This window comes from Nocardia sp. NPDC056100, from assembly GCF_042266325.1.
GTDB lineage: Bacteria > Actinomycetota > Actinomycetes > Mycobacteriales > Mycobacteriaceae > Nocardia.
In genome coordinates this window covers 1238447-1351213 of sequence record NZ_JBHJVY010000002.1, presented here as the reverse complement: position 1 = coordinate 1351213, position 112767 = coordinate 1238447, and the positions used below count along the sequence as shown (strand labels likewise).

Below are 112767 nucleotides of genomic sequence, written 5' to 3'. Positions count from 1 at the left end.
TCGGAACCGCGATCGCGGCCGGGCCCGCGCGCAGCCAGCAGCCCCCGTCGGGCACCTATCGGATCGACCTCCACGCGCACTTCCTGCCACCGGACTACCGGGCCGCCCTGATCGAACACGGCCATTTCACGATCGGCGGCTACCCGACTCCGAACTGGTCACCGGAGGAGGCCATCGGGTTCATGGACTACTACGGAATCCAAGCCCAAGCACTGTCGGTCTCGGATCCCGGGGTGTCCTTCCTCGGCGGCCAGGAGGCGATCGACATGGCCCGCTACTGCAACACCTACGCCGCGGACCTGTTTCGCACCCACCCCACTCGCTTCGGCGCCTTCGCGGTGCTGCCGATGCCGGACCTGGCCGCCTCCATCGCCGAAATCGCCTTCGCCCTGGACACTTTGCGCCTCGATGGGGTGGTGCTGCTGTCGGCCTACAACGGCGTCTACCTCGGCGACCCACGATTCGAACCACTCATGGCCGAACTGAATCGCCGGCGCGCGTTCGTGTTCATCCACCCCGCGGCCATCGCGCCCGACGCCAAACCCGAACTGCCCCTTCCGGATTTCCTGGAAGAGTTCACCTTCGACACCACCCGGGCCGCGACCCTGATGATGTTCACCGGCGTCACCCAGCGCTACCCCGACATTCGATTCCAGCTCGCCCACGCCGGCGGCACCCTGCCGTTCGTATCGCACCGGATCGGGGTGGCCTCGCAGACCGTGCTGGGGGAGTTGTGGCCCGACACCCTGCCCCGGCCCTCGGTCCTGGACACCGCCACCCAGATCTCCCGCTTCTACTACGACACCGCCCTCAGCGGCGCCCCCGCGGCCATGGCCAGCGTCCTCGCCGTCACCAGCCGCGATCACATCGTGTTCGGATCGGACTGGCCCTTCAGCGCCGCCACCCTGCCCCAGAGCGGAAGCCACGACCCCGCACCGGGACTCAGCGACATCTTCGACGCCGATCAACGCATGGAAGTCGAACACCACAACCCCCTGCGCCAACTCCCGCGACTGGCCGAAGCCGTCGCGACATAGCCGCTTTGACCGGTGCGGTGCGATGGAACATCAACCGCACCCACCGATGAACACTCCTGCCAGAAGCACGGAAGTCATTACCACCCAACGCATCCGGAAGCACTCCCCATTTTCAAGACCGAACGACGAATCGACACGGTAGTCCACCCGCCCGTCTCCCACCACCGCTCAGCTGCGATGTCAGTCTGGACCGCAGGACACCTTGGATTTGCCAGAGCCGATGCCAACGGGCGAGTCCTGTTGGTGCTCAGTACATCCGCGATGCCGGTTGCGGGTCGGCTCACTGGCTGTCGTTCTCGTCGTCGGGCAGAGCTCCCGCATCGGCGACCTCTGCGGTCCACCAGTCAGGTTTGTCGGCGGTCTCCCAGCGCACGTGGAACTTTCGTCGATGCGCGAGCTCGACCCGCCGCTGCAATTCGGCCTGCGCCGCCTCGACGGGGCGGTGAGCGGGATGTCGCTCAGATGTCCGTCCACGATGCTGGTGGGGTCGCGGAGGTAGATGGCGTGCCGCCAGCCTTCGGGAGTTCGGTAGAGCACGAAGGAGGTTGGCGTGCCCCAACGTGATCGACCCGATGATCGGTCATCGGCCATGATCGTGACCTTACCTCGGGGGCAGAGGACCATCCTGTAGCGAGAAACGACAACGCGATGATTCGGAGGGTCGAGTTCATGGCATCGTGGACGGCGGTGAGTGACCCGCCGATGCGAACGGCAACGTCGTCATTCGGTGGCCGGCCAAGGCGGTGAGCGCATCGAGCCGCTCCACCTGAGCGAGGGGAACGAAGGCGACGGCGTAGTCGTCACCTTCGGTATCGAACGAGACCAGCGCGACTCCCAGCGGAGCGCTGCGCGTGCCGACGCGGTCGAGCAACGCCTCGGCGATATCACCGGAATCGGAGCCCGCGGTCGAGACGAGAAACTCGGGGAACCAGTCCCACGAGAGTGACTCAGGATGGGATGGCAAGCGCTGCAACAACTCCCGCATCTGGTCTGCCCGCTGTCGCCAGTCGCATTGCGCGAGCACTCCGAGTCCGCCGAAATACGGCTCGCCCAAGATGTCGAGCAGTCCCCGCCAGAGACCGAGGGTGTGGCTTTCCTGCGGATCGGTCAACCTGTAGCGCACCGCGGCGACCAGCCATGGGTAATCACAGAGCAGGAGTTCGGCGACGGACAACAACACCCGCACCTCGTCGGCGATCGGGCTGGACGCACACGCTCGCAGCTGGCCGAGGGGTACGGGCATATCGGTGTACGCGTCGACCCACCCCTCGGCTTGTACGGTGCCGGGTGAGGTGACCTCGAGTACCGACCGCAGCACATCACCGGCGGTACGCGCGATATCACGGCAGGCCACGAAACCTGTTCCCCGGATTCGGTACCACCACAGCTTGTCGGAATCCGGTCCGGCCCAACCGGTATCACGCAGGCGCTGTTGGCTCTCTGTACTGACGTCGTCGGTCAGGCAGAGGCTGAGACCGTTTTCGGCCTTGGTGATACCGAGAGAACGCAGACCCGTTTCGAGGTTCACCACCGTGTGCGGCGGGCTCCGTGTCAACACTCCCGCGAGGTTCACCGCGAAACTGTCCCATTCCTGACTGCTCATCAGCATCCCGTCACTGGCCAACTCGGTTGTCAGCCAACATGATCGCATCCGCTATGGCAGGCAAGAACACGTCCAGGAAGCGCCGAACACCGTCGAACCGACACTTCACGCCGCGCAGCACGGAACGGCAACACGGGCACGACAAGGGTGCGGAACGTCCAGTGAGTCAGGCCGTGCGGACCCAGTTGAGGATCGTGCGGGTTTCGTTCAACCGCCAGCCGTTCGGCGTGCGCACCACACCGGCCACCAATCGCAGCCCGCTTATCTGGTGGGGTGGTTGGCCGTCGCGATAGAAGTAGACCTGTGAGTTCGCCGCGGCGGATGCCTGGTCACCGTCGATGTCGACCTGCAGGTCGGTGGTGATGTGCTGGGTGTGTTCCCCGGGGACCACCGACTGCCGGATGTAGCCGACGACCTGGTCGATGCCTGTGAGCTGCCCCGCGCGCGGTGAGGTGACGGTGATGTCGGGCGCGAACACCGTGTCCGCGCCTTCCCAGTGATGCTCATCGAGCAAACGCCCGAAACGGCTGAACAGGTCGGAGATTTCGAGTCGGTCGGCGATCAAGGTTTCCATGGTCATGCCTACGACCGTAGGAATCTGGACCACGTGGCGGTATCGGGCCAATGTCCTGAACGCTATCGGACGAATGACCGAGGTATTCCGGGGAACCAGAGCCTCGACACCGGCTCTGTGGGGCCGGTCGACATGGCTTCGGCCTCGCGTGCAGGGTTATTGGTTTCCCGTGACTTGCCCTGCGCGGCACAATGATCGGCGTGCTCACCGATGACCGCCATCTCCTGAAATCCGCGAAGCGGCTGGCGCGCGCGGGACGCATCGACGAGCTGCGCGCGGGCGCGGATACCGGGGACATACACGCGGCCAAGCAGTTGGCGATCTGGTTGTCCCGCGCTGATCGCCTCGACGAGTTGCGGGGTCGGATGGCCGCCGGCGACCAGTTCGCGCGTCGGGCGTACTCGGATTGGCTGGTTCGGCATCGCCGTATATCCGAGGGCATCGAGGTGCTGCGGCCCTCGGCGGAGTCGGGGGTTCCGGGCGCGCGGCCACGCCTGGCCCGGCTGCTGGCCGGGCTGGGACACCACCGGCAGGCGATGGACGTGCTGGCGCAGTCCCCGCCGCACTGGCGCGAAAGATGGCGGGTGCGCGGCTGGTTGGATTCCCGCGGGCTGATCGACAGGGGCAGCGATCGCGCTGGTGTGCGCCGCGAATACATCGACGCGCTTCGCGCCGAGCTGGCCGCCGGGGACACCGACGCGCGAGCGCAACTGTGCTGGATCGTGCTGCTGTGGTGGCAGTCGTTCGAGCCCCGGCTCGAGGACGCGGCCGCCCTGCTCCCGGAGATCGGGCCGAACGACTGGCTGCACGAAAGCCTGGTGTACGAGTCACAGGGATGGTGGCGCAACGAGTTTCGGGCGGCCGCGATCGACGTTCTCGCTCCCGCCGAGATGGCGTCATACCATCGCACCCGGGCGGCGCTGCTGATGATGAGCGACCAGCGCAATGCGGCGCTCACCCTGCTACGGACGCTGTCCGCGGCCGGTGACCGGGACGCGCAGCGCGACCTGACCACCATCCTGGACGCCGAGCAACCCCGATGGCAGATCCGGGTCAGCGAGCACCCGAATCAGATCTACCTGTACGGGATCACATTCGGCCCGGACAGTTCGACGCTCGCCGCCTGGGGCGTCGGCGCATCGGGATCGGCGCGGGCGGTCGTGTGGGAGGTTGCCTCGGGCGCGCAACGCCACGTGCAGGACCTGTCCATATCAGGGCTGCGGGGGCTGACCTTCCGGCACGACGGGACGCTCGGCGAACTGCCCGGTCGGCGTGCCCGGCACCCGGTAACCGCACCGAACGGCACTATCCGGGCAGTCTGGGTGGGCGGGCGGCTTCAGCTGCACTCGACCGTCACCGACTCGGTGATCCACGAGATCCCCGTGCCCGCGGGGGTGACAATGGCGTTGAGCCCCGACGGCACCGTGCTCGCCACCTCGTCCGGCGCCACCGGTGTCCACCTCTGGAACACCGCCACCGGCACACGCACTCGCACGATCACCACCCCGGCACAAGCGATGGCGTTCAGCCCGGACGGCAGTCTGCTCGCCACCGCCGACTTTCCCGATGGCGCCCTGCGGTTCTGGAGCCTCACCCGCTGAGCACGCGAGCGAAATCACCAAAGCTGCACGGGCCGAACGACTCTCGACCTCCGGCACCGTGCGCTCATGTCGACTCGACAGTGGTGTGCGCGGGTTGGCATCAGATCAGGCACACTGGTGGCGTGAGAGCCGATGTCGCCGCGTTCGTTACCACCGGCCCTCTACCGAATTGGGATGCCGACGAAGCGCAGATCGCGCACCGCCAAGCCCAACTCGAAGCGATCACCGGTCCGGTATCCGATGCCGAGGCCGCCGCCTTGGCCCAATGCTTCGGACCGGACGACTGTTACGGCCTCGCGTGGACCCTGCTGCACCTCATCGAGACCGGTCCCCACCCTGTCATCGCTGCCAAGCCGGCACTCGGCGCCAACCCCTGGCACCACACACTGTGGATGCGAGCGGTCAACGGCGGCCTGATCGCAGGGACCGACGGTCGAGACTTCCGGTGACGGGACGCGCGGTCGAGCCATCAGTGCTTCCAGGGCCACTCGACGACGAGCTAGGTCGATGAGGTCTCGACAACACGCGCAGGAGTTGCGGGGCGCGGACGTCAAAGGTTAACCGGTAGAACATATTTCGGCTACCGGCATGGCGCGCTGTGCCGGTTCGTCGCGGGTGTCATTCTTCGTGCTCGGTCAGTGCGTCCGTGGTCAGGGTCAGGTGCCGGGTGAGGATGGCGACGGCGGTGTCGGCGTCGCGGGCCAGGGCAGCCTCCTCCAATCGTCGATGCTCGTCGCTGCCGTCGCGCTCGGGGTTGCGGTGTGCGGACAGGCGCCGGGCCAATTCGCTTGCGTCCCATAGGCGGTCGAAGGTTTCCAGCAATACCGGGTTGGCGCAGCCCTGCACGAGGGTGCGGTGGAAAGTCCGGTGGGCCTCGGCCCATTCCTCGGTGTAGTACTGCCCGTCCGGCGGCGAGAACGCCGGTGTGCGGGCCAGGCGGTGGTGAGCGGCTCGTACCGCGCTTTCCCAATCGAGGTCACCGCGTTCGATCGACATGCGAAGCAGGACCGGTTCGATGGTCCGGCGGGCCTCGCCGATCTGTTGCCAGCGATGCGCGGACACCGCGGGTACGGCGAAGCCGCGATTGGTCAGCCGTTCGGCCAGGCCCTCGCCGACCAAGCGCACCAGCGCCTCGCGCACCACGGCCAGGCTCACCCCGTACTGCCCGGCCAGGTCCTGCGGTTTGAGGGCGTCGCCGGGGGCGTACCGGCCGCGCATGATCGCGGTCCGCAGCTGGGTGTGGACCTGCTCGGAAAGCATCTGCTTCGCCGGCGGGGGAGGGGTGGGCATGGTCCGAGTCATCATCCGATTATAGACGATTCGACAAATAATCGATTATTTCTGTTATCGTCGATCATGCACGTTCGGAACGACTCGAAAGGCGCGACACGATGAGCGCAAACAATCCCTTCTCCCGCCTGCCCGAAGCGGCCGCGTTCACCCTCACCAGCAGCACGGTGCGTGACGGTGATCCCTGGCCGCCGGCGCAGTGGTCCGCGGGTGCCCCCGGCGGCAAAGACGTTTCCCCGCAATTGAGTTGGAGCGGCGCCCCGGCGGGGACCAAGAGCTATGCCGTGACCGTGTACGACCCCGATGCCCCCACCGGCTCGGGATTCTGGCACTGGGCGGTGGCCAACATCCCCGCGGCGACGACGACCCTGCCCGAAGGCGCCGGAGACGATGAGGGCGGCGCCTTGCCCGACGGGGCGCTCCAATTGCCGAACGACGCGCGCCTTGCTCGATACATCGGTGCCGCCCCGCCCGCAGGCCATGGTGAACACCGCTATTTCGTCACCGTGCACGCCCTGGATGTCGCGGACATAGGGGTCGCCCCGGACTCCACGCCGGCACTGCTGGGGTTCATGATCGCCGGCCATATCCTGGGTCGTGCCACCCTCGTCACCACCGCGCAGGCGCAGCAATGACCATGCGCGACAACGATATCGACCGCATGGCCGATCGAACCGTGCTGATCACCGGTGCGACCGACGGACTCGGGCGCGAGCTCGCGGTGCGGCTCGGCGCCGCGGGCGCCCGGCTGATCCTGCACGGGCGCGACCCCGGCCGCGCCGCGGCGGTCGCCGCCGAGGTGACCGCCGCGCGCGGACACGCTCCGCTGGTGCTGCTGGCCGACCTGTCGCGATTGGCCGAGGTGGACCGGTTGGCCCGGGAGGTCATCGCCCGCACGACGCGCCTGGATGTGCTGGTGAACAATGCCGGCACCGGCGGCCGGTCGGACGGCGCCCGCGAACTCGGCGCCGACGGCACCGAATTACTCTGGGCGGTCAACCATTTGGCCCCCTACCGGCTGACCCGGCGACTACTTCCGCTCCTGCGGGCATCGGCTCCGGCGCGCGTGGTGAACGTGGCCTCGGCCGGGCAGCACGAGATCGACCTCGACGATCCGACCCCCGAGCACAACTACGACGCGTACACCGCGTACTGCCGAGCCAAGCTGGCGATGATCATGGCGACCGTCGAATACGCCGACGAACTCCATGGCACCGGGATCACCGTGAACGCCCTGCACCCGGCCACTCTCATGGCCACGACCATGGTGCGGAATTCGGGCATCACACCGCTCAGCACCATTGCAGAAGGGGCCGATGCGACCCTGCGGCTGATCTGCGATCCCGCCCTGTCGGAGACGACGGGCCGGTATTTCAACGGTGCGCGTCCCGGCCGGGCGCATCCGCAGGCCGACGATCCGGCGGCGCGTCGTCGTCTGCTCGAAATCAGTGACGCCGCAATCATTTCGGCGGTCGGACGGTAGCCGGTCTGTCGCATCCGCCCGCTCGCGTGCTCCTGGTCAGCGGGTGGCGTCGGGAACCCACATGTAGCCACTGACTCCGGTATTGACGCAGATGACCGGTTTGCCGGTGTTCACATCCCACGTCTTATGCATCAATTCGCTGTGGGGGCACCAGGTGTGCGCGATCGGTGTCGCATTCGCCGATGCGGGCCCGGCCAACCCGATGCACGCCGCCGCGATGATTCCGCCGATCACCGCGGTGCTCTGCAAGACCTTCATTGTGTTCTCCCCTCGTTGTGTGACAACAACGTTGCCGTGGGGGCGTTAACGAAACCTTGCGGTTGGCTTGGCGCACATCGCGTTTCCGATCGGCTCGTCGGTGGACCGGCGAGCCGATCGACGTCTCCTGGAGTGTCGGGCCGTGCTCGGCCGCGGATTCGGCGTCACCAGGTCGTGCCGCCGGGCTCGCGGATCGTGTGATTGATTCGGTTGAAGAAATTGGTGATCGCGATGTTCAGGATGATCGAGAAGATCTGCTTGTCGTCGAAGTGAGCGGCGGCGGCCTGCCAAATATCGTCGGTCACCCCCGGCGATCCGTCCTGAATCCGAGTGGCGGCCTCGGTCAGCGCGAGCGCTGCCCGCTCGGCATCGCTGAACAACGGGGTCTCACGCCAGGCAACCACGGTGTGTAGCCGCTCCTGGGTCTCGCCCAGCCGCGTCGCGGACTGCACGCCGCTGAAAACGCATGGGCTGCAACCGTTTATCTGACTGGCCCGCAAATGCACCAGTTCGAGCACGAGCGGGTCGACACCTCCGGCGTGGATCGCCTTCTGCAGATGCTCGATCCCGGTGATCAGGTCGAGGCTCGCCACGCTCTTCATTCGTGCTTGCACGGCGTGGACCGTCGCCGCGCCGCCGTCTTTATATGTATGACTCATGCATATAAACTAAGGTCATGTCTCGGGTCTCGTCAACGCCTCCTGCCGGAACAGTGGTGTCGTGGGCGAATGCACCACCTGACCGGACGATCGATCGGAAGCGCGAAATACCCACTGCGACAGTCGGTATCGCTGTTCCGTGCATGCTCGCGCGCGGCGGAGATCAGCGCGCGGCGTGTACTTCGTCGTAACCGAGGCGGGCGTGATGCACCTGGTCCATGTGGTTCTCGGCCCAGCTCTTGATCGCCTGCATCACCGGGAGCAGTGAATAGCCCAGTTCGGTCAGTTCGTAGTCCACTCGGGCCGGGACCGAACCGGTAACCGTGCGCGCGACCAGGCCGTCGCGTTCGAGGTTGCGCAGAGTCTGGGTGAGCATCTTCTGGCTGACGCTGGCCAGGCGGCGCTGCAGATCACTATGGCGTTGCGGGCCGTTCGCCAGGGCATTGATCGCGAGGCTGACCCATTTGTCGGCGATTCGGTCCAGCAGGTGCCGCGCGGGGCATTCGGCGAGGTAGGCGTCGTACCCCGCGCTGGCTTCGATGCGGCGCTGAGCGGCTGTGCGGGTGGGCAAGTGGGCTCCTTCACGTACCGTAGGCACCTACGAGTACCTACTTCCTGATCAAGGCCAACTCGACTTTATTGATCGATATGCCCACCACAGACACCATGCGCGCGGTGATAGCCCGCGGCTACGGCGGCCCCGAGGTACTCGAACTGGTCCGGGTTCCCATCCCGGTCCCCGGCCCGGGACAGCTCCTGATCCGAGTCCACGCCACCACCGTCAATCCCGTCGACCTCGTCACTCGCTCCGGCGCACTGGCCGATGCCGGACTGATGACCCCGCGTGCGAGCACCGGCATCGGCTGGGATGTCGCGGGAGTGGTCGAAGCGGTGAATCCCGGCTCGATCGACGGCGCGCTCCCATTTGCCTTGGGGCAGAACGTCATCGGCCTACGCGATCTACTCGACCGCGCACTGGGCACCTACGCCGAGTACGTCGTCCTGGATGCCTGCGCCGTGGCCCTCAACCCGGGCCTGGACCCCATCGCCGCCGCCACCCTCCCGCTCAACGGCCTCACCGCCCTGCAATCGCTCGACCTGCTCGCTCTCGCCCCCGGCGACACTCTGCTGATCACCGGCGCCGCCGGCGCGGTCGGAGGATTCGCCGTCGAATTGGCCACCCGCCGCGGCCTGCGAGTCGCCGCTCAAGCAAGCGCCGCGGACGAGGCATTCCTACGCGCGGCGGGAGCCGAATGGATCGTCCCGCGGGACACACCCGATCTGGCAGCGGCACTCCGCACGCTGATCCCGGGCGGTGCGCACGGTGCACTCGATACCGCGGGCCTGGGCATGCAAGCGGTCGCGGCCGTGCGCACCAGAGGCGCATACGTCACCGTAACCGGCGGACCAGCACCAATCCCACTACGCGGCATACGAATCCACCAACAATGGATCAGCGCCGACGGCCCCGCCCTGGCCGGCCTCGCCACCGCCGGCCTCACCCCGAGAATCACTGCCACACTTCCCCTGGACAGGGCCGCCGAAGCCCACCGCCGAGTCGAGCACGGTGGGCTGCGCGGCCGCCTGGTCCTCATCCCGTGAGCTGCAACTGATCTGGACGGGCGGGGTAGCGGCATGGGGGAATGCTCGGGACAATCAGCCGACCTACGAGGTGACCGCGCCGGGCGAGCTCTCCGGCGCGTGGGTCCAGCATTCATGAGCGCTGGAAGGATGGGTTCGGGTCAGGGGCTGACGAGTCGTTCGTATCGCGGGCGCAGGCGATAGGTGCGCCTCTTTTTGGATGGGTCGTCGATTTCGATGAAATCGTCGGTTATCCAACCGCGAATCAGGGTGTTTGCCGTGCGCGGGCTGATGCCGAGATGGGTAGCGATGTCCGATCCGGTGACTACCGCGCTGTCTCGAAAGAGTTCGAGGGTTCGTCGCTGGCGAGGGTCGAGCTGTCGCAGGGTGGCGGCGTCGTCCGCGTGCCTGTTGCCGGGTGTGTGGGCGACCTCGGTGGCTCGCGAGCGCACCGAGGCGAGGGCTTGGGCCATGCTGTCGCAGAAGAAGTTCAGGAATCCGGTGAGGTCGGCTTCGGCACGACCCAGGTAGTAGTTGTGCGATGGGCCGACGGTCAGTGCGGTGTAGTAGTCGTTGAGGTTGCGAGCGTAGTGCTCGTCGAGGCAGTAGATGCCCTTCAATCCGTAGCCGGCGCGGTGCAGGACGAGTGTGGTGAGAAGGCGGGCAGTGCGACCGTTTCCGTCGTAGTACGGGTGGATTGTCGCGAATTGGTAGTGGGTGAGCGCGGCGATCAGCGGAGCGGGCAGGTCACGCTTGGTCATCCGGGTGTTGATCCAGTCGAACAGCGATGCCATCAGTGCGGGCACATCGGATGCCTTGGGTGGCGTATAGACCACGCGACCGGTCGCGGTTTCGCGAATCACGTTGTCACCGGACCGATATGGCGTTGGTGTCCCTTGTCCGGACATGACGAACCCGTGTACGCGATCGAGCTCGAGTCCGCTGATCGAGCCGCCCTCGACGGCCAGGGTTTCGATATGCGCGAGCGCGCGGTAGTAGTTGCGGACCTCGGCCTCATCGCGCTCTCGGCCCGGAAATTGGGCTCCGGCAATAGCTTCTGCGACCTGCGCCTGTGTCAGCCGGTTCCCCTCTATCTGGGTGGAGTAATGGGTAGCCGCTAGTCTCGCGGTCTCACGTAGCCCTGCCAGTACGTCGACATTGATCGGCAGCTCGATAATCACCTGGCGGTCGGCTTCGATGGCCATAAGCGACGTCGCAGTCGCGGGACTGATCGTGAAGTTCGGCTGAAACATCAGACCATGTTTACCGATGAACAACGTACATTGCGTCTTTAAGCTGCGTTTATCTGTGCGATCTCGGAACGGGGATGTGCTCCGTGCGAGCATCGCCTCGGCCAGCCTGCGACTGTCTCCGCGCGAATCCACGAGCCTCGATCTCGCTCAGTTGTCGAATACGACACTGAAGTAGACGGCACGCGGTGCAATCGCGAAAGCCTCTACGTCAGAAGGTGTTTGGCAATCTCGTGAGTGATGAGTCCTACGGTTGCGATCCGAACACCTGCACCGCATCGGCACTTTCGCACGAGCACAGGTGAATTGGCAGGTTCGGCGAGAATGTGATTGCCGGGCCGAACATGTCCGAGGGATACAAGCGGTCGATCATGATGTGGTTCACCCGGATACGCGCCGCCGCGAACGTCCGAGCCGAAACCACACTCGGGTATCGATCGGGTGATCGTGGCGTTCGGTCTCGGACGAGCTGGTTCGGCCGAGTGCACCAACGACGCTTGCCGCAGTTGTGATAAGTGCACTGACCAGCGCATTCGTCTCTGTTGATGCGGTCACATCCGCTCGCTTATGCGGGCGGGCACCGATTAGCTTCTGCGCGGGGATCGCTGAAAAGCGGCCCGCATGTGTCAATCGGAGCGCTCGTGAGGGCCGCTCCGCTGTCGAGAGGACCTGAACGCAATGGAGATTTCCGGCTCCGCCGCCATCGTCACCGGAGGTGCTTCCGGCCTCGGTGCGGCCACCGCCAAGCGCCTCGCCGACGCCGGCGCCACTGTGTTCGGCCTGGACCTGGCCCAGTCGATCGAGCGCGCGGGCGACAGCGTCCCGGCCGGTGTCACCCTGATCCCGACCGACGTCACCAGCGGTGACGAGGTGGCCGCCGCGGTCGCCAAGGTCGTGGAATCCGGTGTGCCACTGCGCATCGTCGTCAACTGCGCCGGTGTCGGCTGGGCGGGACGCATCGTCTCCAAACACGGTCCGCACGATTTGGAGCTGTTTCGCACGGTCATCACGGTGAACCTGCTCGGCACCTTCAACGTCATGCGCCTGGCCGCGGACGCCATCTCCAAGACTGAGCCGGTCGACGACTACGGCTCGCGCGGGGTCATCATCAACACCGCCTCGGTCGCGGCGTTCGAAGGCCAGATCGGGCAGATCGCCTACTCCGCCTCCAAAGGCGGCGTCGCGGCCATGACCATCCCGGCCGCACGTGACCTGGCGCAGTTCGGCATTCGCGTCAACACCATCGCCCCCGGCACCGTCGACACCCCGATGCTCGCGGGCATGAACCCGGAATACCGCGCGGCCCTGGCAGCCGGAATCCCCTTCCCGTCCCGCCTGGGCCGCCCCGACGAGTACGCCCAACTCGTGCAATACATCACCGAACACGACTACCTCAACGGCGAAACCATCCGCATGGACGGCGCATTGCGAATGGCTCCGCGCTGACATCGTCGTGTAACGGTTGACTGGTGCGCGGATCATCATGGCCCCATACGGATCCTGTCCAGACCACCATCATCGAATACGACACCGCCATAAGCAGTTTCCGTAGGTCTGGACATCGATACGGCCGGTGGAAGGGTAGGGGACCATGGCACGTACCGAGTACTACAACGACCCAGCGGCTCCCGAACCCAACAGCCTCGTCGTGGCGGCCTCGGCTGTGGTCGCAGACGACACCGGCCGCATCCTGCTCCAGCGACGCACGGACAGCGGCTTGTGGGCGTTGCCCGGTGGCGGAATGGAGATGACAGACAGCCTTCCCGGTTGCGCGGTGCGTGAGGTCAAAGAGGAAACCGGCCTGGACATCGAAATCACCGGCCTCGTGGGCACTTACACCGATCCCCGCCACATCATCGCCTATACCGACGGTGAGGTCCGACGACAATTCAACGTATGCTTCCTCGCACGCGTCGTCGGCGGAGATCTCGTCATCTCCGAGGAGTCCGCCGAAGTACGGTTCGTAGCCCCCGCCGAACTCGACCGGCTCGACATGCACCGCACCCAGCGACTGCGGTTGACCCACTACCTCGAGGGACGGTCTACGCCCTATCTCGGCTGAATGCTCGGCGCAGCCGTAGCGATGCCCATCACCCTGCAGAGCGCAAACAACATCCGGCCCGTCTGTCGGCCCTCGATCCTTTCACCTCCATCGTCGATGCCAAGCTCGACGCCGAACTCAATCAGCCGAACTCAATGAGCAGACGGGTCACCGGATCACTGCCCAGGCCGCCTATCAACGGCTCCTCACCGAGCACACGACAACGGCATTTCCTACGGCATGGTCCACAACTACGCCAGCAACCGCCGGTTCATCTCAAGCCGGGCAACGCATTCGGGAACAGGAGTCCTCGACATGACCACCAATCTGCGGATCCGGTTCACCGTCGACGACGAAGTGCTCTCACGCCTGCACGCCGACGCCTTCGGCAGCAACTACACCCTGAGTCCTTGGCGAGAACGACTCGAACGGCACAGCAGGTCCTGGATCGGAGCATTCATCGACGAACGTTTGATCGGCTTCGTTCACGCGATTTGGGACGGCGGAAGACACGCGTTCCTGCTCGACACCATGGTTGCCCCTGGCCTGCACCGTCACGGCATCGGCACCCAGCTGGTCTCCGCTCTCGTCGATGATCTCCGCGGTCTCGGCATCGAATGGCTCCACGTCGACTACGAACCACATCTCAACGACTTCTATCGAAAAGCCTGCGGATTCAACGCCACCGACGCCGGGCTACTCCGACTGAACTGAGCGGCAGCCGACACCGACCGCGAAAACACACTTGGGCGTCGACGGATCGAATAGGGGCCGTCGTCCTCGGTCGTCTTCATTGAGAACGGTGAGTGGAAGCGATAGCGCGCGGTGGGCGGCGGAGATGGCCGATGCCGATGCGGTGGATCGGTTCGTGCTCGATCCGCGGTTCCGGCTGTGGCTGGCGGTGCGTCCCAGCGTTCGCTCCGGGCGACCGCCGTCACCGCGCACCCTGGACGAATACACCCAGCGCGTGCCTCTGTAATATTCAGACGGATACTCGCTAAACGGATCGCGCCTCGATCGCCTTTCTGATCAGCGCCCGCGCTGGTTCGCCCACCACCGCCATAGTTACCAGCGCCTGGAAAGCCTGTTCGTATAAAACGAGTTCACGAGGCTGCGTAATGGTCAATTCTGCGGTAATCGTTTCCACATGAGCCACCCGCCGGTCGAACATGACAAAATTTGTCGTCGGCACCTCATATGTTGCCGATATCGGAATAATTCCAACAACAACGTTGGGTAGTGTCATTGCGTTAAGAATGCGGTCCAATTGGCCGAGCATGACGTCATCGGAACCCACCGTAGTGTAAAGGACCTGCTCTGCAAGAATAAAATGGAACTTGTGATATCCACGGTAAAGCACTTGCTGACGCTGGAGTCGCGCCGCAATACCATCTTCCAAAGGCTCATCATGACCATAAAACTGAGATACCTTCGCAAGAACCGCTTTGATGTAGTCGTGCGTCTGCAATAGACCGGGAACCACAACAGGCTCAAACGATCGCGTGAGCCTCGTGTCAACTTCAGTACTATGTAGTTGCTGTTGACGCCGCTTGATACCGGCTATGCGCTTCCACTCGATATACGAAGCCTCTACATTACGAAGCGTTGCAATAAGGTCCGGAACATCCTTTACGGCCTTGCAGTGTAGGCACCAGGCCCGTATATCGGCGTCGCTCGGGGCTTGCTTCCCGTATTCGATTTTCGAGACCTTGGTGTGGTGCCAGCCTGCCAGCCTGGACAGCTGGGTACCAGAGAGGCCCGCATCCTTACGGATGTCGCGCAACCGCGCTCCCAGGGCCTCCCTGGCCTCGTGTACGTTACCGCTCACTCTGCGGAACTATATTCGCTCCTGACATAGTCATCGTGCGGGAGGGCAAGCTTCCACACTCTGTCCCGAACCGCGATGCAGTGACCTACGAGCACAGGGTCATCTGATACCGCGACGCCAGATGCATCCCCATCGGCGCGGAAGATGACAAACGCTACGAGATTCTCATCGAACAGCCAATAGTCATCGTGAGCCAACTCAGATGGATCTATCAGCGGGCGAGGGAGCCAGCGGACATCTTCGCCTGCGGAGATATTCAACGGGGCGACCGTGATTCCAAATCGGGTGTATTCAACCGGCGGAACCGAGACCATCCGAACTCGCTGTACGATCTTTCCTTGGCCGGTCTGCTCTTTGATCAGATCGTCCCACTCGCGACACCACTCGTAGTCATCCGACTCACCGGCCCTGAATTTCCTCAGCGGCTCAGCCTCATCGGAGACGTTGTAGGTGTCTTGCGCCTCGAAGTGGAACGCCCTTCTCCAGTCGGATCGGAACAGTCCAAGGAAGTCGTCACCTTGCAAGTGCCGCATGTGGTTTGGCAACCTTCCCGACGGGCACGATGACAGCGGCCTCGTGATCCGGAATGTCCATCGTAGCGAGAGCATCGGGTTCAGTTAGAGGGGCACCGCGGAGCAAGAACGTACCGTGCCCCGAGTCGGAAACCGGTACCCCAAGGCAGGTTTCGTACTCGAGATGCCCAAGGAGGCGATGGGGGATTTCGACAACTGCGTCGTCGTCCGTGCGCCACCCCTGGACTACGTACTCTCCGGTGTCGGACATGTAGAGCGAGGGGCATGTGCCGTTCTGGCTGTCGTTGCCGAGAAATCGTAAGTGCATTAGAGCCGTCCTGGTGTTGTGCGGCGTTGTGCTTTGCGCTTCTAATCGTTGCGCTTCGGCAGCACACAGGTCAACAGATCAGAGGTCTTCGAGCACAACCGAGCACAACTGTGGCGAACGGTGGATGAGCCTCCCTAACGTCGTGATCACGCGTCGGGGCCGGTGAAGTCGACCCGGCCCCGACTGCCACCCAGCAGCGAAAGGGGCGGACATGAGCCAAGGTGAACGAGCCGTGATCTACATCAATCTGGGAGTGTTGACCACCAAAGCCGACCGGGACTGGGCGGAGTACCACTCTCGGCAACGAGCGCATGATCTCGGGTTGCGGGTCGCAGACGTGGTTGTCCTAGGTAACTCGGATGGCGCTCACATGCGAACCCTTTACAAGTCCGTCCGGAAGTTGGACGCGGGATACGTGATCACGCCGAATCTTGAACACCTGGGCGGGGATTCGGCGGATGTCACCGCGTTCGCCGAGCTTCAGACCGTGGTACCGGCAGAGCGGTACCGGTGGCGTTTGCGGTTGTCGGAGAAGGAACTTCAAGACGCGCTGGATTCGCGTCGCCCCCAGTCTCGGCAGCGTCAGCCTCAATGAGACCACCGAACGATGCTCGGGAGGAAACGGAGGTGCCGTAGGGAGGCAACAGTATTCAGGACTGAGCACTCGAAGACCCCCGGATGTTCAAGGTCGTTCTTATAGGTGCAATCGCAACCACCTAACCGGCCAGAACTTGCCCGGGGGTCTGCTATCCCGGCATTGACCCAGAGAGCGAAACCATGTACGGAATCGGATACCTGAGCAAAGCCCTGGTCGGTGACCAGCGCTCCGAGATCGAGCACCAGATTTGGGACACTGCAACACGATTCGGTATAGAGCTAACAATGATCGTCTACGCCGAAGCGCCATCGATCGGCAAGGTCGAACGTCTGGAAACCCTTGTGCGGACCGATGACCCTTCGTTCGTGCTTGTACCCAACCTGGAGCACCTGGGCGGCATCGATCCTACCGAGATCGATGGCGGCCCAGATGTCTACCTGCTTGCCGAACAACGCTTGTACACGATCTACCTCGAAGACCAGGAACAGCCCGAGGGGACTCCGCGGATCATCTACGGCTGGACCGGACCTGGTGAACGGTGATGTGGTTGAAACGCTGAGAATTGAACTAACCCCGACAGTCTTTGTGCTGCCGCGGGTTTCGTCGCTTCAGGGAGTCGGGAAGGCTGTCCGAAAAGGGACGGCCCTACGCGCCTTGCGCTATAAGACCTCGGCGACAGCTTGTATTACGGCGGGGCGCTCTGTGCACCTGTGGGAGTGCTGGGTCGGCGCCATCCCCAGCCCGAGTACCTGAACCGGGACGGCCCCCATGCACGATGTGCCACGGCGGCCACCGTGCATCATTTATGAGATGGCAAGTGGTAGAGGTTGATCGACGCGTTGCAGGCGGGCCGATCCACTCATCATGACTAAGCAATGCCTCCCCGGTTCGCGCATGTGCTGTGAGACGGTGCCGCTGGAGTTCATGCCCTGAGGGTCGGCACCGCCCCGACCCTCAGTCCGGTGAATTTCGCGGCGTATCGGTGAGATTCATAGGTGTCGGCTCGGACTCTCCTCACAGACTGGCGTGATCTGTGCACTCCTGGGCAGCGCTGTCATGGGTGCGTGGGTTACCCCGACGTGCACCACGATCGACTGCAGTTCTCGTTCTGCGGCGCTGGCGATGGGCCGGAGTTGGTCAAGGATTTATCGAGTGCCAAAGCACGTCAATTCCGTGCTTCGGGGATGCTGCGCGAGCTGCACCTCATGAGTTGATTCGCTTGGTGCGCACCATCGTTGGACTCGGCAGGTCCGGCGACGCGCTGCGTTCAGGAAGGTAGCGGGACCCGACTCCGCACAGCACGCCCAGGACCGCGAACGTGACCGCGGCCGCGAGGAACAGCGCGCAGGCGTGAGCGGTGAAACTCGTCCCGGTGGCGGGTCCGGCGAGGGCGGCGAACAGCGCGACGCCGAGCGCGCCGCCGGTCTGCCTGCTGGTGTTGCTCGCCCCCGACGCGGCGCCGGGGGAGTCGGGCACCGCGTGCAGTGCGGCCGCGACGATCGCCGGTGTCAGGATCGCGAGCCCCGCACCCCAGACCGCCAACGAACACAGCAGCAGGACAGAGCCGCCGCCGGTGATCATGACGGCGATACCGGCGAACCCCACCGCGGACACCATGAGCCCGAGCGCACTGCCGCGCCACACCCCGATCCGCGCGATGAGCCTGCCCGCCGCTGCGCCCAGCAGCGGCAGCGGCAGCATCGCGGGCAACGTGGCGAAGCCCGCCGCCACGGGACTGAGCCCGCGCACATTCTGGAAAAGCTGTGTGAGCAGGAACAATCCGCCTAGTACGCACAGATTCATCACCCCGGACACCGCGCAGGCTGCCGCCAGCGCACGCCGGGCGCCGTGCGGGATGCGCAGCAGCGGATACCGGGCTCGCCGTTCCACGACGACGAACCAACAGGCGACTCCCGCCGCGATCGTGCCCAGCGATACCGCCAACCACGGCAACCGCGGGGCTTCGATGATCGCGCTCACCAGGCACGCGAGCCCGGTCACCAGCAGCGCCGCCCCACCCCAATCGACGGTGTTCGATCCAGGCGTCGTGGCGCGGGAACGGGCGAGCCCGAGCACAGGTATCAGCGCGAGAACGACCACGGGCACGCTGAGCCAGAACACCGCGCGCCACCCCGCGGCCTGGACCAGCAGCCCGCCGATCACCGGACCGGCGGGCAGGGCCGCACCGCCGGTCGCCGCCCACACACCCACCAGCCGATTTCTCGCGTTCTCGTCCCGGGCGTTGGCCACCAGCAGTGCGAGCGTGCCCGGCAGCATCAGCGCGGCGCCGGTGCCCTGCATCGCCCGCGCGGCGATCAGCACACCGATGGTCGGAGCCAGCGCGCATAGCACCGACGCGACACCGAAACCGGCCAGCCCGAGCAGCGCCACGCGGCGGTGACCGAGCCGGTCGCCGATCGCGCCCGAGCCCAGCAGCAACGCCGCCAACGGCACCGCGTAGGCATCGACCGTCCACGCCAGTCCGGAACCGTCCGCGTGCAGATCCGACCCGATCTGCGGGAGCGCGATATTGACCACCGTCACGTCCAACAGCACCAGGAAGTAGCCGCCGCACAACGCGAGAGTCAACGGCCATCGCACACGCTCAGCAGTCATGACCGCAGTGTGCGTCGCCAATACTTCACCGTGGGTCGAAGTATTTCGCGCCTAGCATCGGGGCATGTCCTCTATGCCGCACGACCCGCAGGGCGAGCCGGACATCGCCCGCCTGGCGTCCGCGTTCGCCGATCCGCGCCGCGCGCGCGTGCTCATCGCCCTGGCCGACGGCCGCGCGCTCCCGGCCGGGCGGCTCGCCGAGGAGGCCGGGGTGGCCGCCTCCACCATCAGCAACCATCTGTCCCTGCTGCTCGAGCACAAGCTCGTCACTGCCGATCAGCAAGGCCGCCACCGCTACTACCGGCTCGCCAGCGGCGAGGTCGAGGGCGTGCTGGAAGCGCTCGCGGCCCTCGCACCGCGCACCCCGATCACCTCACTGCGCGAACACACACGTGCCGCGGCCTTGCGCACCGCCCGCACCTGCTACCACCACCTGGCCGGACGTGCGGGCGTCGATCTGTTCGGTCAGCTCCTCGGGGCCGGATGGGTTACCGGAGGTGACGGCCTGCATCATCCCGCCAGCAGTAGTGATCGGCTCTCCGCACCCGGAAGAGGGACCGACTACCTGCTCACCTCCGCCGGCGCTGCCGCGCTGGCGGACTGGGGGATCGCGCCGCATCTGCTGTGCACCACCGCGCCGCTGCGCTACTGCGTCGACTGGACCGAACAGGCACACCACCTGTCCGGCCCGCTCGGCAGCGCGATCACCACCCGACTGTTCGCTCTCGACTGGATCGTTCGCGGCACCACCCCGCGCAGTATCCGCATCACCCCGCGCGGACGAGACGGGCTGAGCGCGTTGACCACACGCCCCGACACCGCACCCGCGACTCCGTAGAGTCGGGATGTGGACAAGGCGCCGCTGTATCGCAAGGACAACACGACCGCGCGGGGCTCACGTCCGCGCGGCGGTGAGTACCGGCATCGGCGCAACACCGCGCCGAGCGTGAAATCCGATGTGACACACCAGGGTATGGGGCGATCGACGCAACGCGGGCGAGATTACACACCGCTGTTCCGATTCCTGCTCTCGCGGGTCGGGTCGAACTGGGAGTCGACCGTGGCCGAGGCGCGATCCCGGCTCGATCACAGTGAGCCGATCTTCTGGCTTGTCGCGGTACGGGACTTCGATCGCCGAGACTACGTGCGGATCGGTGAGGCGAGCTATTACAGCGGGCTGTATGTCGACTCGGGCGGGATACTTCGCGTGGTGAATCCCGAGATCGACCACACGAGTCTGGAGCCCGCGTGCGCGTGCTGCACCCACACCTTCAACGGTGTTCGATTCACCAAGCCCGCACCGGGCTAGTCGCATCGCGTGGTGGCTAAGGTGCCGAAATACGCTTCATACCAACAATATTCGAAGGACGCACTCCCCGCCCCGACGATCTTCTCGACCGAACGCATGTCCACTGCGGGCAGATCACCCGAATCGGACTCGCTTGTCATGTCCTTCACCAGCTCAGTATCTCCGCGTGGGCCCTGACAAACGGGCAGAGGCGTCAAAAATGTTCGGCGACCGTCCCGTTCCGATGCGGGGTGTCGATCGATCGAATCGATTCCCGCGGTGCGGGATCCGCTCCGAACTCGTCTCCGGGCCGAAGAACTCTCCGCTACAACGATTCTCGCCAGGAACCTGGCCACGTCAGCGGCCCACCTATCAGGACGCCGATCCCGCACTGATCGCTGCGACCCTGCGCTGGTCGCAGGGGCGTCGGCCGTGAAACAAATACTGAGGCAACGATTCTGGGTGAGCGGCCCGCCGGTACGCCGCCGCGCGAGGGGATCACCGAGGACAATCACCGATTAGAGTTGGCGGTGACCTTCCACGTGACCCGCCGACTGGGCGTACCGGTGCGCGCCGAATTCAGCTGCCCGGATTCGCGCACCATCGTGATGCACATCGTGGCGGGCGAAGGAACGGGCAGCGTCGTCGAAACCCATGCCACCCCAATGGGTCCCGGCCCGGACGGCCAAGCCCGCACCGCAGTGGTGGAGACGACCATCGCGACCTCGGATCGTCCGGGATTCGGTTCGCACACCACGCGCTGTCGCTGCTGCGTCCGGCGATGAACCACGCCGCGAATCGATTGTGGCGCGATGATCTCGCCTACGCCGAGCGGCGCTACCGGCTGCGCACACAGCACCGGTAGAGCGGCGGCGGTCCCCTCGGGCGATGGTCCTGCCCGCGGGCTTCGGGCGGATCTCGTCCTATCGGCACCCGGACCCCTCGCGCATCGTTCGGTATGTCCACTCCGTGGGACGGACCGGACCCGCCTTTCGCTATCCCATTGGTTTTCGCTATATTCGCCTCCGCAGCTGGTTCGCCGGAGGTGGAGTCGAGGAGCCCCTGACCCCAACCCGAAGGCGTCGAAGTCCGACGGTGCGTTCGCGCGCCGGTGGGCGAGAGGGAACCCGGTGAGAATCCGGGACTGTCCCGCAGCGGTGAGTGGGAACGACAGCCGTCATTCGCACTGGGCGCCGGAAGTATGCCTGGGAAGCGACGGTCAGTAGGACCAGCCCCGGGCCTCGAGCGCCGGGGCCGACCCCATCGGGGTCGATGCCCACGAGTCCGAAGACCTGCCCGCTGTGCCGGATACGCCGTATCCGGCGGTCGTCGCCTCGTGGATTGGGCGTTGCGCCGAGTGGACCCGGGCACGGGAACGATGCTGCTGTGGGCTCGCTGGGTGTGCGCTCGTTATGGGTGGCGGTCACTGGCTGCTGAACCATGGAGTTCATTCGATGTCGAACCCTGAAAACACCTTCACCGCAACAGTGCTGGGGCTACCGCGTATCGGTCCGAACCGGGAGCTCAAGAAGGCGATCGAAGCGTACTGGGCCGGGCGCAGCGACGCCGCCGCCCTGCACGAGGTCGCCCGGAACCTGCGCACCACCGCGCTCACCGCCGCCCGTGATGCCGGGCTGGATTCGGTTCCGGTCGGCACGTTCTCGTACTACGACCAGGTCCTCGATACCGCGGTCCTGCTGGGCGCACTGCCCGAGCGGGTATCGGGTATCGCCGATGAACTGGACCGTTATTTCGCCGCCGCGCGCGGCAATGCCGAGGTCGCGCCGCTGGAAATGACCAAGTGGTTCGACACCAACTACCACTACCTGGTGCCGGAGTTGTCGGCGGCGACGCAGTTCTCGCTGCATCCAGACAAGCCGCTCGCGGAGCTGAAAGAGGCGCTGGCGCTCGGTATTCCGGCACGGCCGGTGGTGGTCGGGCCGATCACCTTCCTCAAGCTCGCCAAATCGGTCGACGGCAGCGATCTGCTCGACCTGCTGCCGAGCCTGCTGCCGCTGTACGAGCGACTGCTCGCGCTGCTGGCCGAGGCGGGGGCGAGCTGGGTGCAGATCGATGAGCCGAGTCTGGTCACCGACCTGTCCGCAGCCGAGCTGGCCGCGGTGCGCGACACCTATCAGCAACTGTCGCAGGCGAGTTCGCGGCCCTCGATCCTGGTGGCCACCTACTTCGGGCGAGTGGGGGAGGCGCTGCCCGCGCTCGCCGAGACCGGCATCGAGGGCATCGCGCTCGATCTGGTCGCCAGTGGTGACGCGGATGTGGCTGCGGCGCAGTCGATCACGAACAAGCTGATCGTGGCGGGCGTGGTCGACGGCCACAACATCTGGCGGGTGGATCCCGATCATGCGCTGCCGCGCCTGACCGGTCTGCGCGAAGCCGGTGTGAGCGTTGCCGTGTCGAGCTCCTGCTCGCTGCTGCACGTGCCGTACAGCCTCGCACCCGAGACCGATCTCGATGAGCGGCTGCGCAGCTGGCTGGCGTTCGGCGAAGAGAAGATCGCCGAAATCCGGGTGCTGGCAACCGCTCTCACCGACAGTGAGACCGCGGTCGCCGAGGCGCTCGCGGTCGCGCGCACCGCCGTGGCGGACCGCAAGGCCGATCCGCGCTTGCGGGTTGAATCGGTGCGCGAACGCCTGGCCGGTCTGGACGCGGACGCGATCAGCCGCACCCCGGCCGACGAACGCCGCACGGTGCAGCAGGAGCGGCTGAACCTGCCGCTGCTGCCGACCACCACCATCGGCTCCTACCCGCAGACCAGTCGCATCCGCATCGCCCGCGCCGAGCTGCGCAAGGGCGAGATCGACGCCGCCGAATACGACGCTCGCATGCGCGCCGAGATCGCCGAAGTCATTGCGCTGCAAGAGGAAATCGGACTCGACGTGCTGGTGCACGGTGAGCCCGAGCGCAACGACATGGTGCAGTACTTCGCCGAACAGCTCGACGGGTTCGCCGCCACGATCAACGGCTGGGTGCAGTCCTACGGCACCCGCTGCGTGCGCCCGCCGATCGTGTACGGCGATGTGGTGCGCCCGGAGGTGATGACCGTGCAGTGGATCACCTACGCGCAGTCGCTGACCAGCAAGCCGGTCAAGGGCATGCTGACGGGTCCGGTCACCATCCTGGCCTGGTCGTTCATTCGCGATGATCAGCCGCTGGCCGATACCGCCCGCCAGATCGCGCTCGCGATCCGTGACGAGACCGTCGATCTGGAGAGCGCCGGCATCGGCATCATCCAGGTCGACGAGCCCGCCCTGCGCGAGCTGCTCCCGCTGCGCAAAGCCGATCAGGCCGCGTATCTGGAGTGGGCGGTCGACGCGTTCCGCCTCTCGACCGCCGGCGTCGCGGACACCACCCAAATCCACACGCACCTGTGCTATTCGGAGTTCGGTGAGGTCATCGGCGCCATCGCGGGCCTGGACGCCGACGTCACCTCCATCGAGGCCGCCCGCTCGCATATGGAGGTCCTGGATGACCTCAACGCGGCCGGATTCGATCTCGGTGTGGGACCGGGTGTCTACGACATCCACTCCCCGCGCGTGCCCGGCACCGAGGAAATCGAGAAGTCGCTCGCCCTGGCTCTCAAAGCCGTTCCCGCCGAACGACTCTGGGTCAACCCGGACTGCGGTCTCAAAACCCGCCGCACCGATGAGGTGACCGCCTCGCTGCGCAACCTGGTCGCGGCGGCCAAGGCGCTGCGCTGATCGCGGCGTCGCACTGACACGGCCGGGGTGTTCCACCGCGCGGAACACCCCGGCCGATGGCCACAACCGTTCGGCTGGGGCCGATTTCGCGATACGCGTCGGTGAGCTAGGTGAGGTACACCGCCACACCGATGCACGCGGCACAGGCCAGCGTCAGCACTTGCAGTATGCGGTCACCCAGCACGATCTCTTCGGGTTCACCGGCGCCCGCCCCATCGATGTCGACCGCGTAGCGCAGGATGGCGATCGTGAAGGGAACCATCGAGATGGCGAACCAGGGGTTGTCCTTGTGATCGGCCTCGAATGCCCACAGCCCGTAGAAGATCACGACCGCCGTGCCCGACAGGGTCCAGACGAACCGTAGGTAGGTGGGCGTGTAGTACTGCAGCGACTTGCGAATCTTGGCGCCGGTGTCCAGGGCGATCTTCATCTCGGCGTAGCGCTTACCCGCGGCCATGAACAGCGAGCCGAACGCCGCGATCAGTAGGAACCATTGCGACAGCGCGATATTGGCCGCCGCGCCACCGGCGATCGCGCGCAGCAGGAAGCCCGACGAGACAATGCAGATGTCGAGCACCGCCTGATGCTTGAGCGCGAAGCAGTATGCGAGCTGGATGCCGACGTAGATCGCCATCACCACCGCCAGCTGCGCCGATGCCGCGAACGAGAGCAGGATCGAGCTGGTGAGCAGCACCACCGACAGCGCGTAGGCCAGATTCACCGGAACTACACCGGCCGCGATCGGCCGGTAGCGTTTGGTCGGATGCGCCCGGTCGGCCTCGACGTCGAGAGAGTCGTTGACCAGGTAGATGCCCGCGGCCGCCAGACAGAACACCACGAACGCGATACCGATGTGCAGATCGCGCGTGAGATCGGAGATGGCAAAGGTGTCGGTACCCGGAATCGTCCCCGCGGCCAGCGGTGCCGCCAAGACCAGGACATTCTTGACCCACTGACGTGGCCGCACCGCCTTGATCAGGCCACCGGCCAACGTCTTGGGTGGTCCGGCGAGGACGGCCTCGTCGAGTTCGATGGTCGTCGGTTCTTCGCTCATAACAACGTGACTGCTTCCCATGGAGGCGGACGAATCCCTTTGAGTAACTGGCACGGTGCATCGACGCCCTCGTTTGTGACCCCCGCGACACCGCCCCCGACATACTCCCAAACACCGCCCCTCGTGTCTCGGTCAAGCATCTCGCCGGAATTCCTCGCAGAGCGGTAAACCGCTGCAGCTTCCCGAGATTCAGGGTCCGGTGGGGTTGCCGAGCAGGGTCAGCACGACCAGTGGGATCGGCCTGTCGACTTTGGACTGGAAGTCCGCCAGCAGCGGGTTTTCAGCCAGCGCCCAGGCTGCGAACTCGTCGTATTCCGCACCTTCGAGCACCGTGCCGCGCGCCCGGTAGGTCTTGTCTCCGAGCTCGATTATGTCCTCGAATTAGGACAGTCACCGTCTTAGCTCGACGAGGAATTCACGCGGCGTATTCACAGGTGATCATCGGCGAGTGTGAAGGGGTCCTCGCCGGATTTGTAGAGGCACCATTCCTGCCAGAGGTTGTCCGGGTCGATGTCGCGATATCCCCGGGACTTGTTCACCTCGTGCTGGATTGACAGGGGCAACATCATGACCGGTGCGTTGTCGCGCGCGTCGAGGAGTTCGGCCTCGGTCAAATCCGTGACCTTGCGCTCTTCGAGGCTGATCAGCATGACAAGGAGCGTGGGAATGAAGGCGGGGACCACAGGATCATCGTCGCGAGTCTCCTGCCCCGATTCGGTGGGCTGATGGGTGTTCATCGCATATCCATTCTTTATGACGGCTGAGACAGCACTCGAAGCGCCGGCGGCCTGTCGGATGAGTGCCGGAAGGGCGGCGCTATCGGTCGAAGGTGACCGGAATGTCCATGCGCCACAAGGCTACTGTGCTGTCGCTGTACACCCAGGTCTTAGCGGTCAATTCTGCCGGAGAACCGACCCCGGATCGGCGCAGTGCCGCGGCCAGCCTTCGCGCGATGCTCTCGCATATCTCGGGCACCTTCGACAGCGGTATCTCCCACCAGTTGTCGTCTTCCCACCCGTCATCACTGAGCGCCCAGCCCTCGCTCGCCAGTTCGCTCGGATCATTCTCGGCGAACATCGAGGGCTCCATGCCGACCGCCAAGCGATTGATACCGATCTGATTCAGCTGCACCCCAACGGTTTCCGATGCGCGGATGTCCAGAATCGCGTCGGCGCCAATACCTTCGCGCAGCATGACGGCAAGATCCTCGGCGAACCGGTCCCACCGGCTCATGACCGCACGCCTGCCCACCGCATTGCGATCGGCAAGCCGCCGGACGGTTCGCGAAAACGTCCCCGGCTGCACGATCTGACACCATCGGTCGATCGCTTCGCTTCGCCGAGCAGCGAACTCCGCCTTGCGGATCACGACAAAGTCGTAGTCGTCGGAGAACGTGGGCAAAGAGACCAACGCGAACCCGAGCTCGCGCAGACTCTCCCCAGTGTATTCGAGGAACACCTCCAGTTGATCACCGGCATCCCAATCCCCGTACGCGGCAAGGAAATTGGGATGCCAGTCCCAGCGCGTACCCGCGGGATAGGACTCGAGCGACTCCAATGCGTCCCGCACGGACACGATGTCCCACTTGACGTCGAAGTTCGCCGACAACCGGTGGTCACCCAATGCCCGGGTCAGCTCACGCCGAGGATCGTCGGACGTCGAACGCACCCTGTCCGCGACCTCGGGAACATCCGAGGCCAGCAACGCCGCCAACGTGAGCATGTCCTCCCGCATGGATTCGATCGCCCCAACGTCGTTGTACTGCTGGTAGGCCGAAATCCAATTCTGCCCGTCCACGCCACCCCCTTCACCAAAAGCCTGCTGCCAGAACAATAGATACTCGAACCGGCCGACAGTCGTTGGTCGGATCTCGTTGATTCCGCGACAGATCCGAGGTGTGCTGTCGTCAGTTCTCCTGTTGTTGATCCGTCGTTGCTGTTCGGGTGCGTTCGGCTTGTGTGGCAATCAGTTTCGCGACCCCGGCCGGATCCAGGTCAGTAGTGTCGATGACGTGCGCTTCCTGGCTCTGCCAGGATCGAGCTGTCTCGTAGGTGTCGAGATGCTTCAGACGCCACTGGCGTGCGCCGGTTTCGGCGATGTCTCGCTCGATGCGGCGGGTGAGTTCGCTGCGGTCGGCGTGGAGGGCGATATGCAACACCGGTATGTCCGCGGCTTCGAACCCGCTGCGGATCTCGCGCCAGTATTGCTGAACGAGCACGGTCTGAGGGATAACGAGCAGGCCGCCGACATAGTCGAGGACTTGCGTCGCGGTAGCCACGACCAGCCCTCGCCAGGGGCGCCAGTCCTGAAAGTCGCGGACAGTTTCGGAGGTGAGGACGTGGCGAAGCATGACTCCGACTTCCTCGGTGTCGAAGATACGTGACCCAGGAATAAGCGCGGTCAATTCTGTTGCCGTGGTGGCCTTTCCGGCGCCGAAGGTTCCGTTCAGCCAGATGATCATGGCTGGAGGATATCGGGTGCGGAGAGCCGGCCTGGTCTGTGCTTCGAGGCGAGCCTGAAGCATTGCCTCAGATCACCGAAAGGCATGACTCATCCAACACACTCCTCTACCGCATGGCGCGCGGTTCACAGCGGTCACGACGCACTTCGATCGACGGCTCAAGCGTCAACGGAACGGGCTAACGCTTGAGTGGATCAACTCCGAGTTCGGATGAGGAACGGTGTATTGCCCTGCGACTATCGCGCTTCGGGGATGGGACCAGATACCGAGGCTCTCACACAAAACCAGCCCGTCTTCGCGATCGGACTTGAGCGCGAAACAGAGCTGCCTGTCGCGCGCTCGCGGACCCGCACCCGAAAACCTGGACATCTCCTCGGTCTGTGCCGCGTCCGCGGCATCGACGGTCAGGGGCGTGTAGGAGGCGTGCAGTTTCATTGCGGCTACGCCACCGAAGGTGATCTCGATACAGTCGGGTGTGTCGAACCCGGTGCTTCGCAGCACCAGCCGCGAATGACCTGGCCCGAGACGAAGAACCACGAACTTTCGGTCGAACCGTGCGGGAAGGTCCGAAGGCGGTGAAACATGTTGCGGCATAGACGAGCTCAATTTTCTCTGTGCTCTCGGTGATGATTTCGTAGCGGTCGAGGGTCAGAGGTATTCGTTGGGCCAGCATCCCGGCGGACGACTGCCTGATCCCGACCCACCGGCCAAGAACGCTCGACTAACGCACACCTACGCCGATACGTTCCAGACGTTGCCGATCGCTCGGAACAGCCACCCTCGAATACAGGCCACGAACCCCCGGAGGGCGCGGTCCACGGCGTTCGCGAGTGAACAACATGTCCATCGTCGGCCGACCCATCACCTCGGTGATCAGTTGATCTGTCCGATAGATCATTCGACGAGTCCACGCCACGCTCATCACGACAAAGGCGCACCCCGACAATGCCAGGACCGCCGCAGCCCCCATCACCGCCGGTGAGCCGATCACAGCGAGAAAAACCGTCAGCGAAATAGTCACCCCGACAACGAAACCGATGAGTCGAAATACCCGATTAAACCCGGTGTTCCTGTTGCCCGCCGCCGCGGCGGCATCGCCCGCTGCCGCGACCACATACGCGAGCGCGCCCTCCTGCTCGAAGGCTGACAAACCATCGAACGCGTCCCCGACCACCAGCACGATGCGCCGCTTGCTCCGACGCAACCGCAATCCGTTCACACACCACGGCGGCACACCGCCCGACTCGACGTCGGGAGCTCGCACACCGAGCCGCGCCGCGAGTTCCTCGCTGCGACGACCAATCTCATCCACATTCACCTGCACATGATCGGCCATACGAACGCGGATCGCATACCAGCGTCAAGGACCAGCCTGTTGCACCAACCGGCCGCATACCGCGCGGACCGAACGGCCGGCCCGGCACCCCGAAAGATCAGCGGGCTGAACACAGTCCGGTCGTCGGCAGTGCACGATGATCGCCTGAGCCCGCACCGATTTCCGGATGTCACTTCGCGTCCGCGTTGCCTGCTACCGAGTTGCGGACGAAACCTTAGCAACCATTGGCATGCATGGCTTTTCGTATTGCCTGACACAGCGGATAGTCCACTGCACCGGGTGGCAGGAGCTGGTCTGCTGCCTCGAGGACCTCGCGGCACAGGAAATCCACCGTTTCCGTTGGCAGGGTGTAATCGTCCTGTTCAGTGACTTGCCCTGCCCGCCAGAACAGGTAGATCGCGGCGCTATCGCTGGCGTCCAGCTCGAAATAACACAGGCCTCGAACCATCTCCATCCGATACATAGCGTCCAGATGATCGATCAGATCCATGCGCCAGGCGCGTCCATATAGTCCGACAACGACGTCCCACGGATCCAGACGGGGGTGCACCCCTGGGTGAGCTTCGAGCTGGGTGGACAACTCGGCTACTTTGGCCGAAACCTCCGACTCCGCCGGGTCGTTCAATCGGGCGAGGTCGCAGATGGCAGGCCAGTTCAAATCCAACCTCACCATTTCCTGCGCCAGCCGGGGCCATTCGTCGCCGATCACGTGGCCATCGTCATCCAGCCTGGACAGGGCGTGAATGATTTGAGCGTTACCGACAGCCGACACGTGGCGAGGATAGCGACCTCGTTCGATTGGTGCGTTGCGGCCCAACACCGGCTTGGTCGGATTGTGGCCCGGTTCGAGGTGGCCGCAAAGCATGCCGTTGGGCTGGAGACGTCCGCTCGTGCCGAGTTGAGGACATGACCCATCTATCGACTGTTGGGCGACCCGGTAGATCAGCTGTTCGTGTGCGTTCGCGGGACCTTCGCGATTCGCCGATGTCAGATGGTGGGGACTGCCTGAGGTTTCGAGGTGATTGTGGACAATGCAAGTCTGGCATGTGAGAGGTGTTGACCAACCGCCTGCTATACGGATTACGGTGAAGAGACAGAACCGCCCGGACTGCGCTACAACGGACCCTCCCTTCGCGCTCGACCACGCTGGGCAACACGAGATTGCGAAGGCTGGCCATGTCCTCCACCCAGATATTGAACTCTGCCGAATCAGCCGGCCAGATAGCCGTTATCGTGGTGGCTTTTGTCGGAGTTCTGCTCGCCGCCCGAAGGGTGATGGTTGCCGTCCGTGCCCGGTTGAGCGCGGACTACCACCACGAGCGAACCACTGAGCAGCAAGCCGAACACGAGCGGTACGCACGCACGTGGGGCGATAGCCAGCGCTAGCCGTCCAGGACATCAGCTGATCCGAACGCACTATCCAGAAGCTATTCACGATCGCTGACCGCCACACTCTCATGCCGCAGGCCGTTCTGACCGAACCGGTCAGCGAGGGGCGGTGAAAGATCAACTGGCCGAGGCGATCTGGAGCTGTCCGAACGTGCTGAACTGCGGATGAGCGTGCAGGAAACTGGATCTACGGCGCGGCCCTCGGTTCAGAGGAGAGACTCCAGCACGACTTCGCAGAAAGCGCGATCGACCACACCCGGTGGTATGAGTCGGTCGGCCTCAGCTACCAAGGCAATCGCTCGTTCGGTGATGCCGAGGCCGGAGTAACCCGCCAGCTCGTGAATCGCCATCCCTTCGAAGAGAAGCTCCCTGGTACGGGCGGGTGCGGTGTCTCGACGAAGGTCCATCCACACAAGGTCCATTCGATCTGCCACCTCGAATTCGCTGTCCAGAACACCGAGCGTGTACGAGCGCGCGATGATCCCGCAGGCGGTGCTCCAGAAATCCAGGTGTGGGAACTCGCCGATATCCCGCGCGGTCTGTTCGGCCAGACACCGCACGGCCTCTGCGAGGATGGGGTACTCAACCGTACTCATGGCGGCCATTTCGACCGCAGCGGGCCAGTCTCCCCCGAGTGCGACGACAGGTTTGGCGATATCGATCCATTCCGCGAGATCGGGACAGTGCTCCAACGGCGAAGTCGCCAGGGCATGAACAACCTGCGCCAATCCGATCCTGCTCACACCAGACCCCAACGGTCGCTCTCCGTCGCCGTTGAGACCAGCCGCGCCATGCCACTAGATTCAGCACACATCCGCAATGTCCGTCCCTTGGAAGTTCCTCATGCCTCGCCGCTCACCGGGTGAGATCAGATCACGGCTATCGCGACGTATCGCGCACGCCCATCGTCCAGTTGAACACCGGCGGCCTCCTGTCATCAGGCGTCTGTCGTCCGCTGCGAATCGCCAGATCGCCGATTTCGAACGCTCCAATGGCTTGCGCCCGGGGTCAGTCGCCCACGCCTTCCGGCGATGGGCCGACACGGGCCGGCGCCCACGTCGAGACCTGGCACCCGACTACAGACATGACGAGACGGACCTACGCAGTGGCGATTACCACGTCAGGACACTTTTAGAGCGTGTCCTCGATATCCTGCGGCCTCGAGCCCAGCGAGAACTGCGGAGAGAACTCGGGCCACTCGATGAGCGCGTCCTCGCCCGGACTGTTGACGACCCGTTCGCCCCGCACGACCTCCCATGGTGGAAACGGCGGATCGCGATCTGACACTCGAAGGCTCCGATCAGCGGCAGGCGGGAACGAAGATCTGTCCGCCGAGTGCTCGGTTGTCCCCCTGACCGGCGATTCGGCGCGAACGCACTCACATGCCACATACCGCGCCGATTGAACCGGCCAGAGCAGTGTGATGGAAGATCCAGCGGCTCAGCCGATCTGAGTGAATGACTGCCTTGGCGGTGCCCCGGGGCAGGGGACGCCATGGATGGGAACAGTGGCGACCAGCATCGTCTTGCTGGACGGTTGGTGGTTGAGGCCGAATTCGTTCTGGATCGCGGTAAGCGGTAGCGGACGTTGGGGTTCAACGGTTCCGGAGTCAGCTGGGCCTGAGGTAATCGAGCTGCCGACTTGGTTGCGGGTGTGATGTCGGCCGGCGGTGTCGACCCGACAAAGGCTTGGCCGCTCTACCGTGGGCGGCAAAGATTTTGGGGCAGTGCCGGTTTCGCAGCCAGAAGGGATCGCCGTACGCATCGGCCCGCCGCGGGCATCGACTTCGGCCTCGATATGTCCTTCCCGGCTGACTGGGGAGCGCGCACTGCATGCCGCCGAGGAGATCATCCGAGCCGGGTGCGGACCGCGCCGCTCGCGCAGGCGATAACCGCGAGGCCACCGGCGAGAGTGAGCCAGCCGATATGCTCGCCGAGCAGCAACGCCGCCCAGCAGATGCTCATGACCGGCTGCACGAGCTGCACCTGACTGACCCGGGCCATGGGGCCGATCGCCAGACCGCGGTACCAGGCGAAGAACCCGAGAAACATACTCACCACCGAGAGGTACGCGAAGCAGGCCCATTCGACTGCCGTTCCCGACGGCGCCCGATCGACGACGGCGGAACCGGCGAGCGCGAGCATCAGCGGTGAGGACAGCACCAGCGCCCACGACACGGTCTGCCAGGAGCCGATTTCGCGGGCGAGCAGACCGCCTTCCGCGTACCCCACCGCGGCCGCGAGTACCGCGCCGAACAGCAGCAGGTCGGCCCAGTGCACCCTGCCGAAACCGCCGCTCTGCACAAGGGCGAAGACGACGGCGGCGAGCGCGCCCGTGAGGGAAAACAACCAGAACGAGCGCGCCGGTCGTTCGCCGGTGCGCAGGACGGCCACCACGGCGGTCGCCGCGGGCAGCAGGGCGACCACGACCGCGCCGTGACTGGCGGGGGTCGTCGTCAGCGCATACGACGTGAGAACCGGAAAACCGAAGACCACACCAGCCGCGACCACCAGAATCCGCACCCACTGCGTGCCCGACGGTAGCGCCTGACGAGTAGCCGCCAGCGCGACACCCGCCAGCAGCGCGGCCACCACGGCCCGCCCCGACCCGATGAACAGTGGTGAAAGCCCGCCCACGGCAACACGAGTGAACGGCACCGTGAACGAGAAGGCCACGACACCCACGAATCCCCAACCCAGACCGGCCGATGCGGACGGTAGCGGAGCGGACGTTTCTACAGTAGCGCTACTCTTGACTGACATGTTCAACGATAGCAGTAGTCGAATTGTCGATGACCTCCGCGCGTGGATCGCCGCTGCCGCTCCCAGCGCGCAGCTTCCGTCCACGCGCCGGTTGGTGACCGAGTACGCCGCCAGCCCGGTCACCGTGCAGAAGGCCCTGCGCGCCCTCGTGGCTGAGGGTCTCATCGAAAGCCGACCGGGCGTCGGCAGTTTCGTCCGCGCACCGCGCGCCGTGCGTCCGCAGGACTACGGATGGCAGACTGCGGCCCTGGGCACCCCGCGCCACGTGCTGCCCAGTGTCAGCGGGGCCATGCGCATCGCGCCACCGGACGCGCAGGCGCTGCACTCCGGCTATCCCGAGGCGGATCTGTTGCCCGAGCGGTTGATTCGCGCAGCGCTGATCCGTGCGGCGCGCGGATCGACAGCCACCTCACGCCCGCCTTCGGCGGGCATCGACGATCTTCGAAACTGGTTCGCGACAGAGCTGGCTGCCCAGACGCCCGCCGGTCTCACCGCCCCGACCGCGAACGACGTGGTGATCGTCCCCGGCAGCCAAAGCGGGCTGACATCGGTCTTTCGCGCGCTCATGGCCCCGGGTCGGCCGTTGCTGATCGAATCCCCGACGTACTGGGGTGCGATCCTCGCCGCACACCAATCCGGCGTCCGACTCGTTCCGGTGTCGAGCGATGCCGAAGGACCCGATCCGGAAGGACTGGACCGCTCTTTCCGTGAGACCGGTGCCCGTGCCTTCTACGCACAGCCGAACTATGCGAATCCGACTGGCGTGCAATGGTCTCCCGAGCGTGCCGCTGCCGTCGTCGATGTCGTCCGAGCACACGGCGCGTTCCTGGTCGAGGATGACTGGGCACACGATTTCGGCATCGACACGGATCCGCGCCCGGTCGCGGCCCAGGACTCGGAGGGCCATGTCGTCTACATCCGCTCGTTGACCAAGAGCATGTCCCCGGCCATTCGCATCGGCGCCGTCATCGCCCGCGGCCCGGCGCGCGAGCGTTTCCTCGCCGACCGGTCCGCCGAATCCCTCTATGTGAGCGGGCTTCTCCAGCACGCCGCCCTCGAGGTCCTCACCGACCCCGGCTGGAAAACGCACCTGCGCCGACTCCGCGGCCAACTCCGTGACCGTCGTGACCTGCTGGTCGCCAGCCTGCGCGAGCATGCTCCGCACCTGGGCGTCGCCCACGTCCCCGCAGGTGGACTCCATCTGTGGGCGCAACTGCCCGACAACACCGACACCGACAGGCTCGTCCGCGACTGCGAGGCCCGCGGCGTCTATGTTGCCTCCGGCCACGAATGGTTTCCCACGGAACCCTCGGGCCCCCACCTACGCCTGAATTTCACCGGCCCCAACTCCCACGGATTCCCTTCCGCCGCACGAACCATCGCCACAGCCCTGACCCTGCAGCTCTGAACCTCCCAGTCGGCCATCCCGGACCATGCGTCAAAAGCCTTGCAGGCTGGATGATCTCATGATTGCCTCGAAGGGCGTTCCCGCGCGGTCCGGGTGTTCGAGAGTGTCGAGAGGAGCCTCCCGTGGCGATTCACAGCGATGTGCATTCGGAGGCCGGGTATCGGTCGGCGCTGTGGTCCGTGCGGCTGATCTTCCTGCTCTCCGGTCTGCTTTTCGCCACCTGGGCCGCGCGGATTCCGACGGTCAAGGAAAGCGTCGGGCTCGATGACGCGGGGCTCGCCGTGGTTTTCGCCGGACTGAATATCGGAGCGATTGTTGGGCTGCAACTGGGAAAATTTGTCGCACTGCGGTTCGGGAGCAGGTCCACGCTTCGGGTTGCGGTGCCGGTGTTCGCGGTGTGCCTGCCCGGCTTGCTGCTGGTGCCCGATCGGATCGGATTGACTTTTGCCGCTGTCGTTTTCGCGATGGCGAACAGTGTTGTCGATGTCGCGATGAATGCGCACGGCGTGGTCGTCGAAAAAGTGACCGGGCGTTCGCTGCTCTCCGGCATCCACGCCTACTTCAGCATGGGCCTGATCGGCGGTTCGCTCGCCGGCGCGGTGGCTGAGCGGCTGGGTGTGTCGCTGGTGGTGCATTTCTGGGTGGTCGCATTGCTCGCGATCGCCACGGCCGTGGTGCGCTCGGGCCGCTTGTTGCCGTCGGCCGCCGATAGCATCGCCGGGGCGAATGCCGAGCACGGCAGTGGCCGCCGGTGGCCCGCCCGGTTGATCGTCCTGGGGCTGCTGGCGTTCGCTGTCGCGCTGGTCGAGGGGGCTGCGAACGACTGGTCGGCGGTCTATCTGCGGGACGAAATCCATACCAGCGGCACCGCTGCCGCCGTCGGGTTCGCGATCTTCGCCGCGGGCATGACGCTGGGCAGACTGGCTGGGGATCGGCTCGTGACCCGATTCGGGCGGGTGCGTCCATTCCTGGCCGGTACGCTCACCGCGGGCGTCGGTTTCGGGGCGGCGTTGCTCGTCGGCGGCACGGTTCCCGCGCTCATCGGATTGGCCCTGCTGGGATTCGGCATCTCCTACACCCTGCCATTGACCTTCGCCGCCAGTGGGGAAGTTCCTGGGATTCCGGTCGCTCGGGCCATCGCCAATGTCTCGATTCTCGGATACTGCGGCTTCTTCACCGGGCCGGTGTTGATCGGATTCCTGGCCCACCGCTGGGGACTGAGCGCCGGTCTCGCGGTTTCGGTCGCCGTAGTGATGCTCGCCGCGCTCGGCGCCCGCGCGCTCGGCCCCGCCACCGGGCTCCGCGTGAGCTCGAAATCCCTGCGCGCCGCGAATCCAGGAACTTCCCCGCGTCGCGGCGACCTCTGACGGGTTGGATCTCGAGTTGTCGGTCAGGCGTTGCGCCGAGTCGAAACCGGTTGCGGCACAATGCAGGATCGCGAGCGCCAACTCGGGCGGCGAGGGAAGGGGGCCGGTGCGAGGGCGACGGTCCGGGTATCGGTGGTGGGGCGATCGGTGTTTTCGGATGGGGTGGTCACGGTAACTCCTCGTGGAATGGGTCAGCTGTGGGCGGGACGGGTGGTGAGGACCGCGACCGAGGCCAGGGCGCTCAATGCGGCACCGAACCACAGGACCGCGGTCGAGGTGACGGCGTCGGCCACGACGCCGCCGAACAGTGCGCCGAGGGCGATGGCGAGGTTGAACACCGCCGTGTTCAAGGCGGTGGCGGCCTCGGCGGTGTGCGGGGCGGCGCGCAGAATCCAGGTCTGAACGCCGACCGGAATGCCCCCGAAGGACAGGCCCCAGACGATCATCAGAATGACGCCGGTGACGGGGCTGCCGCCGATGAGGGCGACCAGGATCAGCACCGAGGCGAGGGCGACGCTGATGGTGATGATGGTGGCGCGGACATCGTGGCCGGTGGCCACGCCGGTGGTGAAGTTGCCGATGATGCCCGCGATGCCGAAGGCCAGCAGCACCGGACCAAGCAGCGACTTGTCGATTCCCATGTGCGACTCGACAATCGGGCCCGCGAAGGTGAATGCCGCGAAGTGGCCGCTCACCAGCAGGAAGGTGACGAGAACACCGGTGCGCACAATGGGGTTGCGGAACTGATCGGTGAGGGTGCGCAGGTGCACGGGGGTGTCGGCGGGCAGGGCGGGCAGCAGCCACAGCAGTCCAACGACCACCACCAGCCCGAGACCGCCCAGCAGTCCGAATGCGATACGCCAGTCGGTGAGTCCGCCGATCAAGGTGCCGGCGGGAATACCGAGGACATTGGCCGCGGTGGCGCCGCCGAAGCCAATCGCGGTGGCCTTGGGGACGAACTTGTCGGGCACCATTCGTACGGCGATACCGGCCGCGAGCGACCAGAATCCGCCGATGGCGATGCCGATCAGCAGGCGGGACACGAGCAGCAGCGCGAAGTTCGGCGCGAGGGCCGACAGCAGGTTGGCACCGACCATGAGGGTGATGAGACCGAGCAGGACATGGCGTCGATCGAGGCGGCCGATCGCGACCGGAAGGATCGGCGCGGTGGCGGAGGCGACCAGGCCGGGCACCGTAATCATCAGTCCCGCAGTGCCTTCGGAGATATTCAGGGCGCTGCTGACGGAGGTGAGCAGTCCGACGGGGAGCTGTTCGGAGGTGACGACGGAGAAGGTGCCGACGGCTACCGCGGCCACACCGAGCCAGCGCTTGACCGATACCTGTTCTTCGGTGTCGAGGGGATCTGCCGTTGTGATGCTGGTCATGGTCCCAATCCTTAAGGTATATATCTACGTTGAGTATCTCAATGTTGAGATTATTTCTATGCGGGGTCACCCTGACGGGGGATGGATCTCGGGGATCGCTCGTAGCTCAGGCGATCTCGCCGTCGACGCGGAAGACCTGTCCGAAGATGCTCCGCGGCGGCATCGCTGACCAGCCAGGAAACAACCTCGGCGACTTCTTCCGGTCGACCGAGGCGGCCGCGCGCACATCGAAGTCGCAGATGGCCTCGAGGGGTGGGTGCCGACGAGGCACCATGTCGCGATCGGTCGACAACCCACCCACTCGGTGCGGTCAGATGGCAGCTCGGCCGAGTTGTAGGGCCTGCGCGATGGCTACGGTTCGGCGGGTCTGGAATTCGATGGCGGCCAGCTCCACCTCACCCGGCGAGACGTCGCCATTGTTCGAAATGTGGCTGGTGCCGTAGGGATTGCCCATTCGGAACTGGATCGGATCGGCGTAGCCGGGCGGCACGATGATCGCCCCCCAGTGGTAGAAGGTGTTGTTCAAGGCCAGAATGGTGGACTCTTGGCCGCCGTGCGTGGTCGCGGTGGCGGTGAACGACGAGGCGACCTTGTCGACGAGTTTGCCCTGCGCCCATAACGGACCCGTGGTGTCGATGAACTGCTTGAGCTGGGCGGCGGGCAGACCGAATCGGGTCGGTGCGCCGAGCAGGATCACATCGGCCCATTCCAGATCGGCCGGGGCCGCCTCGACGATGTGCTGGGTCGCGGCGGCATGCGCGGACCAGCCCGCATTGGATGCGATCGCCTGTGCGGGAGCGAGTTCGGCCACCTTGCGCAGGCGCACTTGGGCACCGGTCTTCTCGGCGGCGGTGGCGGCGGCCTTGGCCAGTTCGAAGACCGTGCCGGTCGCCGAGTAGTACACGACGGCGACATTGATCGGAGATTCAGACATTGGGTTTCCGTTGGTCGGATCGAGGGAGGAAGTGCGGAAGTGGCCGCAGGGGCCTGTTCGCCAGCTTCTGGTCAATCGTCGAGTGCCTGGTAGATCGTGGTCCAGAAATCGTGGATGAGCCACGCCGGATCCGGTGTGGACAGCCCGACCGGAGTGAACAGGATTCCGGTGAGTCGATTGCTCGGATCGGCGTAGGCCGTGGTACCGGTGCCGCCGTCCCAGCCGAACTGCCCGAGGGACGCGTAATCGCCGCGGTAGGTGCGCACCGCCATCCCGAATCCCCAGCCGCCTTGCTGCCCCTGGCCGAATGACAGATGAACATTGTTCTTGGCCAGTGCATTTCGGTCGGCCTGTTGTTCGGGGGTGAGGCGATTGGTGGTCATCAACTCGACGGCGGGCCGGGACAGGATCCGTTCGGAGCCGTGCATGCCGTGGTTCAGGAGCATCCGGAAGTAGGCGTGGTAGTCGTCGACGGTCGAGACCAGTCCACCGCCACCGTGCTGGAATACCGGAGGGCTGCTGTATCTCCCGCCTTCCGCCTCGTCCCACACGATGAACTCGCCGGTTTGCGGGTCGGGTGTGTAGTTGGGGCCCAGCCGATGCATCTTGTCCGCGGGAACGTGGAAACCGGTGTCCTTCATGCCTAGCGGGTCGAAGATGCGTTCGCGCAGAAACGTTTCGAAGGTCTGACCGGACACTCGGGCGACGAGTACACCGAGCACATCGTGGCTGAGTTCGTACTGCCACCGCTCCCCGGGCTGGTATGACAGTGGCAGCTCCCCAAGCCGGCGCATCCACTTGTCGGGTTCTGGTGCGGGGCCCACGTCCGGGTTGTAGTTGGCCCGATCCAAGACCTCCGTCATGATCGGTGAGCCCATCAGCGTGAGGTCGACGCCGAGTCCGAAGGTGGAGCTCAGCAGATCCCGGACGGTGATCGGACGCCGCGCGGGCACAGTGTCGTCCAAAGGTCCGTCGGCCCGTCGCAGCACCTGGCGATCGGACAGCTCCGGCAGCCACGGATCCACCGGATCATCCAGGTGGAACCGGCATTCGTCGAGCAGAACCATGGCGGCGGCCACCGTGACCGGCTTGGACACCGAAGCCATGCGGAAGATGGCGTCCCGGCCTATCGGCGTACCACCCTCGGCGCGCATGGTTCCCAAAGCTTCGACGTGGGGTTCTTCGCCTCGGCTGACCAGGGCGACGAGCCCGGGGATCTTGCCGGATTCGATGTGCCGGGTCAGCACATCGCGTACTCGGCGAAGCCCGGTTTCCGAGAAGCCGCTCGTGTTGTATTCCATCGGAATCTCCTTTCGCGACACCGAATCTAGGACCGATCCGAACACCTTCGGAGGGGCACGGCGCGCCGCACGAGCGGTCTCACACGCCACACCGTCCAAATGGAAGTAGCCGTCGATCGATATGCTCCGCCGGTGATCGAAGGCACGATTCCCGCGCGCACCGCCGGACTGATCTGGACCACGGCCTTGCGGGTCGGCGTCGCACCCGCTCAGCTCGTGGGTGTCTCTGGCCTGGATCCCGCCGACCTCGACAGCGACCTCACCCGCGTGCCGACCGAATCGGCGTGGCGGATGTGGGAATTGATATACAACCTCGCGGGGCCGGGCTCGGGACTGTGCGCGACGGCCACTGCGGACCGGGGCGGACTCAGTGCGTGGGATTATCTGTTTTCCAGCGGTCCGACTCTCGCCGAGAGCCTCCGCACAGCTATGGAACTTCGTGGAATCGTGACGGATCCGGCGGTCGGCTGGGAGGTGGTCGAGGACGGTGGTCTGCTCATCATTCGCGATTCGGTTGGGATCGAGCCGGATATGGTGCTGGCACCCATCGAGGAATTCGTGCTCTCCCTCATGCTGCGCCGGGTCCGCGAAGCCACCCGGCAACAGTTGGTGCCGGTGCGGGTCGCCTTTACCCACCGGTCCTCCCGGCGCCATAGTTATCTGGTAGATGAATTCGGCACCAGCAGACTGGACTTCGCCGCACCTCGCGCCGAGATCACCTTCCTCGACGTCGGCGCGCTCCCCACCGGAGCCGACCCGCACATCGGGCGAATCATGCGGCAGTACGTCGAATTGACGCTCGCCTCCTCACGTTCAGCCCCCGACTGGCATGAGCAGCTCCGCCACGCCATCGCCGCAGCCCTGCGCCGCGGAGACCTCGACCTCGACGGCGTGGCCCGCCGCCTGGCCATCAGTCCCCGCACCCTGCAGCGCCGACTGCACGAGATGAACACCACGTGGCGCAAGGAGGTCGAGACCGTCCGATATGAACAGGCCCTGAACCTGTTGCGCGACACCGGACTTCCCGTCCGGTCGGTCGCAGCCCGGCTCGGCTACGCCGATGCTCGTGCCCTGCACCGCGCCTTCCGACGCTGGACCGCTATGACACCGGACGGCTATCGGCGAATGGCCAGTACGGCACCCCCGGATTCTTCGAGCCCAACTATCGGTCGACGTGGCGAGAACCGCTGAGCCGACCGGATACGCGATCGCGAACAATGTCCTCGACCGGCCCCACTCTGCCAACCGATACCCTCAGCGCGATGGGCTCGATACTCATGCCACACCGCCCGCTCTGAGCTCGGGTGTTAGCTGACAGCAAGCCCGTATGGTGCGGACCTGCGACGCTTGACCTGGGGCGTAGAGTTCGCCCTGATTCCCTGCGATTTGGGGAACAGGTCTGACCTGGGAAATGACGTTTCCCGCCTGGGCGCCCTCGGCAGGATTCGAACCTCGGGCCCACGCTTTAGAAGAGCGTCGCTCTGTCCCCTGAGCTACGAGGGCAGCTCGATCAGAAACGTACCCGCTTCCCTAAGGAGTGGGTAGGGCGAGGATGTCCGCTCATCTGGCGTTGACGTGAACGACAAACGGAACGTTGCGGCGGACCGCCCAAAAGCAAGGCATCGGTGCCGGACTCCTCACGTCCTTCAGGGCATTGATGGGGCGCCGGGTCGCCGAGGGTGGCGGGAACGAGTCCAACGCCGGGGTTGTAGACCTGCCACGTCTGTAAATGCCACTCGCACATCGCCAATGATCCGGCCGCACTCAATGTTGTCATGCCCGCCTGACCGGGCGAAACCAACCGGCCACCGCGGCGTGGCCGAGCCGCTGTCAGGCAGGTTCGCAGATAACCACCGGGATATCTCGCGTAGTGCTGCGCTGATATCCGTCATACGGGTTGCCGACGCCGCGGGTGATCTCGGGCCAGAGCTCGGCCTTCTCCTCCGGGGAAGCGGTGCGCGCGATGTACGGCTTGGTCTCACCGCGCACAGTGATCTCGACATTGGGATTGGTAACGAGATTCAGATACCAGGCGGGGTTGTGCGATGCGCCGCCGAGTGAGGCGATCACGACGATGCGCTCCGGAGTGAAAATGGGCGCGCTCAGCAAGGTGGAGCGCCGCTGACCGCTCTTGCGACCGATGGTGTGCAGCTCCAACGTCTGCATTGAGCCGAGCCTGTGTGGCCAGCGGCCTCCGGTCAGCTTCAACAGGGTGCGGTGTCCGTTTTCCAGCACCCATGCGCCGCTTTCGGCAACCCAATCGGGGGTTTTCTGTTTGTCGCCCATGGCTTTTCCCCTCTAGTTGGCCGGCATCTGCTGTCGACATTTTCGCGAGCGATGTGACTGCATCATGTGTGGCCGCTCCGAGTCAATGGCCAGGGATCGAGGTCTAGTCCCCGCCGGCCATCCCGCCCGCGGATGCCCAACTGCCGTTGCTGCCGATCCCGCTACCGTGCGGACGGATGCGCGGGCCGCCGTGAAACGCGCTCAGGTAGGCGGTCCGCCAGCGCGGCCAGTCCAGATAGGTGTGCCCGGCGTCCTGACGGTAGCGGCGATACCTGCTTCGCGCTCTGGAAAATGGCCCCCGGGTATCCCGCGCGGCCTTTCTCGCCGCGGCGCGCGCACGCGACATCTCACTGGCGGAGAGTGGGACGGGAGGATCGGCGAAAATGCCCGCGCTGCACGGCATTTGCATACCCCTTGTTCGCTGCTGTCGGTCATTTTCCATTGTCGTGGTCGCCGAGGAGTCGGCACCAGACCACGGTTTTCGGGGTGGTCGAGTCGTGCTTCGTCCCGCGACCATCCGGAAGGGGCAGGCGGTGCGGATCCGTGATTGAGTGGGGCGCATGACAAGTCAGGGTCCCGCGCGCTCCTACGGCCCGGAGAGGTCGGTCAAGCCCGTGCGCGAGTGCCGCGATGTGTACGAGCTTCTGGATCAGAACGTGCGGCCTCGGCCGGCGCTGTGGGTTCGGGACGAGTCGCTGCGAGACCTCGAGGTGCTTTTGTTCGGGTACAGCACCGCGCTCAGATTGCATTCTGTGCCTGAGGATTTCGCTCTCGATCCGGTAGGGTCCTTCGCTTGGTGGCTGCGTGAGACCTACGGGTGGAGTGCGGCCACGGTGCTCGGCTGGGCCCGTGCCATCGAGGACAATCTCGACGAGGGTGAGACCGCGATGAGTGCCTTCTTTCGTCTGCTCGACGAGTATCGGGCCCAGCTGCCGAAGTAGTTCGACCGGAGTGGCCACCTGCCCGGGGATTGGACGACCTCGGTCGGCACCGCGCCGCTCGGATAAGTTCTTTCCGCCTGGAGCGGGGTGACCACGGCGGCAAGGAGTTCGGCTGTGCCCTCGGTAGCTTCGACCGGGAGGTGCTGGCTGCCCAGGTCGATCAGGACGAAGTCGAAGCGGCGGGCGTAGCAGTCGATCGCGGCTTGGGTCACCAGATCGCGAATCGCGGATATGGTGATGGGTCGTGTCGTTTCGCGCAGGGCGGCGTCCTCAGGCCCGGTATGGCACGGGTACCTGCGGGCTGGCGGACCGCGACCATTTTCTCGAAGTACGAATCCATCAGCGTTGGATCGGTCCCGATCGACTCGAGGCCTGGTGACAACCCTGCTGCCGGAGTGACCCCACCGGCTGACGGGTGCTGCCGTAGCGGGTTCGACCGTGCACTCATCCCGTTGCCGGAGCTCAACGTGCAGGACGCGTTTCGAACATGGCGCATGTCTATGCCGACCGGTCGGGATGAACACGCTTACGCTGATCTTCTGTCAGATGCGCGTTTCTCAATGTGGTGGGACGAGGTAGTCATGGCAGGCAAATTCGAACTGTTCGCTGACGCGGCCGATAAGTTCCGGTGGCGGCTCAAGGCGGCCAATGGTGAAGTCATCGCGCAGAGCCAGGCGTACGCGAGCAAGGATGCGGCGAAGAAGGGGATCTCCTCGGTGCAGACCAATGCGGCTGGAGCCGCACTGGTCGATCTGACCGACGCGAAGTAGATTCGGTTCGCCGTGGCCCGGCAACGTGTCCTATTGTCGGGTCCACGGCGGTTCCGCCCAAGGGGCAGAAGGATTTTCGTGTGAGATGGGCCATCTGCCAGACAATGCGGTCTGCTCCGAGACGAAGGTCGGCGGTCACCCGTGATGTGCTGCGGGTCAGTCCGGCAGCCAATGCAGTTCGTGCGCCAGGGTTTTGGCGATGCCGCGGATGCGGCGGTGCAGTGGTGATTGCACGCGGGGGAGGACCAGGTGGATGGTCATGGCGGGTGCGCCACGCAGTGGTCGCCAGGTGATGCCGGCCGGTGCCACCGCGATTGCGGCTTCTCCGGACGGGGCGAGGGTGAGTGCGTCGAAGAGGTCGCGTTGGGACATGTCGAAAGAGACTGCGGGCGTGTGGAATCGGGGGCTCGGCTGGGTGTTGCGGAACAGGGCGGACAGTTGATCGTGGATCACGGGGTTGGCTGCGCGGTCGGGCAGTCGCACGGGATACGCGGCCGCGTCGGCGATCTCGATCTCCGAGTGCTCGGCCAGCGGATGATCCTGTGCCAGTTGGACTCCGACGCGCTGACGCCGCAGCGGGAACCGCCGCACACCACGACCCGGCTGCTCACCACGGGTGATCCCGGCGTCGATGCGGCCGTCGGCGACCGCGGGGGAGATCTCGGGTGTGGTCATCGGGACCGCGCCGACCTCGAGTCCCGGGCTGCTGCGAATGAGCCTGTCCACCAGGGCCGGTGCCGTCTCGGCTCCCGTGCTGAGGCTATATCCGATGCGCAGTGTTCCCAGCTCACCGGACCCCGCGTTCCGGGCGGTGTCCCAGGCCCGGTCCAGCGCCGCCAGCGCGGGTGGCGCGGCCTCGGCCAAAGCCGCACCGGCCGTGGTCAATACGACGCTGCGCGTATTGCGAACCAGCAGGCTGGTGCCGAGTTCCGCCTCCAATCGGCGCATGCGGGCACTGAGTGCGGGTTGGGCGATACCGATGCGTGCGGCCGCGCGGGTGAAGTTCAATTCCTGCGCCAGCACCAGAAAATACCGCAGGCTCACCGTATCCGGCGCCACACACCCTCCCCATCGATTGATAACGATCCGTTCTGAGTCTATCTCGTTCCGGTCTTTCCCTCGACTATGCAGTAGGCCCTAACCTGCGCATATGACGATTCAACCGATCCCTGGCAGTGCAGGAGGCACCCGTGCATAAGTTGTTGGTCCTCTATCCCACGCCCGTTGACCCGGACCACTTCCGTGACTACTACGTGAGCACCCACCTCCCACTGGTCATGGAGTGGCCCGGTGTGCTCGCGTGGCGCTACAGCTTCGATGTGGCCTCGGCGCTGGGCGAATCGCCGTACTTCGCGGTCTTCGAGGCCGAGTTCGCGGACGCTGACGCCTTGGCCGCGGCACGGGCATCGGCGCACGGTCAGCGGGTGACCGCCGATGTCGCCAACTACGCCACCGGCGGCGTGGTCGTCATCGACTATCCGGTCCAGGACCGCACCGACTGAGTCGGACCCCACGCTCCGGGACGCGTCGGCCGGCTCGGCCGAACGCGTCCCCGGATGCGATCTATGGTGGGTTGGTGGCCGGACCCGAACCCGGTGACCCCGCCGGAATGTGATGTTCGCCGAGACGGAGACCACGAATGTCCGAGACCATCAACGCTTTTCATATCGACATCCCCCAGACGCGGCTCGATGATCTGCGCCTTCGGCTGGCGCGAATGCGCTGGCCCGAGCGGGAACCGGTATCGGACTGGTCCCAAGGCGTTCCGCTGGACGTCATGATCGGCCTGTGCGGTTACTGGATGGAGGGATACGACTGGCGCGCCACGGAGCGACGGCTCAACGAGATCGCACAGTTTCGCACCACCATCGACGGTCTGCCGATTCACTTCCTGCATATGCGTTCTCGCGATCCGGAAGCCACGCCGGTGGTGCTCACCCATGGCTGGCCCGGATCCTTCCTGGAATTCGAGAAGCTGATTCCGCTGCTGACCGACCCGCCCGCGGGTGAGCGCGCATTCCATGTCGTGGTTCCATCGCTGCCCGGTTACGCCTTCAGCGGGAAGCCCGCGACCACCGGCTGGGGTATCGGTCGAATCGCCCGCGCCTGGTGTGAATTGATGACCCGTTTGGGATATCCGCGTTTCCTGGCCGCCGGAAGCGATTGGGGGACCAGTGTTTCCACCAAAATCGCGCTCCAGCAACCGAATCGGTTGATCGGCCTGCATCTCGTACCGCCGCTCGTCCCACCCGATCACAGCACGGCCCTCACCGACGTAGAACGAGGCGCACTCGCCGACCTGGAGGAACGCACTCGCACCGGATCCGGATACTCGGCCGTGCACGGCACTCGACCGCAGACGCTGGGATACGGGCTGACCGACTCACCGGCCGCCCTCGCCGGATGGATCGGGGAAAAGCTGTACACCTGGACGGACGAGCCCGGCCTGACCCGCGACCAGATTCTCGACAACATCACCCTCTACTGGCTCACCGACACCGGCGCCTCCTCGATTCGGTTGTACTGGGAGAGCATCGCGGAGGTCAGCCGGTGGTTCACCGACTCTGTCGAGGACACGATCGGCGTGCCGACAGGCTGCGGCGTCTACCCCAAGGAAGTCCCGCGCCCCGCACGCCGGTGGGCGGCACGGCGATTCACCGATATCGTGCACTGGAGCGAACCCGCCCGCGGCGGACACTTCGCCGCATGGGAACAACCGGAACTTTTCGCCGATGACTTGCGCGCGACCGCCGATGCGATCGCCGAGCGCCGTATCTCTCGTATCGCGAGTTCCAGTGCGGCCGAGGAAAGTCGAACCATCAGGTGAGCCAAAACCGCTGCGGAGACGACCAATTCGTCAGCTGATCCGACGCGTATCGGTTTGCCGGCGGAGTGCGGGATGAATTCCGTTGTCTACCATCGAAGTTATGACACTGTCGTACGTTGTCACCGGTGGCGGACGCGGAATCGGAGCCGCGATCGTGCAACGGCTACTGAGTCGCGGACACGCGGTCGTGGTGATCGAGCGCGACGCACAGGCGTTGTCGTGGGCTGACGGGCAGGTCGCGGTGGTGGTCGGCGACGCGAGTTCGGAACAGGTCACCGATCAGGCCGCCGACCGTGCACAAGAGCTCGGCACCTTCGCCGGGTGGGTGAACAATGCCGCCGTATTCCAGGACGCGTCACTGGATTCCACCGACGCCGTCCGAGTTCTCGAGCTGATCAACGCGAATCTGCGTCCCACGCTCACCGGGTGTCGAACCGCGGTGCGGCGATTCCTCGCCGCCGACACCGGCGGTGCGATTGTGAATATCAGTTCCCACCAGGCGAAACGACCGGTTTCCGGTGCCCTGCCCTACAGCACGGCCAAGGCCGCGATCGGAGGTCTGACCAGAGCGCTGGCGGTCGAATACGGTCGGCACGGGATCCGGGTCAACGCGGTCGCACCGGGCTCGGTCGAAACCGAACGCTTCACCGAATACCTGGCTGCTCTCACTCCCGACGCCGCGAAGCTGGTCGAACGCGATATCGCGACGCTGCACCCGTTGGGCCGCGCGGCGACCGGTGACGAGATCGCCGCCGCTGTCGAGTTCCTGCTCTCCGCGTCCGGTGGGTTCGTCAATGGCGCGACCCTGCCCGTCGATGGCGGCCGCGCGGTCCTGGGCCTCGATCCCGAAGCCCGCTGAGGCGGGCCTCGCACCCGAACGCGTGCTGGCTGTGTGGAAATGCCTCCGCGGCGATCACACCGCCCGGTGATACCTGTCGATTCATGAGTCAACTAGTAGTTGACGATTGACTTCCGGTCAACTACTAGTTGACGGACGGCGATGGTTCATGAGTGATGTCGCCGACAGCACATCGAATCGAGGAGTCGCCATGGAAGCCTTCGAAAGTGCTGCGCGCCAACATGAGTCAGTGGGCAGGCGGGCAACGATCGTCGGCGCGGGGATCGCCGGATTGGCCGCGGCGTTGCGATTGCATCGGCAGGGCTGGGACGTTGTCGTGGTCGAACACGCGCCGAGCCGCCGCAGTAGTGGCTATCTGGTGAACCTGCACGGACCCGGATTCGCCGCGGCCGAGCGGCTCGGGCTGCTACCGGCGCTGACCCCGCGCGATATCGGATTCTTCACCTCGGTCCTGGTTCATGCCGACGGTCGGGAGAAATTCCGGATCCCCGCCGCTGTCACCGAGGCCGCCGTCGGCGGCCGGGCATTGAGTGTATTCCGCGGCGATCTGGAATCGGCGCTGTACGACGCCGTCGTCGAGTTCGCCGATATCCGATTCGGCACCACGGTGCGGGCCATTACCCAGACTCCCGGCGAGGTCGAGGTCACCCTCAGCGATGACACACAGTTGCACACCGACCTCCTCATCGGCGCCGACGGTGTGCACTCCCGGGTGCGGGAGCTCGTATTCGGTACCGAATCAACGTATTTCGTGGACCTGGGCCATATGGTCGGCGCATTCGCGCTGGACAAACCGCCCGCCCACATGCCCGACGGTGTCGGCACCACCTATATCGGTCCCGGACGCACGGCCGCGGTGATGAATCTGGGGCCGGAACGGTCCTCGGCGTTCTTCGCCTACCGCTGCCCGGACCCCCACGCCGACCTCGCGCTCGGCGCCGCACCCGCGCTCACCCGAGCGTTCGGGGATCTGGGTGGCGGTGTGGCCGACGCACTCGATCAACTCGACGCCGCACCCGGCATCGCGTACTTCGATTCGGTCGGCCAGATCGTGATGGATCGCTGGAGCCGGGGCCGAATCGTCCTGCTCGGCGACGCGGCCTGGTGCGTAACGGTATTCGCCGGCTACGGCGCTGCCCTGGCACTGGACGGCGCTGACCGGCTGGGCACCGCACTGGCTGAACACGACGATATTCCCGCTGCCCTCGACAGCTGGGAGGCGACATTGCGGCCGGAGGTGCACAAACGACAGACGTTGGCGCGCAGGGGAATCGGGCGATTCGCCCCGCCGTCCCGCGCGCATGTGTGGGCGGGCGAAATGATGCTGCGCGCGATCCAACTACCCGGCATCCGCAGTCTGGTCCAGCGCGCCATCCAACGAGCCAACAACTGACCGTCGAGTCCGCCATCGACCGAACCGTGGAGGGATTGTGCAGCATGACCCGGGGCGCGCAGGTTCTGATCGTGGGCGGAAGCATCATGTGATTGCCGCGCCCCGCACTGACCGGAGCGGTCGGTGCGGGGCGGTAGAAGGTTGAGTGGTACTCAGGGCAGCGTTTGCAGGACGCCCTCGGATTTGAAGGTTCTGTTGCCGGAACCCGGTGTGTCGCATTCCCACAGGACCGTGGCGTTGGGCGGGAATTGCAGATCTACGGACGCTTGCCATGGTGTCGCGTCCAGCATCGCGGAACCCGTCGAGACCGGCTTCCTGCTCAATCGGGCTGTTTGGGTCACGGGCGGGAGCAGGCTCATACCCTTGCACGTCCAGCCCGAGCCGTCGGCGGGGGCATCGACGTGGATGACACCGCCCGGCATGAGGGTGACCAGTGGCGGCTCCGGGGTCGAACCACTGCCGGAATTCGCCGCGAATCCTGTTTGCGCTCCACTGATCCCCAATGACACCAGCGACGCCGCCAGCACCCCCGCGCGGAAAACGTTCCGTACCAAAGCAACTCCCTAACTCACAGACATCGCGCCGAACACGCGTGCGGCAGCAAATGTACTCGACTCGAGTGACATGACCGCGCGCCGACAAGCAAGGTCGAATTACCGAAAGGTCAACGGACCGAATCTATCTGACTCGATTTGAGGTCCTCGGTCCCCGCGCGGGTACTTAGGCGGCGGTACTCGACGTACCGGTCATCGCGATGGTAAAGAGCAGCATGAGCATTGACGGGGAGTTCGCGCCGAAGTCCGCGGAGCAGACCTTGGCGGAGTTGCGGCAGCACGGACAGGAGTGGCAGGCGCGCCGACGGGCCGAGATCGCCGCCGCACGTACGGCGGGGACTCGGGAGCCATTCGACATCACCAGGTTCGCGGAGCTATATCCGATCGACCTCGACTTGGGAGACCGCGAGCCCGGAGCGGGCGATATCGAGGAGTATGAGCACAAGTACTATCTCTGCGCGCCAACGGAAGTGGACACACTGGAGAAGCTGGCCGAGCACCTCATGTGGCTGCACACCCACGACGCGGGCTGACGGCAGGCCCGCCAACAGCCGGTGTAATTCAGGACGCCGACGTCCGCGACATAGGGAATGTTCTGAGAGCTGTTATCGTCCAAGCGAATCGGGCGGCCCAGTTGAGAGACGGCACGTCGGGCGCAGTCGGTACGTTCACAGACCTTGCCGCCCGGCTCAATCAGCTGTTCCAGCTGATTGATTTGACGTCCTCCTCGGTCGGATGCCGCGGATTCCTACAAGCGCCCTGTCGGGCGCTCTCGGTGGGTTCCTGTTTCACAGAGACTTGCCTGCCGCTCACGCGGCGGGGCTTACGGTTTCTCCGCAGGCGTTTAGCCTCTCCGCCCGTCCGGCGGCGAGAAGATTGTTCGCAGCGTTGAGATCACGATCCAGGACCGCCCCGCAGGCGGGACACGTCCACACCCGAACCGATAGCGGCTTGGGACCGTCCCGGTGCCCACACTGGGCGCAGATCCGCGACGACGGATAGAAGCGGTCGACCTTCCCGAAGTATCGGCCGCGGCGGGCTGCTTTCTCCTTTAGCAGGCGCGTGAACATCGACCAGCTCGCGTCGTGCACCGATTTCGCCAGCCGGGTGCGGGCCAGGGCCGTCACGCACAAGTCCTCGACATAGATCGCTTGGGTTTCGCGAACTATCACTGTGGTGTGCTTGTGCGCCCAATCCCGCCGCTTATCAGCGACTTTCGCGTGCGCCTTCGCCAGCTTCACTCGGGCTTCGGCGTGATTGTTCGAACCTTTCCGCTTGCGTGAAAGGTTCTTCTGCGTGCGGCGGAGCTTGCGCTCGGCCTGACGCAGAAATTTCGGAGACTCGATCCTGTTTCCGTTGGACAGGACCGCGAATGTGGTCAAACCGAGGTCGATACCCACCTCGGACTCTATCGGCGGCAGCGGTTCCTCGTCGACCCCGATGACGAACGATGCGAAATACCGTCCTGCCGCGTCCTTGATCACCGTCACCGACGAGGGATCGGACGGCAGGTCCCGCGACCAGGCGACCTTCACATCACCGATCTTGGGCAGCCGTAGTTTCCCGCCAACGGTCACCGAGAACCTGGCGTTGCGGGTGAACCGGATCGCCTGCCGGTTGTCCTTGCGGGATCGGAACCGCGGTGCGGCGATCTTCGGGCCCTTGCGTTTACCAGTCATCGACTCAAAGAAGTTGCGGTAGGCGTTGTTCAGATCCGCCAGGGCCTGTTGCAGCACCACCGCCGACACCCCACCCAGCCATTCACGCTCCGGTGTTCCCTTCGCGGCGGTCAACCGCTTGGACAATTCCCTGTCGGAGATGTACGGGAGTTTTCCGGCGAATGCGGTCTTTCGCGCCGCGAGGGCATCGTTGAATACCACCCGCGCGCACCCGAAAGCCCGTGACAGCGATTCTCGCTGCCCCGTGCTCGGATACAGACGGTACTGGTAACGCAACTGCATCACCGCATGCTATCCGTGGTTCCTGGCTGAACACGAATCCATTTGTACTGGCAGACACAATGTTTTCGTCCTGCGCACACTTGGATTTTCTCACTAAGTACCAGCACCGCGTCTTCGCCGACGGGCACCTGCGACAGGATTTGCGGACCATGTCCACCACTACTGGCACGCGCAAACACAACTTGGTCGGGCTCCTGCGTCACCGAATCAGTTTGCGGCGCAACATTTTCCCTTCTGTGCCGGTACATCGAAAAGCAGGACCGGCCCGTGTAGAGCGCGCTTGGACATGAAGGCCCTTCCGTGTGGGCCGTCAGGTTGGCGCACGTGCCAACACCAGGTAGCCGACCGAGAGCTTGAGCGCCCTGGTCGTCGCGAAGTGGGAAAGGCCACGCTCTTCCCTCAGAGTGCGCAAGCGTGCCTCGCATAGATCTCTCCGCGCGGTCGATCTAGCAACGCCGATGTCCACAACCTTCACAACTTCACAACTTCGCGTCCACAAAAATCGGCATTTGCGAGGGATATGCGCCGTTCGCGGCGCTGCGTAGCGTGCGAAATAGATAGGTGAAACACATCTTTGGAGGACTCTGACCGTGAAGAATCATCTCGTTCGCACCCACCGCTCCGCCGAGACCTTCGCGCGCGAAGAGCACCTTGCCTGGCGGATCGCCGAGGTTGCCGCGGACGCCGTGGAGGTCGGCCCGGAGACCGAAGAGATGATCGTCAACCGGATCATCGACAATGCCGCCGTCGCTGCCGCGTCCATCACCCGCCGCCCGGTCGCCAACGCTCGCGCCCAGGCGCTGAGCCACCCGTATCAGCCCGGCGCAACGGTTTTCGGCGTCGACGGCTCGTACTCGCCCGAGTGGGCGGCGTGGGCCAATGGAGTCGCGGTGCGCGAGTTGGACTTCCACGACACCTTCCTGGCCGCGGAGTACTCGCACCCCGGTGACAACATTCCCGCCATCCTCGCGGTGGCCCAGCACGCCGGGCGCAATGGCCGCGACCTGATTCGCGGTCTGGCAACGGGTTACGAGATCCAGGTCGACCTGGTGCGCGCGATCTGCCTGCACGAGCACAAGATCGACCACGTCGCACACCTTGGCCCGTCTGCCGCTGCCGGTATCGGCACGCTGCTCGGACTCGACACCGAGACCATCTACCAGGCCGTCGGCCAGGCCCTGCACACCACGACCGCCACCCGCCAATCCCGCAAGGGCGAGATCTCCAGCTGGAAGGCGTACGCCCCGGCTTTCGCGGGCAAGATGGCCGTGGAGGCCGTGGACCGCGCCATGCGCGGCGAAGGCGCGCCCTCGCCCATCTGGGAGGGTGAGGACGGCGTGATCGCCTGGTTGCTTGGCGGTCCGAACGCCGAATACTCGGTGCCGCTGCCCGGTCCGGGTGAGCCCAAGCGCGGCATCCTGGACACCTACACCAAGGAACACTCCGCCGAATACCAGAGCCAGGCCCCGATCGATCTGGCGTTCCGGCTGCGCGAGCGCATCGGTGACCTGAGCCAGATCGCCTCGATCGTGCTGCACACCAGCCACCACACCCACTATGTGATCGGCACCGGCTCGAACGACCCGCAGAAGTTCGACCCGAAGGCTTCTCGCGAAACCCTCGATCACTCGATCATGTACATCTTCGCGGTCGCGCTGCAGGACGGCACCTGGCATCACGAGCGGTCCTACGCCCCCGAGCGCGCGCAGCGCCCGGACACCATCGAGCTGTGGAACAAGATCGTCACCGCCGAGGACCCCGAATGGACCCGGCGCTACCACTCGACCGATCCGAACGAGAAGGCCTTCGGCGCTCGCGCCGAGGTCACCCTCAAGAGTGGTGAGGTCATCGTCGACGAGCTCGCGGTCGCCGACGCACATCCGCTGGGCGCCAAGCCTTTTGCCCGCGATCGGTACATCGCCAAGTTCCGCACCCTGGCCGAGGGCGTCATCGAATCCGCCGAACAGGATCGTTTCCTCGAGGTGGCCCAGCGCGCGGGCGAGCTGTCCGCGGGGGAGCTGTCCCAGCTCACCTTCACCGTCTCGGCCGATGTGCTCGCCCGCGCGCCCAAGTCCCCGAAGGGGCTGTTCTAAATGACAGGACTACTTGCCGCTAACACCTCGGCCGCCGATAAGCGCCTCGCATTCAAGACGGGGCTGAACTCGGGCAGGATTCAGCGTCTGCCCGGCGCGTTCAATCCGTTGGTGGCCAAGCTGATTCAGGAGATCGGGTTCGAGGGCGTCTATGTCTCGGGCGCGGTGCTCTCGGCTGATCTCGGTCTGCCCGATATCGGCCTGACCACCTTGACCGAGGTGTCCGGGCGCGGTCAGCAGATCGCACGGGTCACCGATCTGCCGGTGCTCATCGACGCCGACACCGGTTTCGGTGAACCCATGAGCGCGGCCCGCACGGTCACGGTGATGGAGGATGCCGGGATCGCGGGCATGCACCTGGAAGATCAGGTCAATCCCAAGCGCTGCGGGCATCTCGACGGCAAAGCCGTTGTGCCGGTGGAGGATATGCTGCGACGCCTCGGCGCGGCCGTCGCCGCGCGCCGCGATCCGAACTTCATTGTCTGCGCCCGCACCGACGCCGCCGGGATCGAGGGCATCGACGCGGCCATCGAACGCGCCAAGGCCTACGCCGACGCTGGCGCGGACCTGATCTTCACCGAGGCGCTCAATACCGAAGCCGATTTCGAGAAGTTCCGCGCCGCGGTCTCGATTCCCTTGCTGGCCAACATGACCGAGTTCGGCAAGTCCGAGCTGATCGCGGCGGCCACGCTGGAGAAGATCGGCTACAACGCGGTCATCTACCCGGTGACCACGCTGCGCCTGGCCATGTACGCCGCCGAGACCGGCCTGCGCGAGATCTTCGCCAGTGGAACCCAGGCCGAATTGCTCGACCGCATGCAGCACCGCAGCCGCCTGTACGAGTTGCTGCAGTACGAGCGCTACAACGAATTCGATTCCGACATCTTCAATTTCACTCTGGGAAGGAATCAGTGATGACGGATACCACGGTACCGGCCATCTACAAGGGTCTCGCCGGCGTTGTCGTCGACACCACCGCCATCTCCAAGGTCGTGCCCGAGACCAACTCCCTGACCTACCGTGGTTACGCGGTCCAGGATCTGGCCGCCAACTGCAGTTTCGAACAGGTCGCCTACCTGCTGTGGTACGGCGAACTGCCCAATGACACCCAGTTGGCGCAGTTCCTGCAGCAGGAACGCGCATCCCGGCGCGCGGATCGTTCCCTGCTGTCGCTGGTGACCAAGCTGCCCGAGAACTGCCATCCGATGGATGTGGTGCGCACCGCGATCAGCTACCTGGGCGCGGAAGATCCCGCCGAGGACGACAATTCGCCGAAGGCCAACCGCGCCAAGGCTCTTCGCATGATGGCGGTGCTGCCCACCATCGTGGCCGCCGATCACCGCCGCCGCCACGGCCTGGATCCCATTGCCCCGCATTCGCATCTGGGCTTCGCGGAGAACTTCCTGAACATGTGCTTCGGGAAGGTCCCCGCCCCGGAGCTGGTCAAGGCGTTCGAGGTATCGCTGATCCTGTACGCGGAGCACAGTTTCAACGCCTCCACCTTCGCCGCGCGCGTGGTCACCTCCACGCTGTCCGATATCTACAGCGCGGTCACCGCCGCCATCGGCGCGCTCAAGGGCCCGCTGCACGGCGGTGCGAACGAGGCGGTCATGCACGACATGATCGAGATCGGCGATCCGGCGCTGGCCGAGGCGTGGATGCGAAACAAGCTGTCCAAGAAGGAAAAGGTGATGGGCTTCGGACACCGGGTCTACAAGAACGGTGACTCCCGGGTGCCGACCATGAAGAAGGCCTTCGTGGATATCGCGGCCGCCACCGGCGGACAGCAGTGGGTGGCCATGTACGAGATCCTCGAGCGCACCATGGTCGAGGCCACCGGCATCAAGCCGAACCTCGACTTCCCTACCGGCCCAGCGTATTACCTGCTCGGGTTCGATATCGAGGTGTTCACGCCCATCTTCGTGATGAGCCGCATCACCGGCTGGACAGCCCACATCATCGAACAGGGCGAATCCAACGCCCTGATCCGGCCACTGAGCGAATACATCGGTGTGCCACAGCGTTCCGTCGTGGCCTGACAGCCCCAGGCACGACATTTCCGGACGGCCCGCACTCACCCGTGCGGGCCGTCCTTCTTTTCCGCGCGGCCTACCGTCGCCGCCCTGAACCAGTGAGGTGAACCGCCTATGTTCTCGAAAGTGTTGGTGGCCAATCGCGGCGAGATCGCCATTCGCGCGTTCCGCGCCGCATACGAACTCGGAGCGCACACGGTCGCGGTGTTCCCCCATGAGGACCGCAACTCCCCGCATCGGCTCAAGGCCGATGAGTCCTATCAGATCGGCGCGATCGGGCATCCCGTCCGGGCGTATCTGTCGGTCGGTGAGATCATCGCCGCGGCAAGGCAATCCGGTGCGGATGCGATCTATCCCGGATACGGATTCCTGTCCGAGAACCCAGATCTGGCTGCCGCGTGCGCGTCGGCGGGGATCACCTTCGTCGGGCCGTCGGCACAGGTGCTGGAGTTGACCGGGAACAAGGCGCGCGCCATCGCCGCCGCCAAGGCCGCCGGGTTGCCCGTATTGGCTTCCAGCGCACCGTCATCGGATGTGGACGAGCTCATGACGGCATCGGAAGCCATGGAGTTCCCGGTGTTCGTCAAGGCGGTGGCCGGTGGTGGTGGGCGCGGTATGCGCCGAGTTGCCGATAAGGCCCAACTGCGTGAGGCGATCGAGGCTGCCGCGCGTGAGGCGGAGTCGGCGTTCGGTGATGCGACGGTGTTCTTGGAGCAGGCGGTGATCAATCCTCGTCATATCGAGGTGCAGATTCTGGCTGATCAGCAGGGCAATGTGATTCATCTGTACGAGCGGGATTGTTCGTTGCAGCGGCGGCATCAGAAGGTCATCGAGATGGCCCCGGCGCCGAACTTGGATCCGGAGCTGCGGGATCGTATTTGCGCGGATGCGGTGGCGTTCGCGAAGGAGATCGGGTACTCGTGTGCGGGCACGGTGGAGTTTCTGCTCGATGAGCGGGGTAATCATGTGTTCATCGAGATGAATCCGCGTATTCAGGTCGAGCACACGGTGACCGAGGAGATCACCGATGTGGATCTGGTGCAGTCGCAGATGCGGATCGCTTCGGGTGAGTCGTTGGAAGATCTCGGTTTGAGCCAGGAGTCGATTGTTATTCGTGGTGCGGCGTTGCAGTGCCGGATCACGACCGAGGATCCGGCGAACGGGTTCCGGCCCGATACGGGTCGTATCACCGGTTACCGGTCCCCGGGCGGCGCGGGCGTACGCCTCGACGGCGGCGCGAACGTGGGCGCGGAGGTCGGTGCCCATTTCGACTCCATGCTGGTCAAGCTCACCTGCCGCGGCCGCGATTTCCCCACCGCCATCGCCCGCGCCCGGCGTGCGGTCACCGAATTCCGCATCCGCGGCCTGGCCACCAATATCCCGTTCCTGCAAGCGGTTCTGGACGATCCCGCCTTCCGCGCCGGACGCGTCACCACCTCGTTCATCGACGAGCGTCCCGAATTGCTCACCCGCAACGCCTCGGCCGATCGAGCCTCCAAGATCCTGGACTATCTGGCCGATGTCACGGTGAACAAACCCCATGGCGCACGCCCCACCACCGTCTACCCGCACGACAAACTGCCCGCGATCGACCTCGCCGTCGCCCCGCCGCCCGGAACCCGCCAGATCCTGCTCGAGCGCGGACCGCAGGGCTTCGCGCGCTGGCTCCGCGACCGCGAGGGCGTCGCGGTCACCGACACCACCTTCCGCGACGCGCACCAGTCATTGCTGGCCACCCGCGTGCGCACCAGCGGCCTTCTGGCTGTCGCCGGTCACGTGGCGCGCATGACACCCGAGCTGCTGTCCATCGAATGCTGGGGCGGCGCAACCTATGACGTGGCACTGCGCTTCCTGTACGAGGATCCGTGGGAGCGCCTGGCCGCCCTGCGCGAGGCCGTGCCGAATATCAATCTGCAGATGCTGTTGCGTGGGCGCAATACCGTTGGCTACACCCCGTACCCCGGAAAGGTCACGCGTGCTTTCGTTTCCGAGGCCACCGCGACCGGTATCGACATCTTCCGCATCTTCGACGCCCTGAACAATGTCGACCAGATGCGCCCCGCCATCGACGCGGTGTGTGAAACCGGCACGGCCCTGGCCGAAGTCGCGCTCAGCTATACCGGGGACCTGTCGAACCCGAACGAAGACCTCTACACCCTCGACTACTACCTGAAACTGGCCGAGCAGATTGTCGATGCCGGTGCACATGTGCTGGCCATCAAGGATATGGCCGGACTGCTGCGTCCCCCGGCCGCACATACGCTGGTGACCGCCTTGCGCCGGGAATTCGACCTGCCGGTGCATGTGCACACCCACGACACTCCTGGTGGACAACTGGCCACCTATCTGGCCGCCTGGCAGGCCGGTGCGGACGCCGTGGACGGTGCGAGCGCGCCCATGGCGGGCACCACCAGCCAGCCCGCTCTTTCGGCAATCGTTGCCGCGGCGGCGAATTCACCACACGACACAGGTTTGAGCCTGCGCAATGTGTGCGATCTCGAGCCGTACTGGGAAGCACTCCGAAAGGTGTACGGGCCCTTCGAATCCGGGCTGCCCGGCCCGACCGGGCGCGTGTACCACCACGAGATCCCGGGTGGTCAGCTCTCGAACCTGCGCCAGCAGGCCATCGCATTGGGTTTGGGTGATCAGTTCGAAGAGGTCGAAGCCAAATACGCTGCGGCGGACCGGCTCCTGGGCCGCCTGGTCAAGGTCACCCCGTCCTCCAAGGTCGTCGGCGACCTGGCCTTGGCATTGGTGGGCAAGGGCGTGGACGTCGACGAATTCGCCGCCGACCCAGCCCGATTCGATGTCCCCGACTCGGTGATCGGCTTTCTGCGCGGTGAACTGGGCACCCCCGCCGGTGGCTGGCCCGAGCCCTTCCGCACCCGCGCCCTGGCCGGACGCGGCCCCGCCAAACCCGTCACCACCCTCACCGCCGAGGATGAGACCGCCCTCAACGGTGACTCCGCCGAGCGCCGAAACACCCTGAACCGCTTGCTTTTCCCCGCACCCACCGCCGAATTCCGCGCCCACCGCGACAAATACGGTGACCTCTCACGCCTGTCGGCGAACCAGTTCTTCTACGGCCTGCGCCACGATGAGGAACACCGCGTGGAACTCGACAAGGGCGTCACCCTGCTCATCGGCCTCGAAGCCATCTCCGAACCCGATGAACGCGGTATGCGCACGGTCGTCTGCCTCCTCAATGGCCAGCTCCGTCAGGTCGTGGTGCGCGATCGCAGCATTGCCGATCACACTCCTTTGGCGGAGAAGGCGAACCCGGCCGATCCGGGCCACCTCGCAGCGCCCTTCTCCGGCGTCGTCACCATCGCCGTCACCGCCGGTGACCAGGTGAACGCGGGCGACACCGTAGCCACCATCGAAGCCATGAAAATGGAGGCCGCGATCACCGCGCCCCGAGCCGGGACGATCAACCGCATCGCCATCGGCGCGATCCAACAGGTCGACGGAGGTGACCTGCTCCTGGTGATCACATAGCCGCGCACCGCAAGACCGCCGCACTCGCTCGGAGTGCGGTGGCATGCCTACGGGCTGGTGAGGGCGAGCAGTCGCGCACCGATCGAAGTCAGCACCGGTTCCAGCCGGTGCCGCGGCCATCGATGTGGGGTGGCTCCCGCGTCGTTGATCATGGTGAGGGTTGCCTGGACGCGGATGCGGGTACTGATGGCATCCCAGCCGGGGTGAACCTGCTGCATCAGGTGGACCCACTCGCTGATGTAGGTGTGCTGTGCGGCTCTGGTGCGGTGCCGATCGGCTTCGAGCAGATGCCCGGTCTCGGAGATCAGCACCTGCATCAAACGCGGATTGTCCAGTGAGACAGCGCAATATCCCGCGAGCAGACCCGTCAGACCCGTGCGGGGGTCGCCGGTGCCCGCGAAGGTGCGGTACATGTCGATGCGCAGCCATTCATCGCCACGGATGATCGCCGCGGCCAGAATCTCAGCCTTGGAGTCGAAATGGTTGTAGACGCTCGAGCCGGTGATGCCGATGGCCGCGCCGATATCGTCCATGCTGACCGCGGTGAAGCCCTTCATGGCGAAAAGCGGGACCGCATGGGTCAGAATCAGCTCGCGCCGGGACTGCATCACCAATCGATCGCCGCCCGTATCGGGCTCGGGATCATCTGCGCCAGTGGGAATCTCGGCGTCGAAGATAATGGTGATGAGCTGGGCCAGCAGCGCGGTGAATTCCGGTTCGGGCAGCGACAGGCTGTGGAACGAGATGCTGGTCGCCACCGCGATCGCGCACCACGCGAGCAGGTCCGAGTCGGCTCGGCTGAGCCCGGGCCGCCGCGCACCGATCAATTCCGCCATCGCGGCGGCGATTCGGCGTGCGGTGACCCGGTAGGCTGCCGCGTCCTCGGGCCGCAGGTTGCGCGCTTCGCGGCGCAGCAGCATCCCCACGCCCCGGTGCGCGAGCATCATGGCCGCGAGTTCGGTCGCCGCGTCACGGCCGGGATCGGCCGCGCAGGCGTGCACCAGGGCCTCGAATTGGGTGAGTTCGTCGTCGATGACGACCGCGAGCAGATCCTGCTTACCCCGGAAGTGCCGGTACAGCGCGGACGGGCCGATCGCGACCGCGTCCGCCACATCGCCCATGCCGACGTCCGCGAAACCCCGCTGGGTGAACAGATCATTGGCCGCGTCGATGATCAGCTGCCGCCGATTCGATGGTCGGGTGCCACGGGCCGGACGGAGCAGTTCCGACTCGGTCGTCATCAGTGTCCTTTCGTGGCCGACCTCGATATATTACCGATCCGCCGATACGGCGATGCCCGCGTGTGGCGGCGGGCACCGCACCCCTCGCGGGCTCAGGACACGCTGGCGTCCGCGCCATCCCAATAGGGTTTGCGCAGTTCGCGTTTGAGGATCTTGCCCGCCCCCGACATCGGCAGCGCATCGACGAACTCCGCACTGCGCGGCACCTTGTACCCGGCGATCAGCACCTTGCAGTGCTCCCGCAGTTCCTCCTCGGTGACGGTGCGCCCGGATGCGAGCACCACGACCGCGTGCACGCGCTCACCCCAGCGCGGGTCGGGCACCCCGATCACCGCGGCCGCCGCCACCGCGGGATGTTCGAGCAGTGCGTTCTCCACCTCCGCGGAGTAGACGTTCTCCCCGCCGGTGATGACCATGTCCTTGATGCGATCGACGATGAACACATAGCCGCGGCTGTCCATGTACCCGCCGTCGCCGGTGTGCATCCACCCCTCGCGCACCGCGGATGCGGTGTCCTGCGGGCGATCCCAGTAGCCGAGCATGACATTGTCCCCGCGCACCACCACTTCGCCGACGGTTCCGCGCGGTACCTCGTTGTCATCGGGATCCACGATGCGGATCTCACAGTGCGGGGCCGACCGCCCGGCCGCCCGGAGCAGTCGGGGTTCGTGGTGATCGTCATCGCTGAGCAGTGCCGCCACCGGTGACAGCTCGGTCATGCCGTACGCCTGGGTGAATCCGGCGTTCGGGAACGCGGCGCGAGCGCGTTTGAGCACCGACTCCGCGATCGGCGACGCGCCGTAGAGGACCTGCCGCACCCCACTCACGTCGTAGTCGTCGATCCGGGGGTCGTCGATGAGCATCTGTACCATGGTGGGCACCAGCAGCATGTCGGTAATCCGGTGTACCGCAATGGCTTCGAGCACTGCGGCCGGGCTGAACGCGGGTACGAACGTATGGACGGCCGCCGCGGCGTTGCCGAGTGACCAGTGGCAGATGGCGGCCAAGTGGAACATCGGTGCGGAATGCAGCAGCCGCCCGCCGCCCGAGAGCGCATGACCACCGGCGAGCACACCCAGGGTCGAGGTCATCAGATTGTCGTGGCTGAGCATCACCCCTTTGGGATGTCCGGTGGTGCCGCCGGTGTAGAACACGCCCAGCAGCGCGTCACCGCCGGTGCGGGAATCCTCGATCGGCAGGCTCTGCGCGATCAGCGTCTCGTAGTCGAGCATGCCCTCCGGGCGCGCCCCGTCGCCGCAGAAGATCACCGTCTCCAGCTCCGGAAACTGTTGGCGCAGTTCGGGAACCAGACCCGCGAACATGTCGTCGACCAGCAGGGCGCGGGTATCGGATTCGCGCAGCGAGTACGCGATCTCGGCGGGACTCCAGCGGATATTGACCGGGTTCACCACCGCTCCCAGCCAAGGCACCGCCAGCAGATATTCGTGAAAGCGATCGGAGTTCAACGCCAGGATGCCCACTCGGTCACCGGGTTTCACCCCGAGCCCGGCCAGCGCGCCGGCGAGCCGGGCGATGCGGTCGACCGATTCGGCGACGGTGCGCACCCGATCGCCGAAGATGGTCATGATCCGATCCGGATCGTGTTGCAGGCTGCGGTGCAGCACCTGTGTCAGATACATTGTGGTTCCTTGCTTTCCGCTACAGCGAGCGGGCGATGAGTTCTTTCATGACCTCGTTGGCGCCCGCGTAGATCCGCTGCACGCGCGCGTCGGCGTACATGCGGGCGATCGGATACTCGAGCATGTAGCCGTAGCCGCCGAACAATTGCAGGCAGCGGTCCACGACCTGGCCCTGAATATCGGTGCAGTACGCCTTGGCCATCGACGCCGTCGCACCGTCGAGCCCGCCGCGCAGGTGCTGTTCGATGCAGCTGTCCACGAACACCCGGGACACCTGGGCGAGGGTGGCGCATTCGGCGAGTTCGAAACGGGTGTTCTGCATCTCGAACAGCGGTGCGCCGAAAGCCTTGCGCTCCTTGGTGTATCGCACGGTCGCCGCGACGGCGGCCTCGGTGGCCGCGGCGGCGCAGACCGCCACGATGAGGCGTTCGTGCGCGAGCTGGGTCATGAGATAGCCGAAGCCCGCGTTCTCCGCTCCGAGGCGATGCGATACCGGAACACGCACGTCGGTGAACGAAAGCTCGGCCGTGTCCTGGCCTTTCATGCCGAGCTTGTCGAGCAGGCGACCGACCCGATACCCCTCGGCGTGCGCGGTTTCCACCACGATCAGGGAGATCCCCTTCGCCCCCGCGCTCGGATCGGTCTTGCACACCACGATCACGATGTCCGCGTGCTTGCCATTGGAGATGAAGGTCTTCGAGCCGTTGATGACATAGCTGTCACCGTCGCGAATGGCCATGGTGCGCAACGCTTTCAGATCCGACCCGGCGCCCGGTTCGGTCATGGCGATCGCACCCACGATCGCGCCGCCGGCCATACCGGGTAGCCAGCGCTGTTTCTGTTCCTCGGTGCCGTAGGCGAGCAGGTAGTGCGCGACCAGACCGCTGTGCACCATATTGCCGAACCCGGAGTCCCCGAGCCGGTATTGCGCGTCGAACACCGCGAAGTCATGGGCCACGGTGCCGCCCCCGCCGCCGTACTCCTGCGGGATCGAGGCGCACAGCAGGCCCAATTCCCCTGCCTTGTTCCAGAATTCGCGATCGACGTACTTCTGGCTCTCGAATCGCTCCTGGTGGGGAATCAGTTCGGCCTCGAAGAATTTGGTCGCCATCTCCCGGAGTGCGATGACCTCGTCGTCGATCCAGGGGGAGGTGTATCCGGTGGTGTTCGTCTGACTGCTGGACATTCACTTATCTTGCACATGCCGCGACGGCAAAGCAATAACCTGCGGCTAGTTGGCTGCAAAACGGATTGTGTCGTGGGGGTTGCCTCGCCATGGTGATCTGGAATACATTTCTCGTCGTTCACATGTTGCGCTGATGCGGCGGCGTCGAAGGTACGCGAGCCGCGAAGTTGGAGCGCTCTAACCAGTCGCCCCGGACCTGATCCGGGCCGCTGGCACATTCAGAGGATGGCAATGCTCGACCCTGAAATTTCCACCGAACCACATCGAACGGGCGAGCTCCGGCGACTGTTGATCTTCCTGCTGCCTGCGACGACCGCGATGTACGCCGCGTTCAACGGGGTGCAGCAGATCCTGGTCCCCGCGCAGGTCGAGGCCTTCGATCCCGGATCCAAGGTGGGCAATCTGGCGCTGATCACCACCGTCGGCGCACTCGCCTCGATGGTGGCGCTGCCGCTGGGCGGCGCGATCTCGGACCGGACCCGCAGCCGATTCGGTCGGCGCTCACCCTGGATCGTGGTCATGTCGATGCTGTCGGCGGTGCTGCTGCTCGGTATGGGACAGAGCACCGGCATCGCCATGCTGGCCGTGACCTGCGCCGCGGTTTGGTTCACCGCGAACTTCTATCAGGGCGCGTTCGCGGCGATCCTGCCCGACCGCGTGCCCGTCGCCCGCCGTGGCCTGGCCGCGTCGGTGATCGGGCTCGGCACACCGCTGGGCATCATGTTCGGGGTCAACCTGGCCAGTCGTGTCGGTCAGCCGTGGAGTTACGCCATCTTCGGTGCGGTGTTCGTGGTGACCAGCGTGGCGCTTGTGCTCGGCGCTCGGGAGGGTTCGTCGGCCGATATCGTTGTGCCGCAGCGGGTTCCCCGGCGCTCATCCGATGCGGTGCGGGTGTTCTTCCAGGCGTTCCGCAGTACCGATTTCGCCCTCGCGTTCGCGAGCCGGGCCAGTCTGTCGCTGGCCTACTTCACCGTCAGTGGCTATCTGTTCTATTCGATGCAGGACTACATCGGCGCGGAGCACATTCCCGGCGGCGATGTGGCCGTGGCGGTGAGCACCCTGGCCACCATCTCGGTGGTGACCTGGTCGGTCGTGGCGACTTTCACCGGATGGCTGGCCGATCGACTGGACCGGCGCAAACTATTCGTCGGCATCTCCTCGGCCGGACTGGCGCTCTCGATGCTGGTGCCAATCCTGAGCCCGACCTGGACCGGGATGATCGTGTACTCATTCCTGTCCGGGGCCTTCATCGGCACCTACTTCGCGGTCGATCTCGCCGTCATGTCACTGGTGTTGCCGGACAAGGCGAATGAGGGACGCGACTTCGGAATCCTCGCGGTCGCAACGGGCCTGCCGCAGGTGCTGTCCTCGGTGATCGCCGGTGCGCTGATCACGCTGTTCCACTCCTACATCGCCCTGTTCGCGTTCGCCGCCGTCTGCGCGTTCGCCGCCGGTTTCATCATCATGCGAATCCGCGCGATCTGCTGAGCCACTCATCGAAAGACAGTCCTATGCCCTACATCAACACCCCCGATGGGGTGCGCCTGTACTACGAGACCCTCGGCGATCCCGCAGCGCCGCCGCTGGTGCTGATCCAAGGTCTGGGTGGTCACCTGCTCGGCTGGCATCGTGAGCTCTGCGCGGGGATCGCGGCCACCGGATTCCATGTCATTCGCTTCGATAACCGTGACGTCGGGTTGTCCCAGAAGTTCCCCGCCGGTGGGTATCAGCTCGCCGATATGGCCGCGGATACCGCCGGTCTGCTCGACGCGCTGGGTATCGACTCCGCGCATATTGTCGCCCAGTAGATGGGCGGAATGATCGCGCAGGAGTTGGCGATCGGTCATCGCGGGCGCGTCCGCTCGCTGGCGCTGATCTACACCGCCCCCGGCGACGCGGCATTCTTCAAGGGGACCGATCTGGTTCACGCCCGAATGGAGTTGCCGTTGGCGCGAACTCGCGCCGAGGCCGTCGAGCTCTACCTGCGCAACGAAGCCCCGTGTTCCTCACCCGGGTATCCCACCGACCTGGATTGGCTGCGCGAGCTCGGCGGACTCATGTACGACCGAGACTATGACCCCAGCGGCACCGCTCGCCAGCTGGATGCGCTCCTGGCCTTTCCCGATCGCACCGAACAGCTTGCGCGCCTTGATGTTCCGACCACGATCCTGCACGGTGAGAGCGATCGGCTGATCGATCCGGCGGCCGCCCACGCACTGCACCGAGCCATTCCCGGCTCCACACTCACCCTCTTCGCGGGGATGGGACACGAACTGCCCCGCGCGCTCTGGCGCGACATCGTGGCCCTGATCAATGAAAACGCCTGCGGCGCATAGGCGCAGGGATATCACCACCGAATCGGAGTTCAATGATGAACCGTTCCCTCATTCGCTGCCTGCTGATCACGGCCGCGCTCGTCACACCGCTCGCACTGCCCGGCACCGCGTCCGCCGAACCCGCTGTGGCGCAACCGGTCCTGACCCCGGACAAGGATCCCTTCTATGCGCCGCCGCCCGACCTGGCGAGCTATCCCAATGGGGCGATTCTGGGATCACGCCCCTCGGCCCTGTACGGGCTGCCGCTGCCGATCAAGGTGTGGCAGGTCCAGTACAAATCGACCGATGCCGCCGAGCGGCCTACCACGGGGGTGACCACCGTGATCGTGCCGGATACACCGTGGACCGGACCCGGCACCCGGCCGGTGGTGAGTTATCAGATGGCCGAGGATGGCCTCGGCATTCAGTGCGCGTCCTCGTACGTGATGCGCGCGGGCGTGCAGGCCGGATTGCAGAACGGCCAGGACCAGGAGACTCCACTCACCTCGCTACTGCTGCAACGTAATTGGGCAGTGGTGGTCTCGGACTACGAGGGCCCGCAGGAGCGATTCTACGACCGCGACCAAGCCGCACACAGCGCACTCGACGGCATCCGCGCGGCCCTGGCATTCGGCCCGGCCGAACTCTCCCCGGCCTCGCCGGTGGCCGCGTTCGGCTACTCCGGCGGCGCGTTCGCCACCGTTGCGACCATGCAGCGTCAGCCGCGCTACGCGCCCGAACTCAATTTCACCGGCTTCGCCGCCGGTGGCATTCCGGCCGATATGCTCGCCGCGTTCGGCCTGGACAATGGCACCCCGAACAGCGGGCTGGGCGTCTTCGGTCTCGCCGCGCTCAATCGCCTGTACCCCGAAGCGGACATCCTCGGCCAACTCGATGAGCCCAGCCGAGCCGCCGTCGCCACCGCCGCAACCCAATGTGTGCAAACCGTGGTGAACGCGAACAAGGGCCGCGTGCTGCGCGACGCCTCCGGAAGTCCCGATATCGCAGGCAATCCGGTGATCGCCGCGGCCGCGAACAAACAAAAACTCGGTAGCGAGGTCCCCGGCGTCCCCATGTACGCCTGGCACAGCAGCCTCGACGACGCCCTGCCCCAACCCCCGACCGATGCCCTGGTCGATGGCTACTGCGCCGCCGGAGCGACGGTGACCTACCATCGCACAGACGTGGCCGGGCACGCACAGGCGGCAATCGCCGAACTCCCCGTCATGCTCGATTACCTGGGTGAGCGTCTGGCCGGAGCGCCGCTCCAAACCGGTTGCCGCCACCTATGATTCGCCGTCCGGTCGACGCGTGAGCATGCTGAAATCGGGTCTGCTCGGCGTTGATCACGCTCACGCGGAGGTTACGGCGAGCTGCGCCATGACCGCGGGCAGGGCGCGGCCCAGGGCGGCGCGGGTGTCGGGGTCGAGGCGTGCGAATGCGTCGGCTTCGGCCGCGGCGGTGAGTTGTTTGGCCTGTCGGAGCAGTTCGTGCCCGGCCGGGGTGAGTTCGAGCCGGGCGCGTTGGCCCTTGCCTCCGGCGACGGCGGCCACCGCCCCGAGCTCCTCGAGGTGGGCGGCGGTCGCGCGCATGCTCTGGGTGGTCACGCCCGAGCGGCGGGCCAGATCGCTGTAGGACAGGTCGCTGCGGTGGGCGAGATGGCCCAGGGCGCTGAAGTGGCGCATGGTGATTCCGATATCGGCGAGCGATTCGTCCAGGCGCTCCCGCAACCGACGGCCCACGATGACCAGCAGCAGTGCGGTGCCGCCGAGTTCGATCCCGGGGTCCGGGCGCTGGTCGGGCCGGGAGGGTAGCGACAAGATCGGTCTCCGTTCGTGGTGCTGCGCCGGCGGGGACGCATGGGTGTCGGTACACCTAGATAACCACCCGCAGCCGCTGCGCCGAGCGTCGGCCGATCGTGTTGCGCGTGTGGTCGGACCGGCGGCGGCATCGATGGAGCGCTCGGGTGAGCCGAATATCAGCTGAAGGAACGGCGGTAGCTGTTGGGGCTCACTCCGGTGGTTCGTTTGAAGCGATCGCGGAAGGCGGTCGGGGAACCGAAACCGACCTGCGCGCCGATGCGTTCGATCGAATGCTGGGTGGATTCCAGAAGATGTTGTGCGCGTTGGATTCTGGCGTGGTGCAGCCATTGCAGCGGGGTGGTGCCGGTTTGTTCGCGGAATCGGCGGATGAGGGTTCGGGTGCTCAGTCCCGCGTGGGACGCGATGTCGGCGAGGGATAGTTCGGCGTGCAGATTCTCATGTAACCAGGCCAGTATCGGTTCCAGGGCTGAACCGCTCGGTGTCGGCGCGAAGTCGTGCACGATGAATTGTGCTTGTCCGCCTTCGCGTTCGAGGGGCATCACCGACAAGCGTGCCGCGTCCGCGGCGACGGCCGAACCGTAATCGCGGCGGATCATGTGCAGGCACAGGTCCAGGCCCGCCGCGGCACCGGCGGAGGTAAGGAACTGGCCGTTGTCGACGTAGAGGACCTCGGGGTCGACCTCGACCCGCGGGTACGCCGCGGCCAATGACGCCGCCGCGACCCAATGCGTGGTGGCGCGCAGGCCATCCAGGAGTCCGGTGCTCGCCAATGCGAACGCGCCGGTGCAGATCGAGGCGATTCTGGTGCCCGCCCGGGCCGCGGCGAGCAGCGCCTCGGTGACCGGCGGTGAGAGGGCGATGGCGGGCTCGGAGGTGCCGGGGATGAAAATCGTGTCCGCGCTCGCGAGTCCGTCCAATCCCCACGGCGCATGCACGGTGAATGCGCCCGCGTCGATCTTCGCCTGCTCGGCGCAGACGCGAACTCGGTAGCCGGGGCGGCCGTCGGGCAGTCGCGTGCGGGTGAAGACCTCGATCGGCGTGGACAGATCGAAGGGGATCACGTGATCCACCGCGAGAACAGCGACGGTGTGCATGGCAGGAACGTACCCGATCGCCTCGGCTGGTCAGCGTCGATGCCATGCCGCGGATGCAAATCTATGCAGGTCAGATCCACGGGGACTTCTCTGTCACTAATCCGTTGATATGTGTCGCTATTGCCACTGGGGGCGTGGACGGCGGCGCAATAGCGTCTGGGGCGACCCGGCGCGGACCGGGGGAGTCACCTCGAGGAGAGCAACCTATGCACGTTCAGATCGTCCTGTTCGACGGCTTCGACCCGCTCGACGTCATCGCCCCGTACGAAGTGCTGTACGCGGGTGGCACCGCATCGGCGGGCACGGTGAACGTTGAACTGGTCTCGGCCGAAGGTTCGCGTGAAGTGATCAGTGGCACAGGGGGATTGGCGTTGCGTGCCACCGCGACGCTGGACCCGCACCGCGCCGGGGTGATTCTGATCCCGGGTGCGTCGGGTCGAGTCGGAGAACCGGGGGAGGTGCCCGATCAGGCTGTGGGAGAGGGTGAATGGCGGCAGGACGAGTTCATCCCGGTGCTCCTGGGCCGCACCCTGACCACCGAATTGCCCGCACTGCTGGCGGCCGCTATGGCTAACCCCGAAGTGACCGTCGCGGCGGTATGCGGTGGCTCACTGGTCCTCGCCATGGCCGGATTACTCGAAAACCGTTACGCCACAACCCACCACCTGGGTCTGGACATGCTCGACGCCACCGGTGTGCACGCCGTCGACGCGCGCGTCGTCGATGACGGCGACCTGGTGACCGGCGCGGGCGTCACCTCCGGACTCGACCTGGGTCTCTACCTGCTCGAACGCGAAGTAGGTCCGCGGATCGCGCACGCGGTCGAGAAACTGTTCGCGCACGAGCGCCGCGGCACCGTGTGGAGCCGGCGCGGCCCCGAACCCGCAAGTCTCTGAAACATCATTCATCTCAACGCTTGTGAGGAGCTCACCCATGTCCATCGAAGGAATCTGGGACCTGACCATCTCGACCCCGATCGGCAAAATCAAGGCCGAGGTCGAACTGCGCCGGGACGGCGATCTGCTGTCCGGAACCGCTCAGGGCGTGGGCGAGCAGGTTCCGCTGCGCGAACTCGCCCTCGACGGCAACGAACTCACCTGGAAGCAGGCGGTGACCAAACCCATGCGCTTGAATCTGGCCTTCGCGGTCACCATCGCGGGCGAAAGCCTCAGCGGCACAGCCAAAGCGGGTCGACTGCCCGCATCGAAGGTCATCGGTCAGCGGCGCGTCCTTCCCGCATAAGCAAAGAGCGCGGATGGTGGCTGGAGCGACTTGTGTTCAGGAGACGGCAGTTTCAGGACCGAGCCGCTTCATCATCTCGGCCGCAATCTCTTCCAGGGACGAGCGCGCCTCGCGGATGACTCCCGGCAACACCAGGTACCCGTGCGGCATATTGTCGTAGTGCCGGTGGTGGGTCGGTACTCCGGCCGCACGCAATGCCTCGGCGTAGCGAATGCTGTCGGTGCGCAACGGATCGTGCTCGCAGGAGATCACCATCGCCGGAGGCAATCCGGCCAGATCCGCCCCGAGCAGGTTGATCAGCGGGTTGTCCTTCTCGGCTCCCGCGTAGAGCCGCACCATCAATTCCCCTGCGCTGCGGTCGGTTCCGGGCATTCCGGAGGTATCCCAATCGCTGGAGGACAGTGTGGTGTCGGTGAAGGGATACACGATCGTCTGATGCAGGATGCTGTGCTTCGCACCGTCGCGATTGGCGATCACCACCGCGGCGGCCAGGTTCGCACCCGCGCTTTCTCCCGCGATCGCGAGCCGCTGCGGATCGAGCCCCTGCGGCTGTTCCTCGACCATCCACTGCAACACATCCTGGCAATCCTCGAACGCGGCCGGGAACGGATGCTCGGGGGCCAGTCGATAGGACGCGCCCACCACGACATATCCGGTGCGTGCGGCGAGCGCGCGCTGGAGATGGTCGGTGTGGTCGAGTCCGCCCTGGATGAAGCCGCCGCCGTGCAGGAAGAAGATCGCGGGCGCTCCGGGCCGCAGATCCGGGCGCGCGTAGACCCGCACGGGTATCGGACCGCCGCGACCTTTCACGGTGTCGTCCCAGGTGCGGATATCGGTGTCGACCTTGCCGATCATGAAGCCCGGGGGTTTGCCCGCGAGGCGTTCGGCCTGCGGGACCTTGACCGCGGCGGCCGGGCCGGGCATCAGACGCGTCTTGATCAGCACTCGGTAAATGCCGTAGATCGTGCGAATCGGTTGGGGGAGAGGGCGTGCCACGGGCGCTCCTTTGTCGAGTCGCTGTAGCGTGCCAGCCGAAATGAAATTAGTCAACGAGGACTAGTTTTCTGTGTCTAGTATGAGGGGATGTCGTCGAACAACTCCGTGGCCGCGGCTTCCCTGCCGGTCCAGGAGCGAGCCTGGAACACCCGCGTCCGCATCCTGGACGCCGCCCTGTCATGCCTGGTAGAGCTCGGATACGCCGCAACCACCGTTGCTCAGATCCAGGCTCGCGCGGGTGTGTCCCGGGGTAGCGTGCTGCACCAATTCCCTTCCCGGGACGCGCTGCTGGTCGCCGCCGTCCAGCACCTGGCGGCCAAGGCGACGGCCGAGATCGCCGACCAACCCGAATTCGCACCGGTTCCCGATGCGATCGATTCGGGCGTGGAGCGGCTGTGGGCCACGATGCAGGGGCCACTGTTCGCGGCCACGACCGAACTGTGGATCGCCGCGCGCACCTCGCCCGAATTGCAGGCCGTGCTGGAACCGCAAGAGCGCCAATTGGGCCGGGCTCTTCGCGAGCCCATCGCGAAGATGTTCGGACGCGAGATCAGTTCCTCGCCCCATTTCGACGAACTGCGCACCCTGCTGGTCTCGAGCATGCGCGGCATCTCGCTGACCTACGCTTTCGCCCCGCGTGACCCGAGTACGGAACCGCACCTCGATATCTGGAAGCGCTTGGCGCGCCGCTATGTACAAGCCGGAGATTGACGCTCTCGCTGAGGAGATGCCATGACCGAGATCGATCGTGAGAGTGTCCGGACTCCGGAGCGGCCCGGGATTCGGCCGCATCCGGTGGCCGGTGTGCTGTTGATCGTCGCGCCGGTGCTGTGGTTCTGCCTCGAGGCGCTCGTGGCCGCACGGTTCCGTCCGCGATATAGCTACGCGCACAACTACATCAGCGATCTCGGGGTGCCCGAGCCGGGCACCTTCGAGGGGCGCGCGATGGACTCGCCGCTGGCGGGCGTCGCGAACTTCATGTTTGTCTCGCAGGGCCTGCTGTTCCTGGTCGCGGCCATTCTCCTCACGCGAGCGATCGCCCCGAGTCCGAGCCGCCGGGCATTTCGGCTGCTGGCGATCGGCTACGCCATCGGATACGCGTTGATCGCCACCTTCCACGGCTCCGAGCAGGCGGCCGCGAATGGGACGAGCAAATTTCATGTGCTCGGTGGCGCGATCGCCGCGATCTGCGGGAACGGTGCGTTGATCGTCGCGGGGCTGCATCTTCGTAAGGCGCTCGGGCGCAACGCATTCGGTGCTTTCAGCGTAGCCGCGGGTGTCATCGGCATTCTGTCCCTGGTGCTGCTCATGATCGACCGTTCGAGCACCTCGATCAACCTGTTGCCGGACGGTACCTGGGAACGCGGCGGCTGCTATCCGATCCTGATCTGGGAGTTCGTCACCGGCGCACTGGTTCTCGTGGCGGCTCGGCAGCGAGCGCGGTGACCCTCAGCACAACTGACAGTCAGGCTGTCACTTCCCGCTATGCTTCAGTCGAACTGAAGGGTGGAAGGGAAGCGATGCAGAAAGCACTGCTGTCGATACACGTGCTGGCCGGGATTATCTTCGTCGGAGGGTCCGCCGTCGCCGCGAGCCTGTTCCCGCGCTATGCGCCACTGGCCGGCGCGGATGGATCGGAAGAGCGGAATATCAACGTGGCGAACGCGTTTCACCGCATTACCGGTCGCTACGCGGTGCTGGCGTTGATCGTTCCCGTCGTGGGCATCATCCTGGCGTTTCTACAGGGCCGATCGGGCGAAATCTGGATCGCCCTGGCGATGGCGCTCACGTTCTCCGCAGGTGTCCTGCTCGCGGCCTTCATCCATCCGATCCAGCGCGAGGCGCTGAACAAGCCCGACGACGGGCAACGTCTGCGGACGCTGGGAATGCTGGCCGGGATCTACAACCTGCTGTGGGCGGTGGTGGTCGTGCTGATGATCGTGCGGCCCGGCGCGCGGTAGCGACCGAGCAGTCGCCATCATCGGTAGAGCGTCGGCTCGATCACCAGATCGAAGTACGGGGTAGCCACCCGAACGGGCGCAAGCGCCGTCGCATCCAGCGCCGTCGCATCCAGCGCCGTCGGTTCGGCTCCCGGGCCCGCGAACACGCAGTGGCCGTTGGGGTTGATCACCAGCGACTGTCCCACGCCACCACCGGCATTGGGAATCTGGACTCGCGCGGCCCCGCGCAGCTCCACGGCCGTTCCCGCCGGAACCGGTACCACCTCGTGCACCCATGGCGCGATGAACGGATGCGCCACAACGGTGGTCGCTCCCGGCAGATTCTCCACCGCTACCTCCGGCACCTGAATCGGCGAGAACCCCGGGGTCAACAACTGACTTCGGTCGTATCCCTGCCCATTGGCCACCTGCGAGTAATCGGGTGAGAATGTCTCCGCGGCGGCATTTCCCGCACCGAGCGCCATCATCCCCACGCCGACCCCGACCGCGATCCCCGCACCGATAATTGCTCGCCTCATGACCCCGATTCTGCGGAACCGCTTGTCACCGGCACAGACTTGGACTCGAGCTGATTGATCTCCTCGAGATCCATCGATCCGGGTCAGCCGCGGTCGGCAACCTCGTCGAGTGCGGTGCGGGCCACCTCGAGGAACTTCCGCCGAAAGGCATCGAACGTCTCGCCCTCGGTGGTGACGGCTCCCGCGCGCACGGACAGGTCCGGAGCCGAGTCGGCGTGGGATTCGGCGTAATCGTGTACCCGCTGGAGCAACCGGCCCATTTGCTGAATGAGGTCGTCGGCGGCCTGCGAGACCGTGTCCGGGCCTTCGAGGCCGACACGATCACCCGCCTGCTCGGCGGCCTTGAACAGCTGTCGGATTTCGAGCAGCCGGGCATCGTCGATCGGGCGCGGTCTGCGCAGGGCCGCGATATCTCGGACGTAGTGCTGGTTGGCCTGGTTCGCGGTCGAGAGTGCGGACAGAAAGTCCAGATACGCGGTTTCGCGGCGTTCGCGTTGCCACCGGGCGTGCTCGACTCGCGGGTCGAGCGGATGAGTGTCCGTGTGCGCCAGCTCTTGTCGCAGTTGTTCGCGTTCGGTTCCCGCTTGCCACCGAGCGTCGCTCCGGGCAGTGATGATCACGCCCAATACGACCCCGAGCGCGGTCCCCGCGACCGCGACTACGGCGACAAGAACACTGACCATGGCTCCCCCCCCGGGATATTTCGCGCCCGCACCCATTCTCCGCGTACCGTCGCCCATTCCGGGCGACGGTACTTCTATGGTCTGTCAGCCCAGGCGGGTGGGCAGCGGAGCGAGGGTGTAGTTCTGCCAGATGTAGTTGTCCATCTGATGTTGATCCCCGGACAGGTTCACCACACGATCGACCTTGCCGTCGGAGTTGAAGTGCCACACCAGCGCCCAGATGGTGTCGACCCCGCCCTCGCCCGCGGTGGAGTAGCCGCGGTGGATGTCGACCACGTACTCGTCATTGGCTTCGAGGAAGAAAGTCTCGGCTTTCATTCCCGCCCTGGACAATTCATTGAAGAACGCGACGACCTCGTCGATACCGTGTTTGGTGCCGGAGAGGGCGTGATGGCCGGGAATGGTCCAGGCGATATCGTCGGTCAGCACCGCGCGCATGCCGTCCAGGTCGTATTCGGCGTAGGCGGCGAAGAAGGCGTTGATGGCGGCGATCTTCGGGTTTTGTTCGGTCACAACATATCTCGATCTGTTCAGTGCGCCATGGCGCGGAATTCGGTGTGCAGAGCGTCTTGCAGGCGCTCGAAGGTCTCATCGACCGATTCGGGGAGGCCGAAGCCTCCGGCGGATTCCAAGGTGACGATGCCGTGGCAGAGGGTGCGAACCATCCGTACGGCGTGGATGAGGTCGGTGTCGGACAGGTGGTAGCCGCGCAGCGCCGAGGTGAGGACCTGGTAAGCGCGAGTGGCGGTTTGGATGTAGGCGTTATCGTCGGTGGCGGGCGCGACAATGCCCGCGGTGTAGCGGCCCGGATGGGTGCGGGCGTATTCGCGATAGGCGGTGCAGATCGCGCGCAGCGCGTCGCGACCGGACAGCCCCGCGGTGGCATCGGCCAGCACGGTGGCCAACTCGCCGACCGACAGCACCGCCAGCTCACGGCGCACGGCCTCGAGGTTGTCGATGTGTTTGTACAGACCTGGCAGGGAAACGCCGCAGCGCTGCGCCACCGCCGCCAAGGTGAGCCGTTCCAGGCCCACCTCGTCCGCGACGAGCGCGGCTTCGGCGATGATTCGCTCGGGTGTGAGTCCAGCGCGCGGCACCGGGTTACCGGTCCTTCCGGCTCAGGGCCACACCGGTACCGGTGATGAAAACGAGCAGCAGGGGTCCGGACACGTAGGCAAGAGTAGCCAGCGACTGAATCAGGAACAGATACCCGATCCCCGAAGCCACGATCGCCACCGCCATGGCAATGGCGGTGTAGCGCAACCAACGCGGCAACAACCCGCTGAGCACCGCCGCGACCCCGAGCCCGGCCAACAGGAACATCTTCACCCCGTCGAACCGGCTCACCAGCTCGAACAGTAGATGCGCGGTGTCAGGTGATCCGGTACCCGCCAGCGCCACACCGAGCAGGAACTGCGTGAACGAAATCACCGCTGCCGCAATACCGCTCACGGCCGCGAGCCGAGCAGCCAACGGCGAGCGCGCCGAGCGCGCCAGCGCCACCGAAACAACCGCCAACCCGACCGCGGGCAGCCCTTCGGTCAACAGGAACTGTGTGGTGAAAGCGGTGCTGTGCCCGGACAATTCGCGCACGATATCGCTGCCGGAATCGGCGAAGACCGGGGCGGGCGCGCCAACCGCGAGTCCGGCTATCCAGGACGCGGAGTAGGCGATGCCGACGACGGCGGGGAGAGAGGTCAGAACGTGGTGGCGGTGAGCGACGGCGGTGGACATGAGGGCGACTCCCGGTTGGTTAATGCGACTAACCTTAAGTTAGTCGCATTAACTCCGGAAGGCAAGGCCGGTGGCTACGGGCGACGGGTTGCGCGGAGTCACATGAGTTTCATCGTCAGCGCGGCGATGGACGGACTGTCGAACAGGTCGTTCAGCGCCACGTCGAGGCCTCGACGTTCGAGGGCCGCGCGGAGCTGTAGTGCCAGCACCGAATCCCCACCGACCGTGAAGAAGTCCACGTCGTTATCACGCGGTGGTGCGCCGAGGACTTCGGTCCACGCCTCGGACAGCATCGCCGCGATCCTGCCGTATCTATCGGGAGCCGCGATTCGCCCGAGGTGGCCGTGCGGACGGTTCCGGAGTGCAGCGTTGTCGGTCTTTCCGTTGTGGGTGAGCGGAATTGATTCGACGGGAACCAATTTGGTGGGAACGGCATGGTGTGGGAGGCGGTCTCGCAGGAATGTCGCGACGACACCGGGGGTAGCTGATCCGGTGTAGTAGGCGGCGAGCACTGTGAGACCGGTGGGGCCGGTTTCGTCGAGGACGGCTGCGGACTCGACGCCGGGGCAGTCGGCCAGGTGGGTTCGCACTTCGCCCAGGGTCACCCGGTTGCCCCGGATCTTCACCTCGTCGTCGATGCGGCCGAGGAATTCGAAGGTGCCGTGACTGAAGCGCGCCAAATCGCCGGTGCGATAGCTACGCTCGCCAGGGGTCTGTGGGGCTGTGATGAATGAGTGCGCGGTCAGTTCATCGCGATCGTGGTATCCGCGAGCCACACCGACTCCGGTGATGATGAGTTCGCCGGGGTGTTCGCTGCCGTTCGGATGGAGGTCGACATCGGCCACCGACAGGGTGAGGTTTCCGATCGGGTTACCGATCGGCACAGTGTCCATCGTGCGGGCATCGGCGACCGTGATGTCGAAGTGGGTCGCGTATACGGTCGCTTCGGTGGGGCCGTACAGGTTTGCCAACACCGTGGTGTGCAGTCCGGCGGCAGACCACAACTCCCCGAAGCGGCGAACAAGCTTGGGGTGCAGGGGTTCACCAGCACAAAGGATGTATCGCAGCGTGCGGATACGTTGGGGGGCATCGTTGTTGCTCTCGAGTTCGTCCAGTAACGGGCCGAGCATCGATGGTACGAGCTGTACGACCGTGACGTGATGTTGCTCGATGGCGTCGATGATTTTGCGCGGGTCGGTGTGTTCGCCGTCGGGGAGTACCGCGAGCCGCGCGCCGACCAGCGCGGGCCAGACCAGCTCCGGAACCGAAACGTCGAAAGTATGCGGTGTTTTGAACAGGATGACATCGGATTCGGTGAGTGAGTAGTGCTGCTGCATCCAGTCCATCAGATTGGCGACGGATCGATGTTCGATCATCACGCCCTTGGGATTGCCGGTGGAGCCGGAGGTGTAGATCATGTATGCGAGGTCGGTCGGATTCAGAACGACTTTTTCGGTGAATCGCGTGGGCGAGGTGTGGGGTGAGAGCACCTCGATGGGGTAATCGGCGAATCCTGCGGGGTCACCTATCATGAGGCGAGCTCCACTGTCGGAGAGCAACATTCGAACGCGCTGTGCTGGGAAGTCCGGGGAGATGGGCACATACGCGCCTCCGGCGGCCTGGATCGCGTGGGTAGCGATGACCAGCTCCGGAGACCGGGGCAGTACGACGGGTACGAATTCATTTGCGATCAAACCACGTTCGCGCAAACATGCGGCCAGAGCCTCGACTCTTTCCGAGAACTGGCGGTAGCTGAGATTCGAGACCGCGCCGTCCGATGCTGTCCAGCTGATTGCGGTTCGATCGGGGTGGCGGGCAGTTGTTGCTGCGATGAGGTCGGGCACCGTCGGCCGCGCCGCACCGTGGCCGCGGAGGGTCTTCAGCACAGCATGTACGTTCCTGTCGATGGTGCCTTCGTCGAGAATCGCTGTGTCGTAGAAGAGTTCGAGATCAACGGTGCCGTCGTACGCGTACTCGTTGACAACGATGGTGACGGCGTCCAGCGCGTAGCCGGCCGATAGTGTGGATACATCGCGCCGCAGTCGCGCGGCGTGAGGGGTATCGGGAATCTTGTTGTAGGTGAGGCGGACATCGAACAGTGTCGGCGTGGTTCCGGTCTGCTCTCGTAGTGCGCGCAGCAGGTCGCCGTATGGGAAGCGTTGGCGATCCTGTAGATCGCGGATCTGGGTTTCGATCTGATTCGCCAGGTCGGTGAGGGCGTTGTCGTCGCATACCTGAACGTGGACGGGCAGAATGTTGGTCAGGTCTCCCACCATGGCCAGCTCGTCCGGGGTTTCCCTGTTCAGCAGGGTGACGCCGATGACGATGTCACCCTGCTGATGGATGCGACGGAGCTGTATACCGATCGCGGCGAGCGTAAGCGCGACGATCGACCCGTTGGAACGCACGCTATCCACGGCAGCACGATCGAATGTTTCTGCGTAGCGGCGCAACTCGAATCCGGATTCGCCGATCGCGCGGTCGAACACGGCCGGTGTGAGCGTGAGGAACCGCTCGACGAGCGCTGCGCGGTCGGTCTCCCATCGACCGGAGTCGCGATAGGCACGATGTTGATCGAGCAGCGACAGGAAGCTCGGCGCAGGTGCTGTGAGCTCGCCCCCGAAATACAGGGCGGTGATCTCGCGCGCAATTACGGTCAGTGACCAGCCGTCGGATACCGCGTGATGGAATCGCAGGTACACGATCAAAGAGTCGACGTCGTCCCGGACAATGGCGAACGAGCTCAGCGGACCGTCGATCGGCAAGACCGTCCCGGTTCGGTCCGCTGTCCAGTGTGCCAGTGCCGCAGCGGGATCGCTGGCGGTGCGGAGGTCAACGAATTCGACTGGACCGGGTTCGTCCGCCAGCGATTGCGTGGGTGGCACTGAGCTCATGTCGAAGCGGAGACGCAGCGCATCGTGTCGGCGCTGGAGCAGATCGAGCGCCGAGCGCAATCGACCGACATCAGTGGCGCCGCCAATACGAATGTAATGCGCGCCCTGGACAACTGGCAGCAGGGGATAGCGTGCGCTGAGGATGACGAGATCCGCCTGATACGGGGTCAGCGGCCAAGCTGTGCCGACGGGCCGCGAATGGTCCGTGGTGGGATTGGGTACCGTTGTGGCGGAATTCAATTCGGACCGCAGGAAGTCGGTCAGCGCGGTGGGAGTCGGGTGCTCGACAAGATCCGCCACGCGTAATTTGACTCCCGATGCGGCCTCGATTCGGTGACGTAGCTCCAAAGCCGCGAGTGAATCTAGCCCGAGCTCCTTGAACGTCGATACGGCGTCGTCGAGATCGGCACCGCTGTATCCGAGTACCGAGGCCGTCGCGGATCGTACGATCGCGGCCGCATCAGCGGGCGTGCTGTCCGGGTCCGTCTCGGAACAATCGACCGGGCCGACGGGATCGTGGGTTGAGCGGGGGGACCCTACCGTCGCCGCAGCGGGTTCCCCGGTGGCTGGACGTGCAATAAGACCCTCGTCGGGCATCATCCAGAACCGTTGGCGCTGAAAAGGATACGTAGGCAGATCGACGCGGTTGGCCCCAAAACTCGCGCAGTACGCCGCCCAGTCCACGGGAACGCCCGCTGAGTAGAGTCGGGCGGCCGAAGTCAGAAATTGACGTGGGCCGGGACCGTGGCGTCGCAATGTGCCAGTGACCACGGTGGTCGCGGGTTCGCCCGAGTCCGATTCGATTGCGGCGATTGTCTCGCGCACCGCGACGCTGAGCACCGGATGTGTGCTGACTTCCACGAATACCCGGATCCCGCTGCGATACGCGGCGCGGAGTGCATCCTCGAAACGCACGGTGTCGCGCATATTTCGCCACCAATATCCAGCGTCGAGTTCGGCGGTATCGAGGTAGTCGCCGGTCACCGTGGACAGGAAGGGAATGTCGCTGGGCCGGGACACCGGGCCCGACAGCGAGTCGTGGACCGCCGCGTGGAGCGGATCCATGAAAGGCGAATGCGAAGCCATCAGCACCGGTACCCGCCGGGCATCGATATCGTTTGCCGCACAGTGCGCCAGCAGCGCCGCAACTGCCTCGTGATCACCGGACAGCACACACGAATTGGGACTGTTCACGCAGGCTACCGAGAGCTCATGGCCAACCAAATCGACAGCATGGTCGGCAGGGAGGGGCACCGCGACCATGGCCCCGCTCCCCGTTGCCCGTGCTGTGATCAAGCCGCGCCGTGCAATGAGGAGTGCCGCATCGCGCAGAGTCAGTGCACCCGCGATATAGGCTGCGGCGATTTCGCCCTGCGAATGCCCGATGACCGCGGCGGGCTGAACTCCGAGCGACTCCCACAGTCGTGCCAGTGCCACCATGACGGTGAACAGCACGGGCTGAACGACATCCAAACGCTCCAACGGTGGCGCGTCTGTCGCGCCCCGAAGCACATCGATGACCGACCAGTCGACGAACTCCGAAAGCGCGGCATCACACCGCGACACTTCGTCGGCGAATACCGGTGTGGTGTCCAGTAATTCGACTGCCATCCCTTGCCACTGAGACCCTTGGCCCGGGAAGATGAACACTGCCCCCTGGCTGGCGTCCACCGGCGCTTCGGCGGAGGCACCGGTTGCTGCCAGCCCGGTGAGCCCGGCGATGAGCTCGGCCCTGTCGGAACCGATTACAACTGCGCGCCTTTCGAATACCGTTCTTCCGGCAGCGAGTGAGTACGCGACATCCGCGGGCGCCACCTCCGGCCGACGTTCCAGGTACCCAGCCAGCCCGGCGGCGTGCGCGCTGAGTGCGTCAGCGGTCCGTGCCGACACCACCACGGGAACCACCGCGAGATTTCGGCGGGGGAGTGGGTGCGGATTGGTGATCGGCGGTGCCTGCTCGATGATGACGTGGCAATTCACGCCGCTGATGCCATTGGCGGAGATTCCGCCACGCCGTGGTGCATCGGTGCCGGAGACCGGCCAGGCAATGAGCTCGCCCGCTACGCGTACGGTGCCATTCGACCAGTCGGCGTGGGTCGAAGGGACGTCGTAATGCGCTGTGGCTGGTACGATTCCGCGCCGGATCGATTCGACCATCTTGATCAGTCCCGCAACACCCGAACCGGCTTGCGTATGACCGAAATTCGACTTCGACGATCCGATCCACAGTGGATTCTCCATCGTTCGAGCTGTGCCGTAGGCCCGTGACAGCGCCGCGAACTCGATGGGATCGCCGACATGGGTGCCGGTTCCGTGTGCCTCGACCACGTCGATGTCCGCGGCACCGAGACCCGCGTCCATAAGCGCATCGGCGATGACCTCGTACTGAGCCTGCTGATCGGGAACGGTCAGCCCCATTGATGCGCCATCGGAGACGACGGCGCTGCCTCGCAGCACCGCCAGCACGGGATGGCCGAGTCGCCGCGCGTCGGACAGGCGCTCGAGCACCAGGACGCCCACGCCTTCGCCCAGCCCGAAGCCTGACGCCTCTGCCGAGAATGGGCGCGTTCGACCGTCTTCGGACAGCACACGCATCAGTGAGAAGCCGACGAACAGGCTTGCGCTGCTGTGAATGGATCCACCGCCGGCCAATGCCAGAGAACATTCTCCCGATCGCAATGCCCGCATCGCGGTGTGCACGGCCACCAGCGACGATGAGCACGCGGTGTCGATGCTCACCGCGGGCCCGCGCAGCCCGAGTGCGTATGCCACCCGCCCCGAGGCCACACTGGCCGCCACACCCGTGTCCTGGTACCCCTTTGTTCGTTCCATATCGGCCATTCGCGGTCCGTACTCGGTATGCATCAGTCCGAAGTACACACCGGTCCGACTTCCGCGCAGCGCCTGCGGATCGATCCCCGCGCGCTCGATCGCCTCCCACGAAGTCTCCAGCAGCAATCGTTGCTGGGGCTCCATAGCATGTGCTTCGCGAGGGCTGATACCGAAGAACGCCGCGTCGAAATCCGCTGCGCCGGAGACGAAATTGCCGAACCGGGTGGAACTGATCGCTCGGCGGTCACCGGTGCCGAGCAAACGTGCCAGATCCCATCCGCGATCCGTGGGCAGCTCTGACACCGTGTCGCGCCCGGTAGCCATTACCTGCCACATGTCCTCGGCGGAGCGCACGCCGCCGCTGAATCGGCAACCCATCCCGACCACTGCGATCGGCTCGTGCGCCATCGCACCGTTGCCCTCGAACCCCGACACCGTTTCACCCTCATCTCACCCGGACTGCTCGAGTGCAAGGCTAGGACCAGGCGGTTATTTTCTGGTTATCGGACAGTTAGGGTGGCGATCGACCGTCGAAACGTCTCTCACCAGGCGTTACAGGTATCACTTAACCCTGCGCGGGGTTACTTTTAATGCTTGTTTTCCGCATGTGACAAACGCTTCACTCATCACGTGAAAATCTCGACCCACCTGCTCCATCGCACCCATCTCGCGGGTGCCCACCGGGCGTCCGATGACAGCCCGGTGAATCCGCTCGACCCACATCACCGTGTCGTTGTGATGCGAGCGCTGCACGCGATTCCAGATCTGCTCGGTGAACTCGACACTACGATGTCGCGCTCGGACGCCATCGCACCGCGCTACTCCGGCGGGCGCGCGCCGCTGGGCAGTCGGCAGCCGATGCTTCCCTACAACAAGGGAGCCGCGGATGCGCGCGCCCAACTGGTTTCGGCACTGGCGAAGGCCACGGGCCGTGTCGCCGACGTGCTGGCGCGGCCCACACCGCGGCGGACAACGGATCAACTCGCTTTCCTGACAGCGAATTTGCCTGTGCTGGAAGCCGATTCATCCGTACTTGAGTGTGTCGGGGACATCCTTCGGGCGGTCCGCGGTGCCTATGTCGCGATCGACCGGCCGCAGGATCATCGTGTGATCGGTCGCTGCCCGTGCGGTGCGGCGCTCTACGCTGCTGACGGATCGGATGTCCTCAACTGCGATCAGTGTGAACGAGTTCATTCGGTTCCGGCAATGCGCTCGGCGGCACTGGGCCGAGCGACCGACAAGCTGGCCACCGCCGCGCAACTGGCCCGCCTGTTGCCCTCGATCGCCGGCGCCAACGTCACCGCCGAACGCATTCGGCAGTGGGCGGCACGTGGCAAGCTGCCTGCTCATCGGGTTGGTGGACAGACTCTGTACCGCGTCGGAGACGTGTTGGCGATCGCCGATGGTCGTCGGTGAAGAGCCAGTCCATGCACCGCTACATTCCAGCTATCATTGAGTTGGTCGAACGTCTAGTTGTGCTGCCATGGAATTGAAAGGAGTCCCTGTGCCTCGGCGTGAACTGCAGCTCCCCTTGCCGACGCTGGGGGACTACATCGAGTTCCATCGCAAGCGTCTCAAGCTCTCGAGGGAGGCGTTGGGCAAGCGCGCCTATCTATCCGCGCGCACGATCCAGAAACTCGAACGCGGTGAGCAAACCGGTCTCACCGCCTCGTCACTGAATTCGCTGGCCCAGGCGCTGGAGCTCACCGGCGCGGCCGAGCTCCGGCACTTAGACGAACTGACCCGAGTTCACATCCCCCGACCATGGTTGCCGATTGCGCTGCGAACCGAGGTGACCGCGGAGGAACGGGCCATGCTCGATGACCTGATGCCGCAACCCGCTGCCTACTGCAACGAACGCTGGGACGTCGTGGCCGCCAATGACACCTATCAGGCCTTGTTCCCGGGCCGTGTGGAGGCGGGCAATGTGCTGCGGTGGCTGCTCAGCCCGATCGGCCGACAGACCGTCGTGAACTGGGAAGCCGAGGTCGCGGACAACATCGGTCGGATGCGCGCCATCCTGGCCCATTTCGGCAACTCGGAGCTGGGCGTGGCGTTGTTGGCAGAGCTACAAGACGATCCGGACTTCGCTCGGATCTGGCTGGAGCGCAAAGTATGGTTCGATCGTGCTCTCGACGAGCCCCAGCATCTGCGCGGTCCTACCGGTCCCCTCAGTGTGGTCATGCAACTGCAGTCGGTCTCGACACAGTTGGATCGTCTGCACCTCTGTGTGGCGGTTGTGCGGCCGTACTCCGGTCCGGCCGAGCTGATCGCTCCGCCGGTGGGCTAGCCGCAACACGCCTACTCATTCAGGGCCCCGCGATTCCCGCGGGCCGAATTCTTCCTTCGCGCGGCCCGCCTTCGGCTCGGCCGCGGACCTCTGCTGCCCGGTGGCTGGCGAAATCCGCCGTGCCGGTGCATATCTCAGCTCAGGAGCGCATCAATGTCTGCCATCAGCACAAAGCCCCCATGTCTCGGCATTGCCGGTTTCATTCAACCCGGCCAGTTGAGAAATTGGCACCTTCGTTTGGAAACCATTGCCGCACAGGAGATTTGTCGGAGTAAATGCCCCGCGGAAGTATTCCGGGCCTGTGCGCAGGCTGCGCTGCGGGCAGGGGAGAGCTTCGACGACGTCGATCGTCCGCATGTTGCGGACGGAGTCGTGATGGCCGGGGTTGTCTGCATGGGGGATTCCGCAACTGTGCGGGCGCTTCGCCATGTGCTAGCCACCGATATCAAGGTGACTGGTGCCGCTGTTCGCCGCTGTCTCGACTGCGAGCGGCCGATGTGCACTCGTAGCCACCGCAAACCCGGGCATGTCGTGCACGGAAGCGGTGGCCGCTGCTACGCGTGCTATCGCGCGGCGGCGCGGGCAGCTTGAAATGGCGTGGGCTGGCATCGTGGTCGTCCACGATTTCGATCGAACGTCAGTTCTAGAGAATTGAGGGAATCGAACCCTCGACTATTGTGTGGCACTCCGGTCACTGTCGACCGAGTTTGTGCCATACCGGAGCCTGGAGAAGTAAGTAATGGGTCATGTGCAATCGAATACTGTGATTGTAAAGTTGTTGGGCGACTTCGAGATCGGATTCGAAGGCTCCGACAGTATTCGTTGGAGATCGAAGAAGTGCACGAGCCTGTTCGCATTTCTGTTGATCAATCATGGCCAGCCGATCAGTCGCGAACGGCTCGAGCGTGCACTCTGGCCGCGGTCGGAGAAGCCCGCTGGGCCGACGTCATTGAAGGTTGCTGTGCATACTCTACGTCGCGTACTGGACGAAAATTTCGGCAGTGCAAGGGATTTTCTACATGTTGACAGCGCGGATGGGTGCTACCGATTGCGGCTCGGCGAGCAGGTCCGGGTGGATATCCACGAGTTCGAGCGGCTGTGCCGGGAAGGAAGCGAGGCGTCCTGGCAGGCTGCGACAGCGGCGACCGTCGATCACTACGGTCAGGCGGTAGATGTGTACCGAGGGGATCTCCTGGCGGGATACGGTGAGGAGTGGGTGCTGGAGCAGCGAGAATGGCTGCGGTCCAAGATGATGCACGCACTCGACGTGCTGGTGCGATACGCCGGTGACATCGATGACGGGCCTACCACGGTCCGGCTCGCCCGGAGAATGCTCGAATTGGATCCCGCGGAGGAGCGGGCGTTTCGCGCGATGATTTTGATGCATGGCCGTCGCGCCGAGCTTGACCAGGTCAACTATTGGTACGACCTCTGCGTCGGGCGGCTAGCGCGCGACCTCGATGTGTCACCGCACGAGGAGACACAGCGCCTACTGCAACACGCGCGTAACGGAGATCTCGCTAACCGCAACGCAGGTCGTGCTCGTTCACCACGCAAACGGGGTCCGCGGCGCGGTGCGGCCCGCCGCGAAATAGGGGAAAGGCTGCTCTGATCGGTGGAGAGTGGTGACCGGTTGCCACTCTTAACCGTCGTATAACCGCCGGGTGTTAGAAACATTCGCATGGCGAGCATTTACGAGCAGCTGACCGCGCTGTTTGTCGAAGACCTTCGGATCGAGCCGAGCAGGTTGTCCCCGGACACCCACCTGATCGCCGATCTGGCCTTCGACTCCCTCGCATTCAAGATCACCACCTCGTCCATCGAAGCTCGCTTCGATATCACACCGCCCGAGCGGGAAGCGATGGCGTGCATGACCTTCGGTGATCTGGCCGAGCTGGTCGAGCGGTGTGTCAACGATGTGAGCGGTGCCCCGACGATCGATCCGTTGGCCCGCGAGCAGTGAGCAGATTCACCGAAGCGCTCTATCGGACCGCCCTGACCACCCCGCGGGGGATGGTCAGTGGAAACCCCAGTGACCTGCGCCGTTGTTCGTGGGGCGATGTGCACGGACAAGCCAGGCGTATGGCGGGTGCGCTCGCCCCGCACATCGGCCCGCGGGCGAGGGTCGCCATCCTGGCGAGCGATCCGAGTGACGTCGCACCATTGGTGCAGGCGGTCTGGATGCGCGGTGCCGCATTCACGATGCTGCAACAACCCACCCCCCGCACCGATCCCGAACAGTGGATCGCGGAAACCCGGCGGGTGCTGGGAATGATCAACGCCGACATCCTCGTCGTGGGCGCGCCTTTCGATCGCGCCGTGCTGTCAGTGGGCCTTCCGATCAGGTTGCTGGCAGTATCCGACCTGATTGCGGGGCCTGATGCCGAACCGCTGATACCCGATGAGGACGACGTGGCACTGCTACAACTGTCGTCCGGGTCCACAGGCGATCCGAAAGCCGTTGTCATCACCCACCGCAGCCTCTTCGCGAACATCAGTTCCATGCTCGATTTATTCGGGCTGGCCGAAGGTGCCGACGAAGTCGCGGTGTCCTGGCTGCCGCTGTTCCACGACATGGGGATGATCATGTTCCTCGCGATGCCAATGATGGGTGGCGTAGAGCTCGTCAGCGTAACTCCCGCCGACTTCCTCGGCGATCCGCTAATATGGCCGAGGTTGATCAGCGACTATCGCGGGACACTCACCGCAGCACCCAATTTCGCGTACGGACTACTCGGAAACCGCCTCGACCGTGTCGCCGAGCCCGACACCTTTGATTTGTCATGTATGCGATACGCCATCAACGGTGCCGAGCCGGTCGATTGCGATGCCATGGTTACCTTCGCTGCGCAGGCCGGCCGGTTCGGTTGGCCTTCATCGTCGCTTGCGACCAATTACGGTATGGCAGAGGCGGTATTGGCCGTCGCGGGCCCGGACCGGGGAACTGGTTTGCGAGCGGACCGGGTCGACATTCAAGCGTTGGAAAATGACAAGGTGGCCGTGCCCCTGGAAAGTGGCCGAGCCTACGCAATTCTCGGAAAGCCGATGGCCGGGATCGAAGTACGAGTTGTCGACGCCGACTCGGGTGCGCCCCTCGATGCTCGGCGGGTGGGCGAGTTCCAGTTGCGCGGTGAATCGATCACGAGCGAATTCCTCACCAACGGTGGCAGTGTGGCCGCTCGAAACGCCGATGGCTGGCTCGGAACGGGCGATCTCGGGTATCTCACCGAGGTCGGCGAACTCGTCATCTGCGGACGCAGCAAGGATCTCATCATTGTGTCCGGGCGCAATCTGTATCCCACCGACATCGAACGAGCCGCCGCACGTGTCGATGGCGTCAGGGCCGGAAGCACAATCGCGGTATCGGTTGGCGCGGGTAGTTCCTCGGAGGGCTTCGCGGTACTCGCCGAATCATCCGGTCATGGCGACGGGCAGCGCGTCGCCCGGCTACGTCGGGAAATCAGTATCGAGATCTTCAAGGCGACAGGTGTTTCCCCTCGGACCGTAGCAGTGCTCGCACCTGGCTCCCTGCCGAAGACCACCTCGGGCAAGCTCCGCCGCTCCCAGGCCCGTGAGCTTTTGCCCACCGTCGTCTGAGGTATGCGGAACCTGCGATCCGGTATCGCGAAAATGGCTATTTACCTGCACTGTTCAACACTTTTCAGAGCTTTGTCACGGTAGGGGTTGCTAGGCTACGAGCCGTCAGAGATTGACCAGAGAAATCCCATCTCCGACAGAGTGAGATCAATTCGGAACCAAATCCCGATCCCCTGAGTGGGATTGGGATTTTCTGTTTCCGAGGGTCGAACAATTCAACAGAAGGGTGATAAGTCATGTCGTGGTCCGGAGACCCCATTTGGCTCGCAGATGTGCTCCGCGCGGCAGGGCTGAATGTCATCGAACATGAGGGCTGGCGCGACCGCGGCCACGGCGACTTCGCCGATATCCGCGGCGTGCTCTGCCACCACACCGCCGGGGGCACCACCGACGATTGGCGCATCGTCCAATACGGCCGCCCCGACCTGGAAGGCCCACTGGCCCAACTGGTTCTCGAACGCGACGGCACCTTCCGCGTAATCGCCGCGGGCGTCTGCTGGCACGCGGGCCGCGGCTCCTGGCCCGGCTGGCCCACCAACAACGCCAACTACTACGTAATCGGCATCGAAGCCGTCTCCCGAGGCGACGGAACCGACTGGACCCCAGCGCAATTGGATGCCTACAAACGCGGCTGCGCCGCCATCCTGCGTCGCATCGGCCGCACCGCCGACGACTGCGTAGCCCACCGCGAGTACAGCTCCGAAGGAAAAATCGACCCCGCCGGCATCGACATGGACGCCTTCCGCCGCGATGTCCAGGCACTAATCGACGGAGAGGACGCCCCCATGAGCGCCGCCGAAGTAACCCAAATCCAGAACTTCATCACCTCGTTCTGCGGCCCGATCAGTAGCGATGTCAAAGACATCCGCGAACAGCTGTGCGGCAAGGACCAGCGTGACACCGCTGAATACGCGGGTTGGCCCCAACTAGGCAACCGCACCCTCGTCGATGCGCTCGCCGAGACGCTTGCACGTCTCGAGGCTATCGAGAAGCGCTGACGTGTAACGAATCTCGCTCTGACCATACTTCACCAGCCTCATGCGGCACGCCCCCGAACACCTCGTATCGGTTACAGCGGGTTAAGAGCTCGCCGCATGCGCGCCCCTTTCGCACCCGGCTCCCGCAGGTGGTCCGCGGTTGTAGACGTAGTTGCTGCGTCAGGGGCATCCAGGTCCCGCCCCCGGTTTCTCGAAGCCGGGGGCGGGATCGTCCATTTTCGGTTCGCGCCCGACTCCCACTGTCGTGCAGCGCCATTCATACAAAGAAAGGCAACCTCGGATGATCACCGTCCTGACCTGCCGCGGTACCGGTGAACGATTGGGTGCGCCAGAGAACATGCTTGCCCAAGTGACACTGCGGCTTGACAGCGGCAAGTATCGGATCGGTCCTGACGTCGACTATCCAGCGAGTATCGGACCGGCCAATCCACAGAACAGGTACGGCGGTTGCTCGGAGGAGGATTCGATCGTTAGTGGAGTCGCCGCGCTCGTCTCCGCGATCCGGGAGGCTCCCGATCGGGTCGGAATTCTCGGTTACAGCCTGGGGGCGGAAGTCGTCAGTAGATTCTTGGAGGCCAAGGCACGCGGCGAGTACGCCGACTGCGAGGTCGCCTGGGCGGCGAATATCGCGAATCCGATGCGCATGCAGGGTGATTCGATTGATGCCAACGCGCCCGGCTTCGGTATCAACGGCGAGCACGGCCCCTGGCCCGAGGACATTCCCACCTGGGAAGCCGCCAATCCTTCCGATGGAATCCCTTGTTGTCCGGCCGATTCGCCGTTGCGGGCGCTCGCGGACACAGTCTCGGCTTTCAGCTTTGCCCAGTTGGGCGGATGGGGTGCCGGTTTGGTCGAGAAGTTCCGTGGCAGTCGATGGCAGCCCGGCGCGTACCAGTGGCGGCAGCACCCGATTCGTCACTGGCGGTTGTGGACTCAGGCCGCGGATTTGATGCAGGGCTACCTTTCAGGCGGCGCGCACAACGCCGCCTATCGCACCGGTGGTTACTGCGATCGGCTGGCGGAGATTCTCAACGCGCACGGTGATCCCAGAGATCGACCAACCAGCTAATGAATGGATGAAAATGTCTTCTGAAGAGGAAGGCCGACGGGACTACGACGACGCGCTGTTGTCGAAGTCTCCGCCTGGTCAGCTCGCACCATTTCTGCCGTGGTCCCAGGTGGCCGGGGCCGCAGGCACCATGCTGGCACAGGCCCTGGCGCCCAAGGTTTTTGCACAAGGCGGTGAGGTCGAGGATGAACATGGCCCCTCCGACCCTGATAGCGGTTTCCTGTCCACATCCAAGCCGGGAGCCTTCATGCCGTTCCTGCAGTGGCGAAACTGGGGAAACATCATCAAGAGCACCGCCGATCAGGTCGTCAAAGCCGGTGGGGTCGAAGCCGTTGCCGCGCTCGCCGGAGCCGCGGCGGGCCCGGCCGGTATGGCTGCGGCTGCTGCTGTCAGCACGCTGACCAGCACTGTCGGTAACGTCATGCAACAGTTCACCGGTGCGGCGGAATCCACCGTGCAGAGCTTGCGAAACAACGCGCCGCGGCCGCTGGGAACCCAGGCGCCGCTGCACACCCTCGAGGCGCCTCTCGAGGGTGGCGCCAATATCGATCGAACCACCACCATAAACGTGCTCAGGTCCGGTAGTTACGGTGCAGCCCCGGCGAAGGACGCCTTGAGCAATGTCATGCAGACATACCTGGGCAGTATTCGCCCGTGACCTCTGACGGTCGTATTCGTATGTGCTGCTTTCTGATCCGCATGCCATCAAAGGGTTCGAGAGGGGGTGATGAAGATGCTAGCCGTCGTCGAAGACGTCATCAAGCTGATCAGTGACCTGATTCCGCTGCTGCTGCCGCTGTTCGGACTGTGATCCACAGTGCCGCAACAGGGTTCGCGGGGAGGACGGCCTCTGCCCGAACCCATTCGTATCCACGGGATTCCCGTGAACCCGAGTCTGGAGAACAACGTGCCCGCACCAGATGATTCGCCCGGCCTTGCCGCGCAGATCAATTCCGATATCCAGGCACTCGTCGCGCGCCTGGCGACATTCAAAGCTGATTTCGACGTGCTCTACAACCTGGCCCAAGGCGTGGCGATGACCGTCGATGCGGCACTGCCCGTACCGATTCCGCCCAGCGCCGGCGCGCTCGACGCGATTGTTCAGGTCGGTCCGCCTCCGGTGGTGCTGTAATGCCCGCCTATCCCGTGCCCGGGGAGTTCCCCGATTTCGAGCAATTCATGGTCGATCTGTTCACCCCGTTCGCTACCACGATCACCGCGCTGCCCGCCACATTGCAGCAGTCGGCGCTGCCGCTGATCTGGGTGCGCAAGAGCAGCGGGACGCTGGACATCAATGCCATCACCTACAAGGCGAAGGTGAACGTCGTCGCGTTCGGCGCGACCCGTTCCCAGGCTCAGCAGCTCGCGGTGCAGATTCGCACCGCGCTGTTGTGCGCGCCCGCCAGCCGAGTAAACGGCGTCCTCGTGGACTACACGGAGGAGATCGAGGCCGAGGAACCCAAGTTCCATCCGCCGATTCTGCGGCGCAGCCGCGGATTGACGGAGGTGCCCGATCTGGATCCGCTCAACCAGATGGTCGAGGTCGCCTTCTCGATCGAAGCCCGCCGCCAGTAGGCGAGCTCGAAAACCCGTCGCAGACGGGGCTTTTCATCGGCACCGGGTTTTCTCCGGTGCCGTTTCCGTTAACCCTGCCCGTATTTCGCGGGTGCTCGAATGGAGACCCATGCCTGCCACCAATCTCACCGCGCTCAAGAACGCGCAGCGCTCGCTGCTGCTCAAGCCGCTGGACGCCGCGGTGTTCTTGGCCCCGTGGTACACCCCGGCTCCGGCCGGTCTGCTGACCGATGCGACCGGCGCCCTGCAGCCGCTGCCGTCCGCGTACCAGTCCGTCGGCCTGATCGACAAGAAGACCGGTGTGGCCTTCGCCCGTGGTATCACTGCCGCGCCGATCGAGGCCTATGGCGAACTGCAGCCGGTGCGCAATGACATCACCAGCGATATCACCACCATCGAGTTCCAGCCGCAGCAGACCAACGCGCTGACGCTGAACCTGACCACCAGCGCCAACCTGGCGCAGGCCAAGGCCGACGCCACTTCGGGTGAGTTCTTCTTCGCTCAGCCGGCGTCCGAGACCATCACCTACTACTCGGCGATCATCATCGCCAAGGATGGCAACGACGCCAACCCGATCTACATCTACAAGGTGCTGCCGAAGGTCGCGGTCTCCAAGTTCGGTGGCGAGCAGTGGAACCCGACCGAGGTGCTGGCGCAGAAGCTGACCATGGTCGCGTTCAAGGACGACACCGCCGGTTACGCGGTGGCGCACGGCTTCGGTGGCCTGGGCTGGAAGAAGATGCTGGCGCAGTCCGGCATCAACTACAACGTGACCCTGTCCGTCACCCCGACCCTCGCGGTGCCCAAGACCACCACCTCCGCGCCGCTGGTCGTGACCGATCAGTTCGGTGGCGTGATCCCGAATTCGGCGGTCAGCTTCGTTTCCTCGGCTCCCTCGATCGCGACCGTCGCCGCCAACGGCACCGTCACCGGTGTGTCCAACGGCACGTCGACCATCACCGCCTCGTACACCCCGCCGGCAGGCGGCTCCGCGGTCACCGCGACCAGCGCGATCACCGTCAGCTAGTCGTCTCGAACTCCCGGGTTCCCGCCCGGGCGAGGGGCGCGTCATGCATATCTCCGGTCATGGCGCGCCCCGCACATTCTTATCCCTTCCGGAGAGAAAGAGGGTTCATGGTGTCTGCCATCCCCACCCATTACCCCGTCACGATGACCGACGGCGACAACGAGTACGTCGTCACCACCGCAACGGAATTCGTCAACGCGGTCTACAAGCTGGGTCATGCGGTCAAGGCCGAAGAGACTGTCGTCCCGGCGCCGCGTCGTCGCGGTTCCTCGAAGTAAAACCGACACAACACATCCGGAGATAATCACCATGGCTACCACTTCTGTAGCGGCCGATTCGGCCGAGGTCGGCGGACGTTTTCACGAGCTCCAGCAGGAACTCGCCCCGCGCAAGCGCGCGCCCTATCGCCTGACCGAGGACATTACTATCGCGCCTGTCACCCGCGGCCAGATCCTGGCATTGCGGCGCACCCAGAACGACGACGAACAGATGGCGATCGTGTTGGGCGACCGGTACGAGGCCGTCGAAGCGCTGTTCGCCGATCGGCCGCTCGATGAGTGGTACGCCTTCCAGAAGGATCTCTACGCCCACCTGTTTGGCCAGGGCTCCACGGAGCTGCCGGGGGGATCGCAGGGCTCGTAGAGTTCTGGGAACGTTTCGGCGCCGCGCTCGACTACGACTTGCTCGAGCGCGGCATCGACGTCCGGGACTGCTTCGGGCCCAACAACATTCGCACCCGAGACTGGCGCACCATCTGGGCCTTCAAGGACCTGTTGCCGCACGGCTCGCAATATCGGTCGGCACTGGCCATGGATCGTGAACTCGCCGAGCAGGTGCTCGCCGCCGAACAAGCCAATGCCGAGCTCGATCTTGAGTCCGACATCGCCGAGGACACCGATACACCAGCCGGACCGACGCCACAGGGCTACACGATCGACACCTACCTGCTGCTGTCGATCATCGACGCGCTTCAGGGCGTCCAAGCCGCGGTGATCGCGGCCGCGGGCGGCGATCCGCCCTCGATCAAACCCATGCCCCGCCCCGCCACCGCGCTCGACCATGTCCGCGACGAGTACCGAGACCGGTCGATGCAACGCCTGATCGACCAGTTCACCGCACCAACCTGGGAGAACCAATGATTTACACCGCGACCCTGCCTGCCCAAGTCGCTGGGGCGGCGGACGTGACCGCCCTGGCCGGTGTCTACTCCCAGAGTTTCTACAGCGGCGACACCGTCACCGATGTGGAAGCCATTGCCCCAGCGGGATATGCGACAGTGACCGGTAATGCGACGAACAACGTCACAATCACCGTTCGTCAGCTGCGGAACGGCGCGTTGGTCCAGCCATTCGGCAGCCTGACCGTGGGTGCGGGTATCACCCTCGCAGCGGAGATGCCGGTGTCTATCCCGATCACGGCACAGCCGATCCTGCTACCCGGTGATGTCATCGATGTGCAAGTGCACCAAAACGGATCCGGTCAGGCGATTGGTGCCGGCCTGAATGTGGCGATCTTCATCAGCTGAAGCCGCCTTCGGCCGACGAGAGAGCGTCCTCTGGTTCATCGGTATTAAAACGACAAAATTCAATATCCAACAGCTCCTACCGAATAGCCGTAGCCGCATGAGTCGGCCGCTAGTGCCTTTTGTCGATCCGGCATCTAAGTGCCACTCATAGCCGCACATGTTCGCTAATATTCGTTCGGCCAAGTTCGGTTCGTGTTGAACCCGCGCGGCAGCCCTGCCTGGAGGTTTGTGGTGGCATCCCAGTTGAGTGTTCTGGGTGTGCGCGGCTACGGTGCAGTGCATGGACGCACATACCGCAGACAATCCCGCTTCCCGACGCGTGCCCAAAGCGGCCATCTGGGCCGTCGGCGTGGTTGCTGTTCTCTGCGGAATCTGGGGCATCAAAGTGTGGTTCACGCCCGAAACCGAGGAGTCCACGTATCTCGACAGGGTAACTGTGGCGCATTTCGAGAAGATCGCGCAGGAGGGCTCGATGAGCGCACTCCCGTCGGCTCGAGCGTTCTACGTCGGGCCCCCGGTAGATGATGTGAGCCAAATCATTTCCGCGCCCGGCCTCTCGGTGGCACTCCTACCGCCGAGTTCGCCTAGCCCTTCACAGGTGGACCTGCTGCCCGGCCAGCGGAACTATGTGTCTGTCCCGATCGCTACTGGGCGATGGAGCAACGGATGTGCGCTGTCTATCAGTCGCGAGATCGACACCCCCTACTACGAAGACAAAATGACAATGGCTCAGATCGCCGGCATCAAAGACGGCTCTGTGTATGCGCTCCTGATCGTCGCTACCTGCGGGAAGGGGTGAAGCCCGGCGGTCGGGTCGGCCGCCACGGCCTGCGATCCGTGAGTGACAGATGAGGATAACGTTCGATGACCGATTACACGTACACGTGGAACAGCGCGCCTCCTAAATTTACGTGGAAGAAGGACGGAAACGGCGAGCTCGAGCTGGAATCACATGTGAATTCCTGGGCTCAAGACTCCGTGAAATATGGCACCGCAGCGGGCGTGGACCCACGACTTGTCATGGCCATCATTTATAATGAAGGTGCGGACACGCCGCAAGCACTACGTCCTGGTTATGATTATGGTCGTTGGGCGGAGAATTTCGTAACGGACAAACCGAATGGAAACTCTCTGGGTCTGACCAATATGAAGGAACCAGCCTTTAACAAACTCAAAGAGATGTACCCTGCGGAGTTTGGCGACAGGCAATGGTCCGATCTGATGGGCGACAATCATCTCGCTGTCAAAGCTGCCGCATATAACCTTAAACGCCTCCAACTGGAGTTGGGTCCCAAGGTGCCGACTGCGATGAAGGCTCGCTACAGTCTCAATGAAATTCTTGCCGCTGGCTATAATGCGGAAGACTATTTCTATCGGCCCCATGATGGATATCTGGTCAGGGGCGAGTTGGGTGACAATGTGTCGGACTATGTGCTCAGGTCTATGAAGTCGTTCGATCGAGCTCAAAGTGTGATTGGCAAGCTGTACACATGGCAGGACGTAGTCAAGCCTGGAATGCCGACTCATAACCCATTGGTCAATCCTGATGATCCTCATACCAGTGTCGTCGATATTCCACCAACTGGCGGATATCCGAAAACGAACGGTCCTGGCGATATCTCCGGTCAGGTCGGAGTACCGAGGCTTCCCGAGCTCGACCTTGCTGGATGGCTGACAAAACTGGCTGGTCAATCAGTATCGGGACTTGGTCGCTGGCTTGGCGGAATCCCTGGTCCCACACCTCAAAATCATGCTGATGGCGGTGATGTGCGAGGTCCTGGCTCGTCGATCGGCGACAAGATTCCAGCCTATCTGTCGGACGGTGAGTTCGTCATGAATGCGCGGACTACCTCGATGAATCGTCCGTTCCTGCAGGCGCTCAACTCGGATCCGACATTTCTGCAGAAGATGCTGTCGCAGCGGGACGAGCGTAGCCGCGGCGGTGGTGGAGGATACGCACCTGCCGCGCCGGGCGGTCAGCCTGCGACGGTGAATATTTCGACCTCCAGTACCGAGGACATCGTGTCCCGGCTGAAGGTGCTTTCGTTGCAGTGGGAGCTTATGCACTCGCACTAGGAGATTCGGGCGCCAGTTCCAGGTTTAGGTATTCGTGCTGATTTGCCTGGGCGGCGAATAGGGCTCTGAAGTACGGGAGAGATCTGTTTGTCAGATGCCGTCTCTCGCCTGCTGCTAACTCGAATTCGACCATGGGGCTGCTCCAAGCCCAATCTACGGTCAACTGCACGGTGTGTTTGCCGGGTTCGAGAGGTAGCTCGACGCTCTTCCCGTTGCGGAGCTTGGCAACCTCATGTCCGTCCACTCTGACGTCATACGCACGAAACCAATTCTGGTATCCCCGGATTCGATGTATGACGATCGTAGATTTCATTGACGGTGACACTTTCACGCTTCGGCAGCAAGACTTCGGCAGCTTACGTCACGGGCTGGCCGCAGCAAATTTCGGGCAGCCGGTCGAGGTCGTTCCGATCCGACCGGCCCGCTTTCGCGAATGGATTTCAGGATTTGATCAAGAGAATTGAGGTGAGGTTGTGGCGTCGAATGCCGCGATGATCACGGTGACCGGGGTCGATGGTTCGGTGTGGACCATTGCCGGGCAGGGCCGTGGGCGTGAGGGTGTGGAGTTGGCGACGTCGCCGAGTGGGCTGTATGACGCTCCGGTGACGACGATTTGGAATCAGTCGGCGTTTCAGGTCGGGTCGTCCTATGGCGGGTACCGGACGAACAAGCGGGATGTGGTGTTCGCGGTCAATATCGTCGAGGCGGCCGGAAGGTCTTGGGAGGCTGTCGATTCCGCGTGGCGCAAGGCCTGGGCCTATGACCGGGATGCGACTTTGACCATCACCACCGATTTCGGCACGCGCTCGCTGGCGCTGCGGATGTCGGAGCAGCCGGACTTCAAGCCGGACAAGGATCCGCATTTGAAGGCCATGGGAAAGGTCGTGATGACCTGTACTGCGGGCAACCCGTGGTGGGTGGAGTCCGATGTGACCGCCACCTGGACCTCGCCCGCCGACTCCTCGGGCGGCAAGGTACAGCGGGGCACGGTGTCCATCGCGAACCCGACCGATCAGCCGATGTGGCTCAAATGGGTGTGCTCGGCGCCGGGCCAGTGGACCGTGCCGGACTTCTCCTGGATCGCTGGGGATAAGGACGCCGCGCGCACGATCACGTTGCCGGGCACCGGAATCGGGCAGGACCTGACGGTCGACACCGATCCGATGGAGGAGATGATCGTTGCGGCCGACAAGTCGCAGATCTGGGCGCTGATGAATGGTGTCAGCTTCATGTACGCGGTGCCGCCGTACACCCCCGCCACCTCGGTGCCGGTGTCGGTGATCAACGCACCCGCCGGTGCGTCGGTGATGGTGGTGCAGGCACGTAACTGGTCGCGTCCGTGGGGGCTGCAGTGACGACCGTCAACGACCTTCCCGGGTTGTACGCAAATGCCAAGGCGGTCAAGGCCGATCGCAAACAACAGCGCTACGCCCGCCCGCTGATCCGGTTGTGGGACGGTGACTGGAATCTGCGTGGCGTGTGCGGCGCGGAGATCAGCGCCGACTTCCGCTGGGTGCTCAATCAGTCCGGCACCGGTCTGCTCGTGCTGCCGTATGACTACTACCTTGCCAAATGGGCCGTCGACATCAACGGCCGCGCCAAGCAGAACGTGCACGTCACCGTCGACAAAGACGGTGTGCGCTGGGACGGTCGACTCGAGAAGGCGGTCATCAAGACCGACGAGCACGGCGTCACCACTGTCGAGTTGCTGTTCATGCACTCGTACCAGGAACTCAAGCACATCTACTGCTGGTCGAATCCGTTCCTGCCCGCCGCAGTACAGATTCCGCGCGAATTCATGCTCGCCGGACCCAGTGTCTGGGTGCTGAAGACCGCACTGCATCTGAACCTCTTGCGGTTGGAAGCAGCCCTGTGGGCGCTGCCGGACGATCCGATGGACTCCAGCCAGTGGGGCAATCTGGACCAGTCGACCTGGGCCGTGGTCGTCAAACCGGGTGACCTCGCCTCGGACAGCTCGATCTGGACTGTCTTCGGCTCACGTTTCCGGAATTTCCACGAAGTCGCCGCGGGCACACTGGAATCCGCTCAGCTCGCCGTCGTTACCCGGCGCTGGCTGCGCGGTGATCCGCCGCCGTGGCCGGGCGCCAACCTACGCCACGGCTGCCTGGTGATCGATATCGTCGATAAGTCGGGATTCTGGACCGGCACCGCCACCGGCGGCAATATGTGGGATGGCCTGCAGCACACCATGCAGGTGCTGGACAACACCCTGCTCGACTACAGCCCGAATGTCCTCCCTGATCAGAATGCGCCCGCGCTGTATCGCAATCCAGGATGGATGGGCACACTGCCGTCGAATCCTTGGGTTGTGTACCGCCAGAACGATCACACCGGAATCCAGACCTCGCAGTTCGTGATCAATCCGTCCTCGGCAGTGCAGATCCTCACAGGCGGTCATTCAATGACCGGTGTGAACGAGGCGATCTCGTCGGCGATCCAGTTCGTCGGCATGGTGACAGCGGGCGCGCTGGGTGAGATTCCGTTCGCCGGTCCGATCCTCGCCGGTGTCGCCAATGGTGCGACCGAGGTGGTCGACACCATCGCGATGTCACTGCTGTCGGACACGCTGCTGGCCTGGATGTCGTTCAAATCGCCTCAGCGAGCGCAGAATTCGGGCTGGTCGCACTATTACGAGCATTTCGAGACCAGCGCGGACCGGGCGTACACCCTCGGATCACTGCTCACCATGGGCGAGGGCCTGTGGAAGACCCGCCGTCACTTCACCCATAAGTTCACCGTCGCCAACGGTGAGCCCTACCTGATCGGCGATCAGGGGCAGGGCCACTTCTTCCTGGGTGACCGCGTTGGCTCCACCGTCAAGGGCATGCCGGATGGCTCGATCTACGTCGATCAGGTCACCGAACTCGAATTGGCGTGGTCACGCACCGCCAGCCCTGCCTGGCAGATCACCATCGGCTCCGATCGTGATCACGATATGCCGTTCGCGAAGTCCATGCGCGTGGTTGCCGATGTTGTCGAAGACATTCGCGCACTGGCCGTTCAGATGTAATTCCCGTTTCTACCGCCGGAGATAATCATGATTCCTCTGCATGAGGACTGCGACCCCGACAACCCCAGTGATGCGTTCATCTGGGCGCTGGTGGGCCTGCCGGGCCCGCGCAATTCGCCGCTGCTGGTGCACCCCGACGTGCTACGCAAGTGGTCGAAGCATTTGTGGGACTTGGGTTTCCGTCACTACCCCGAGCACCAGTCCAAGGAGTACCACCCGCCTGCCCGTGGTGTCACACACTGGCTCAACGGTGCCGGGCAGTGGGCGGACAAGGGCACCCCGCGGCCGCCCGAGACCACCGCGCCCGATGTCGCTCAGTTGACCACGGACGAGCGCGCACACCTGGTGGAGCAGTTGCGCGAATCCGGTGAACTCAAGCACCTGGTCGATCCGCGCGATCTCGACTTGAACCATGCCCGGGTCGGCTCCGGGGTGGAGTCCGCCGAGAGCGAGCGATGACAAGCCCCGACAAGTCGGTCCCCTCCGGCGCGTATACCGGGGGGTCGATCCGCAATCTGCAAAAGGTCACCTGGGCCTCGGCGCAGGCTTCGATCATGTCCACCGTCCTGGGTTCCTTCCAGGGCGTCAGCGCGGCAGGCGGCAATCTGAATTCCGCTACGAAACAGGCGCTTTCGGTTGCCAACCAGGCTCAGACCGGGGCTTCGCAGGCACAGTCGGCGGCACAGGCCGTGCAGAACACCGCCGCGGCCAACTCGGCGGCTCTCATCGAACTGAGTGCCAACCAGACTGGCCAAACCACCGGCGGCGCCGCATTTTCCGATGTCTTCGGCCGTCCCGCACTCGGTACCGACTACAGCACGTTCAAGACCGGCCCGGTGGCGGATCTGGTGATCGTCGACGGACAGGTGCAGCTGAACAGGTCCGGGGACAACAACACCGGAGACGTTGTCGCACTGTCGAAGACCGTCACACGCACCGACGATCAGCGGGTGTCGGTCGTGGTCGGCCGGTCCCAGGAGTCCTACAACGCCAGCGCGAAGATCATCGTTCGAGCGGCGGCGGATCTGTCGACATTCGTGTACGCCCGAGTGTTCTCGGGCAGTGTGTACCTGGGCTACGGCACCCGTAGCGGCGCCACCACCGTCTACAACGACTGGGCGTCGGCGCAAGCCACCGTCAACACCGGCGATACCGTCACCATTGAGGCCGTCGGCAAGAACTATCAGGTGCTTGTCAATGGCGCGCCGATGGTCGGATACGCGGACACCGCCGTCGTCTCACCCGTTTCGGCGAACAACAGGTCGTTCGGGTTCGGTTGCCAGTACTACTGGTCGGGTCTGTTCCCGTACTTCTCGTTTGCCATCGCCGCACTGGCGGCTGCGGACCTGTCATCGCCACCGGTGGTAGGGACCGGTTGGGGTCTGTACCGGGTCAGCACGACTGCGATCACAGAGCCTGCCGGCGAGAACATGCTCGCCGCCAACACATTTGATTCGCCGCGCCCGCTGAACAATGTCACTGTGACAGATCTGGGGCGGGGCCAGGTGCAGGTGCAGAAGGCTGGTTGGTACGCGATCAATGTCGGATTCTCATTGTCCGGCACCACTTCTCAGGCTCGAGCCAACCTGTGGACAGCCCCGCAAGTAGGCGGTACCTGGACACTGCTGCGGGTCGGTGCCCGCACACCTACCGACACCAGCGTCAATACCGTCGGTGCCGCGTTCACCGTTTTCCTGGGACAGGGAGCCGTCGTGGCACCCGGCTACACCCTTCCCGCGAACGCGGGATTCGCCGGGCCGAACACTTACTTCGACGGCGCGCTCCTGAGCTACTGATATGCGATATCCCAAGGAGGCACGCAGTGACATCACCTGACCGCTCGGTCCCGCCCGGTGCCTATGTCGGTGGGGCGGGTGCCGGCAACGGCGTCTCGAACCTTCAGAAGGTCACCTGGGAGGGCGCCCGCGACTCGATCGTGCGTAGCATTACCGGATCCTTCGGGGGAGTGGCCAACGCCAGCACCAATTGGCAGGACACCACCGACAAGGCCCAAAGCGCCGCTGTCGCAGCGAAATCCCAGTCCAGCGATGCGAGTTCGACCGTGCGGAACGCGCAGGTGGCATCGACCGCCAATGCCGCACTCATCGCGAGTCTGGCAAACCGGCAGACGGGTCAGCAGACCGGCGGTACCACGTTGTCCGACGACTTCGAACGCACTGCACTCGGAACTGGGTATTCGACATTCAAGACCGGACCGATCGCGGACCTGACCATTGTCAGTGGGCAGGTTCAGCTCAATCAGCAGGGCGATCAGAACACCGGTGACGTGGTCGCACTATCCAAGACCATGCTGCTGACCGACGACCAATCGATGTCCGCGGTGATGGGACGGGCGAATCAGGCGTCCAATGTCGCTCTGGGACTGTATGTCCGGGCGGCCGCAGACCTGTCGACCTTCGTCTTCGCGGGCGTCAAATCCAACAGCGTCAGCATCGGATACGGCACACGCACCGGTGCCACCACGAAGTACACGCAGTGGGTCGCTGTCGCCACGACCGTGAACACCGGTGACACTGTGATCCTGCAAGCTGTCGGAGCCGGTTACCAGGTGCTGGTGAACGGTGTGCCCGTGCTGGGCTACACCGATAGCGCGAAGGTGTCACCGGTTGGTGCGGCCAATCGATCGGTCGGATTCAGCAGTGGCTACTACTGGTCGGGCTTGTTCGGCTACTTCACGTTCGCCATCGCGGGAATCGCCGCCGCCGATCTCACCAAGGTGCCGGTCACCGGGTACGGGTGGGCGCTGGTGCGCCTGAGCACGACCGGCGCGACGCAGTCATCGGGTTCTCGCGCGGTCGCCGCGGGCACCTTCGATACGGTTCGTCAACTGTCGGGCGTGTCCGTGTACGGCCAAGGGCCGGGCCAGATTCAAGTGCCTGTCGCGGGCTGGTACCGCATCAACGTTGGGCTGTACTACTCCGGCAGGGACAGCGAACTCCGCGCCGATCTGTGGTGGACTCCGAGCGCCGGAGGCTCCTGGGCGCAGCTGCGCACCGGCCCGAAGACGAATCAGATCCGCTCGGAGACAACACAGAACGGCACGGATGGCGACGGCAACCCGGTCTATGTCACCAACGACTATGGGTACGCGCAGAGCACCGCGGCCTCGTTTGTGGTCTTTCTTCCGGCAGGCGCGATCGTCGCGCCCGGCTACGCCATCAATGCGAACAACGGCCTCGTCGGCCCATATACCTACTTCGACGGGGCCCTGATCAATCGCGCGTAATCAATTCGCGCACTGGGGGTTTCGTCATGACTATTTTCGGTATCGACATATCCAACAACAACGGCGCGGACATCGACCTGACCGAGGTGGCGAGCGAGGGATTCGGCTTCGTATTCGCGAAGGTCACCGAAGGCGACTACTTCGTCGACGCCACCTGGCCAGCCTACCGCGATGCTGCGCGAGCGAATGGACTCTTGCTCGCGGGCTACCACTATCTGCGCGCCGACTGCGACGTGCAGGCGCAGGCCGAACTGTTCCTCGAACATCTCGGTGATGCTCCCGCCATGGTCGACTTCGAGGCCAATTCCGGTGATATGTCGACCTTTTGGGACTTCGTCAACGCGGTGAACGATCGCGGGCATCGGATCAGCCTGTCGTATATCCCGCGCTGGTACTGGCAGCAGATCGGCCGCCCCGACCTCTCGCGGGTGCCGGGGCTGATCCAGTCCAGCTATGTCAGCGGCGTCGGGTACGCGGCCGAACTGTATCCCGGGGATGTCTCGCCGAACTGGAACGGCTTCGGCGACCGGACAGTCGATCTGCTGCAGTTCACCGACTCCGCATTCGTCGCCGGACATCACGTGGACGCCAACGCATTTCGTGGCACAGCCGATGAACTGCGTCAGCTCCTCGGGCTGACCACATCTACTACCAAGGGAGACTTCATGGCTCTGAGTGAGGAGCAGCAGACCGACCTCTATCACAAGGTCTGCGAGATCTGGGACCAGCTGCGCGGGCCCGAGGGCCGGGGCTGGCCACAGCTCGGCGCCGACGCCCAGGGTGCGAACCGCACGCTGGTCGACGCCGTGGCGGATCTTGTTGCCGCGCAAGGCTCCGAATCCAAGGCGGCCGCGTGAACGCGGGCGCGTTCGTGGCGCGCAATTCCAAGGCAGTGGTGTCCGTGATCGGCGGAATCGTCAGCGTGCTTGCTGCCTCGGCGGCCATGCTGCACTACGCGCCCGCGCATATCGCCGGGCTGGGCGCCGGCCTGCTCACCGCGCTCGAACTGCTGCGCACCGTCAATGTCTGGATCGTAAAGAACGAACCCGTCATCGAGGCCGCCGCCGATGCCGCCGCCGAGCTGGTCACCTCGATCAGCGACGCGGTGGAGCATCCGGACGAAGCCCCGTCGGTGTCCGGAGCCACCTGATGCCGCTCGTCGAGACCACGGTCATGGGCGCGGCGACCTTTCTCGGCGGCTCGGGAGCCACGGGGTTCTATTCGTGGTTGCGGGCGCGCAAGCGAGAGCCCGCCGAAACCCTGCACGCGGAGATGTCGGCGGCCAAACAGGTGAACGACATTGCCCTGGCGACCCTTTCGCGGGTCGCGGACGAGCTGCGTCTCGTCACCCTGCGCCTCGACGCGGTCGAGGTCGCGCAGGAAGCGTCCATTCAGGAGCTGGACCGGGTTACCGGCCTGTTCCGGGAGGCATTGGCGGTCCTGCGCGGCGTAATCGAAGCGGCCCAGCACGGCCGCATCCCGGAACTGAACCTGTCCAAGGAACTGATGGACGAGGTCGAACACAGCAGAGGACTCCTATGACCACACCGATCGACCCCGGTTTCCTGGGCTACCAGCCGACGATCGAACCGCTGAAACTCACCACGGGCGCCAGCTTCGTGCAGACTATTCAGCCGTCCGGCGGCGCGGTATTCCCCACCGGCACAACGGTATCCATCGTGCTCACTACCTCCGGTGGTGCGTCGTTGGGCACGTGGCCCGCAACCGTTACCCCGACAGCCGCGACTTGGGCCGTGCCCGCCGCGACCTGCGATGCGATTCCGACGAACTCGCGTTACACGATGCTCGTCACGTACACCACCACTCCCGCGACCACCTACGCCTGGTACGAGGGCACCATCATCCGGACCTAGCTCCGGTTCCACTGCCGTTCCCATCCCGGGTTTCGGCGAATCATCGTTTCCCCCCAACAACAATGAAGGAGCCGTCATGGCCATCGCAGTAACCTCCACCAAGAACGTCCTGTGCGCCGCATACGCGGGCATCGCCCCCACGGTCTACGTTTCGGTCCACTCCACCGATCCGGGCGTCACCGGCGCGAACGAGGCATCCGGCGGTTCGCCCGCGTACGCCCGCGTCGCCACCACCTGGGCCGCCCCCGCCAACGGCCAGATCACCGGCAGCCAGGTCACCATCAACCTCCCCGCGGGCACCTACGCCTACGCCGGCCTGTGGAGCGCCGCCACCGGCGGCACCTTCATCGACAAGGTCGCCATCGCCCCCACCACCCTCGGCGCCCAGGGCACCCTGCTGATCACCCCCACCTTCAGCATGAGCTAACCCCCTCCACCAAACGTGTTCACCCCCAACTGAACCGGAGGGCGTCATGCCAGCACCCCTACAGGTGATCGCGTCGCCCGCGCCCGCGCCACCAACCTTCTGCACCCCGATCCCAGCGCCGCCCCTCACCAAAGTCACGGTCCCGGCGCCCCCGATCACCCTCACCGACGGCACTCGGGTCCCGGTAATCCCAGCGTTCGTCTACGCCGCCTTCACCGCCACCGCCACCCCCGCCGTCCCCTTCAAACCGACGTCAACGGCCCCCGCCCCCACGACGGGCACAGGCCAATTCACTGTCACAACCAAACCCTCCCAACCCACCCCACTCGCCCTCGGCAACGCCGCAACCGCCACAGCCAAGATCGTGATCGGCGCCGGCGGCAAGGCCGTGGTCTCCGCCTTGCTCGGTGCCACAGGCACTGCTGCGGCAAGTAACGCCGTTTTGGGCGGCGCAGGCGGCCTGTCGGCCGTGGTGACCCCCAATCTGTCCGCGCAGCCGGCGTTCTACGCGCTCGGCACAACAACAGCGGCAGTCGTCGTCCGCTAGCGAGGCGTCACCGACCGCTCTCGAAAGGGCCGTGCTCGACCCCTCAGAGGTCGAGCACGGCCCTTTCGGCATATCGTGCCGACCCCCTCGATCAGGCGAGGCACTGCTTCTGTTCCTCGGTCGCTCCGCGCAATGGAGCGGCCGTTTTCATCGAATTCCGAGGAAGATGCCGTGGCACCACAACCGCCAGTTCAAGGTCCGTCAATCGCCGAGAGCGAAGGCAAGCCGCGTGTCGCACCTGCACCCACTCAGCCCTCCAAACCGAATACCACGCCGCCGGCCGCGAGCACGCTTACTCCGAAGCAGCAGGAGCTAGCCGGATTGCTTCTGCCTGGCACTAATCCTCAGCCTCAGCAGCCAGCTCCGGTCGGCGGCATAGAAGACCTCGATGCGCTGGTCCGTAACCCGCCCAAAGATGGTCAGACCTTGAACCTGCCCAGTGGGATGACCATCAAAGACGAGCAGGTCGACCTACCGAACGGGTTGATCGGAAACAAGACGACGGCAACCGTTCCCGGCCTGGCCGAACCAGTCGTGACAAGTCCGGGACTGATGTATACCCATCAGCAACAGGCTGGTCTATTCAAGACCGATGATTCCTACACACCTCAGCAACGAGATCGCGACCTCGCCCTGGTCAATGGCCAGTTGGTGGTGCCGTACAACTCGGACGCTGGCGCCCAGGCCGCAGCCGCCAACCGTCTGAACGCGCATTGGAACCAGGCCGGTCTGGCGAAAACCACCGATGGTGCCACCGTTCTGCCCGGTCTTGGGTACAGCCCGGCCCAACTTGCCAACGACTTGAGCTTGGCCGGCACCACGGGGGCGCTGGATGCACGCAGCGAACAACTCCGCCACGACGCGCAAGAGCGACTCGCGAAGTACTCCTACACCAAACAGGACCAAGACGACGACCAAATCATTAATCAGCGCCGCTACCTGCCCGTCGACGATCCGATCCGCCAGGCCGAAGTTCGGCGACTCATCCTCGAAAAGGGCCTGACCCCCGCCGACGCGCAAAGAGCGTTCTGGCAGGAATCCGTAGACGCCCAGCATCGCCTCGAACAAACCGGCACACCACTTCTTACTCCAGCGCAAACCAAGGATCTACAGAACACCACCAGGTCCTACGGCCTCGACCCACGCAAGCAATACACGCCCGACAACACTCCGTACAACCCTGATCACAAATTCACAGAGTCAGACTTCCGCAACTGGCTCGGTGATGTAACAGGTCTCAATGACCTACGGGAAGGCGTCGAAAATCACGACTGGGGCCAAGCAGCCTTGGGCGGAGCGACCGCGATAATCACGCTGGTCCCCGGCGCAGATGTGGCTATTCTGGGCAAACTCGGCAAGGGGATGGCCCGTGTGGGAGACAAGCTCGCTCCCGAAATCGGTCCCGAAATCACGGGCCTCGGGGGCGTTGCGCGAGGCGGAAAGGGAGACAGCAGTGGGAGTCCGCTTTACCACCCGTGGGATGGCGGTCCCCAGCCGACATTGTATCAACCTAGCGCGATACGACCGGGCCTTACCGAGCCGCAGCCCTGGAACAAACCTAGACCAGGCGCCGGAGCCGAAGCTGAGCGCGATCTTCTCTCCGAATCGCTCGACTCGTCCGCTGCTAGAGGCGGCCACGGGGGTCGTGGAGATAGCGAGGCGAATCTGCGGGGCTCGGGCTCGGTGCGTGCAGAGGGAGACGGCTCGCCGCTGGATCTGGACGAGCGGTTTCCGGTCCGTCAAAAGAGCCCGGCCAAAATCAAGGATATGGCCGACGCATCCGAGATTCTCAACGCATTCAAACTGGGCAACGACGGTAAAGAATCCCTGGGGCAGGCTCTGTTCGATGGTTTTTCGGATGGAAGTTATGCTAAAGATCGCGCACTCGAAGTCGTTGGCTCAACGGCAAAATATGGAAAGAACGCCATCCTCGGTGGCGTTAGAGATGACGCATTGCGCTGGGCGTACGAGAATAGCGAAAAAGGGAATCCTGTCAACTTCGCGAATCTGTACGAGTATTACAAAGTTGCGTATGACGATATTCGAGAATCGCTCATCAAGGGTGTTGATTATGTCAATAAATCCGAGAGAGATGCCGTTGCTGCCAGTAGATTGAAAAATCTCATTGATACCGGAACGCTAGATACTCAGCTAGCGCTTGATAGAGGAGCGGTCAGCCGAAGCGGCCGGGGATCGCAATTCGTTAATCCATTCCTGGTTGACGGCGAGCGAGTCAAAGCCATTCAAAATCTAAAGAACCTGGGATTCGACGACTGGGACTCTAGCGCGTACCACGCCAGGAAGCATTGGCGGGAGATGCCAACGCCCGAATCGACTAGAGGGGCACCGGATATCGTTGCATATCAGAACAGTGCTGAAGCGACAATTAAGTACGGCAGGTTAGTCGGAGTTTCCCAGGAACCGTATGGTGCATTGAAATATGTTTTTCATCGCACAAAACTCGTCGACGGAAAAATAGTCACCACGGAGTCGATTGTAGAATTCAATCCCTACACCGGAAAGACATCGATAGCTTCGTATGGTGGCGCCAAAGCGGTAAAGATCGAACCTGGCGGAAAACTGGCTCCAACCTATCATATTCCTCCTTTGCCGTCAGATTTGACGTCAACTACGTTGAACCTTTCGGGATATTCTCCGCAGGGTATGCAAGATTGGCAGCATGTTCTCCGGGATGGGTTCAGCCCGTCAGGCTCGATTCCACTGCCGTTTCTTCTGAGTGGATTGGCGAATTCAGGCGCCGCACAACAGGATGAGCACAAAGCCAACGGGCCTCAGTCGCAATCTCTGCAGGGCGGTGGCCTTGTTGCAAATATTCTCAGCACACTGAATCTGCATCACGACGCAACGGTCGGCATCGCGGCTACTGAACTTAAAAGTGGAAGAATTGCCGGGACGGACGATCGACCTCTCACGATAAATATCGCGCAGAATGACAAGATTTCCTCGCATCCATATACGGCTGAAGCCTTCGCGACCTGGACGGCGGGGATGCATATCGTCTAGTATTATTAGCAGTATCAGGTTCGCGATCCAGGCATCGGCAATCTATCGACTGAAAGGTGTAATTACTGTGATTGGTAGCTCCGGAGGGCTAAAGCAGTGCATGGATTCGGCTATCCTGTCATTTTCGAAGTCTTCGCCGGTTGTGGATCCAACTGGTTCGGTCACTAGGAATTACGAGGCTTTTTCGGATGGAATGTACATCCTGCTCGAGGTTCAGGAAATATTGTCCGATGATGGACACGCCGAGGACCTGGATCTAATTGCTTTTCGTTCCAGAATTGTCGAACTGATGAAGCTGAATGAAGATAATCTCTGGACTTACGTTAGTTTCGCTCTTGATTCAGCGCTACAGTCCTCCGAGCATGGGTGGCTCGAGCCCAGCATGAAACGCTCGGTAATCCAGTTCCTTCTCGACGAATATCCAGGTATGCTCGAAATCTTCGATGACGAGGATCGCGGCTACCTCGATGAAATGGACGAATTCATGCGCGAGCGCGGTCCTCTCACAGAGGCTATCCCTGAATCGATGATTCCTGCTTGGGTGCCCGCGAGCCATTGGTGGTGGCGTCATGCTACCTGGACTTCGGCAAGCTCCATCGGTCAGTGATAGCGGCCATTAATTCTGTACGACTTTGACTGGCAGAGTGTCCAGCGTTGCGTACGATCTCCGTGATGCCAGACAGTATTCCCTCGAATAGACTCAGCATCAACATTGATGAATGTGTTACATCAGGAAAATGTCTATTGTGTCCTGAATGTCCTACTTGGAGACAGCGGGTGCGACACCACTGGACTTGGTTCCCCTCGGAATCAGGAGAATTAGTTTGACCGTCAGGTTTCGTTCCTCCGAAGAATGCAGTCTGCTAGCGCGCTGTGCGCTCGCCAGGTGGGTCCTCGGCTGGATACGAGAGCGTGATCAAGGCAGTTGAGGATCCAGATCGCGCGGGTATGATCGCGACGCTGGGAAGCATCGATCAAACGGCGGCACGGAAGTATGTAGCGGACTTCATGCGAACTTCTCCAAGCCGATGGGCGATAGAAGAGCTCGGCGCTCTCGGAAGGTTGTGATCGTGATGGACGGTCCGTCGCTGGTAGAGTCGATAGGTGCTGTAATTGGTCAACTCGAGCGATCGCTACTATACGCCGATTCGGCGGCACTTGATGGTTTAGGCTTGCGCAATGCGGTATTCGCAAGCGCCATGAGCGAACTGCTTGAGGTTCATGTAAGTGAATGCAGCCCTCGAGTTTCCGGTGAGAATATCGACGAGCTCAAGTCTGTCGTAGTCGATTTGGTTGGGAGTAATCCTCGTAGTTTGCGTCGATAAATCGACGACTCCATAGGGGCTGCCATACGCGTGTCGATCGATGGAAGGGACCAGGCCTGTATCCGCCGCACGGCGGTTCAGCTTCTTTTTGACGACTATCCTGGATCCTCTAATATTTTCACCGACGAGTACCGTAGCCTAATCGACGAAATGGACGAAATCTTGATGACGGGGGCGAGCGAGGTCGATCCGTTACTTGAAATCCTGATTCCAAATCATGTGCCTGCCTCGCATTGGTGGTGGCGCCTGCCGGCCAGCGCCGCGACATAGATACCCGGCGCGCTGATTTGTTTTGATTCGTTGATCCGCTGCCTGGAGGAGAAAATGGATATTGCTGGTTCAGAGTCGAATCTGCGAGAAGGTCTCCGGACGATTGGTGAGCGTATTTTGGCTGAGCAGTCGACGCTGCCTGCGGATCCGCTTCTCGCAGAATTTTCTCGGCTGATCGACACGGCTCATGATCTGACTGCCGTGAATTCTGCCCTACTTTGGGCGTTGGAACCCGGAGCATGTCCCGCTGGTGCGGAGGTGCTTCGGTACTTCGCGCATCGGTATAGGTGGCGGTGGCTGCGACAAGAGGTTGAAGCGCGACTGACGGCAGCCTCCAGCGGTTCGCGCAACCTGCGTGGTGCCAGGCGGTATGAGTGGATACTCGAGGCTTTCGATCGCGAGTGGAACGATATGGATTACTACCCTTCTTTACAGTGAAGCTTGACTGGTGGCGGCGGTCGACGTGCGGCAACTCCTGTTTGGTTAGTGCACTCAACCTAAAGTTGGGTGCACTAGCCACGGACGGCAAGGCCGGTGACCGCGGGCCTATGCGACGGCCGTTCCTTCGAGCTCGACCAGCTGGCCGGGGATAGCGAGGCGCGTCACCCCGAGCATCGTGGTCGTGGGCGCGACGCCTGCGGCTCCAAGTCGTCCGGCGAGGACGCCGTAGTGCGGGAACAGCGCGTCGATGTCGGTGGTATAGACATTCAGGCGAACGAGGTTCGCCAGCGACATCCCCGCCTCGCTGAGCACCGCTTCGAGGTTCTCCACGGCCAGTTCGAGCTGTGCCGCCATATCGCCCTCGTGCTCAGGGCGGCCGTCCTTGCTCATCGCGGTCTGCCCCGAGATGTACAGCGTCCGTGACTCTCCGGAAACGATCTCGCCCTGGTTGAAGCCCATCTCCTGCGACCAGGTCACCGGGTTGACTGCCGTGCGTTCCATTGCCACTCCAATCGTTGCGCTCGAGCGCCCGGGGCCCGATGGCCACCGTCGTCGACGCTCGAGAGAAGAGATTTCCAGCGATACATGACATCCTGTGTCATGTTTTCCGGAGAGAATCGAAGCTGTGCGCGCCGATAGGTTGGTCTCGCTGGTACTGCTACTGCGCCAGCGCGGCCGGATGACCGCGGATCAGCTGGCCACCGAGCTGGAAGTGTCCGTTCGCACCGTGCTGCGCGATATCGAAGCGCTGTCCACGGCGGGCGTGCCGGTCTACGCCGACCGTGGCCGGCACGGCGGCTTCTCGCTGCTTCCCGGCTTTCGCACCGAACTGACCGGACTGAACCACCACGAGGCACTCGCCTTGCTCACCGCCGGATCAGGCCGGGGCGAAAAGGCTTTCGGGCTCAGCTCGGCCCTCGCCTCGGCGATGCGCAAGGTGGTCGACGCGCTGCCCGAAGGCCATCGAGCCACCCTCGACGATGCCGCCAAACGGTTCCTGGTCGAGCCGGAGACCGACCTGCTTTCGCGGCGGGCAGGCACAGAGCAAGTGGCGACCGGGGTGATGGACGAGGTGCGGCACGCGGTACTCGCCGGACACAAACTCCGCTTCGAGTACGGCGCACCCGACAAGACGCCGCGCTGGCACACCGTCGATCCACTCGGACTAGTGACCGTCCGAGACCGCACGTACCTGCTGGCGACGAAGTCCGGGGAGGATCGCACCTATCGGTTGTCGCGAATGTTGTTCGCGGAGAAGCTTTCCGAGCCCGCGGAGCGCCCCGCCCAGGTGGACCTCGACCGGATCTGGGCCGACCGAAGCGCACGCTTCCTCTCCGAGGACCACATCCCGGTCCTGGTCAGGGTCAAGTCCACCCGCCGAGAAGAGCTGCTCAACACCACCCGCAGTGTCCGCGCGGAGCACCCCGAACCAGACGGCTGGGTTCGCCTCGAAGTGACATTCGAGGATCTGCGACATGCGATTTGGGCGATCTGGCAACTCGATACCGCCGTGGAGGTCCTGAGCCCTGATGAACTCCGCACCGCGCTGCGCCAACGCGCTCTGGCTGTCGCCGCACGATACGGGCCCTGACGCTACGAATTCACCAGTCGGGCAATCGCGGCCGCGACCTGCTCGGGTTGTTCGGCGGGGATGATGTGCTGGCAGTCGGCATCCTCGAAATGCGCGCCGACCTGTTCGGCGTATCGGCGCTGATATTCGCGCAGGGTGTCGAGATTGCGGGCCTGATAGCGCGCGGCACTGGTCGAGGACAGGACGGTGATGCCGGATTTCGGGGGTTGTGGTGGGCGGCTGCGGAATTCGTCGATCGCCGCCGCGACGGCCGCGATCTCATGCCGGGTGCGGGCGAGGTCGGCGGGGGTGAAATCCTCCGACAGCATGGTGGCGTAGGTGTCGGCGGGGAATTTGCGTCCGTAGGAGCGGGTCAGGAGTCGCATGAGCGGCGGGTAGTGGCTCAGCGCCTGCTGTACGGCGAGGATGCGATCCGTCTTCTTCGCAGTCGGAGCCCAAATGTCGTACGTGGGAGCGTTTTCCGGTGTCGGGTCGAGCAGGACGAGCCCGGCCGGGGACAGCGTTTCCGCCGCGCGGCGCACGATCAGCCCGCCCATACTGTGCCCCACCAGAATCAGCCGGTCCGGTGCGAGCGCCTCGACCAACGCCACCAGGGTGGCGGCCATATCGTCGATGCTTTGAGGCGCGGCGGGGGCGGCGCTGCGGCCGCGTCCCGCTCGGTCGTAAACGACGGTGCGCGCGTCGTTCCGCAATAGCGGCACGACCCGATCCCAGAGGGTGCGCCCGGCCCCGGCGCCGGACTCGAACACCACCCACGTTCCCCCGCCCCCGGCCTCTTCGAAGTAGATGTCGTTGCCGTGCACTGTCATTCGGCGCCCAGGCGTATCCCGCATGGCGGCTTCCTCCCAATCGATCCCAACTTTGGGAACGGTACCAGGAATGGGATAGTTGCGATATGGACCCGACAGAGCTGCTGCTGCACCCGGTGCGATTGCGCCTCATCCACGCACTGGCCGGCGGCCGATTGCGCACCGCGGGCGAGCTGTGCGAGCGCCTCCCCGATGTGCCCCGCACCAGCGTCTATCGGCACCTCGGCCTGTTGACCGAGGGCGGAATGCTCGAAATCGGCGATGAGCGCCGCGTGCGCGGCGCCGTCGAGCGCTCATACCGCCTACGCCCCGACCGCCCAGCCGTCCCCTCCGACGCCCCGATGACCGTCGAAGACCACCGCCAAGGATTCGCCGCCGCCATGGCCGTCCTGATCGCCGAATTCAACGCCTACCTCGACCGCCCCGACGCGAACCCGATCGCCGACTCGGTCGGCTACCGCCAGGGCACCCTCTGGCTCACCCCCGACGAACTCGACACCATGCTCACCGGCTTCCGCGACATCGTGGCCCCACTCGCCGCAAACGAACCCGAACCGGGCCGACGACCGTACTTGATCAGCCCGATCCTGTTCCCAGGCGAGGAACCATCGACGCCGAACTGAAGGCATTCGCCGTGTCGACCTATGCTCGGTGGCCGTGACCGCCGATGAGATTCCCAAGCGCCGTTTCCTGGTGTGCCACGACTACGGAATGGGCGGCCTGTGGTGGTGGATTCACGCCCGCTCAACCCGCGAGATCGCTGAAACATTCGCGGAGACAAAGGTTATCGAGGATACGACACGATTCTCGGAGGCGTTCACGCGCGATCTGACCGAGGTCGACATCGATGAGCCCAGCCCGCCGGGCCTACAGGATCTTCGTGAACAACGAGACGCCCAACGCACCCGCCCCGGCTTCGGAGCGCTGGCCGACCGAGCCGTGCTGTACACCCGCCAACGCTGGGATGAGGCGGAAGACATTGCGGCA

At 64.3% G+C, this 112767-nt stretch carries 115 protein-coding genes, 1 tRNA gene, 2 pseudogenes and 1 riboswitch (2 of these 119 only partly in view); of the genes and pseudogenes, 74 read left to right on the top strand and 44 right to left on the bottom strand.

Annotation, left to right across the window (positions count from 1 at the left end; all coding sequences use genetic code 11):
- On the top strand, positions 1-1037 hold the 3' portion of the coding sequence (locus ACFC0O_RS18385; RefSeq protein ID WP_375959245.1) for an amidohydrolase family protein. It extends 85 nt beyond the left edge of the window; the window shows 1037 of its 1122 coding nt (coding positions 86-1122); its start codon lies beyond the left edge, outside the window; its stop codon occupies positions 1035-1037.
- A gap of 667 nt (positions 1038-1704) precedes the next feature.
- Here ACFC0O_RS18385 and ACFC0O_RS18380 read toward each other — a convergent pair.
- Positions 1705-2640, bottom strand: a complete 936-nt coding sequence (locus tag ACFC0O_RS18380) for a hypothetical protein (RefSeq protein WP_375959243.1) — start codon at positions 2638-2640, stop codon at positions 1705-1707.
- A 166-nt stretch (positions 2641-2806) separates the two neighbouring features.
- Positions 2807-3220, bottom strand: coding sequence for a nuclear transport factor 2 family protein (locus tag ACFC0O_RS18375; protein WP_375959241.1), 414 nt, complete (start codon positions 3218-3220; stop codon positions 2807-2809).
- Positions 3221-3414: 194 nt separating this feature from the next.
- On the opposite strand from ACFC0O_RS18375, the gene ACFC0O_RS18370 reads away from it, so the two are divergent.
- Complete coding sequence (locus tag ACFC0O_RS18370) at positions 3415-4815, top strand: WD40 repeat domain-containing protein (RefSeq protein ID WP_375959239.1); 1401 nt, start codon at positions 3415-3417, stop codon at positions 4813-4815.
- A 122-nt stretch (positions 4816-4937) separates the two neighbouring features.
- Positions 4938-5264, top strand: a complete 327-nt coding sequence (locus tag ACFC0O_RS18365; protein WP_375959237.1) for a hypothetical protein — start codon at positions 4938-4940, stop codon at positions 5262-5264.
- A 169-nt stretch (positions 5265-5433) separates the two neighbouring features.
- Here the strand turns inward: ACFC0O_RS18365 and ACFC0O_RS18360 are convergent, their stop codons facing one another.
- On the bottom strand, positions 5434-6117 hold the full coding sequence (locus ACFC0O_RS18360; protein ID WP_375959235.1) for a GntR family transcriptional regulator: 684 nt from the start codon (positions 6115-6117) through the stop codon (positions 5434-5436).
- Positions 6118-6206: 89 nt separating this feature from the next.
- On the opposite strand from ACFC0O_RS18360, the gene ACFC0O_RS18355 reads away from it, so the two are divergent.
- Together ACFC0O_RS18355 and ACFC0O_RS18350 are read left to right on the top strand one after the other, a co-directional pair.
- The gene (locus ACFC0O_RS18355) at positions 6207-6740 is read left to right on the top strand and encodes a YbhB/YbcL family Raf kinase inhibitor-like protein (protein ID WP_375959233.1); all 534 of its coding nucleotides are present in this window, start codon (positions 6207-6209) and stop codon (positions 6738-6740) included.
- On the top strand, positions 6737-7588 hold the full coding sequence (locus tag ACFC0O_RS18350) for an SDR family NAD(P)-dependent oxidoreductase (protein ID WP_375959231.1): 852 nt from the start codon (positions 6737-6739) through the stop codon (positions 7586-7588). The genes ACFC0O_RS18355 and ACFC0O_RS18350 overlap by 4 nt, the downstream gene beginning before the upstream one ends.
- 36 nt (positions 7589-7624) lie before the next feature.
- Here ACFC0O_RS18350 and ACFC0O_RS18345 read toward each other — a convergent pair whose 3' ends face one another.
- From ACFC0O_RS18345 to ACFC0O_RS18335, 3 genes are all read right to left on the bottom strand, one after another.
- On the bottom strand, positions 7625-7846 hold the full coding sequence (locus ACFC0O_RS18345; protein WP_375959229.1) for a hypothetical protein: 222 nt from the start codon (positions 7844-7846) through the stop codon (positions 7625-7627).
- Between the two features lie 164 nt (positions 7847-8010).
- A complete protein-coding gene (locus ACFC0O_RS18340; RefSeq protein ID WP_375959227.1) occupies positions 8011-8439 on the bottom strand; it encodes a carboxymuconolactone decarboxylase family protein in 429 nt (142 codons plus the stop codon).
- A gap of 229 nt (positions 8440-8668) precedes the next feature.
- Positions 8669-9076, bottom strand: coding sequence for a winged helix-turn-helix transcriptional regulator (locus ACFC0O_RS18335; protein ID WP_375959225.1), 408 nt, complete (start codon positions 9074-9076; stop codon positions 8669-8671).
- A 77-nt stretch (positions 9077-9153) separates the two neighbouring features.
- Between ACFC0O_RS18335 and ACFC0O_RS18330 the strand changes: the two genes are divergently transcribed.
- A complete protein-coding gene (locus ACFC0O_RS18330) occupies positions 9154-10107 on the top strand; it encodes an NADP-dependent oxidoreductase (protein ID WP_375959223.1) in 954 nt (317 codons plus the stop codon).
- Between the two features lie 140 nt (positions 10108-10247).
- On the opposite strand, the gene ACFC0O_RS18325 is transcribed toward ACFC0O_RS18330, so the two are convergent.
- On the bottom strand, positions 10248-11471 hold the full coding sequence (locus ACFC0O_RS18325; RefSeq protein WP_375959221.1) for a Fic family protein: 1224 nt from the start codon (positions 11469-11471) through the stop codon (positions 10248-10250).
- Positions 11472-12014: 543 nt separating this feature from the next.
- On the opposite strand from ACFC0O_RS18325, the gene ACFC0O_RS18320 reads away from it, so the two are divergent.
- The 4 genes from ACFC0O_RS18320 (at position 12015) to ACFC0O_RS18305 (ending at position 14356) form a co-directional block, all read left to right on the top strand.
- Positions 12015-12782 carry an SDR family NAD(P)-dependent oxidoreductase gene (locus ACFC0O_RS18320; RefSeq protein ID WP_375959219.1) on the top strand — a complete coding sequence of 256 codons (768 nt, stop codon included), beginning with the start codon at positions 12015-12017 and terminating at the stop codon, positions 12780-12782.
- A gap of 145 nt (positions 12783-12927) precedes the next feature.
- Positions 12928-13398 (top strand): NUDIX hydrolase, encoded by a 471-nt coding sequence (locus ACFC0O_RS18315; protein WP_375959217.1) that lies wholly within the window; start codon positions 12928-12930, stop codon positions 13396-13398.
- A 294-nt stretch (positions 13399-13692) separates the two neighbouring features.
- Complete coding sequence (locus tag ACFC0O_RS18310) at positions 13693-14091, top strand: GNAT family N-acetyltransferase (protein WP_375959215.1); 399 nt, start codon at positions 13693-13695, stop codon at positions 14089-14091.
- A gap of 88 nt (positions 14092-14179) precedes the next feature.
- Positions 14180-14356 carry a hypothetical protein gene (locus tag ACFC0O_RS18305; protein ID WP_375959213.1) on the top strand — a complete coding sequence of 59 codons (177 nt, stop codon included), beginning with the start codon at positions 14180-14182 and terminating at the stop codon, positions 14354-14356.
- 18 nt (positions 14357-14374) lie between these two features.
- On the opposite strand, the gene ACFC0O_RS18300 is transcribed toward ACFC0O_RS18305, so the two are convergent.
- Together ACFC0O_RS18300 and ACFC0O_RS18295 are read right to left on the bottom strand one after the other, a co-directional pair.
- Positions 14375-15205 (bottom strand): helix-turn-helix domain-containing protein, encoded by an 831-nt coding sequence (locus ACFC0O_RS18300; protein WP_375959211.1) that lies wholly within the window; start codon positions 15203-15205, stop codon positions 14375-14377.
- Complete coding sequence (locus tag ACFC0O_RS18295) at positions 15202-15738, bottom strand: DUF6879 family protein (protein WP_375959209.1); 537 nt, start codon at positions 15736-15738, stop codon at positions 15202-15204. The genes ACFC0O_RS18300 and ACFC0O_RS18295 overlap by 4 nt, the downstream gene beginning before the upstream one ends.
- Before the next feature lie 539 nt (positions 15739-16277).
- On the opposite strand from ACFC0O_RS18295, the gene ACFC0O_RS18290 reads away from it, so the two are divergent.
- Both ACFC0O_RS18290 and ACFC0O_RS18285 read left to right on the top strand, forming a co-directional pair.
- Positions 16278-16640 carry a hypothetical protein gene (locus ACFC0O_RS18290; protein ID WP_375959207.1) on the top strand — a complete coding sequence of 121 codons (363 nt, stop codon included), beginning with the start codon at positions 16278-16280 and terminating at the stop codon, positions 16638-16640.
- A 182-nt stretch (positions 16641-16822) separates the two neighbouring features.
- A complete protein-coding gene (locus tag ACFC0O_RS18285) occupies positions 16823-17185 on the top strand; it encodes a hypothetical protein (protein ID WP_375959205.1) in 363 nt (120 codons plus the stop codon).
- A 661-nt stretch (positions 17186-17846) separates the two neighbouring features.
- On the opposite strand, the gene ACFC0O_RS18280 is transcribed toward ACFC0O_RS18285, so the two are convergent.
- Positions 17847-19259, bottom strand: a complete 1413-nt coding sequence (locus ACFC0O_RS18280; protein ID WP_375959203.1) for an MFS transporter — start codon at positions 19257-19259, stop codon at positions 17847-17849.
- 64 nt (positions 19260-19323) lie between these two features.
- On the opposite strand from ACFC0O_RS18280, the gene ACFC0O_RS18275 reads away from it, so the two are divergent.
- The 4 genes and pseudogenes from ACFC0O_RS18275 to metE all read left to right on the top strand — a co-directional run bounded on the left by ACFC0O_RS18275 (position 19324) and on the right by metE (position 24266).
- Positions 19324-20097 carry an ArsR/SmtB family transcription factor gene (locus tag ACFC0O_RS18275; RefSeq protein ID WP_375959201.1) on the top strand — a complete coding sequence of 258 codons (774 nt, stop codon included), beginning with the start codon at positions 19324-19326 and terminating at the stop codon, positions 20095-20097.
- A 9-nt stretch (positions 20098-20106) separates the two neighbouring features.
- Positions 20107-20568, top strand: a complete 462-nt coding sequence (locus ACFC0O_RS18270; protein WP_375959199.1) for a hypothetical protein — start codon at positions 20107-20109, stop codon at positions 20566-20568.
- Positions 20569-21047: 479 nt separating this feature from the next.
- A pseudogene (locus ACFC0O_RS18265) lies at positions 21048-21412 on the top strand (DUF5914 domain-containing protein); the annotation flags it as partial.
- Between the two features lie 215 nt (positions 21413-21627).
- A riboswitch (cobalamin riboswitch) is annotated at positions 21628-21862 on the top strand.
- Positions 21863-22001: 139 nt separating this feature from the next.
- Positions 22002-24266 (top strand): 5-methyltetrahydropteroyltriglutamate--homocysteine S-methyltransferase, encoded by a 2265-nt coding sequence (metE, locus tag ACFC0O_RS18260; RefSeq protein ID WP_375959197.1) that lies wholly within the window; start codon positions 22002-22004, stop codon positions 24264-24266.
- Between the two features lie 106 nt (positions 24267-24372).
- Here metE and ACFC0O_RS18255 read toward each other — a convergent pair whose 3' ends face one another.
- The 10 genes and pseudogenes from ACFC0O_RS18255 to ACFC0O_RS18210 form a co-directional block, all read right to left on the bottom strand.
- The gene (locus ACFC0O_RS18255; protein WP_375959195.1) at positions 24373-25320 is read right to left on the bottom strand and encodes a decaprenyl-phosphate phosphoribosyltransferase; all 948 of its coding nucleotides are present in this window, start codon (positions 25318-25320) and stop codon (positions 24373-24375) included.
- A 189-nt stretch (positions 25321-25509) separates the two neighbouring features.
- A pseudogene (locus ACFC0O_RS18250) lies at positions 25510-25689 on the bottom strand (nitroreductase family deazaflavin-dependent oxidoreductase); the annotation flags it as partial.
- A 59-nt stretch (positions 25690-25748) separates the two neighbouring features.
- A complete protein-coding gene (locus tag ACFC0O_RS18245; RefSeq protein ID WP_375959193.1) occupies positions 25749-26057 on the bottom strand; it encodes a hypothetical protein in 309 nt (102 codons plus the stop codon).
- Positions 26058-26136: 79 nt separating this feature from the next.
- A complete protein-coding gene (locus ACFC0O_RS18240; RefSeq protein WP_375959191.1) occupies positions 26137-27153 on the bottom strand; it encodes a hypothetical protein in 1017 nt (338 codons plus the stop codon).
- A gap of 73 nt (positions 27154-27226) precedes the next feature.
- The gene (locus ACFC0O_RS18235) at positions 27227-27781 is read right to left on the bottom strand and encodes an ATP-binding protein (RefSeq protein ID WP_375959189.1); all 555 of its coding nucleotides are present in this window, start codon (positions 27779-27781) and stop codon (positions 27227-27229) included.
- Between the two features lie 721 nt (positions 27782-28502).
- Positions 28503-29117, bottom strand: coding sequence for a hypothetical protein (locus ACFC0O_RS18230; RefSeq protein WP_375959187.1), 615 nt, complete (start codon positions 29115-29117; stop codon positions 28503-28505).
- A gap of 214 nt (positions 29118-29331) precedes the next feature.
- Positions 29332-29889, bottom strand: coding sequence for a hypothetical protein (locus ACFC0O_RS18225; RefSeq protein ID WP_375959185.1), 558 nt, complete (start codon positions 29887-29889; stop codon positions 29332-29334).
- A gap of 437 nt (positions 29890-30326) precedes the next feature.
- Positions 30327-30464 carry a hypothetical protein gene (locus ACFC0O_RS18220; protein ID WP_375959183.1) on the bottom strand — a complete coding sequence of 46 codons (138 nt, stop codon included), beginning with the start codon at positions 30462-30464 and terminating at the stop codon, positions 30327-30329.
- A 248-nt stretch (positions 30465-30712) separates the two neighbouring features.
- Positions 30713-31111, bottom strand: a complete 399-nt coding sequence (locus ACFC0O_RS18215) for a hypothetical protein (protein WP_375959181.1) — start codon at positions 31109-31111, stop codon at positions 30713-30715.
- A gap of 1242 nt (positions 31112-32353) precedes the next feature.
- Entirely contained in the window at positions 32354-33268 is a 915-nt protein-coding gene (locus ACFC0O_RS18210) for a DMT family transporter (protein WP_375959179.1), read from the bottom strand.
- Here ACFC0O_RS18210 and ACFC0O_RS18205 point away from each other — a divergent pair.
- Positions 33267-34676 (top strand): PLP-dependent aminotransferase family protein, encoded by a 1410-nt coding sequence (locus tag ACFC0O_RS18205; protein ID WP_375959177.1) that lies wholly within the window; start codon positions 33267-33269, stop codon positions 34674-34676. The genes ACFC0O_RS18210 and ACFC0O_RS18205 overlap by 2 nt on opposite strands.
- Before the next feature lie 122 nt (positions 34677-34798).
- Positions 34799-36043 (top strand): MFS transporter, encoded by a 1245-nt coding sequence (locus ACFC0O_RS18200; protein WP_375959176.1) that lies wholly within the window; start codon positions 34799-34801, stop codon positions 36041-36043.
- A 191-nt stretch (positions 36044-36234) separates the two neighbouring features.
- Here ACFC0O_RS18200 and ACFC0O_RS18195 read toward each other — a convergent pair whose 3' ends face one another.
- The 3 genes from ACFC0O_RS18195 to ACFC0O_RS18185 all read right to left on the bottom strand — a co-directional run bounded on the left by ACFC0O_RS18195 (position 36235) and on the right by ACFC0O_RS18185 (position 39663).
- Positions 36235-37428 (bottom strand): MFS transporter, encoded by a 1194-nt coding sequence (locus tag ACFC0O_RS18195; RefSeq protein WP_375959174.1) that lies wholly within the window; start codon positions 37426-37428, stop codon positions 36235-36237.
- A gap of 310 nt (positions 37429-37738) precedes the next feature.
- Positions 37739-38362, bottom strand: coding sequence for an NAD(P)H:quinone oxidoreductase (gene wrbA, locus ACFC0O_RS18190; RefSeq protein ID WP_375959172.1), 624 nt, complete (start codon positions 38360-38362; stop codon positions 37739-37741).
- A gap of 71 nt (positions 38363-38433) precedes the next feature.
- Positions 38434-39663 (bottom strand): serine hydrolase domain-containing protein, encoded by a 1230-nt coding sequence (locus ACFC0O_RS18185; RefSeq protein WP_375959170.1) that lies wholly within the window; start codon positions 39661-39663, stop codon positions 38434-38436.
- 132 nt (positions 39664-39795) lie between these two features.
- On the opposite strand from ACFC0O_RS18185, the gene ACFC0O_RS18180 reads away from it, so the two are divergent.
- Entirely contained in the window at positions 39796-40854 is a 1059-nt protein-coding gene (locus ACFC0O_RS18180; protein ID WP_375959168.1) for a helix-turn-helix domain-containing protein, read from the top strand.
- Between the two features lie 239 nt (positions 40855-41093).
- Here the strand turns inward: ACFC0O_RS18180 and ACFC0O_RS18175 are convergent.
- A tRNA-Arg gene (locus ACFC0O_RS18175) sits at positions 41094-41166 on the bottom strand.
- Positions 41167-41493: 327 nt separating this feature from the next.
- On the bottom strand, positions 41494-41949 hold the full coding sequence (locus ACFC0O_RS18170; RefSeq protein ID WP_375959166.1) for a nitroreductase/quinone reductase family protein: 456 nt from the start codon (positions 41947-41949) through the stop codon (positions 41494-41496).
- Between the two features lie 560 nt (positions 41950-42509).
- Here ACFC0O_RS18170 and ACFC0O_RS18165 point away from each other — a divergent pair.
- Both ACFC0O_RS18165 and ACFC0O_RS18160 read left to right on the top strand, forming a co-directional pair.
- Positions 42510-42890, top strand: coding sequence for a hypothetical protein (locus ACFC0O_RS18165; RefSeq protein WP_375959164.1), 381 nt, complete (start codon positions 42510-42512; stop codon positions 42888-42890).
- Positions 42891-43471: 581 nt separating this feature from the next.
- A complete protein-coding gene (locus ACFC0O_RS18160) occupies positions 43472-43660 on the top strand; it encodes a YegP family protein (protein ID WP_375959162.1) in 189 nt (62 codons plus the stop codon).
- A gap of 156 nt (positions 43661-43816) precedes the next feature.
- Here the strand turns inward: ACFC0O_RS18160 and ACFC0O_RS18155 are convergent, their stop codons facing one another.
- Positions 43817-44719, bottom strand: coding sequence for a LysR family transcriptional regulator (locus ACFC0O_RS18155; RefSeq protein ID WP_375959161.1), 903 nt, complete (start codon positions 44717-44719; stop codon positions 43817-43819).
- A 131-nt stretch (positions 44720-44850) separates the two neighbouring features.
- Between ACFC0O_RS18155 and ACFC0O_RS18150 the strand changes: the two genes are divergently transcribed.
- The 4 genes from ACFC0O_RS18150 to ACFC0O_RS18135 all read left to right on the top strand — a co-directional run bounded on the left by ACFC0O_RS18150 (position 44851) and on the right by ACFC0O_RS18135 (position 48739).
- Positions 44851-45162 carry an EthD family reductase gene (locus ACFC0O_RS18150; RefSeq protein ID WP_375959159.1) on the top strand — a complete coding sequence of 104 codons (312 nt, stop codon included), beginning with the start codon at positions 44851-44853 and terminating at the stop codon, positions 45160-45162.
- 137 nt (positions 45163-45299) lie between these two features.
- Entirely contained in the window at positions 45300-46487 is a 1188-nt protein-coding gene (locus tag ACFC0O_RS18145; protein WP_375959157.1) for an epoxide hydrolase family protein, read from the top strand.
- Positions 46488-46587: 100 nt separating this feature from the next.
- Positions 46588-47346, top strand: a complete 759-nt coding sequence (locus ACFC0O_RS18140; RefSeq protein ID WP_375959155.1) for an SDR family NAD(P)-dependent oxidoreductase — start codon at positions 46588-46590, stop codon at positions 47344-47346.
- 229 nt (positions 47347-47575) lie between these two features.
- Positions 47576-48739, top strand: coding sequence for an FAD-dependent oxidoreductase (locus tag ACFC0O_RS18135; protein ID WP_375959153.1), 1164 nt, complete (start codon positions 47576-47578; stop codon positions 48737-48739).
- Positions 48740-48891: 152 nt separating this feature from the next.
- Here ACFC0O_RS18135 and ACFC0O_RS18130 read toward each other — a convergent pair whose 3' ends face one another.
- Complete coding sequence (locus tag ACFC0O_RS18130; protein ID WP_375959151.1) at positions 48892-49293, bottom strand: hypothetical protein; 402 nt, start codon at positions 49291-49293, stop codon at positions 48892-48894.
- 215 nt (positions 49294-49508) lie between these two features.
- On the opposite strand from ACFC0O_RS18130, the gene ACFC0O_RS18125 reads away from it, so the two are divergent.
- On the top strand, positions 49509-49826 hold the full coding sequence (locus ACFC0O_RS18125; RefSeq protein ID WP_375959149.1) for a hypothetical protein: 318 nt from the start codon (positions 49509-49511) through the stop codon (positions 49824-49826).
- Here ACFC0O_RS18125 and ACFC0O_RS18120 read toward each other — a convergent pair.
- Both ACFC0O_RS18120 and ACFC0O_RS18115 read right to left on the bottom strand, forming a co-directional pair.
- Entirely contained in the window at positions 49742-49987 is a 246-nt protein-coding gene (locus ACFC0O_RS18120) for a short-chain fatty acyl-CoA regulator family protein (RefSeq protein ID WP_375960756.1), read from the bottom strand. The genes ACFC0O_RS18125 and ACFC0O_RS18120 overlap by 85 nt on opposite strands.
- A gap of 115 nt (positions 49988-50102) precedes the next feature.
- A complete protein-coding gene (locus tag ACFC0O_RS18115) occupies positions 50103-51254 on the bottom strand; it encodes an RNA-guided endonuclease InsQ/TnpB family protein (RefSeq protein ID WP_375959147.1) in 1152 nt (383 codons plus the stop codon).
- 590 nt (positions 51255-51844) lie between these two features.
- Here ACFC0O_RS18115 and prpD point away from each other — a divergent pair.
- The 4 genes from prpD (at position 51845) to ACFC0O_RS18095 (ending at position 58878) form a co-directional block, all read left to right on the top strand.
- Positions 51845-53347: a 2-methylcitrate dehydratase PrpD gene (prpD, locus tag ACFC0O_RS18110; protein WP_375959145.1), complete on the top strand. Its 1503-nt coding sequence runs from the start codon at positions 51845-51847 to the stop codon at positions 53345-53347.
- Positions 53348-54262 (top strand): methylisocitrate lyase, encoded by a 915-nt coding sequence (prpB, locus tag ACFC0O_RS18105; protein ID WP_375959143.1) that lies wholly within the window; start codon positions 53348-53350, stop codon positions 54260-54262.
- Positions 54262-55386 (top strand): bifunctional 2-methylcitrate synthase/citrate synthase, encoded by a 1125-nt coding sequence (locus ACFC0O_RS18100; protein WP_375959141.1) that lies wholly within the window; start codon positions 54262-54264, stop codon positions 55384-55386. Before prpB ends, ACFC0O_RS18100 begins: the two co-directional genes overlap by 1 nt.
- A gap of 108 nt (positions 55387-55494) precedes the next feature.
- Positions 55495-58878 (top strand): pyruvate carboxylase, encoded by a 3384-nt coding sequence (locus ACFC0O_RS18095; protein WP_375959139.1) that lies wholly within the window; start codon positions 55495-55497, stop codon positions 58876-58878.
- Between the two features lie 47 nt (positions 58879-58925).
- On the opposite strand, the gene ACFC0O_RS18090 is transcribed toward ACFC0O_RS18095, so the two are convergent.
- The 3 genes from ACFC0O_RS18090 to ACFC0O_RS18080 all read right to left on the bottom strand — a co-directional run bounded on the left by ACFC0O_RS18090 (position 58926) and on the right by ACFC0O_RS18080 (position 62945).
- The gene (locus tag ACFC0O_RS18090; protein ID WP_375959137.1) at positions 58926-60119 is read right to left on the bottom strand and encodes a TetR/AcrR family transcriptional regulator; all 1194 of its coding nucleotides are present in this window, start codon (positions 60117-60119) and stop codon (positions 58926-58928) included.
- Positions 60120-60211: 92 nt separating this feature from the next.
- Complete coding sequence (locus ACFC0O_RS18085) at positions 60212-61759, bottom strand: long-chain fatty acid--CoA ligase (protein WP_375959135.1); 1548 nt, start codon at positions 61757-61759, stop codon at positions 60212-60214.
- Between the two features lie 19 nt (positions 61760-61778).
- Entirely contained in the window at positions 61779-62945 is a 1167-nt protein-coding gene (locus ACFC0O_RS18080) for an acyl-CoA dehydrogenase family protein (RefSeq protein ID WP_375959133.1), read from the bottom strand.
- Positions 62946-63176: 231 nt separating this feature from the next.
- Here ACFC0O_RS18080 and ACFC0O_RS18075 point away from each other — a divergent pair, with 231 nt between their 5' ends.
- The 4 genes from ACFC0O_RS18075 to ACFC0O_RS18060 are packed head-to-tail and all read left to right on the top strand — an operon-like array spanning position 63177 to position 66552.
- The gene (locus ACFC0O_RS18075) at positions 63177-64433 is read left to right on the top strand and encodes an MFS transporter (RefSeq protein WP_375959131.1); all 1257 of its coding nucleotides are present in this window, start codon (positions 63177-63179) and stop codon (positions 64431-64433) included.
- A gap of 23 nt (positions 64434-64456) precedes the next feature.
- Positions 64457-64753, top strand: coding sequence for an alpha/beta fold hydrolase (locus ACFC0O_RS18070; RefSeq protein ID WP_375959129.1), 297 nt, complete (start codon positions 64457-64459; stop codon positions 64751-64753).
- Positions 64754-65281: an alpha/beta fold hydrolase gene (locus ACFC0O_RS18065; protein ID WP_375959127.1), complete on the top strand. Its 528-nt coding sequence runs from the start codon at positions 64754-64756 to the stop codon at positions 65279-65281.
- 35 nt (positions 65282-65316) lie between these two features.
- Positions 65317-66552 carry a lipase family protein gene (locus tag ACFC0O_RS18060; RefSeq protein ID WP_375959125.1) on the top strand — a complete coding sequence of 412 codons (1236 nt, stop codon included), beginning with the start codon at positions 65317-65319 and terminating at the stop codon, positions 66550-66552.
- A gap of 60 nt (positions 66553-66612) precedes the next feature.
- Here ACFC0O_RS18060 and ACFC0O_RS18055 read toward each other — a convergent pair whose 3' ends face one another.
- The gene (locus ACFC0O_RS18055; protein WP_375959123.1) at positions 66613-67080 is read right to left on the bottom strand and encodes a MarR family winged helix-turn-helix transcriptional regulator; all 468 of its coding nucleotides are present in this window, start codon (positions 67078-67080) and stop codon (positions 66613-66615) included.
- A gap of 158 nt (positions 67081-67238) precedes the next feature.
- Positions 67239-68177: a GlxA family transcriptional regulator gene (locus ACFC0O_RS18050; protein WP_375959121.1), complete on the bottom strand. Its 939-nt coding sequence runs from the start codon at positions 68175-68177 to the stop codon at positions 67239-67241.
- A 206-nt stretch (positions 68178-68383) separates the two neighbouring features.
- Between ACFC0O_RS18050 and ACFC0O_RS18045 the strand changes: the two genes are divergently transcribed.
- Entirely contained in the window at positions 68384-69073 is a 690-nt protein-coding gene (locus tag ACFC0O_RS18045; protein ID WP_375959120.1) for a DJ-1/PfpI family protein, read from the top strand.
- A gap of 37 nt (positions 69074-69110) precedes the next feature.
- Complete coding sequence (locus ACFC0O_RS18040; RefSeq protein WP_375959119.1) at positions 69111-69419, top strand: hypothetical protein; 309 nt, start codon at positions 69111-69113, stop codon at positions 69417-69419.
- Positions 69420-69455: 36 nt separating this feature from the next.
- Here ACFC0O_RS18040 and ACFC0O_RS18035 read toward each other — a convergent pair whose 3' ends face one another.
- Positions 69456-70415, bottom strand: coding sequence for an alpha/beta hydrolase (locus ACFC0O_RS18035; RefSeq protein ID WP_375959117.1), 960 nt, complete (start codon positions 70413-70415; stop codon positions 69456-69458).
- An 87-nt stretch (positions 70416-70502) separates the two neighbouring features.
- On the opposite strand from ACFC0O_RS18035, the gene ACFC0O_RS18030 reads away from it, so the two are divergent.
- From ACFC0O_RS18030 to ACFC0O_RS18020, 3 genes are all read left to right on the top strand, one after another.
- The gene (locus ACFC0O_RS18030; protein WP_375959115.1) at positions 70503-71126 is read left to right on the top strand and encodes a TetR/AcrR family transcriptional regulator; all 624 of its coding nucleotides are present in this window, start codon (positions 70503-70505) and stop codon (positions 71124-71126) included.
- Between the two features lie 21 nt (positions 71127-71147).
- The gene (locus tag ACFC0O_RS18025; protein WP_375959113.1) at positions 71148-71861 is read left to right on the top strand and encodes a DUF998 domain-containing protein; all 714 of its coding nucleotides are present in this window, start codon (positions 71148-71150) and stop codon (positions 71859-71861) included.
- Positions 71862-71935: 74 nt separating this feature from the next.
- The gene (locus ACFC0O_RS18020) at positions 71936-72376 is read left to right on the top strand and encodes a hypothetical protein (RefSeq protein ID WP_375959111.1); all 441 of its coding nucleotides are present in this window, start codon (positions 71936-71938) and stop codon (positions 72374-72376) included.
- 17 nt (positions 72377-72393) lie between these two features.
- Here the strand turns inward: ACFC0O_RS18020 and ACFC0O_RS18015 are convergent, their stop codons facing one another.
- The 6 genes from ACFC0O_RS18015 to ACFC0O_RS17990 all read right to left on the bottom strand — a co-directional run bounded on the left by ACFC0O_RS18015 (position 72394) and on the right by ACFC0O_RS17990 (position 81472).
- Positions 72394-72894 carry a hypothetical protein gene (locus ACFC0O_RS18015; protein ID WP_375959109.1) on the bottom strand — a complete coding sequence of 167 codons (501 nt, stop codon included), beginning with the start codon at positions 72892-72894 and terminating at the stop codon, positions 72394-72396.
- Between the two features lie 83 nt (positions 72895-72977).
- The gene (locus tag ACFC0O_RS18010) at positions 72978-73577 is read right to left on the bottom strand and encodes a hypothetical protein (protein ID WP_375959107.1); all 600 of its coding nucleotides are present in this window, start codon (positions 73575-73577) and stop codon (positions 72978-72980) included.
- A gap of 84 nt (positions 73578-73661) precedes the next feature.
- Positions 73662-74090, bottom strand: coding sequence for a nuclear transport factor 2 family protein (locus ACFC0O_RS18005; protein ID WP_375959105.1), 429 nt, complete (start codon positions 74088-74090; stop codon positions 73662-73664).
- Positions 74091-74107: 17 nt separating this feature from the next.
- Positions 74108-74674: a TetR/AcrR family transcriptional regulator gene (locus ACFC0O_RS18000; protein ID WP_375959103.1), complete on the bottom strand. Its 567-nt coding sequence runs from the start codon at positions 74672-74674 to the stop codon at positions 74108-74110.
- 4 nt (positions 74675-74678) lie between these two features.
- Positions 74679-75311, bottom strand: coding sequence for a hypothetical protein (locus ACFC0O_RS17995; protein WP_375959102.1), 633 nt, complete (start codon positions 75309-75311; stop codon positions 74679-74681).
- Positions 75312-75409: 98 nt separating this feature from the next.
- Entirely contained in the window at positions 75410-81472 is a 6063-nt protein-coding gene (locus ACFC0O_RS17990) for an amino acid adenylation domain-containing protein (protein ID WP_375959101.1), read from the bottom strand.
- A 195-nt stretch (positions 81473-81667) separates the two neighbouring features.
- On the opposite strand from ACFC0O_RS17990, the gene ACFC0O_RS17985 reads away from it, so the two are divergent.
- Both ACFC0O_RS17985 and ACFC0O_RS17980 read left to right on the top strand, forming a co-directional pair.
- A complete protein-coding gene (locus ACFC0O_RS17985) occupies positions 81668-82453 on the top strand; it encodes a helix-turn-helix domain-containing protein (protein ID WP_375959099.1) in 786 nt (261 codons plus the stop codon).
- 88 nt (positions 82454-82541) lie between these two features.
- Positions 82542-83327 carry a helix-turn-helix domain-containing protein gene (locus ACFC0O_RS17980; protein WP_375959098.1) on the top strand — a complete coding sequence of 262 codons (786 nt, stop codon included), beginning with the start codon at positions 82542-82544 and terminating at the stop codon, positions 83325-83327.
- Between the two features lie 150 nt (positions 83328-83477).
- On the opposite strand, the gene ACFC0O_RS17975 is transcribed toward ACFC0O_RS17980, so the two are convergent.
- Positions 83478-83756, bottom strand: coding sequence for a hypothetical protein (locus ACFC0O_RS17975; RefSeq protein ID WP_375959096.1), 279 nt, complete (start codon positions 83754-83756; stop codon positions 83478-83480).
- A gap of 349 nt (positions 83757-84105) precedes the next feature.
- On the opposite strand from ACFC0O_RS17975, the gene ACFC0O_RS17970 reads away from it, so the two are divergent.
- From ACFC0O_RS17970 to ACFC0O_RS17825, 30 genes are all read left to right on the top strand, one after another.
- On the top strand, positions 84106-84939 hold the full coding sequence (locus tag ACFC0O_RS17970) for a BTAD domain-containing putative transcriptional regulator (RefSeq protein WP_375959094.1): 834 nt from the start codon (positions 84106-84108) through the stop codon (positions 84937-84939).
- Positions 84940-85008: 69 nt separating this feature from the next.
- A complete protein-coding gene (locus ACFC0O_RS17965) occupies positions 85009-85290 on the top strand; it encodes an acyl carrier protein (RefSeq protein ID WP_375959092.1) in 282 nt (93 codons plus the stop codon).
- On the top strand, positions 85287-86924 hold the full coding sequence (locus tag ACFC0O_RS17960; RefSeq protein WP_375959090.1) for a fatty acyl-AMP ligase: 1638 nt from the start codon (positions 85287-85289) through the stop codon (positions 86922-86924). Before ACFC0O_RS17965 ends, ACFC0O_RS17960 begins: the two co-directional genes overlap by 4 nt.
- A gap of 272 nt (positions 86925-87196) precedes the next feature.
- A complete protein-coding gene (locus tag ACFC0O_RS17955) occupies positions 87197-87922 on the top strand; it encodes an N-acetylmuramoyl-L-alanine amidase (RefSeq protein WP_375959088.1) in 726 nt (241 codons plus the stop codon).
- Positions 87923-88202: 280 nt separating this feature from the next.
- Positions 88203-88991, top strand: coding sequence for a PE-PPE domain-containing protein (locus ACFC0O_RS17950; RefSeq protein ID WP_375959086.1), 789 nt, complete (start codon positions 88203-88205; stop codon positions 88989-88991).
- Positions 88963-89649: a hypothetical protein gene (locus tag ACFC0O_RS17945; protein WP_375959084.1), complete on the top strand. Its 687-nt coding sequence runs from the start codon at positions 88963-88965 to the stop codon at positions 89647-89649. The genes ACFC0O_RS17950 and ACFC0O_RS17945 overlap by 29 nt, the downstream gene beginning before the upstream one ends.
- Positions 89650-89874: 225 nt before the next feature.
- Positions 89875-90123 (top strand): hypothetical protein, encoded by a 249-nt coding sequence (locus tag ACFC0O_RS17940; RefSeq protein WP_375959082.1) that lies wholly within the window; start codon positions 89875-89877, stop codon positions 90121-90123.
- On the top strand, positions 90123-90566 hold the full coding sequence (locus tag ACFC0O_RS17935; RefSeq protein ID WP_375959081.1) for a hypothetical protein: 444 nt from the start codon (positions 90123-90125) through the stop codon (positions 90564-90566). Before ACFC0O_RS17940 ends, ACFC0O_RS17935 begins: the two co-directional genes overlap by 1 nt.
- Positions 90567-90675: 109 nt before the next feature.
- Positions 90676-91593, top strand: coding sequence for an Ig-like domain-containing protein (locus ACFC0O_RS17930; protein ID WP_375959079.1), 918 nt, complete (start codon positions 90676-90678; stop codon positions 91591-91593).
- 107 nt (positions 91594-91700) lie between these two features.
- Positions 91701-91871 carry a hypothetical protein gene (locus ACFC0O_RS17925; protein ID WP_375959077.1) on the top strand — a complete coding sequence of 57 codons (171 nt, stop codon included), beginning with the start codon at positions 91701-91703 and terminating at the stop codon, positions 91869-91871.
- Between the two features lie 31 nt (positions 91872-91902).
- A complete protein-coding gene (locus ACFC0O_RS17920; protein ID WP_375959075.1) occupies positions 91903-92235 on the top strand; it encodes a hypothetical protein in 333 nt (110 codons plus the stop codon).
- A 38-nt stretch (positions 92236-92273) separates the two neighbouring features.
- A complete protein-coding gene (locus ACFC0O_RS17915) occupies positions 92274-92732 on the top strand; it encodes a hypothetical protein (protein WP_375959073.1) in 459 nt (152 codons plus the stop codon).
- Positions 92729-93118 (top strand): hypothetical protein, encoded by a 390-nt coding sequence (locus ACFC0O_RS17910; RefSeq protein WP_375959071.1) that lies wholly within the window; start codon positions 92729-92731, stop codon positions 93116-93118. Before ACFC0O_RS17915 ends, ACFC0O_RS17910 begins: the two co-directional genes overlap by 4 nt.
- Before the next feature lie 280 nt (positions 93119-93398).
- Positions 93399-93917: a hypothetical protein gene (locus tag ACFC0O_RS17905; RefSeq protein WP_375959069.1), complete on the top strand. Its 519-nt coding sequence runs from the start codon at positions 93399-93401 to the stop codon at positions 93915-93917.
- A 65-nt stretch (positions 93918-93982) separates the two neighbouring features.
- A complete protein-coding gene (locus tag ACFC0O_RS17900) occupies positions 93983-95194 on the top strand; it encodes a hypothetical protein (RefSeq protein WP_375959067.1) in 1212 nt (403 codons plus the stop codon).
- A 293-nt stretch (positions 95195-95487) separates the two neighbouring features.
- Complete coding sequence (locus ACFC0O_RS17895) at positions 95488-95658, top strand: hypothetical protein (protein ID WP_375959065.1); 171 nt, start codon at positions 95488-95490, stop codon at positions 95656-95658.
- Positions 95659-95667: 9 nt separating this feature from the next.
- Positions 95668-96549 (top strand): phage tail protein, encoded by an 882-nt coding sequence (locus ACFC0O_RS17890; protein WP_375959063.1) that lies wholly within the window; start codon positions 95668-95670, stop codon positions 96547-96549.
- The gene (locus tag ACFC0O_RS17885; RefSeq protein WP_375959061.1) at positions 96546-98225 is read left to right on the top strand and encodes a phage tail protein; all 1680 of its coding nucleotides are present in this window, start codon (positions 96546-96548) and stop codon (positions 98223-98225) included. The genes ACFC0O_RS17890 and ACFC0O_RS17885 overlap by 4 nt, the downstream gene beginning before the upstream one ends.
- Before the next feature lie 27 nt (positions 98226-98252).
- Positions 98253-98684 carry a DUF2744 domain-containing protein gene (locus ACFC0O_RS17880; protein ID WP_375959059.1) on the top strand — a complete coding sequence of 144 codons (432 nt, stop codon included), beginning with the start codon at positions 98253-98255 and terminating at the stop codon, positions 98682-98684.
- Positions 98681-100021 (top strand): hypothetical protein, encoded by a 1341-nt coding sequence (locus tag ACFC0O_RS17875; RefSeq protein WP_375959057.1) that lies wholly within the window; start codon positions 98681-98683, stop codon positions 100019-100021. The genes ACFC0O_RS17880 and ACFC0O_RS17875 overlap by 4 nt, the downstream gene beginning before the upstream one ends.
- Before the next feature lie 26 nt (positions 100022-100047).
- Positions 100048-101472, top strand: coding sequence for a hypothetical protein (locus ACFC0O_RS17870; protein WP_375959055.1), 1425 nt, complete (start codon positions 100048-100050; stop codon positions 101470-101472).
- A 26-nt stretch (positions 101473-101498) separates the two neighbouring features.
- Positions 101499-102329, top strand: a complete 831-nt coding sequence (locus tag ACFC0O_RS17865; protein ID WP_375959053.1) for a glycoside hydrolase family 25 protein — start codon at positions 101499-101501, stop codon at positions 102327-102329.
- Positions 102326-102622 carry a hypothetical protein gene (locus tag ACFC0O_RS17860; RefSeq protein ID WP_375959051.1) on the top strand — a complete coding sequence of 99 codons (297 nt, stop codon included), beginning with the start codon at positions 102326-102328 and terminating at the stop codon, positions 102620-102622. The genes ACFC0O_RS17865 and ACFC0O_RS17860 overlap by 4 nt, the downstream gene beginning before the upstream one ends.
- Entirely contained in the window at positions 102622-103014 is a 393-nt protein-coding gene (locus tag ACFC0O_RS17855) for a hypothetical protein (protein WP_375959049.1), read from the top strand. Before ACFC0O_RS17860 ends, ACFC0O_RS17855 begins: the two co-directional genes overlap by 1 nt.
- Entirely contained in the window at positions 103011-103346 is a 336-nt protein-coding gene (locus ACFC0O_RS17850; RefSeq protein WP_375959047.1) for a hypothetical protein, read from the top strand. The genes ACFC0O_RS17855 and ACFC0O_RS17850 overlap by 4 nt, the downstream gene beginning before the upstream one ends.
- Before the next feature lie 76 nt (positions 103347-103422).
- Entirely contained in the window at positions 103423-103773 is a 351-nt protein-coding gene (locus ACFC0O_RS17845; protein WP_375959045.1) for a hypothetical protein, read from the top strand.
- A gap of 46 nt (positions 103774-103819) precedes the next feature.
- Positions 103820-104320, top strand: coding sequence for a hypothetical protein (locus ACFC0O_RS17840; protein ID WP_375959043.1), 501 nt, complete (start codon positions 103820-103822; stop codon positions 104318-104320).
- A 171-nt stretch (positions 104321-104491) separates the two neighbouring features.
- On the top strand, positions 104492-107344 hold the full coding sequence (locus ACFC0O_RS17835; RefSeq protein WP_375959041.1) for a hypothetical protein: 2853 nt from the start codon (positions 104492-104494) through the stop codon (positions 107342-107344).
- Positions 107345-107444: 100 nt separating this feature from the next.
- Positions 107445-107951, top strand: coding sequence for a hypothetical protein (locus ACFC0O_RS17830; RefSeq protein WP_375959039.1), 507 nt, complete (start codon positions 107445-107447; stop codon positions 107949-107951).
- A 748-nt stretch (positions 107952-108699) separates the two neighbouring features.
- The gene (locus ACFC0O_RS17825) at positions 108700-108939 is read left to right on the top strand and encodes a hypothetical protein (RefSeq protein ID WP_375959037.1); all 240 of its coding nucleotides are present in this window, start codon (positions 108700-108702) and stop codon (positions 108937-108939) included.
- Positions 108940-109485: 546 nt separating this feature from the next.
- Here ACFC0O_RS17825 and ACFC0O_RS17820 read toward each other — a convergent pair.
- Positions 109486-109881, bottom strand: a complete 396-nt coding sequence (locus tag ACFC0O_RS17820; protein ID WP_375959035.1) for a RidA family protein — start codon at positions 109879-109881, stop codon at positions 109486-109488.
- 124 nt (positions 109882-110005) lie between these two features.
- On the opposite strand from ACFC0O_RS17820, the gene ACFC0O_RS17815 reads away from it, so the two are divergent.
- On the top strand, positions 110006-110971 hold the full coding sequence (locus tag ACFC0O_RS17815) for a helix-turn-helix transcriptional regulator (protein ID WP_375959033.1): 966 nt from the start codon (positions 110006-110008) through the stop codon (positions 110969-110971).
- Positions 110972-110973: 2 nt separating this feature from the next.
- Here ACFC0O_RS17815 and ACFC0O_RS17810 read toward each other — a convergent pair whose 3' ends face one another.
- Positions 110974-111804, bottom strand: a complete 831-nt coding sequence (locus ACFC0O_RS17810) for an alpha/beta fold hydrolase (protein WP_375959031.1) — start codon at positions 111802-111804, stop codon at positions 110974-110976.
- 62 nt (positions 111805-111866) lie between these two features.
- On the opposite strand from ACFC0O_RS17810, the gene ACFC0O_RS17805 reads away from it, so the two are divergent.
- Together ACFC0O_RS17805 and ACFC0O_RS17800 are read left to right on the top strand one after the other, a co-directional pair.
- Complete coding sequence (locus ACFC0O_RS17805; protein ID WP_375959029.1) at positions 111867-112403, top strand: helix-turn-helix domain-containing protein; 537 nt, start codon at positions 111867-111869, stop codon at positions 112401-112403.
- A 34-nt stretch (positions 112404-112437) separates the two neighbouring features.
- A protein-coding gene (locus ACFC0O_RS17800) for a hypothetical protein (RefSeq protein ID WP_375959027.1) crosses the window boundary here: on the top strand, positions 112438-112767 show its 5' portion. Its footprint extends 216 nt past the window's final position; the window shows 330 of its 546 coding nt (coding positions 1-330); its start codon is at positions 112438-112440; its stop codon lies off the right edge, out of view.

What these genes read in the sequence shown, in the direction of transcription:
- ACFC0O_RS18380 (WP_375959243.1), bottom strand. Translation starts at nt 2,640, where the DNA reads ATGAGCAGTCAGGAATGGGACAGTTTCGCGGTGAACCTCGCGGGAGTG.
- ACFC0O_RS18375 (WP_375959241.1), bottom strand. Translation starts at nt 3,220, where the DNA reads ATGACCATGGAAACCTTGATCGCCGACCGACTCGAAATCTCCGACCTG.
- ACFC0O_RS18360 (WP_375959235.1), bottom strand. Translation starts at nt 6,117, where the DNA reads ATGACTCGGACCATGCCCACCCCTCCCCCGCCGGCGAAGCAGATGCTT.
- ACFC0O_RS18355 (WP_375959233.1), top strand. Translation starts at nt 6,207, where the DNA reads ATGAGCGCAAACAATCCCTTCTCCCGCCTGCCCGAAGCGGCCGCGTTC.
- ACFC0O_RS18350 (WP_375959231.1), top strand. Translation starts at nt 6,737, where the DNA reads ATGACCATGCGCGACAACGATATCGACCGCATGGCCGATCGAACCGTG.
- ACFC0O_RS18345 (WP_375959229.1), bottom strand. Translation starts at nt 7,846, where the DNA reads ATGAAGGTCTTGCAGAGCACCGCGGTGATCGGCGGAATCATCGCGGCG.
- ACFC0O_RS18330 (WP_375959223.1), top strand. Translation starts at nt 9,154, where the DNA reads ATGCCCACCACAGACACCATGCGCGCGGTGATAGCCCGCGGCTACGGC.
- ACFC0O_RS18320 (WP_375959219.1), top strand. Translation starts at nt 12,015, where the DNA reads ATGGAGATTTCCGGCTCCGCCGCCATCGTCACCGGAGGTGCTTCCGGC.
- ACFC0O_RS18315 (WP_375959217.1), top strand. Translation starts at nt 12,928, where the DNA reads ATGGCACGTACCGAGTACTACAACGACCCAGCGGCTCCCGAACCCAAC.
- ACFC0O_RS18310 (WP_375959215.1), top strand. Translation starts at nt 13,693, where the DNA reads ATGACCACCAATCTGCGGATCCGGTTCACCGTCGACGACGAAGTGCTC.
- ACFC0O_RS18295 (WP_375959209.1), bottom strand. Translation starts at nt 15,738, where the DNA reads ATGCGGCACTTGCAAGGTGACGACTTCCTTGGACTGTTCCGATCCGAC.
- ACFC0O_RS18285 (WP_375959205.1), top strand. Translation starts at nt 16,823, where the DNA reads ATGTACGGAATCGGATACCTGAGCAAAGCCCTGGTCGGTGACCAGCGC.
- ACFC0O_RS18280 (WP_375959203.1), bottom strand. Translation starts at nt 19,259, where the DNA reads ATGACTGCTGAGCGTGTGCGATGGCCGTTGACTCTCGCGTTGTGCGGC.
- ACFC0O_RS18275 (WP_375959201.1), top strand. Translation starts at nt 19,324, where the DNA reads ATGTCCTCTATGCCGCACGACCCGCAGGGCGAGCCGGACATCGCCCGC.
- metE (WP_375959197.1), top strand. Translation starts at nt 22,002, where the DNA reads ATGTCGAACCCTGAAAACACCTTCACCGCAACAGTGCTGGGGCTACCG.
- ACFC0O_RS18255 (WP_375959195.1), bottom strand. Translation starts at nt 25,320, where the DNA reads ATGAGCGAAGAACCGACGACCATCGAACTCGACGAGGCCGTCCTCGCC.
- ACFC0O_RS18245 (WP_375959193.1), bottom strand. Translation starts at nt 26,057, where the DNA reads ATGAACACCCATCAGCCCACCGAATCGGGGCAGGAGACTCGCGACGAT.
- ACFC0O_RS18235 (WP_375959189.1), bottom strand. Translation starts at nt 27,781, where the DNA reads ATGATCATCTGGCTGAACGGAACCTTCGGCGCCGGAAAGGCCACCACG.
- ACFC0O_RS18230 (WP_375959187.1), bottom strand. Translation starts at nt 29,117, where the DNA reads ATGGCCGATCATGTGCAGGTGAATGTGGATGAGATTGGTCGTCGCAGC.
- ACFC0O_RS18215 (WP_375959181.1), bottom strand. Translation starts at nt 31,111, where the DNA reads ATGGCCGCCATGAGTACGGTTGAGTACCCCATCCTCGCAGAGGCCGTG.
- ACFC0O_RS18205 (WP_375959177.1), top strand. Translation starts at nt 33,267, where the DNA reads ATGTTCAACGATAGCAGTAGTCGAATTGTCGATGACCTCCGCGCGTGG.
- ACFC0O_RS18210 (WP_375959179.1), bottom strand. Translation starts at nt 33,268, where the DNA reads ATGTCAGTCAAGAGTAGCGCTACTGTAGAAACGTCCGCTCCGCTACCG.
- ACFC0O_RS18195 (WP_375959174.1), bottom strand. Translation starts at nt 37,428, where the DNA reads ATGACCAGCATCACAACGGCAGATCCCCTCGACACCGAAGAACAGGTA.
- wrbA (WP_375959172.1), bottom strand. Translation starts at nt 38,362, where the DNA reads ATGTCTGAATCTCCGATCAATGTCGCCGTCGTGTACTACTCGGCGACC.
- ACFC0O_RS18185 (WP_375959170.1), bottom strand. Translation starts at nt 39,663, where the DNA reads ATGGAATACAACACGAGCGGCTTCTCGGAAACCGGGCTTCGCCGAGTA.
- ACFC0O_RS18170 (WP_375959166.1), bottom strand. Translation starts at nt 41,949, where the DNA reads ATGGGCGACAAACAGAAAACCCCCGATTGGGTTGCCGAAAGCGGCGCA.
- ACFC0O_RS18165 (WP_375959164.1), top strand. Translation starts at nt 42,510, where the DNA reads ATGACAAGTCAGGGTCCCGCGCGCTCCTACGGCCCGGAGAGGTCGGTC.
- ACFC0O_RS18160 (WP_375959162.1), top strand. Translation starts at nt 43,472, where the DNA reads ATGGCAGGCAAATTCGAACTGTTCGCTGACGCGGCCGATAAGTTCCGG.
- ACFC0O_RS18145 (WP_375959157.1), top strand. Translation starts at nt 45,300, where the DNA reads ATGTCCGAGACCATCAACGCTTTTCATATCGACATCCCCCAGACGCGG.
- ACFC0O_RS18140 (WP_375959155.1), top strand. Translation starts at nt 46,588, where the DNA reads ATGACACTGTCGTACGTTGTCACCGGTGGCGGACGCGGAATCGGAGCC.
- ACFC0O_RS18125 (WP_375959149.1), top strand. Translation starts at nt 49,509, where the DNA reads ATGAGCATTGACGGGGAGTTCGCGCCGAAGTCCGCGGAGCAGACCTTG.
- ACFC0O_RS18115 (WP_375959147.1), bottom strand. Translation starts at nt 51,254, where the DNA reads ATGCAGTTGCGTTACCAGTACCGTCTGTATCCGAGCACGGGGCAGCGA.
- prpB (WP_375959143.1), top strand. Translation starts at nt 53,348, where the DNA reads ATGACAGGACTACTTGCCGCTAACACCTCGGCCGCCGATAAGCGCCTC.
- ACFC0O_RS18100 (WP_375959141.1), top strand. Translation starts at nt 54,262, where the DNA reads ATGACGGATACCACGGTACCGGCCATCTACAAGGGTCTCGCCGGCGTT.
- ACFC0O_RS18095 (WP_375959139.1), top strand. Translation starts at nt 55,495, where the DNA reads ATGTTCTCGAAAGTGTTGGTGGCCAATCGCGGCGAGATCGCCATTCGC.
- ACFC0O_RS18090 (WP_375959137.1), bottom strand. Translation starts at nt 60,119, where the DNA reads ATGACGACCGAGTCGGAACTGCTCCGTCCGGCCCGTGGCACCCGACCA.
- ACFC0O_RS18085 (WP_375959135.1), bottom strand. Translation starts at nt 61,759, where the DNA reads ATGTATCTGACACAGGTGCTGCACCGCAGCCTGCAACACGATCCGGAT.
- ACFC0O_RS18080 (WP_375959133.1), bottom strand. Translation starts at nt 62,945, where the DNA reads ATGTCCAGCAGTCAGACGAACACCACCGGATACACCTCCCCCTGGATC.
- ACFC0O_RS18075 (WP_375959131.1), top strand. Translation starts at nt 63,177, where the DNA reads ATGCTCGACCCTGAAATTTCCACCGAACCACATCGAACGGGCGAGCTC.
- ACFC0O_RS18070 (WP_375959129.1), top strand. Translation starts at nt 64,457, where the DNA reads ATGCCCTACATCAACACCCCCGATGGGGTGCGCCTGTACTACGAGACC.
- ACFC0O_RS18065 (WP_375959127.1), top strand. Translation starts at nt 64,754, where the DNA reads ATGGGCGGAATGATCGCGCAGGAGTTGGCGATCGGTCATCGCGGGCGC.
- ACFC0O_RS18060 (WP_375959125.1), top strand. Translation starts at nt 65,317, where the DNA reads ATGAACCGTTCCCTCATTCGCTGCCTGCTGATCACGGCCGCGCTCGTC.
- ACFC0O_RS18050 (WP_375959121.1), bottom strand. Translation starts at nt 68,177, where the DNA reads ATGCACACCGTCGCTGTTCTCGCGGTGGATCACGTGATCCCCTTCGAT.
- ACFC0O_RS18045 (WP_375959120.1), top strand. Translation starts at nt 68,384, where the DNA reads ATGCACGTTCAGATCGTCCTGTTCGACGGCTTCGACCCGCTCGACGTC.
- ACFC0O_RS18040 (WP_375959119.1), top strand. Translation starts at nt 69,111, where the DNA reads ATGTCCATCGAAGGAATCTGGGACCTGACCATCTCGACCCCGATCGGC.
- ACFC0O_RS18030 (WP_375959115.1), top strand. Translation starts at nt 70,503, where the DNA reads ATGTCGTCGAACAACTCCGTGGCCGCGGCTTCCCTGCCGGTCCAGGAG.
- ACFC0O_RS18025 (WP_375959113.1), top strand. Translation starts at nt 71,148, where the DNA reads ATGACCGAGATCGATCGTGAGAGTGTCCGGACTCCGGAGCGGCCCGGG.
- ACFC0O_RS18020 (WP_375959111.1), top strand. Translation starts at nt 71,936, where the DNA reads ATGCAGAAAGCACTGCTGTCGATACACGTGCTGGCCGGGATTATCTTC.
- ACFC0O_RS18015 (WP_375959109.1), bottom strand. Translation starts at nt 72,894, where the DNA reads ATGAGGCGAGCAATTATCGGTGCGGGGATCGCGGTCGGGGTCGGCGTG.
- ACFC0O_RS18010 (WP_375959107.1), bottom strand. Translation starts at nt 73,577, where the DNA reads ATGGTCAGTGTTCTTGTCGCCGTAGTCGCGGTCGCGGGGACCGCGCTC.
- ACFC0O_RS17995 (WP_375959102.1), bottom strand. Translation starts at nt 75,311, where the DNA reads ATGTCCACCGCCGTCGCTCACCGCCACCACGTTCTGACCTCTCTCCCC.
- ACFC0O_RS17975 (WP_375959096.1), bottom strand. Translation starts at nt 83,756, where the DNA reads ATGGCGAAGCGCCCGCACAGTTGCGGAATCCCCCATGCAGACAACCCC.
- ACFC0O_RS17965 (WP_375959092.1), top strand. Translation starts at nt 85,009, where the DNA reads ATGGCGAGCATTTACGAGCAGCTGACCGCGCTGTTTGTCGAAGACCTT.
- ACFC0O_RS17950 (WP_375959086.1), top strand. Translation starts at nt 88,203, where the DNA reads ATGATCACCGTCCTGACCTGCCGCGGTACCGGTGAACGATTGGGTGCG.
- ACFC0O_RS17935 (WP_375959081.1), top strand. Translation starts at nt 90,123, where the DNA reads ATGCCCGCCTATCCCGTGCCCGGGGAGTTCCCCGATTTCGAGCAATTC.
- ACFC0O_RS17930 (WP_375959079.1), top strand. Translation starts at nt 90,676, where the DNA reads ATGCCTGCCACCAATCTCACCGCGCTCAAGAACGCGCAGCGCTCGCTG.
- ACFC0O_RS17925 (WP_375959077.1), top strand. Translation starts at nt 91,701, where the DNA reads ATGGTGTCTGCCATCCCCACCCATTACCCCGTCACGATGACCGACGGC.
- ACFC0O_RS17920 (WP_375959075.1), top strand. Translation starts at nt 91,903, where the DNA reads ATGGCTACCACTTCTGTAGCGGCCGATTCGGCCGAGGTCGGCGGACGT.
- ACFC0O_RS17910 (WP_375959071.1), top strand. Translation starts at nt 92,729, where the DNA reads ATGATTTACACCGCGACCCTGCCTGCCCAAGTCGCTGGGGCGGCGGAC.
- ACFC0O_RS17905 (WP_375959069.1), top strand. Translation starts at nt 93,399, where the DNA reads ATGGACGCACATACCGCAGACAATCCCGCTTCCCGACGCGTGCCCAAA.
- ACFC0O_RS17900 (WP_375959067.1), top strand. Translation starts at nt 93,983, where the DNA reads ATGACCGATTACACGTACACGTGGAACAGCGCGCCTCCTAAATTTACG.
- ACFC0O_RS17895 (WP_375959065.1), top strand. Translation starts at nt 95,488, where the DNA reads ATGACGATCGTAGATTTCATTGACGGTGACACTTTCACGCTTCGGCAG.
- ACFC0O_RS17880 (WP_375959059.1), top strand. Translation starts at nt 98,253, where the DNA reads ATGATTCCTCTGCATGAGGACTGCGACCCCGACAACCCCAGTGATGCG.
- ACFC0O_RS17875 (WP_375959057.1), top strand. Translation starts at nt 98,681, where the DNA reads ATGACAAGCCCCGACAAGTCGGTCCCCTCCGGCGCGTATACCGGGGGG.
- ACFC0O_RS17865 (WP_375959053.1), top strand. Translation starts at nt 101,499, where the DNA reads ATGACTATTTTCGGTATCGACATATCCAACAACAACGGCGCGGACATC.
- ACFC0O_RS17855 (WP_375959049.1), top strand. Translation starts at nt 102,622, where the DNA reads ATGCCGCTCGTCGAGACCACGGTCATGGGCGCGGCGACCTTTCTCGGC.
- ACFC0O_RS17850 (WP_375959047.1), top strand. Translation starts at nt 103,011, where the DNA reads ATGACCACACCGATCGACCCCGGTTTCCTGGGCTACCAGCCGACGATC.
- ACFC0O_RS17845 (WP_375959045.1), top strand. Translation starts at nt 103,423, where the DNA reads ATGGCCATCGCAGTAACCTCCACCAAGAACGTCCTGTGCGCCGCATAC.
- ACFC0O_RS17840 (WP_375959043.1), top strand. Translation starts at nt 103,820, where the DNA reads ATGCCAGCACCCCTACAGGTGATCGCGTCGCCCGCGCCCGCGCCACCA.
- ACFC0O_RS17830 (WP_375959039.1), top strand. Translation starts at nt 107,445, where the DNA reads ATGGATTCGGCTATCCTGTCATTTTCGAAGTCTTCGCCGGTTGTGGAT.
- ACFC0O_RS17820 (WP_375959035.1), bottom strand. Translation starts at nt 109,881, where the DNA reads ATGGAACGCACGGCAGTCAACCCGGTGACCTGGTCGCAGGAGATGGGC.
- ACFC0O_RS17810 (WP_375959031.1), bottom strand. Translation starts at nt 111,804, where the DNA reads ATGCGGGATACGCCTGGGCGCCGAATGACAGTGCACGGCAACGACATC.
- ACFC0O_RS17805 (WP_375959029.1), top strand. Translation starts at nt 111,867, where the DNA reads ATGGACCCGACAGAGCTGCTGCTGCACCCGGTGCGATTGCGCCTCATC.